General features: G+C 69.0%; 97 protein-coding genes and 4 pseudogenes (1 of these 101 only partly in view). 66 read left to right on the top strand and 35 right to left on the bottom strand.

All coding sequences use genetic code 11. The annotated features are described in order from the left end of the window. The first annotated feature begins 210 nt into the window (after positions 1–210). Entirely contained in the window at positions 211–1,089 is an 879-nt protein-coding gene (locus ABH933_RS28040) for a hypothetical protein (protein WP_429413023.1), read from the top strand. 199 nt (positions 1,090–1,288) lie between these two features. Here the strand turns inward: ABH933_RS28040 and ABH933_RS28045 are convergent, their stop codons facing one another. Then, entirely contained in the window at positions 1,289–2,179 is an 891-nt protein-coding gene (locus tag ABH933_RS28045) for an alpha/beta fold hydrolase (RefSeq protein WP_429413025.1), read from the bottom strand. A 144-nt stretch (positions 2,180–2,323) separates the two neighbouring features. Between ABH933_RS28045 and ABH933_RS28050 the strand changes: the two genes are divergently transcribed. Continuing rightward, a complete protein-coding gene (locus ABH933_RS28050; RefSeq protein WP_429413027.1) occupies positions 2,324–2,806 on the top strand; it encodes a hypothetical protein in 483 nt (160 codons plus the stop codon). A gap of 124 nt (positions 2,807–2,930) precedes the next feature. On the opposite strand, the gene ABH933_RS28055 is transcribed toward ABH933_RS28050, so the two are convergent. From ABH933_RS28055 to ABH933_RS28075, 5 genes are all read right to left on the bottom strand, one after another. Next, the gene (locus tag ABH933_RS28055; protein WP_429413029.1) at positions 2,931–4,154 is read right to left on the bottom strand and encodes an RtcB family protein; all 1,224 of its coding nucleotides are present in this window, start codon (positions 4,152–4,154) and stop codon (positions 2,931–2,933) included. A gap of 103 nt (positions 4,155–4,257) precedes the next feature. Continuing rightward, on the bottom strand, positions 4,258–4,599 hold the full coding sequence (locus ABH933_RS28060) for a VOC family protein (RefSeq protein WP_429413031.1): 342 nt from the start codon (positions 4,597–4,599) through the stop codon (positions 4,258–4,260). After that, positions 4,596–5,537 (bottom strand): alpha/beta hydrolase, encoded by a 942-nt coding sequence (locus ABH933_RS28065; RefSeq protein WP_429413033.1) that lies wholly within the window; start codon positions 5,535–5,537, stop codon positions 4,596–4,598. Before ABH933_RS28065 ends, ABH933_RS28060 begins: the two co-directional genes overlap by 4 nt. Before the next feature lie 10 nt (positions 5,538–5,547). Beyond that, entirely contained in the window at positions 5,548–6,306 is a 759-nt protein-coding gene (locus ABH933_RS28070) for a glucose 1-dehydrogenase (RefSeq protein WP_429413035.1), read from the bottom strand. Positions 6,307–6,333: 27 nt separating this feature from the next. After that, positions 6,334–7,461 (bottom strand): LLM class flavin-dependent oxidoreductase, encoded by a 1,128-nt coding sequence (locus ABH933_RS28075; RefSeq protein ID WP_215917704.1) that lies wholly within the window; start codon positions 7,459–7,461, stop codon positions 6,334–6,336. 196 nt (positions 7,462–7,657) lie between these two features. Here ABH933_RS28075 and kstD point away from each other — a divergent pair, with 196 nt between their 5' ends. Genes kstD through ABH933_RS28090 form a run of 3 tightly spaced genes read left to right on the top strand, consistent with a single transcriptional unit; the run spans position 7,658 to position 10,928 of the window. Continuing rightward, positions 7,658–9,352 (top strand): 3-oxosteroid 1-dehydrogenase, encoded by a 1,695-nt coding sequence (gene kstD, locus ABH933_RS28080; protein ID WP_429413038.1) that lies wholly within the window; start codon positions 7,658–7,660, stop codon positions 9,350–9,352. A 2-nt stretch (positions 9,353–9,354) separates the two neighbouring features. After that, positions 9,355–10,086 (top strand): glucose 1-dehydrogenase, encoded by a 732-nt coding sequence (locus tag ABH933_RS28085; RefSeq protein WP_429413040.1) that lies wholly within the window; start codon positions 9,355–9,357, stop codon positions 10,084–10,086. 20 nt (positions 10,087–10,106) lie between these two features. After that, positions 10,107–10,928 carry an SDR family NAD(P)-dependent oxidoreductase gene (locus ABH933_RS28090; protein ID WP_429413042.1) on the top strand — a complete coding sequence of 274 codons (822 nt, stop codon included), beginning with the start codon at positions 10,107–10,109 and terminating at the stop codon, positions 10,926–10,928. An 87-nt stretch (positions 10,929–11,015) separates the two neighbouring features. Here the strand turns inward: ABH933_RS28090 and ABH933_RS28095 are convergent, their stop codons facing one another. Beyond that, the gene (locus ABH933_RS28095; protein ID WP_429413044.1) at positions 11,016–12,638 is read right to left on the bottom strand and encodes an AMP-binding protein; all 1,623 of its coding nucleotides are present in this window, start codon (positions 12,636–12,638) and stop codon (positions 11,016–11,018) included. Between the two features lie 238 nt (positions 12,639–12,876). On the opposite strand from ABH933_RS28095, the gene ABH933_RS28100 reads away from it, so the two are divergent. The 4 genes from ABH933_RS28100 (at position 12,877) to ABH933_RS28115 (ending at position 17,433) form a co-directional block, all read left to right on the top strand. Next, positions 12,877–15,024, top strand: coding sequence for a pyruvate, phosphate dikinase (locus tag ABH933_RS28100; RefSeq protein WP_429413046.1), 2,148 nt, complete (start codon positions 12,877–12,879; stop codon positions 15,022–15,024). After that, positions 15,014–15,772, top strand: coding sequence for a tyrosine-protein phosphatase (locus tag ABH933_RS28105; protein ID WP_429413048.1), 759 nt, complete (start codon positions 15,014–15,016; stop codon positions 15,770–15,772). Before ABH933_RS28100 ends, ABH933_RS28105 begins: the two co-directional genes overlap by 11 nt. 69 nt (positions 15,773–15,841) lie before the next feature. Next, the gene (locus ABH933_RS28110; protein WP_429413050.1) at positions 15,842–16,687 is read left to right on the top strand and encodes a glycosyl hydrolase family 32; all 846 of its coding nucleotides are present in this window, start codon (positions 15,842–15,844) and stop codon (positions 16,685–16,687) included. A gap of 272 nt (positions 16,688–16,959) precedes the next feature. Next, positions 16,960–17,433 carry a thioredoxin family protein gene (locus tag ABH933_RS28115; RefSeq protein WP_215917712.1) on the top strand — a complete coding sequence of 158 codons (474 nt, stop codon included), beginning with the start codon at positions 16,960–16,962 and terminating at the stop codon, positions 17,431–17,433. 60 nt (positions 17,434–17,493) lie between these two features. Here the strand turns inward: ABH933_RS28115 and ABH933_RS28120 are convergent, their stop codons facing one another. After that, on the bottom strand, positions 17,494–18,897 hold the full coding sequence (locus ABH933_RS28120; protein WP_429413052.1) for an MFS transporter: 1,404 nt from the start codon (positions 18,895–18,897) through the stop codon (positions 17,494–17,496). Positions 18,898–18,968: 71 nt separating this feature from the next. Here ABH933_RS28120 and ABH933_RS28125 point away from each other — a divergent pair, with 71 nt between their 5' ends. Continuing rightward, the gene (locus ABH933_RS28125; RefSeq protein WP_429413054.1) at positions 18,969–19,964 is read left to right on the top strand and encodes a GlxA family transcriptional regulator; all 996 of its coding nucleotides are present in this window, start codon (positions 18,969–18,971) and stop codon (positions 19,962–19,964) included. A 44-nt stretch (positions 19,965–20,008) separates the two neighbouring features. On the opposite strand, the gene ABH933_RS28130 is transcribed toward ABH933_RS28125, so the two are convergent. Both ABH933_RS28130 and ABH933_RS28135 read right to left on the bottom strand, forming a co-directional pair. After that, complete coding sequence (locus ABH933_RS28130; protein ID WP_429413056.1) at positions 20,009–20,779, bottom strand: maleylpyruvate isomerase family mycothiol-dependent enzyme; 771 nt, start codon at positions 20,777–20,779, stop codon at positions 20,009–20,011. Between the two features lie 65 nt (positions 20,780–20,844). Continuing rightward, positions 20,845–21,873 carry a glycoside hydrolase family 172 protein gene (locus ABH933_RS28135; RefSeq protein ID WP_429413058.1) on the bottom strand — a complete coding sequence of 343 codons (1,029 nt, stop codon included), beginning with the start codon at positions 21,871–21,873 and terminating at the stop codon, positions 20,845–20,847. A gap of 188 nt (positions 21,874–22,061) precedes the next feature. Here ABH933_RS28135 and ABH933_RS28140 point away from each other — a divergent pair, with 188 nt between their 5' ends. From ABH933_RS28140 to ABH933_RS28150, 3 genes are all read left to right on the top strand, one after another. Further along, positions 22,062–24,437 (top strand): PEP-utilizing enzyme, encoded by a 2,376-nt coding sequence (locus ABH933_RS28140; RefSeq protein WP_429455146.1) that lies wholly within the window; start codon positions 22,062–22,064, stop codon positions 24,435–24,437. 98 nt (positions 24,438–24,535) lie between these two features. Beyond that, the gene (locus tag ABH933_RS28145; RefSeq protein WP_429413062.1) at positions 24,536–25,474 is read left to right on the top strand and encodes a tyrosine-protein phosphatase; all 939 of its coding nucleotides are present in this window, start codon (positions 24,536–24,538) and stop codon (positions 25,472–25,474) included. 69 nt (positions 25,475–25,543) lie between these two features. Beyond that, positions 25,544–26,065, top strand: coding sequence for a DinB family protein (locus ABH933_RS28150; protein WP_429413064.1), 522 nt, complete (start codon positions 25,544–25,546; stop codon positions 26,063–26,065). A gap of 8 nt (positions 26,066–26,073) precedes the next feature. On the opposite strand, the gene ABH933_RS28155 is transcribed toward ABH933_RS28150, so the two are convergent. After that, positions 26,074–28,398 carry a LuxR C-terminal-related transcriptional regulator gene (locus tag ABH933_RS28155; protein WP_429413066.1) on the bottom strand — a complete coding sequence of 775 codons (2,325 nt, stop codon included), beginning with the start codon at positions 28,396–28,398 and terminating at the stop codon, positions 26,074–26,076. Positions 28,399–28,519: 121 nt separating this feature from the next. Between ABH933_RS28155 and ABH933_RS28160 the strand changes: the two genes are divergently transcribed. Continuing rightward, a complete protein-coding gene (locus ABH933_RS28160; RefSeq protein WP_215917725.1) occupies positions 28,520–29,431 on the top strand; it encodes an LLM class F420-dependent oxidoreductase in 912 nt (303 codons plus the stop codon). Positions 29,432–29,488: 57 nt separating this feature from the next. Then, positions 29,489–29,851: a hypothetical protein gene (locus ABH933_RS28165; RefSeq protein ID WP_429415555.1), complete on the top strand. Its 363-nt coding sequence runs from the start codon at positions 29,489–29,491 to the stop codon at positions 29,849–29,851. 26 nt (positions 29,852–29,877) lie between these two features. On the opposite strand, the gene ABH933_RS28170 is transcribed toward ABH933_RS28165, so the two are convergent. Further along, the gene (locus tag ABH933_RS28170; protein ID WP_429413069.1) at positions 29,878–31,107 is read right to left on the bottom strand and encodes a bifunctional 3,4-dihydroxy-2-butanone-4-phosphate synthase/GTP cyclohydrolase II; all 1,230 of its coding nucleotides are present in this window, start codon (positions 31,105–31,107) and stop codon (positions 29,878–29,880) included. 152 nt (positions 31,108–31,259) lie between these two features. Between ABH933_RS28170 and ABH933_RS28175 the strand changes: the two genes are divergently transcribed. Next, a complete protein-coding gene (locus tag ABH933_RS28175) occupies positions 31,260–31,925 on the top strand; it encodes a class I SAM-dependent methyltransferase (protein WP_429413071.1) in 666 nt (221 codons plus the stop codon). A 25-nt stretch (positions 31,926–31,950) separates the two neighbouring features. Here the strand turns inward: ABH933_RS28175 and ABH933_RS28180 are convergent, their stop codons facing one another. Both ABH933_RS28180 and ABH933_RS28185 read right to left on the bottom strand, forming a co-directional pair. Continuing rightward, complete coding sequence (locus ABH933_RS28180; protein ID WP_429413073.1) at positions 31,951–32,703, bottom strand: PadR family transcriptional regulator; 753 nt, start codon at positions 32,701–32,703, stop codon at positions 31,951–31,953. A gap of 38 nt (positions 32,704–32,741) precedes the next feature. Continuing rightward, entirely contained in the window at positions 32,742–33,623 is an 882-nt protein-coding gene (locus tag ABH933_RS28185; protein ID WP_429413075.1) for an IclR family transcriptional regulator, read from the bottom strand. Positions 33,624–33,817: 194 nt separating this feature from the next. Here ABH933_RS28185 and ABH933_RS28190 point away from each other — a divergent pair, with 194 nt between their 5' ends. The 4 genes from ABH933_RS28190 to ABH933_RS28205 all read left to right on the top strand — a co-directional run bounded on the left by ABH933_RS28190 (position 33,818) and on the right by ABH933_RS28205 (position 36,732). Then, a complete protein-coding gene (locus ABH933_RS28190) occupies positions 33,818–34,336 on the top strand; it encodes a flavin reductase family protein (protein ID WP_429413077.1) in 519 nt (172 codons plus the stop codon). Positions 34,337–34,441: 105 nt separating this feature from the next. Further along, the gene (locus ABH933_RS28195) at positions 34,442–35,575 is read left to right on the top strand and encodes a Rieske 2Fe-2S domain-containing protein (protein ID WP_429413079.1); all 1,134 of its coding nucleotides are present in this window, start codon (positions 34,442–34,444) and stop codon (positions 35,573–35,575) included. Positions 35,576–35,586: 11 nt separating this feature from the next. Further along, positions 35,587–35,844 carry a hypothetical protein gene (locus tag ABH933_RS28200; protein ID WP_429413081.1) on the top strand — a complete coding sequence of 86 codons (258 nt, stop codon included), beginning with the start codon at positions 35,587–35,589 and terminating at the stop codon, positions 35,842–35,844. 12 nt (positions 35,845–35,856) lie between these two features. Continuing rightward, positions 35,857–36,732 (top strand): VOC family protein, encoded by an 876-nt coding sequence (locus tag ABH933_RS28205; protein ID WP_429413083.1) that lies wholly within the window; start codon positions 35,857–35,859, stop codon positions 36,730–36,732. Between the two features lie 126 nt (positions 36,733–36,858). Here the strand turns inward: ABH933_RS28205 and ABH933_RS28210 are convergent, their stop codons facing one another. Continuing rightward, positions 36,859–38,598, bottom strand: coding sequence for a nitroreductase family deazaflavin-dependent oxidoreductase (locus tag ABH933_RS28210; RefSeq protein ID WP_429413085.1), 1,740 nt, complete (start codon positions 38,596–38,598; stop codon positions 36,859–36,861). Positions 38,599–38,718: 120 nt separating this feature from the next. Between ABH933_RS28210 and ABH933_RS28215 the strand changes: the two genes are divergently transcribed. Further along, positions 38,719–39,285 (top strand): TetR/AcrR family transcriptional regulator, encoded by a 567-nt coding sequence (locus tag ABH933_RS28215; RefSeq protein ID WP_429413087.1) that lies wholly within the window; start codon positions 38,719–38,721, stop codon positions 39,283–39,285. Positions 39,286–39,312: 27 nt separating this feature from the next. Here the strand turns inward: ABH933_RS28215 and ABH933_RS28220 are convergent, their stop codons facing one another. Next, positions 39,313–40,719: a CynX/NimT family MFS transporter gene (locus ABH933_RS28220; RefSeq protein WP_429415558.1), complete on the bottom strand. Its 1,407-nt coding sequence runs from the start codon at positions 40,717–40,719 to the stop codon at positions 39,313–39,315. Continuing rightward, positions 40,719–41,621 carry a FadR/GntR family transcriptional regulator gene (locus ABH933_RS28225; protein WP_429413089.1) on the bottom strand — a complete coding sequence of 301 codons (903 nt, stop codon included), beginning with the start codon at positions 41,619–41,621 and terminating at the stop codon, positions 40,719–40,721. Before ABH933_RS28225 ends, ABH933_RS28220 begins: the two co-directional genes overlap by 1 nt. A 29-nt stretch (positions 41,622–41,650) precedes the next feature. Between ABH933_RS28225 and ABH933_RS28230 the strand changes: the two genes are divergently transcribed. From ABH933_RS28230 to ABH933_RS28260, 7 genes and pseudogenes are all read left to right on the top strand, one after another. Beyond that, positions 41,651–42,997, top strand: a complete 1,347-nt coding sequence (locus ABH933_RS28230; RefSeq protein WP_429413091.1) for a glutamate-5-semialdehyde dehydrogenase — start codon at positions 41,651–41,653, stop codon at positions 42,995–42,997. 497 nt (positions 42,998–43,494) lie between these two features. Next, positions 43,495–44,091, top strand: a complete 597-nt coding sequence (locus tag ABH933_RS28235; RefSeq protein WP_429413093.1) for a type VII secretion target — start codon at positions 43,495–43,497, stop codon at positions 44,089–44,091. Between the two features lie 427 nt (positions 44,092–44,518). Further along, the gene (locus ABH933_RS28240; protein WP_429413095.1) at positions 44,519–44,989 is read left to right on the top strand and encodes a hypothetical protein; all 471 of its coding nucleotides are present in this window, start codon (positions 44,519–44,521) and stop codon (positions 44,987–44,989) included. Positions 44,990–44,997: 8 nt separating this feature from the next. Continuing rightward, entirely contained in the window at positions 44,998–45,252 is a 255-nt protein-coding gene (locus ABH933_RS28245; protein WP_429413097.1) for a hypothetical protein, read from the top strand. A 168-nt stretch (positions 45,253–45,420) separates the two neighbouring features. Then, positions 45,421–45,693 carry a hypothetical protein gene (locus ABH933_RS28250; RefSeq protein WP_429413099.1) on the top strand — a complete coding sequence of 91 codons (273 nt, stop codon included), beginning with the start codon at positions 45,421–45,423 and terminating at the stop codon, positions 45,691–45,693. A 122-nt stretch (positions 45,694–45,815) separates the two neighbouring features. Then, positions 45,816–48,980, top strand: a pseudogene (locus ABH933_RS28255) (DUF6531 domain-containing protein); the annotation flags it as partial. A gap of 423 nt (positions 48,981–49,403) precedes the next feature. Further along, on the top strand, positions 49,404–49,745 hold the full coding sequence (locus ABH933_RS28260; protein WP_429413101.1) for a hypothetical protein: 342 nt from the start codon (positions 49,404–49,406) through the stop codon (positions 49,743–49,745). A 123-nt stretch (positions 49,746–49,868) separates the two neighbouring features. On the opposite strand, the gene ABH933_RS28265 is transcribed toward ABH933_RS28260, so the two are convergent. Genes ABH933_RS28265 through ABH933_RS28275 form a run of 3 tightly spaced genes read right to left on the bottom strand, consistent with a single transcriptional unit; the run spans position 49,869 to position 52,443 of the window. Then, positions 49,869–50,339, bottom strand: a complete 471-nt coding sequence (locus tag ABH933_RS28265; protein ID WP_429413103.1) for a YbaB/EbfC family nucleoid-associated protein — start codon at positions 50,337–50,339, stop codon at positions 49,869–49,871. 2 nt (positions 50,340–50,341) lie between these two features. Continuing rightward, positions 50,342–52,093 carry an alpha/beta hydrolase gene (locus ABH933_RS28270; protein ID WP_429413105.1) on the bottom strand — a complete coding sequence of 584 codons (1,752 nt, stop codon included), beginning with the start codon at positions 52,091–52,093 and terminating at the stop codon, positions 50,342–50,344. Beyond that, on the bottom strand, positions 52,093–52,443 hold the full coding sequence (locus ABH933_RS28275) for a hypothetical protein (RefSeq protein ID WP_429413107.1): 351 nt from the start codon (positions 52,441–52,443) through the stop codon (positions 52,093–52,095). The genes ABH933_RS28270 and ABH933_RS28275 overlap by 1 nt, the downstream gene beginning before the upstream one ends. A 242-nt stretch (positions 52,444–52,685) precedes the next feature. Between ABH933_RS28275 and ABH933_RS28280 the strand changes: the two genes are divergently transcribed. The 12 genes from ABH933_RS28280 (at position 52,686) to holA (ending at position 65,775) form a co-directional block, all read left to right on the top strand. Then, positions 52,686–53,558, top strand: coding sequence for an AAA family ATPase (locus ABH933_RS28280; protein WP_215917748.1), 873 nt, complete (start codon positions 52,686–52,688; stop codon positions 53,556–53,558). Beyond that, positions 53,558–55,009: a vWA domain-containing protein gene (locus ABH933_RS28285; RefSeq protein WP_429413109.1), complete on the top strand. Its 1,452-nt coding sequence runs from the start codon at positions 53,558–53,560 to the stop codon at positions 55,007–55,009. The genes ABH933_RS28280 and ABH933_RS28285 overlap by 1 nt, the downstream gene beginning before the upstream one ends. A gap of 76 nt (positions 55,010–55,085) precedes the next feature. Beyond that, a complete protein-coding gene (locus ABH933_RS28290; RefSeq protein WP_429413111.1) occupies positions 55,086–57,044 on the top strand; it encodes a hypothetical protein in 1,959 nt (652 codons plus the stop codon). Further along, positions 57,041–57,214: a hypothetical protein gene (locus tag ABH933_RS28295; RefSeq protein WP_429413113.1), complete on the top strand. Its 174-nt coding sequence runs from the start codon at positions 57,041–57,043 to the stop codon at positions 57,212–57,214. The genes ABH933_RS28290 and ABH933_RS28295 overlap by 4 nt, the downstream gene beginning before the upstream one ends. Positions 57,215–57,283: 69 nt before the next feature. Next, a complete protein-coding gene (gene nadD, locus ABH933_RS28300) occupies positions 57,284–57,916 on the top strand; it encodes a nicotinate-nucleotide adenylyltransferase (RefSeq protein WP_429413115.1) in 633 nt (210 codons plus the stop codon). Between the two features lie 4 nt (positions 57,917–57,920). After that, a complete protein-coding gene (gene rsfS / locus ABH933_RS28305; protein ID WP_429413117.1) occupies positions 57,921–58,304 on the top strand; it encodes a ribosome silencing factor in 384 nt (127 codons plus the stop codon). 45 nt (positions 58,305–58,349) lie between these two features. After that, the gene (locus ABH933_RS28310) at positions 58,350–59,009 is read left to right on the top strand and encodes a histidine phosphatase family protein (RefSeq protein ID WP_215917754.1); all 660 of its coding nucleotides are present in this window, start codon (positions 58,350–58,352) and stop codon (positions 59,007–59,009) included. 601 nt (positions 59,010–59,610) lie between these two features. Further along, complete coding sequence (octT, locus tag ABH933_RS28315) at positions 59,611–60,375, top strand: diglucosylglycerate octanoyltransferase (protein WP_429415561.1); 765 nt, start codon at positions 59,611–59,613, stop codon at positions 60,373–60,375. A 26-nt stretch (positions 60,376–60,401) separates the two neighbouring features. Continuing rightward, a complete protein-coding gene (locus ABH933_RS28320; RefSeq protein WP_429413120.1) occupies positions 60,402–61,244 on the top strand; it encodes a DegV family protein in 843 nt (280 codons plus the stop codon). 971 nt (positions 61,245–62,215) lie between these two features. Beyond that, complete coding sequence (locus ABH933_RS28325) at positions 62,216–62,929, top strand: ComEA family DNA-binding protein (RefSeq protein WP_429413122.1); 714 nt, start codon at positions 62,216–62,218, stop codon at positions 62,927–62,929. Between the two features lie 73 nt (positions 62,930–63,002). Next, complete coding sequence (locus tag ABH933_RS28330; RefSeq protein WP_429413124.1) at positions 63,003–64,568, top strand: ComEC/Rec2 family competence protein; 1,566 nt, start codon at positions 63,003–63,005, stop codon at positions 64,566–64,568. A gap of 226 nt (positions 64,569–64,794) precedes the next feature. Further along, positions 64,795–65,775: a DNA polymerase III subunit delta gene (gene holA / locus ABH933_RS28335; protein WP_429413126.1), complete on the top strand. Its 981-nt coding sequence runs from the start codon at positions 64,795–64,797 to the stop codon at positions 65,773–65,775. A 27-nt stretch (positions 65,776–65,802) separates the two neighbouring features. On the opposite strand, the gene ABH933_RS28340 is transcribed toward holA, so the two are convergent. From ABH933_RS28340 to rpsT, 3 genes are all read right to left on the bottom strand, one after another. After that, positions 65,803–66,168, bottom strand: coding sequence for a type II toxin-antitoxin system VapC family toxin (locus tag ABH933_RS28340; RefSeq protein WP_429413128.1), 366 nt, complete (start codon positions 66,166–66,168; stop codon positions 65,803–65,805). Between the two features lie 5 nt (positions 66,169–66,173). After that, positions 66,174–66,440, bottom strand: a complete 267-nt coding sequence (locus tag ABH933_RS28345) for a hypothetical protein (protein WP_429413130.1) — start codon at positions 66,438–66,440, stop codon at positions 66,174–66,176. Positions 66,441–66,641: 201 nt separating this feature from the next. Next, on the bottom strand, positions 66,642–66,905 hold the full coding sequence (rpsT, locus tag ABH933_RS28350; RefSeq protein WP_429413132.1) for a 30S ribosomal protein S20: 264 nt from the start codon (positions 66,903–66,905) through the stop codon (positions 66,642–66,644). Between the two features lie 349 nt (positions 66,906–67,254). On the opposite strand from rpsT, the pseudogene ABH933_RS28355 reads away from it, so the two are divergent. After that, positions 67,255–67,410, top strand: a pseudogene (locus tag ABH933_RS28355) (aquaporin); the annotation flags it as partial. 102 nt (positions 67,411–67,512) lie between these two features. Beyond that, a complete protein-coding gene (locus tag ABH933_RS28360; protein ID WP_429413134.1) occupies positions 67,513–67,974 on the top strand; it encodes a Uma2 family endonuclease in 462 nt (153 codons plus the stop codon). Positions 67,975–67,999: 25 nt separating this feature from the next. Here the strand turns inward: ABH933_RS28360 and ABH933_RS28365 are convergent, their stop codons facing one another. The 3 genes and pseudogenes from ABH933_RS28365 to ABH933_RS28375 form a co-directional block, all read right to left on the bottom strand. Continuing rightward, positions 68,000–68,545 (bottom strand): type II toxin-antitoxin system PemK/MazF family toxin, encoded by a 546-nt coding sequence (locus ABH933_RS28365; RefSeq protein ID WP_429413136.1) that lies wholly within the window; start codon positions 68,543–68,545, stop codon positions 68,000–68,002. Between the two features lie 82 nt (positions 68,546–68,627). Next, positions 68,628–70,004 carry a glucarate dehydratase gene (gudD, locus tag ABH933_RS28370; protein WP_429413138.1) on the bottom strand — a complete coding sequence of 459 codons (1,377 nt, stop codon included), beginning with the start codon at positions 70,002–70,004 and terminating at the stop codon, positions 68,628–68,630. 36 nt (positions 70,005–70,040) lie between these two features. Next, positions 70,041–71,404: pseudogene (locus ABH933_RS28375) on the bottom strand (MFS transporter). Between the two features lie 285 nt (positions 71,405–71,689). Here ABH933_RS28375 and ABH933_RS28380 point away from each other — a divergent pair. From ABH933_RS28380 to ABH933_RS28390, 3 genes are all read left to right on the top strand, one after another. Then, complete coding sequence (locus ABH933_RS28380) at positions 71,690–74,152, top strand: acetyl-CoA acetyltransferase (protein WP_429415564.1); 2,463 nt, start codon at positions 71,690–71,692, stop codon at positions 74,150–74,152. Positions 74,153–74,279: 127 nt separating this feature from the next. Beyond that, on the top strand, positions 74,280–74,465 hold the full coding sequence (locus ABH933_RS28385) for a hypothetical protein (protein WP_429413141.1): 186 nt from the start codon (positions 74,280–74,282) through the stop codon (positions 74,463–74,465). A 232-nt stretch (positions 74,466–74,697) separates the two neighbouring features. Continuing rightward, positions 74,698–75,789 (top strand): 4Fe-4S binding protein, encoded by a 1,092-nt coding sequence (locus ABH933_RS28390; RefSeq protein ID WP_429413143.1) that lies wholly within the window; start codon positions 74,698–74,700, stop codon positions 75,787–75,789. A gap of 78 nt (positions 75,790–75,867) precedes the next feature. On the opposite strand, the gene ABH933_RS28395 is transcribed toward ABH933_RS28390, so the two are convergent. Continuing rightward, a complete protein-coding gene (locus ABH933_RS28395; protein ID WP_429413145.1) occupies positions 75,868–81,348 on the bottom strand; it encodes a carboxyl transferase domain-containing protein in 5,481 nt (1,826 codons plus the stop codon). Between the two features lie 597 nt (positions 81,349–81,945). On the opposite strand from ABH933_RS28395, the gene ABH933_RS28400 reads away from it, so the two are divergent. Continuing rightward, complete coding sequence (locus ABH933_RS28400; protein ID WP_429413147.1) at positions 81,946–83,070, top strand: HoxN/HupN/NixA family nickel/cobalt transporter; 1,125 nt, start codon at positions 81,946–81,948, stop codon at positions 83,068–83,070. A gap of 69 nt (positions 83,071–83,139) precedes the next feature. On the opposite strand, the gene ABH933_RS28405 is transcribed toward ABH933_RS28400, so the two are convergent. Then, a complete protein-coding gene (locus tag ABH933_RS28405; protein WP_429413149.1) occupies positions 83,140–84,093 on the bottom strand; it encodes an SDR family NAD(P)-dependent oxidoreductase in 954 nt (317 codons plus the stop codon). A gap of 102 nt (positions 84,094–84,195) precedes the next feature. Between ABH933_RS28405 and ABH933_RS28410 the strand changes: the two genes are divergently transcribed. The 6 genes from ABH933_RS28410 to ABH933_RS28435 all read left to right on the top strand — a co-directional run bounded on the left by ABH933_RS28410 (position 84,196) and on the right by ABH933_RS28435 (position 93,614). Next, positions 84,196–85,092, top strand: coding sequence for a helix-turn-helix domain-containing protein (locus tag ABH933_RS28410; protein ID WP_429413151.1), 897 nt, complete (start codon positions 84,196–84,198; stop codon positions 85,090–85,092). Positions 85,093–85,154: 62 nt separating this feature from the next. Then, positions 85,155–86,063 (top strand): LysR family transcriptional regulator, encoded by a 909-nt coding sequence (locus ABH933_RS28415; protein WP_429413153.1) that lies wholly within the window; start codon positions 85,155–85,157, stop codon positions 86,061–86,063. 137 nt (positions 86,064–86,200) lie between these two features. After that, a complete protein-coding gene (locus ABH933_RS28420) occupies positions 86,201–86,899 on the top strand; it encodes a YczE/YyaS/YitT family protein (RefSeq protein WP_429413155.1) in 699 nt (232 codons plus the stop codon). Positions 86,900–87,008: 109 nt separating this feature from the next. Continuing rightward, the gene (gene lepA / locus ABH933_RS28425; RefSeq protein WP_215917780.1) at positions 87,009–88,868 is read left to right on the top strand and encodes a translation elongation factor 4; all 1,860 of its coding nucleotides are present in this window, start codon (positions 87,009–87,011) and stop codon (positions 88,866–88,868) included. A gap of 214 nt (positions 88,869–89,082) precedes the next feature. Further along, positions 89,083–91,827 carry a hypothetical protein gene (locus tag ABH933_RS28430; protein ID WP_429413158.1) on the top strand — a complete coding sequence of 915 codons (2,745 nt, stop codon included), beginning with the start codon at positions 89,083–89,085 and terminating at the stop codon, positions 91,825–91,827. Continuing rightward, complete coding sequence (locus ABH933_RS28435; protein WP_429413160.1) at positions 91,824–93,614, top strand: hypothetical protein; 1,791 nt, start codon at positions 91,824–91,826, stop codon at positions 93,612–93,614. Before ABH933_RS28430 ends, ABH933_RS28435 begins: the two co-directional genes overlap by 4 nt. A gap of 73 nt (positions 93,615–93,687) precedes the next feature. Here ABH933_RS28435 and ABH933_RS28440 read toward each other — a convergent pair whose 3' ends face one another. Together ABH933_RS28440 and ABH933_RS28445 are read right to left on the bottom strand one after the other, a co-directional pair. Beyond that, the gene (locus tag ABH933_RS28440; RefSeq protein WP_429415567.1) at positions 93,688–95,607 is read right to left on the bottom strand and encodes a glycoside hydrolase family 15 protein; all 1,920 of its coding nucleotides are present in this window, start codon (positions 95,605–95,607) and stop codon (positions 93,688–93,690) included. Between the two features lie 342 nt (positions 95,608–95,949). Beyond that, the gene (locus tag ABH933_RS28445) at positions 95,950–96,276 is read right to left on the bottom strand and encodes a hypothetical protein (RefSeq protein ID WP_429413162.1); all 327 of its coding nucleotides are present in this window, start codon (positions 96,274–96,276) and stop codon (positions 95,950–95,952) included. Positions 96,277–96,417: 141 nt separating this feature from the next. Between ABH933_RS28445 and ABH933_RS28450 the strand changes: the two genes are divergently transcribed. Further along, positions 96,418–96,681: a hypothetical protein gene (locus ABH933_RS28450; protein WP_215917782.1), complete on the top strand. Its 264-nt coding sequence runs from the start codon at positions 96,418–96,420 to the stop codon at positions 96,679–96,681. A gap of 9 nt (positions 96,682–96,690) precedes the next feature. Here the strand turns inward: ABH933_RS28450 and ABH933_RS28455 are convergent, their stop codons facing one another. After that, entirely contained in the window at positions 96,691–97,728 is a 1,038-nt protein-coding gene (locus tag ABH933_RS28455; RefSeq protein WP_429413164.1) for a M48 family metallopeptidase, read from the bottom strand. On the opposite strand from ABH933_RS28455, the gene ABH933_RS28460 reads away from it, so the two are divergent. From ABH933_RS28460 to ABH933_RS28520, 13 genes and pseudogenes are all read left to right on the top strand, one after another. After that, positions 97,663–97,881, top strand: coding sequence for an Ms4533A family Cys-rich leader peptide (locus ABH933_RS28460; protein WP_429413166.1), 219 nt, complete (start codon positions 97,663–97,665; stop codon positions 97,879–97,881). The genes ABH933_RS28455 and ABH933_RS28460 overlap by 66 nt on opposite strands. A gap of 192 nt (positions 97,882–98,073) precedes the next feature. Further along, the gene (locus tag ABH933_RS28465) at positions 98,074–99,117 is read left to right on the top strand and encodes a sulfate ABC transporter substrate-binding protein (RefSeq protein ID WP_429413168.1); all 1,044 of its coding nucleotides are present in this window, start codon (positions 98,074–98,076) and stop codon (positions 99,115–99,117) included. Continuing rightward, positions 99,117–99,971, top strand: coding sequence for a sulfate ABC transporter permease subunit CysT (gene cysT / locus ABH933_RS28470; RefSeq protein WP_429413170.1), 855 nt, complete (start codon positions 99,117–99,119; stop codon positions 99,969–99,971). The genes ABH933_RS28465 and cysT overlap by 1 nt, the downstream gene beginning before the upstream one ends. Beyond that, positions 99,968–100,777 (top strand): sulfate ABC transporter permease subunit CysW, encoded by an 810-nt coding sequence (cysW, locus tag ABH933_RS28475; protein WP_215917785.1) that lies wholly within the window; start codon positions 99,968–99,970, stop codon positions 100,775–100,777. Before cysT ends, cysW begins: the two co-directional genes overlap by 4 nt. Before the next feature lie 32 nt (positions 100,778–100,809). Beyond that, positions 100,810–101,805 carry a sulfate/molybdate ABC transporter ATP-binding protein gene (locus ABH933_RS28480; protein WP_429415570.1) on the top strand — a complete coding sequence of 332 codons (996 nt, stop codon included), beginning with the start codon at positions 100,810–100,812 and terminating at the stop codon, positions 101,803–101,805. Positions 101,806–102,084: 279 nt separating this feature from the next. Continuing rightward, entirely contained in the window at positions 102,085–102,753 is a 669-nt protein-coding gene (locus ABH933_RS28485) for a hypothetical protein (protein WP_429413172.1), read from the top strand. 182 nt (positions 102,754–102,935) lie between these two features. Continuing rightward, positions 102,936–104,177 (top strand): Hsp70 family protein, encoded by a 1,242-nt coding sequence (locus ABH933_RS28490; protein ID WP_429413174.1) that lies wholly within the window; start codon positions 102,936–102,938, stop codon positions 104,175–104,177. A gap of 75 nt (positions 104,178–104,252) precedes the next feature. Beyond that, positions 104,253–105,269, top strand: a complete 1,017-nt coding sequence (locus tag ABH933_RS28495; RefSeq protein WP_429413176.1) for an AurF N-oxygenase family protein — start codon at positions 104,253–104,255, stop codon at positions 105,267–105,269. Between the two features lie 64 nt (positions 105,270–105,333). After that, positions 105,334–106,911, top strand: coding sequence for a 4Fe-4S binding protein (locus tag ABH933_RS28500; RefSeq protein WP_429413178.1), 1,578 nt, complete (start codon positions 105,334–105,336; stop codon positions 106,909–106,911). A 777-nt stretch (positions 106,912–107,688) separates the two neighbouring features. Further along, positions 107,689–109,782 carry an Hsp70 family protein gene (locus tag ABH933_RS28505; RefSeq protein WP_429455149.1) on the top strand — a complete coding sequence of 698 codons (2,094 nt, stop codon included), beginning with the start codon at positions 107,689–107,691 and terminating at the stop codon, positions 109,780–109,782. A gap of 174 nt (positions 109,783–109,956) precedes the next feature. Then, positions 109,957–110,172 (top strand): annotated as a pseudogene (locus ABH933_RS28510) (nitroreductase/quinone reductase family protein); the annotation flags it as partial. Positions 110,173–110,218: 46 nt separating this feature from the next. After that, a complete protein-coding gene (locus ABH933_RS28515) occupies positions 110,219–110,521 on the top strand; it encodes an AIM24 family protein (RefSeq protein WP_429415573.1) in 303 nt (100 codons plus the stop codon). Between the two features lie 53 nt (positions 110,522–110,574). Then, positions 110,575–111,369: an HAD family hydrolase gene (locus ABH933_RS28520; RefSeq protein ID WP_429415576.1), complete on the top strand. Its 795-nt coding sequence runs from the start codon at positions 110,575–110,577 to the stop codon at positions 111,367–111,369. 5 nt (positions 111,370–111,374) lie between these two features. Here ABH933_RS28520 and ABH933_RS28525 read toward each other — a convergent pair whose 3' ends face one another. The 4 genes from ABH933_RS28525 to ABH933_RS28540 form a co-directional block, all read right to left on the bottom strand. Beyond that, the gene (locus ABH933_RS28525; RefSeq protein ID WP_429413182.1) at positions 111,375–112,148 is read right to left on the bottom strand and encodes a sirohydrochlorin chelatase; all 774 of its coding nucleotides are present in this window, start codon (positions 112,146–112,148) and stop codon (positions 111,375–111,377) included. Between the two features lie 351 nt (positions 112,149–112,499). Beyond that, complete coding sequence (locus ABH933_RS28530) at positions 112,500–113,801, bottom strand: sulfate adenylyltransferase subunit 1 (protein ID WP_429413184.1); 1,302 nt, start codon at positions 113,799–113,801, stop codon at positions 112,500–112,502. Beyond that, the gene (cysD, locus tag ABH933_RS28535) at positions 113,801–114,808 is read right to left on the bottom strand and encodes a sulfate adenylyltransferase subunit CysD (protein ID WP_429413186.1); all 1,008 of its coding nucleotides are present in this window, start codon (positions 114,806–114,808) and stop codon (positions 113,801–113,803) included. Before cysD ends, ABH933_RS28530 begins: the two co-directional genes overlap by 1 nt. Beyond that, a protein-coding gene (locus ABH933_RS28540) for a phosphoadenylyl-sulfate reductase (RefSeq protein WP_429413188.1) crosses the window boundary here: on the bottom strand, positions 114,805–115,343 show its 3' portion. Its footprint extends 178 nt past the window's final position; only the last 539 of its 717 coding nucleotides appear in the window; the start codon falls outside the window, past its right edge; the stop codon is at positions 114,805–114,807. Before ABH933_RS28540 ends, cysD begins: the two co-directional genes overlap by 4 nt.

Raw genomic sequence — 115,343 nt, forward strand, 5'->3', positions numbered from 1 at the left:
GTCCGCGATCAGCCGTGTGACGCGGCTCCGGCCGGGAGTGTCCGGTCTTGGAACGGGCAGCGCGATGCTGTTTCGGCCCGCAGCGCCCGGGCCCAGGACCGGCAGCGCGAAGCGGCGAACCTGGAGGGTGGCGGGGGACATGCCGTTGACGACGAGATTCGACGCAAGTGTGCGGTGCCGACGTGGAAGCGGGTGCGGCGCAATGTATGCGTGACCGCGGAATCTCGCGCGGCGCTGAGCCCTGTTGCCCGCCATCGGCTGCTGGCCGCGGCGGCGCTTCCCGCGATGGCCGCGGACACGGTGCTGAGCCACCAGTCGGCGGCGGTGGTCTACGGTGCGCCGGTGTGGAGCGTGTCGCTCGATCGTTTGCACGTCACCCGCAATCGACGGCACGGCGGCCGAATCAAGCCGCACGTCACCGTGCACTGCGCCCCACTGGAATCCGCCGCCGAGGTGGACGGCATGCTGCTTACCACGCCCGCGCGCACCATCGTCGACCTCGGGCTGACTCTGCCCTTCGGCACCGCGGTCGTGGCCGGTGATCGACTGGTCCGCGAATTCGGTATCACCGCAGCCGATCTCGCGTCCGAGCTGGAATTCGCCAGATACCGCCGCGGCATCCAGGCGGCGCGGCGCGTGGTCGATTTCCTGAATCCGCACAGCCGGAGCACCGGCGAGTCGATCAGCCGGATCATGCTGCGAGGCCTTGATCTGCCGATGCCCGCACCCGACGGCGAGGTATTCACCCGCGACGGTCGCTTCCTGGGCCGGGTCGCCTTCTACTTCGGTGACAGCGGCGTCGTCGGTGAATTCGAGGGCAGCGCCATTGCCGAGATTCCGGGAGGCGTGAGCCCCGTCGACGCGGCGCTTTCGCAGCGGATCCGATGGAATAGACTGCGTGACAACGGATTCCAGGTGGTCACGTGGACTTCGAGCGAGCTGGCCGCCAACACCGTCGCTGTTCGCCTCCTCGCCGCCTTGGCGGATACCCACCGCCCCTCCGGTTACATTCGCCAGGCCGCTCTCCCGGACCCTCGGCCACTGCACATCAGGAGACTCCACGTGCAACCCACAAACGACCACACCTGAGCAGCGCGACAGATGCAAGGGCCGCTAGCCTCACGGCGCGTCGAACTCCGCCCGCCCGGCCGGAAGCGTTACGCGAGGCCCGCACGCGCGCGGGCGTTTTCGAGCGGTCGGCGGTGATCAGCCGGTCGGGCCAGCCGATCCGCCTGGCTCGCCGGGATCGACGCGCGAGGCTCGCACTTGTGCGGGGGCGCCGAGCTGATCAGGCGGTCTCCGCGGCCAGCGCGAGGAGATGCGCCCGCACCAGGGCAGGGCGTTCCTCCGGGATGAAATGTCCGCAGCCGGTGACGTATTCGACGGTGTAGTCGTCGGCCGCTGCGGTCTCGGCGGCGGCGAGGGAATGGTGGATCGCGCGGTCGTCGAGGCCGAACAGGGCGCGGATCGGCAGGGTAGGGCGGGGGTGCGCGGCGCCTCGCCCGGACAGCGCCTCGTGCAGCAGGAACGTGCGATAGGTGTCGGTTGCGGTGCGCGCGACGACCGGATCGCGAAAGCGGGCGGTGTAGGTGCGCACCACATCCGGGGTGAATTCGGTGTGGTCGGTGACGCCGAACCGGAATATCCGGTCGATGTAGTTGGTGTGGCGGTGCAGCGGCATGCCGAACGTGGCCACCAGCGGTTGGTACAGCAGGAAGCGCCAGGCGTGGGGTGCGAGGGTCCGCGGGGTCTGCCACGGGTGGGCGATGTTCAGCGGCGCGAAACCGGCGAACCGTTCCGGCTCGCGCAGCACCATGCGGAATCCGATGAATCCGCCCCAATCGTGCCCGACCAGCAGCGCCGTGCGGGGATCGTCGGGAAGCAGCGAATCCAGCAGGGCCAGCAGGTCGCTGGCGACGTCGTCCTTGGCCCAGCGATGCGGGGGTGGTCCGGACCAGCCGTATCCGGGCAGGTCCGGTGCGATGAGGCGCATCCCCTCGGGCGGATCGGCGAGCAGGTGGCGGTAGGCGTAGTGGTGCTGTGGCCAGCCGTGCAGCAGCAGGAACGGCCGGCCGTCGGCGGGGCCCGCCTCGGTCACGTGGAACCGCACGCCACGCGCGGTGACGTGACTGCGGCGCACCCCGGGTATGGACGGCGGTCCGGAGATCGAATCGGGCATGTCACGGATGCTATCTACTCCGGCCCTGGCGAGTCGCCTCCAGGCGATTTCCGTGTCAGCGCCGATAAATCCGGCGGCGGGCGGGACAATGGTTGCCGTCGCGGCGATGATTCTCGGGCACCGCGGAAGCAGGGAGGACGGGCGATGCCGAAGAAGTTCGAATCACCCCCGGGCTGGGCTCCGCCCGGCGCACAGTTCCAGAGCCGGCGCAGAACCGGTGGCAACCTGCTCGGCGTGCTGATCGGGCTCGTGCTCACCCCGGTCGGAATCGCCTTCGCGGCCAAGGGCGGCGCGGACATCCGCTACTGGGTGATCGTCGGCGCGGTGACCGATCGGTGGACCGCCGCCGGGGAGATCCTCGTCGGATCGGTGCTGCTTATGCTCGTGGCGGCGCTGGCCGCCTTCTCCCCGGTGGGGACCATGGTGGGAAGCCTCGTGTGGGGCATCTTCCCTGGGGTCCTGCACATTCTGTTCCCGGACGACACCTTCCGGCTGATCGGTGATCTGCCGTTCGTCAATTCCGTCTGGCAGGTGGCACTGCATTCGTGGGTTACCAACGGATTCGCGCTGATCTCCGGATTCATGCTGCTGGGAGCGGGATTCGCGGGCTTCGTCCGCCGCCGCTGACGGACCCTGAAATCGCCGCAACCCCGCGGCGGGCGCACACCCGGCCGGTTCGGACCGGGCATGCACCGATCGACGTGCCGCGAAAAGGTCTGCGCGGAACGCGATCGGCGCACGCCCGGGTCGGTCAGCCCTTGACGCAGAGCACCTGCCGCAGCGTCGCCACGACGTCGACCAGATCCTGCTGCGCGGCGATCACCTGATCGATGTCCTTGTAGGCCGAGGGGATCTCATCGAGCACCCCGGCGTCCTTGCGGGACTCCACCCCCTCGGTCTGCGCGACCAGGTCGGCCACCGTGAACTGCCGCTTGGCGGCATTGCGGCTCATCCGGCGACCCGCTCCGTGCGAGGCCGAGTTGAACGACAAGGGGTTTCCCTTACCGCGCACCACATACGAGCGGGTACCCATCGATCCCGGGATCAGCGCTAGATCGCCCCAGCCCGCCCGCACCGCGCCCTTACGGGTCACCAGCATCGGCACTCCGTCGATGGTCTCCTCCGCCACATAGTTGTGGTGGCAGGAGATCGGCTTGTCGAAATGCACCGGCAGCGTGGGGAATTCGTCGCGCACGGCCTGGCAGATCAGAGCGAGCATGACCGCGCGGTTTCGCGCGGCGTACTCCTGCGCCCAGGTCAGATCGCGACGGTAGGCATCCATTTCGGGTGTGCCCGACAGGAATACCGCCAGATCGCGATCGGGCAGCTGCTGGTTGTGCGGCAGTGCCCGGGCCACGCTCATGTGCCGCTCGGCGAGTTCCTTACCGATATTCCGGCTTCCGGAGTGCAAAAGGATCCATACCTGATGGGAGGTATCGATGCACAGCTCTCCGAAGTGGTTGCCGCCGCCGAGGCTACCCATCTGCTTGTGCGCCTTGGACTCGCGTGCCTGCACCGCGGGATCGAGGTCGGCGAAGGCGTCCCAGAACCGCTTCCAGCCCGCGCGCAGAGTAGTCCCGGCGCGGTGCTGGCCGAACGTCCGGGCCTCCAGCCGGGTGACGTCCACCGGATCGGAATGCGCCGCGAAGCCCATCGGAACCGCCGCCTCGATCCGCGAGCGCAGCGAACCGAGATCGTCGGGCAGATCCGAGGCCTTGAGCGAGGTCCGCACCGACTCCATGCCACAGCCGATATCCACCCCGACCGCGGCCGGTGCGACCGCATCTCGCATGGCGATGACCGACCCGACCGTGGCCCCCTTGCCGAGGTGCACATCGGGCATCACGCGGACGCCGTGTACCCATTCCAGCTGCGCGATGTTTCGCAGCTGCTGCAGCGCGGCCGGCTCGACCTCGTGCTCGTGGGCCCACATGAGCGTCTGCGCGCGGGTACCGCGCAGCTCGACGGGAAACATTCTTCTCACCTCTCGTGTACTGGATTGCCAGTTCACGGTAGGGGGCCGGAGGTGGGAATCGCATCCCAATTAATCCGGGCGATCTCGCGCCGGCGCGATGATGTCAGCCTGCGGGCTCGTATACCGAGATGTGCCAGGCGGATTCGCCCGGAAGCTGAACTGTCGCGCGGCGCTCGTGTGGTCCGCGGACGGGGTCACCCACTTGGAATCCCTTGGTGCGCAGGTCGTTCAGCGTCGCATCGAGGTCGTCGACCTTGACCGCCAGGAACGGGCTCGACTCGTCGCGATCGGTCCCGGCGAGCATGATGCGGACCCCGCCCGAGTCGAATTGGGCAAAGCGGTCGCCGTCGACGACGGTGGGAGCGCCGATCAGCGCGGTGAGCAGTTCGACTGCGGCGGTCAGGTTTTCGGCCGGATACGCCGGGCTGATTCGCTGTACTGTCATTTCGGCTCCAACGCCTTGCGCAGTGCCGCGAACGCCGCGGCATTGGCCCGCCGGGCATCCGGCAGGAAGTCGGACATGGTCAGGAATCCGTGGAACATCCCATCGTACCGATGTATTTCGGCCTTGACACCGGCCGCGGTCAGCGCGCGCCCGTACGCCTCGCCCTCGTCACGCAGCGGATCGTATTCGCCGGTCACGATGTAGGCGGGAGGCAGGCCGGTGAGATCCGCGTGGGCCGGGGCCGCGTGCGGATCGGCGGGGTCCGCGTCGCCCAGGTACTGCTCCCAGTACCAGCGCAGATGATCGTCGGTGACGAAGTAGCCCTGCGCGTTCTCGCGGTACGAGTCGCTGGATCGGGTGGGATCGAGGAACGGATACAGCAGCAGCTGCAGCGCCAGTGCGGGTCCGTTGTGGTCCCGGTTCAGCAGCGCGCACACCGTGGCCAGGTTGCCGCCCGCGCTGTCCCCGGCCACCGCCAGCCGGGCCGGATCGCCGCCGAATTCGGAGGCGTGGGCGGCGATCCAGGTCAGCACGGCATACGCATCGTGCGCGGCCGCCGGGAAACGATGCTCGGGGGCGCGGCGATAATCCACCGAAACAACCAGGGCCCCTGTGGCATTGGCCATCTCCCGGCAGAACTGATCGTGGCTGTCCAGGTTGCAGATCACGAATCCGCCTCCGTGACAGAACATCACGACCGGAAGCGGCCCCGCGGCATAGAGCGGTGTGTATATGCGGACCGGAATACCGGCAGCGTGATCCGGCCCCGGAACCACTCGATTCTCCACGGCGGCAACGGGTATCGGCTCGATCGGTGCCGGGGGACGGGCCGCGAGCAGGCGGCGCGCCTCGGCGGCGTCGAGTACCTTCGTGCCCAGGGCCGGGAACGCGGCCGAGGCCGCGTCCACTACCGCCCGGGTATGCGGTGTCATCGACATCGGCGCGCCCCTATGCCCCGAGGTCGGGCACGATGAACTTCCCGGCCGCCAGACCGCCGTCGATCGCCACCTCCGCGCCGGAGATGTACGCCGAGGCATCCGAGGCCAGGAACGCCACCAGCTCGGCGACCTCCACGGGCAGACCGGTGCGCTGCAGTGGCAGCGTCGGGAAGCTGCCCGGCCCGGTCGTCAGCGTCGGGACCATCGGGGTCGCGATCGGCCCCGGATGCACCGAGTTGACGCGAATGCCCTGCGGCCCCAGCTCGAGCGCCGCGGTCTTGGTCAGGCCGCGCAGGCCCCACTTGGACGCGCCGTAGGCGCTGTGGCGCAGCAGTCCCTCGAGGCCCGCCTGCGAGGAGATGTTGACGATCGAGCCGCCCCCGGCCTGCACCATGGGCTCGACCACGGCCCGGATGCCGCGGAACGCGCCGACGAGGTTCACCCGCAGAATCCGGTCGAACTCGTCGGGCTCGGTGTCCACCAGCGGCTTCGCGGTGTAGATGGCCGCGTTGTTCACCAGCACGTCCAGCTTGCCGAATTCGGCGACCGCCACCGCGATCGCGGCGTTCCAGTCGTTGTCGTCGGTGATGTCGTGCCGCACGAAACGTGCCGCGTCGCCGAGGGATTCGGCCAGCGCCTTGCCTTCGGTCTCCAGCACGTCGCTGATCACGACCTTGGCGCCGCGGGAAACGAACAGCTCTGCCTCGGCGGCGCCCTGGCCGCGGGCGGCGCCGGTGATGAGGGCGACTTTGCCCGCGAGATCAACCATGATGGGCTCCTTGACGATTCGGGCGGGCTACTTGTTGCGGAAGTGCGGGATGACCTTCTCGCCCCAGTGCCGGATGGTCTCCAGGCACGCCTCCTGCGGCACGGTGCCCATCTGGATCAGGCACAGGATCTCGTCGGCGCCCGCCTCCTGCAGCCGCTCCACGTAGGCGATGGCGTCCTCGGGGCTGCCGTAGGCGTGCTCGGCGTTGAAGACCGACGTCGAACCGGTCTTCACCGGGATCTTCGCCTCGTGCAGGTAGGCCACGTGCTCGTCGGCGGCCTCGCGGATGCGGGCGACCTCGTCCACGGTCGGGTCGACGGCCTCGTCGGGGACGGGCCCGGCGCCGTAGTAGTGCTTGATCGACTGGGCGAAGAAGCGCTGACCGCGCGCGCCGATCTGCTGGGCCTTCTCCCGGTCGTCCAGCACGATGGTCGGGCACAGCGCCGCGAAGTGGTCGTTGGTCACGGTCGAGACGAACCGCTCGCCGGTGCGGGCGGCGATCGCCTCGTCATAGGTGCGGCGCAGCTCGGCGATCTCCTCGGCGCCCGCGAAACCCAGTACCAGCGCGCCGATTCCGTAGTCGGCGGCGAGCTTGAGGGTATCCTTCTTGGTGCACGCCATGAACAGCGGGGGATGCGGGCGCTGCACGGGACGCGGCAGCAGCGAATGCGGGTCGATGTCCAAAAGCTCACCGTGGTACTCGAATTCGCCCTCCGGATCCTGCCAGGCCTGGCCGATCATCCGCAGCGACTCCTCGACCTCCTGGTAGGTGCGGTCGGGATCCACACCGCACATGGAGGTTTCGACGGGCGTCGCGCCGCGGCCGGCGCCGAGGTTCAAACGGCCGTTCGAGAGCACGTCCAGCATGGCGGCGCGTTCGGCCGCGCGCACCGGGTGGTTGAAGTTGAACGGCATGCACACCACGCCGTGGCCGATGCGGATGCGCTCGGTCTTGGCGGCGACCCAGGTCAGGAAGATCTCCGGGGCGCTCATGTGCGCATACCACTTCAGGCCGTGGTGTTCCACGGCCCAGACCGTGTCGAAGCCCATCTCGTCGGCCAGCACCGCCTGCTCGACGCAGTCGCGCAGCACCTGGGCCTCGTGTTCGGCGGTCGGGTTGGTCATCTGGGCCTCGAAGATCATCGAGAACTTCATCCGGGTCTCCTGGGTTGTTTCGTATCGTCGGTGCGAGTCGGTCGGCGGTGCCTAGGGGCAGCGAGTGCCGGCGGCGTTATGCCTAATCGAAATACTCCTAGCCGAATTGCAGGAGGTCAGTCACAAGTCCCGGTGGCCGGGACCGCTCGATGTCCCAGGTGTGTGGTCGGTCATAGCGTCGAGCCCAGGAGGATGGATGACACAGGAATTCGAGTTCGACGTGGTGGTGGTGGGCTCCGGCGCCGCCGGTATGACGGCGGCGCTGATCGCCGCCTATCGCGGGCTGTCGGTCACGCTCATCGAGAAGAGCCGCAGTTTCGGCGGGTCCACCGCGCGCTCGGGCGGCGCACTGTGGATTCCGAACAACCCGGTGCTGCAGCGCGCCGGCGTGCCCGACAGTCCGGAGCTGGCGCGCACGTATCTGAAAGCGGTTGTGGGCGACCGAGTTCCGGAGGTCAAGCAGCGCGCCTTCCTCGACAACGGCCCCGAGATGATGCGCTATATCGGTGCGCGCAGCAAGTACTGGGAGTTCTTCTACGACCGCGGGTATTCCGACTATCACCCGGAATTTCCCGGCGGCCTGGCGCAGGGCCGCAGCATCGAGCCGGTCGTTCTCGACGGCCGGTTGCTCGGCGGTGATCTGCACAAGATCAACCAGCCGACCATGTCGGGCCCGAAGGGAATTGCCTTCACGGCCAAGGATTTCCACGATCTGAACATGATCGCCCGCACGTGGACCGGTAAGCGGACCGCGATGCGGGTGGGCGCCCAGGCGGTGGCCAACAAGCTGCGCGGCGGCCTGCCGCTGTCGCTGGGCAAGGCCCTGGCCGCTCGGCTGTGGCTCTCGTTGCGAGACGCGGCGGTCCCGGTCTGGCTCGAGACCCCGCTGCTCGAGCTGCTCACCGAGGGTGACGCCGTGACCGGCGTGCGCGCGGAGCATCAGGGCGCGCCGGTGGTCATCAAGGCCCGGCGCGGGGTGATCCTGGCCGCCGGCGGCTTCGAGCACAACCTGGAGATGCGCAAGCAGTACATGTCCGGGCCGCAGTCCACCGACTGGACCGTGGGCGCCACCGAGAACCTCGGCGAGGGCATCGTCGCGGGCCAGAAGGCGGGCGCCGCAGTGGATCTCATGGACGATGCGTGGTGGGGCCCGTCGGTCCGCAATCCCGAGGGGCCGCCGTTCTTCTGCCTGGCCGAGCGCGCCCAGCCCGGCGGGCTCATGGTCAATCAGGCCGGCGAGCGGTTCGTGAACGAATCCGCGCCGTATGTGAATGTGGTGCACCGGATGTACGAGCAGCACAGCTCCGGAGCGGGCCACATCCCGGTGTACTTCATCATGGATCAGCAGTTCCGCGACCGGTACCTGTTCCTGGGAACCTTTCCCCGGCAGGGGATCCCGCAGAAGTATCTGGATGCGGGCATCATCAAGCGCGCCGAGACGCTCGCCGGGCTGGCAGATCAGATCGGCGTCCCGGCCGCGACGCTCGCGGCGACGGTGGAGCGGTTCAACGGATTCGCCCGCAAGGGGCGCGACGAGGACTTCGGGCGCGGCGACTCGTCCTACGACCGCTACTACGGCGACCCGACGGTACAGCCCAATCCCTGCCTGGCCCCGCTCGAACACGGCCCGTTCTACGCGGTCGAGATGGTGCCCGGGGATCTGGGCACCAAGGGCGGCCTGGTCACCGACGAGCAGGCCCGGGTGCTCGACGACGGTGGCCGCCCGATCGCGGGACTCTATGCGGCGGGCAACAATTCGGCCTCGGTAATGGGCAACGAATACGCCGGCGCCGGCGCCACGATCGGCCCCGCCATGGTCTTCGGCTACATCGCCGCCACCCATATCGCCGCGAACGCGGAATCGACCACAACCGTGGGAAGTGAGGAATGACGATGGGCAGGGTTCAGGGCAGAACGGTCATCGTGACCGGTGGTGCGCGCGGCATGGGTGCGGCCTTCGCTCGCCGTCTGGTCGCCGAGGGCGCCTCGGTGCTGATCACCGACGTGCTCGCCGACGAGGGCAAAGCGGTTGCGGCGGAACTGGGTTCGGCCGCGGAGTTCATGGCGCACGATGTCACCGACGAGGCCGCCTGGCAGGCGGTGGTGGCGTGCGCCGAGGAGGCGTTCGGACCGGTGTCGGGCCTGGTGAACAACGCGGGGATCGTGCACGTGGACCCGATCGAGAACCTGGCCGAGGCCGACTACCGCAGGGTGATCGACGTCAATCAGGTTGGGGTATTCCTCGGCATGAAATCGGTTGTGCCCTCGATGCGCCGCGCCGGTAGCGGCTCGATCGTGAACATCTCCTCGATCGGCGGCATCATCTCGTTCTCGAATATCCTGGGCTACGTGGCCTCGAAGTGGGCCGTGCGCGGCATGACCAAGGCCGCCGCACAGGAGTTCGGCCCCTTGGGAATTCGGGTCAACTCGGTGCACCCGGGCGTCGTGATCACCGAGATGACCGCGGATTCACAGCGCTCGAATTCGATGTTCCAGGATCAGCCGATCTCGCGCGCGGGCACGCCCGAGGAGCTGGCGAATCTGGTGCTGTTCCTGATTTCCGACGAGTCCGGCTACAGCACCGGCTCCGAATTCGTCGCCGACGGCGGCTACACCACCCAATAAGTTAGACAAGGACATTCGCGGTGAAGAATTTTACTGGCAAGACCGCCGTGATCACCGGCGCCGGGGCCGGAATCGGCCGGGCGCTGGCGCTGGAGCTGGCGCGGCAGGGTGCGCGGCTGGCGCTGTCCGGGCACAATCTGGACAACGTGGCCGAGACCGCCGCGCTGTGCGAGAAGGAGGGCGCCACCGCGCGTGCCTATCGGCTCGACGTGACCGACCGCGACGCCGTCTACGCCCATGCCGAGGAGGTACTCGAGGATTTCGGCACGATCAACATCGTGGTGAACAACGCGGGTGTCTCGCTGATCGCCAGCGTGGAGGAGGTCAGCTGGGAGGACTTCGAGTGGATCGTGAACATCAACTTCTGGGGCGTGGCCTACGGCACGAAAGCCTTTCTGCCGCATGTGATCGCCTCGGGTGACGGCGCGATCGTCAATGTCTCGAGCATGTTCGGCCTGGCCGCCTGCCCCACCCAGGGCTCGTACAACGCGACGAAGTTCGCCGTGCGCGGATTCACCGACGCGCTGCGCCAGGAGATGAAGATCGCCGGGCACAATGTGGTCGTCAACTGCGTGCACCCCGGCATGATCAAGACCGGGATCGCGTGGAAGGCGCACGTCGGTGGCAACCACAGCCGCGACGCCCTGGCCGCGAACTTCGACAAGCTGGCCAAGACGAGTCCCGAGAAGGCGGCGCACGCCATCCTCGACGGCATCCGCAAGGATAAGGCGAAGGTCCTGATCGGCAACGACGCGCGGATGATCGACTGGCTGCCGCGCCTGTTCGGGTCCGGCTATCAGAAGATCATCACCGCGCAGATGAAGAACGAGGTCAACAAGTAGGGGAGTAGTTCCCGGCGTGCCTGTGGATGATGCGTGCGGCCGATCGGTCGCACGCACCATCGGTATCTGCGGGAAACCTGGTGGTGTTCAGCCGGATTGATCCGGCGCCGGATATTCCGCCCGCAGGTCGGTCTTGCGCACCTTGCCCGCGACATTGCGCGGAAGGGAATCGACGAAGTAGATGTGACGAGGGATCTTGTAGCCCGCCATACGGTTTCGCGCCCAGGCGAGAATCGCCTCGGCGTCCGCGCCGGGCCCGGCCGGGACGATGAACGCCGCGCCCGCCTCGCCGAGCCGGGCATCGGGTACGCCGATCACCGCCACATCTTCGATTCCGGGATGCTCCAGGAGAATTCGCTCGATCTCGGCCGGATAGGCGTTGAAGCCGCCGACGATGAACATGTCCTTGAGCCGGTCTGTGACGTGCAGGTAGCCGCATTCGTCCAGGTAGCCCACGTCGCCGGTGTGCAGCAGGCCCTCGGGATCGATGGCTGCGGCGGTGGCGGCCGGATCGTCCAGATAGCCGTGCATGACATTCGGTCCCCGGACGGCGATCTCGCCGTTCTCTCCGATGGGCACGGGATTACCGGCCGAATCCAGGATGCGAATCTCGCTGCCGGGCAGGGTTTGCCCGACGGTGGTGGCGATCAGCTCGGCGGGCGCATCAGGCGGGCAGATCGACACCACGCCGATCGACTCCGTGAGCCCGTAGGCGGTGAACACGTGCGCGATGCCCAGCCGGTCGCGGATCCGCTCGACGAGCGTGACCGGGATCCTCGCGCCGCCGGTCCCGGCGAGGCGCACCGTCGGCAGCGCCCGATCGGCCCGGATGAGGTCGCCGAAAAGTGTGGGGGGACCGGTCAGCACGGTGATTCGATGCCGCTCGATCTGCTCGGCGACCAGGCGGGCGTCGAATCGCTCGACCGGCACCATGCACGCTGCCCGCAGCAGGCAGGCGATGATCCCCGCCTTGTAGCCGAACGTGTGCGAGAACGGATTCACCAGCAGGTACCGGTCGGCGTGCCGCAGCGTGACCGCGGTGGTCCAGTGTTCGAACACCGCGAGGGTCTGCCCCTGGGTGGCCGGGACCCCCTTGGGGGCGCCGGTCGTTCCGGAGGTGAACAGGATGTCACCGATATCGTCGGGTGTGACGGCGGCGCAGCGGAGTTCGGCCTCGGCCTCGGTGATCCGGTGGCCGGATTCGAGGAAGCCCGGCCAGGAGGCGATCGGCACGACGGTCTCGTCCTGATGCGTCGCGCCGGTGTCGGCCAGCAGCACGATCGTCTCGAGATCCGGTAGGGCGCTGCCGGATTCGGCGAGCAGGCGCGGATAGTCCGTGTCCAGGAAGCCGCGCACGGTGAAAAGCACGCGAGATCGGCTGCGCGCCAGGATGTCCGCGGCCTCCGGACCGCGCAGGCGGGTACCGACCGGCACCAGTGTGGCCCCGGCACCCAGTAGTCCGAGCGCGGTGACGATCCAGCGCGTGCTGTTCGGCGCCCAGATCGCGGCCCGATCGCCGGCGCGCAACCCGGCCGCCATCGCGGCTCGGGTCACCGCGCGCGCCGCGGCGTGGAGTTCGGCGTACGTCAGCGTGCCGTCGGGCCCGGCGATGGCCGCCGACGTCCCGTGCTCGCGGGCCCGCCGCGCCAGCACGGCCGGTATCGTCCCGTGCCCGTCGCCAACGCTCGATGCTGGTTCGGGCCGATTCATGCCCGCCATCGTGCCCCATGGAACCCGCATTTTCGGCCGAACGACGCGGTGAGTCCCGGTCACCGGGCGGATCCGGCCCCTGCCGGAGACATCCTGCTCAGCGGGATCATGGCTACTGGCTACGGGCCGCCGCGCGGCACGCTCGTGAGAGGACCCGTCCGTGCCCGAGGCCGGGAAACCGCCCACCGGTGCGGACAACGGTGGTCCCGAGATGAATTCACGACCTACGAGGAGTGCTATGACCGCGGGTGCGGAGCTGGATCGACGACCCGACGTCTCGGCGGAGGCCACCGTCGTCGGACTCGACGGCGGCTGCACCCTGTCGCGGGAGCGGATCGGTGGCAAGGCCTGGAGCGTCAACCACATGCGGTCGCTGGGACTGCCGGTGCCGCCCGCGTTCGTGCTGACCACCGAGGCGTGGGCGGAGTTCACCGCGCGCGGCGACATCGCGGACGAAATCTGGCGCGCGGTTCGCGACGGCATTGCCGCCCTCGAGCGCGGCACCGGGCGCGGGTTCGGTTCCGGCCACCGGCCGCTGCTGGTGTCGGTGCGTTCGGGCGCCGCGGTGAGCATGCCCGGGATGATGGACACCGTGCTGAATCTGGGCATCAATCCCGAGGTCGAGCAGGCGCTGGCCGCGGAGACCCGAAATCCGGTGTATGCCAGGGACACTCATGACCGGTTCGTGGCGCAGTACCGCGAGACCGTGCTCGGCGATGCGGCCGGTGAGGTGCCACGGGATCCGTGGCAGCAACTGCGTGGGGCGATCACCGCGGTGTTCCGGTCGTGGGATTCCGCGCGGGCCAAGACCTATCGGCGCGCGCGCGGTGTGCCCGACACGCTCGGCACGGCGGTGACCGTGCAGGCCATGGTGTTCGGCAATCTGGACGACGATTCGGGCACCGGGGTGCTGTTCAGCCGCAACCCGAATACCGGTGACGGCCCGGCCTTCGGCGAATGGCTCGTCGGCGGGCAGGGCGAGGATGTCGTCTCGGGCCGTACCACGCCGCGGCCGCTGGACGAGCTGGCCGCCGCCCAACCGGCGGTGCACCGGCAGCTGATTGCCGCGGCCGAACTCCTCGAACGCGACGGCCGCGATATCCAGGACATCGAATTCACCGTGGAATCCGGCGCGCTCTGGCTGCTGCAGTCGCGCGTGGCGAAGCGTTCGGCGCGCGCGGCCGTCCGTGCCGCGGTGGCCATGGTGCAGGAGAGACTGATCGATACGGCGACGGGCCTGGGCCGTGTGACCGCCGATCAGGTGCGGGCGGTGCTGCTCCCGACCTCGGGAGACGACACTGGGCACGAGGCCCTGGCCCACGGCGAATCGGCCTGTCCGGGACTGGTTTCGGGCATTGTGGTCACCGATCCGGCCGAGGCCGAGCGGTGTGCCGAGGCGGGCGCCGACGTGATTCTGGTGCGCCGCACCACCAGTCCCGACGATCTCCACGGCATGATCGCCGCGCGGGCCGTGGTCACCGAACTGGGCGGCGCGACATCGCATGCGGCGCTGGTGAGCCGCGAGCTCGGGCGGCCGTGCGTGGTCGGGTGCGGCGACGGCGTCGTCGCGGCGCTGGCCGGGCGGACGGTGACGGTCGACGGCGGAGCCGGGGTGGTGTGGGACGGCGAGGTGGTCGGCACCGCCGTCGACGCGGGGACCGTCGAGGATATCGGCACGCTGGCCGGGTGGGCCGGTGTCGCGCCGGACCTGTTGGCCGACCGGCTCGCCGACACGGAAACGAAAGCCGCTGCGGCGGAGCCGAAGACGGAGCAGATCTCCGAGCTGGCGCTGCTACGCCTGATCGGGGTGAAGGGGCGCGTGCGCGCCGAGGCGGCCGCGGCCAGCCTGGGCGGCGCCCAGGACGAGCTGACCGCTCGCCTCGAGGATCTTGCCGGTCGCGCGCTCTGCGTCGCGACTCCCGCCGGAGTCCGGCTCACCCCCGAGGGTCGTACCGAGCTGGAAATTCAGCTGGCGCAGGAACGTTCGGCCCTGGACCCGGTCGCGCTCGAGGCGGCGTACGACGACTTCTGTGCATTCAACGCGGAGCTGAAGACGATCGTGACGCAATGGCAGATGCGGGACCCGGCCACGGTGAACGATCACAGTGACGCCGAATACGATGCGGGCGTGCTGCTTCGGCTCACCGACCTGCACGAGCGGGTGCGCCCGCTGGGGTCGTGGCTGGGTGCGATCACGCCCCGACTGGCGCGATACCTGACCCGGCTGGATCTGGCCGTACAGCGCATCGGCGAGGGCGACCACGCCTGGGTGGCGCGCCCGATCATGGACAGCTATCACACGGTGTGGTTCGAACTACACGAGGATCTGATCGGACTGTGCGGGCTGACCCGGTCCGAGGAGGCGGAGGCCGGGCGTGCCCAGTAAAGCCACGAGGTGGGTCGATTTCGCCGAGATCGACAACGTGCGGGACCTGGGCGGACTGCCCGTAACCGGCGGCGGCAGTACGCGTTTCGGTGTCGCCTATCGATCCAGCACCCTGCAGCATGCCACCGAATCCGATCGCCGGCTGCTGCTGGGGCAGGTGGGCGTGCAGACGGTGATCGATCTGCGGCTGCCCGACGAGGTCGAGCGTGAGGGCTACGGGTCGATGACCGGCGCTCCGGTGCAGGTGGTGAATCTGCCGATCCGCAAGTCCGCCCAATCATCCTTGGCTGCAAGGGATCTAGTTCCGGACAAATCCCGGGTGGATCTCGTGCAGCTGTACGGTCAGCTGCTGGCCGGTAGTCCCGCCGAAATCCTCGCCGCGGTGCGCGTGATCGCCGATCCTGGTCGGCGCGCGGTCGTATTCCATTGCGCCGCGGGCAAGGATCGCACGGGTGTGCTCGCGGCGGTTCTGCTCGACGCGGTCGGCGTGCCGGCCGAGGCCATTGCCGCGGACTATGCGCTGACCAACGAGCGAATCCAGCGGGTGCGCGACCGGCTGGACGCGCTGCCCTCGTATCAGGGCCTGCCCGCGGCGAATACGGGAATCCTCGCCGTCGAGGACAAGGTGATGCTGCGCTTCCTGGAGAACCTGCACGCCGATCACGGCGGGGCCGCGGCGTGGCTACTGGCGCAGGGACTCTCCGAGAGCGAGCTCGATGCGCTGCGGGAGGCGCTGATCGTCGCGTAACGCGGCGAATGTCCACGGGCTCAGCGTGTCGGGGTGTGCGCGAGGGCCCGAGACGGCACCGTAGGCGGTATGCAGGTCACAGCGGGCTCCTTCCGGCTCCTCTACGATCCGAGCGAGGGCCGCGAACAGCGCTGGTACATCAACGATCACACCCTGATACGCGACGAGTCCGGGCGCTGGCATCTGTTCGGGATCACCCATCCCGAGCCCGCGGACCCCTGGGACGAGACCGAATTCGCGCACGCCGGCGCCGATACGCTGCTCGGGCCGTGGACCGGGCGGCCGCCCGCGTTGCGGGTGGATCGCGACTACGGGGAGACCCACCTGTGGGCGCCGTACGTAATCTACGACGGCGCACGGTATTTCATGTACTACGACGGCGGCGGCGAGGATCGCACGGGGACCGCGATGAACCTGGCGATCTCCACCGATCTGCGGACCTGGACCAGGCATCCGGAGGGTCCACAGTTCCGCGACGGTTACGACGCCCGCGATCCGATGGTGCTGCGCATCGGGGACCGCTGGGTCATGTACTACTGCGCCACCAGCGACCCCGCCGGCGGCAACCATGTGGTCGCCTACCGGACCAGCATCGACCTCGTGCACTGGAGTGAGCGTGCGATCGCGTACACCGATCCCGCGACCGGCACCGGCGCCGGTCCGACGGAATCGCCGTTCGTGGTGCGCCACAACGATTCCTGGTATCTGTTCATCGGTCCGCGCCCGGACTATGTCGGCACCGATGTCTTCCGCAGCGATGATCCGCTGCACTTCCGGCCCGAGGATCGCGTGGGCCACATCCACGCGCACGCCGCGGAGATCCTGCAGGACGATGGCACGTGGTGGATCACCAGTGCGGGCTGGGGACAGGGCGGGGTCCACATCGCGCCGTTGCACTTTCCGGACCGCGCCTGATCGACCGGTTCCAGCGAACGATGTGCCGGAATGCCGCGTGCCGATTGCACAGGAATTCACTCGCAGGCGAGCGCCGCTGTGTCCGCAATCCGATACGGCCGCCGGTCGGCACGACCGGAGTTGGCTATAGTCGAGACGTATTGATGCTGGTGAGCGATATCGGATAGGTGTTCGAATTGGTCAGCAGCCACCCGCGACGATGACGCGGCCCGGAATTCGTGGAAGAATCCGGCTGTACGGGCGAGTTCGATTTCGAGAGCCGGGAGGGCCGCATGCCGACACAACCGCTGACGCAGCAGACCTTTCAGCCCACCATTGCCAAGGGTGGCATCGTGCTCGTCGATTTCTGGGCGACCTGGTGCGGCTGGTGCACCAAATTCGCGCCGGTGTACGAGGAGTCCTCGCGGATGCATCCGGACATCCTGCACGCCACCGTCGACGCCGATGCCGAACAGCAGCTGTCGGCCACCGCGCAGATCCAGAGCCTGCCCACGCTCCTGGCCTTCCGGGAGGGTCTGCCGGTCTACTCCTCGCCCGGCTTCAAGAACGCCGGGCAGCTCGAGGAGATCGTCCAGGAAATCATGTGGCTGAACATGGACGATGTCCGGCGCGAGCTGACCGCCATGCACCCCGAGCTCGCACAGGTCACCAATGCTCCGAAGCAGCAGGCCGCGGTTGTCGTGCGCGGCGCGGGGATTGCGGCCGGGCCCCTGCGCTACGGCTGGCCCGGGCTCGTCGCCCGCTGAGTTTCACACACAACTGTGGCGCATCCGAGGATTTACGGATGCGCCACAGTCGAATTCGGTTCAGGCGGTACGCGCCTCGGGCCGGTACGCCAGCCCGGCGCCCGCCGCGAGCAGCCCGACGACCATCATGAACGCCCAGCCTGTGCGGTAGTCGTTCAGCCCGGGCACCGCGGTGCGGGCCAGGATGGCGGTCAGAATCGCCACGCCCAGTGCGGAACTGGTCTGCCGCGCCATCATCAGCGTGCCCGAGCCCAGCGATAGCTGGTCCGCGGGCAGCAGCGCCGAGGCGCCGAAGAGCGGCGGCTGCAGCAGGGCGGTGCTCGCCCCGGCCAGGATCGCGCCGGGCAGGAACTCCACCGGGTACGAGGTGGAGAATCCGGAGGTTGCGATCCACCAGGCCACGCCCGCGGCAATGGTCGCGCCGCCCAGGGCGGCCGAGGCGCGGGCGCCGATGCGGGCCACGATGCGCCCCGACAGCGGCGACAGCAGCAGGCAGGCGATCGGGATGGGCGCGATGCCCAGGCTGGCGTTCAGCTGCGAATAGTGCCACCGCTCGCTCAGGAACAGCGTCCCCGACAGGATCAGCGCCGCGAAACCCAGGTAGTAGCTGAACACTCCGGCGGTGGCGATGCGGAACGGCTTGTGCCGCAGGATGACCGGGCTCACCACCGGATCCGGGTGCCGCCGCACGTGCCAGGCGAACACGGCGCCGAGGGCCACCGCCGCGACCAGCATGCCCGCCGTGGCGGGGGAGGTGTACCCCCAGGTGGCGGCCTGCACGAAGACGGTGGTCAGTGCCGCGGTCGCGCCCAGGATCAGCGCGGCTCCGAGCAGATCCAGGCGCCGCTTGGCCTGCTGGCGGATATCGGGCAGCACTCGCAGCCCGAATGCGAAGGCCGCCACCGTGAACGGGACGTTCAGCAGGAAGATCCAGCGCCACCCGGCCTGCAGCAGCAGCCCGCCGATGACCGGTCCGCTGCCCGCTCCGGCGGCGGCGATCGCGGTCCAGATTCCCATCACCGTCGCGTGTTCGCGACTGTCGAACACGGGCAGCACCAGTCCCAGTCCGGTCGGCACCAGCAGTGCCGCGGCCACCGCCTGCGCGATGCGGGCCGCGATCAGCAGGCCCAGGCTCGGTGCGGCGGCGCACGCGATCGACGCCAGCCCGAAAAGCGCTATGCCGATGAGGAATCCGCGCTTGCGGCCGGTGTCGTCGGCGAGGCGGCCCGCGGGGACCAGCAGCGCGGCCATCACGATCGTGTAGGCATTGAGCACCCAGGAGACCGTGCCGGCTCCGGCATGGCCGAACGAGGCCTGCAGTGTCGGGAAGGCCACCGTGACCGCGAACAGATCCAGGATGGCCAGGTACTGGGCGACGGCGGCCACGGCCAGGACCCGCCATCGCCGCGGCGACCCGGTGACCGGTGGGGACTGTGGCGTCTTGACGCTGGCGGTAACTGTCATGGGTGCAACTATTCCGCCATAGAATCTCGGCGAGAAGTGTCAGAAACGACAACATACGCTAGATTACTGACATGACCGAGAATCGCGCCGGAACCATTGCGATCGCCGTCGCCCCCGGGCAGCCCATCTTCGAGGTGGCCATTCCGTATCAGGTGTTCTTCGAGCCGCCCCCGGGCGTGGACGCCGCGGGCTGGTACGACCTGCGACTGTGTGGGCCGCGCGGCACACGCCATGCGACACTGCGGGATCCGTTCGTGACGCTCACCGATTACGACTACGACGATCTGATCGCCGCCGAGACCGTCATCGTGCCGGCCACTCCCGATGTGCGGCAGGACCCTCCGGCGGATCTGGTGGAGGCCGTGCGCGCGGCGTACGAGGCGGGGGCGCGGGTGGTGGCGCTGTGCTCGGGCGCGTTCGTGCTCGCCGCGGCCGGGCTGCTGGAGGGGCACCGCATGACCACGCACTGGAAACACGTTGCCGCGCTGCTGGATCGGTTTCCCCGGCTGGACGTCGACTCGTCGGTGCTCTACATCGACGACGGCCGGATCCTGACCAGCGCGGGCACGATGGCCGGCATGGATCTGTGTATCCACCTGATCCGCAAGGATCTCGGCGCCCAGGTCGCCAACGCCGTGGCCCGCAGCATGGTGGTGCCGCCCCACCGCGCGGGCGGGCAGGCACAGTATGTGCCCTCGCCGGTGCCGCTCGCCGCCGCGGCCGATTCCGGGCTCACCGCCACCCTGCAATGGGCGCTGGAGCGCCTCGAAAGTCCGCTGACCGTAGGCGATCTCGCCAAGCGGGCCGGGCTCGGCGAGCGGACGCTGGCGCGGCGCTTCCACGCCGAACTCGGCGCCACCCCGCTGCAGTGGCTGCTCACTCAGCGCCTCATTCGCGCCCGGGAACTGCTGGAGGCCACCGATCTCGGGGTCGACATCGTCGCCGAGCGCTGCGGCCTGGGCAGCGCCGCCAATCTACGCGCCCATTTCGGCCGCGAGGTCGGCGTCTCACCGAGCGAGTATCGCCGCTCGTATCGGTCCGGCAGGCACGAGGTCGTCACGACCTGAATTGTCGCTACGACCTGAATTGCGGTGTGGCGCAAGCACACCGGTCAGAACGCGGTCCGCTCGAGCCAGGTGGTGAGGACCTTCGGATCGCCGGACACCGTCAGTGCCGGGTGGTCGGCCGGGATGCGGCGCAACAGCAACAGGTACAGATCGGTGGCCGTACCCGCGACGGTGACCGAGGCCGCGTGCTGTTCGGTGGTCCACGCGATCCCGTCCCCCGCACGGTGGACGAACCATCCGCCGTGGCCGTCGGTGGAGTGCAGCGCGAGCGTTCCCTCGTCCAGCGGGTGGGTGAACCGCGCGATGTCCGGCTGTGCCGAGGCGCCCTCGATGATGCTCAGCAGTTCGGAGAGGCCGTCGGCGCCCAGCGCGCCCTCGAGGTCCACCGTGCGGTCCAGGGCCAGCAGTGCGTCCGCGCGATGCCCGGTCACCTCGTGCAACCGCCGGCGCACCCACCACTCGGCCGGGCGCGGGCCCCCGAACGGCGTCCACACCGGCGCGTCGGGGCCGGTGGCGTCGACCGCCTCGATGACCGCCCGCGCGCCCTCACGCAGCCACCGGGCGGCCTCCTGGACCTCGTGTGGGCGGCGGATACCGGGCACCTCGGCGAAGTCCAGGCGCTCGGTGGCGCGATCGGTCACCATCGCGGCGGCCCACCGGTGCCCGCCCCCGACGTGGGCCACCAGATTGGCCAGCGACCAGCCCGGGCACGCCGGAATCGGGGTGGCCGGGTCGGTCGACAGGTAGAGCTCGGCGAGCCGGTCGTTCTCGGCCAGCAGCGCGCCGCGCACCGCGGACGTGTCGAGTGTGGTCACGAATTCGACCGTACTGGACCGGAATCCGGATGACTACGGCCGAGCTGCACCGCAGGGCGCGACGATCAGGGCCGCTGCCTGCGTCCGGTGACCGAGCGATGCTGATACCACCAGGCGGTAGTGGCGATATCGGCGTCCTCGAGTGGGAGATACTTGCCGTCATTGCCCCAGCCCAGGGCCTGCAGGGTGACCCGCAGGCCGCGGTCGAAGCAGATGGGATCCTGCACGTGCCAGCGGTACATGCCGAATCGCTGCTGCGGCTGATAGATCTGGTCCGGCGGTAGCACCTGCACCAATCCCAGATACGGCGTCGAGTATGTGCGATAGGCGTTGTCGAGATCGAAATTCCATGCCCCGCCGAAATAGTCCTCGGTGCCGGTGCCGCAGATCGTGGGGAATTCGGTGTCGCCGTCGAGGTAGAACTTCATCTCGCCCTCGCCCCACCAGCCCGGGGCGTTGGGCGAGATCGCCAGGTACGTCCCGACATACCGGCCCGGGCCGGGAATGTCGTCCAGGACGGTGTGCACGGCCGGATGCCCCAGCGGATTACTGCGCTGCCACCGTGCGTGCAGATAGCCGGCCGCGCGCGGCACATCCTGTTCCAGATAGGTCACCTGGTAGTAGACCGGAACCGCGTGATCGCCGCCGTTGGTCAGCGTGATGCGGGCGTGTGCGCGAAAGGGCATGGGCCAGTAGCTGTTCAGGCCGCCCGCCGGGGCGACCACCATCATCTCCGAATCAACCAGTGCCAGTTGGTCCCACGCGTTGCAGAAGAACGAGCCCAGCGGCAGGTCCACGGCCGGTTCGGAATCGGTGTCCCAGTAGACCCGCAGTGTGATGTCCTGCAGCGCGGTGCGGTCGGTGGTGAGCCAGAAGTGCCGGATGATCCCGGGGCCCTCGATATCGGCTAGCGTCGCGGTCTGCCCCGCCGCGAGATCGATCGAGGGGGACACCTTCCATCCGACGCCGAGGTCTCCGGCCGCGCCCGCACCGGTTCCGGTTGTCGCGCGGCCGCCCGCCCCGGGCGCGCCCGTCGGATTCTCCGGGCTGATGGAGCGGGTTCGTCCCTGATCGAGCCGCCATATCTCGTGCACCTAGCGGATTTTTGCACGCCCGGGCGGGGGGCGGAGGTAAATCGCCGGACCGGCCTACCGGTGCGGGTCCCGATCAGCAATCCCGGGGTCTCGCTGACCGAGACTTGACCCGATCCCGGGACGCTGTGGTGGTGAAGGTGTGTGAACGGCATCACGTCCATTCGTGGGCCGCGAGGAGGAATGAGTCGATGCGGGTTCTGATCACCGGAATCACCGAGCCCACCGGTCGCGCAGTGGCGCGCATGCTGCTGGCCGCGGGCCACGAGGTCGCGGGCCTGGACGTCCGGCGCCATCGCTACGTCGATCCCCGGGTGCCGGTCCGGGTCGGCGACTGCGCCGACGCGGCGACGGTGGCCGCGGCGATCGAGGGCTGCGACAGCATCATTCACCTGTCGGGCCGGCCGGTCGCGGCGGTGGCGACGGCGGCGCGCGCGGCGGGTGCACGGGTCATCGTTCCCGCGCTGGCCGGGGAGGACACCGCGGTGGCCGCCGCGCTGGCCGGATCGGAGGCGGCCCTGCTCGTTCGCACCGCGCTGGTCGCCGGGCGCCGAGTGGAGTCCGGCGGCCGGACCGTCGTGCGGACCCTGCTGGGAACGCCCGCGCCGCAGGGTGTTCAGCTGCTGCACACCGACGATCTCGAGCGCTTCCTGGTGCTGGCCGCGACCGGGGATCGCTCCGGCGTGGTCGATTTGGCCGCTCCCGGCGAGGTCTCCGCGGCGGACGCGCGGCGGGCACTGGGATCCTCGGATGTGCGCGACGGTTCGGGAATCGTCCCGCCATGGCTGGATACTACTGCCGCGCAGCAGGATTGGGGCTTCCGCTGCGGCTGGAACGCCCTCGAGGTGCTCGAGGACATCGCCCGCGGTCTCGCCGGCCGCAAGCCGTCCGGCGACGGATTCGCCACTCGCGCAGGACATATCCCGCTGCCCGCGCACGTCGTGCCGTCCCGATCCCCGGTCTCCGACGACGGCCCGCTGGTCGATGCCGCACCCGAGGGCTGGGAGGGCGAATTCGACGATCGCATCGATCCCCGCATCCCGGTGTGCACCGCCACCAACACCTCCGAGGCGATGCCGGGCCCGATGACCCCGCTGACGATCGATCTGCAGGCAGGCGCGATCCGGCTGGGCAACGAGGCCATGGGCCACATGATCGCGCTGGAGGGAATAGCCCTGGAACACTGGGTATCCCGCGTCACCTCGGTGCTGGGCCACAACTTCTACATCAACGCCTCCATCGGTGTGCTGGCCGCGGCGAACATGCCCGGCTGGGACGAGGAGACCATCCGCAGGGACGTCTACGGCGCCATCCCGGCCGAGGTGCCGCTGCAGCCGCAGGGCCCCCCGCCGATGCCGACGGGTCTGGCCGGGCGGATGGGCACGCTCACCGCGACCGGCCGGGTCGCGGCGACCGCCCTGAAATACCGGGAGACCGCCGAACTCATCAACGCGGCCTCCCATCGAGAGGCGCTGACCCGCACCGAGATCGGTGAGCTCGCCGACGAGCAACTGCATGTCCGCGCGCTGCTGTGGCGCGACCGCCTCAATCAGGCCTGGCAGGCCGCGGCCATCGGCGTCATGCTGGTCGGCGCGGCCGCGGCGACGCACAAGGGCGAGGTGAAGATCGATCTGGATCGCCTGGAATCGGCCAAGCCGATGCTGGCGGTCGAGCGGCTCGCCGCGCTGTGCCGCGCGGATGCCGGGCTGCAGGCCGTGGCCCGCACCGGCGATGTGGCCGCGGCACGCGAGAAGTCCCCGGATTTCGCCGCCGCGCTCGATCAGGAGCTGGCCCGGATCGGCCATCGCGGTCCCGGCGAGTGCGAACTGCTCAACCTGCCGTTCGGCGACCGTCCCGGACTGCTGGTGACCGCGGCGGCTCGGGCCGCGGAACTGCCTGCCCCACACCGTGATCCGGTGGCAGCGCCCAAGGGCCGCACCGCGGCGATGGCGGTCGGCGCGCAGGTGTATCGGGAGCGCGCTCGCGATGCGGTGGTGCGCCTGACCAACTGCCTGCGCATGGCCACCCGGGAGCGGGCCGCACGGCTGATCCGCGCCGGACTGCTGCGCGAGGCCGAGGATTCGGCGTACCTGACGCTGGACGAAATCCTCTGGGCTCCTGAGGATCTGGCCGATCGGGTAGCTCGCCGCCGCGCTGAGCGGACGCGCCTGCAGGGAATCCGCATGCCCGAGTTGATCATCGGCACCTGGGAGCCCGAGGCGGTATCGGGTGCGCTCGCCATCGGCGAAACCCTCACCGGCCTGGGCGTGAGCGCGGGCGTGGTCGAGGGCACCGTGAAGCTCATGCTGTCCCAGGACGACGACATCGAACCCGGCGACATCCTGGTGGCCCCGGTTACGGACACCGGTCACACCGCGATGTTCGCCTACGCCGGGGCGGTGGTCACCGATATCGGGGGCGCGGCCTCGCATGCGGCGATCGTCGCGCGTGAATTCGGCATTCCCTGTGTGGTGGACACGAAGACCGCCAGCACCGGCCTGGTCGACGGCCAGCGCGTGCGGGTGGACGGGGCGGCGGGCACCATCACGGTCCTCGCCGATGCGTAGCGTAACGGCGCTGGGGCGCAACGACGTTCCGCGTGAGGCCACGCGGACGGGTCCGGGCCCGGCGACCTGCATGGGCCCGACACAGAAGAGGGGAACATATGTCGATTTCACATGTCCTGCGCGCGCCGATGGCCGGTGCGGCGGCGGCGTTACTGGCGCTGTGCCCGGTGGTCACCACCGCGGCCTCGGCCGAGCCCGCCGCCATCGTCCACATGGCGCCGACGGCCACCGCGTCCGGTATTCATACCCTGGGAATCGCCACCGCGCCGAATGCCCGTGACATCGGCGGCTATCCGACCCAGCAGGGTGGAATGATCCGCTACGGCCAGGTGTTTCGCAGCGACGCGCTGAACAAGCTCACCGCGGCCGACCAGCAGGCGCTGGCCTCACACAATATCGGCACGGTCCTGGACTTCCGCAGCCCGAACGAGGTGAAGGCCGCCCCCGACCAGCTGCCGTCCTCGATCTCGTATCAGGCACTGCCGGTGTGGAATCCGAGCAACGACTTCTACCTGCAGATCGAGAAGATCATCGACGGCGGCCCGCAGGCGCAGCAGGCGAACCTCGGCGGCGGCAAGGGCGTAGCGCTGATGAGCAACTATTACCGCTGGATGGTCACCGACGCCACCGCGCGCGCCCAATTCGCCACGGCCATAAAGGATCTGGCCCACGCACCGAGCGCGGTGCTCTACCACTGCACGGCGGGCAAGGACCGGACCGGCTGGATGACGGCCCTGGTGATGACTGCGCTCGGCGTGCCCAGGGGCCTGATCTACAACGACTACCTGGCCTCCAACCAGTACCTGGCGGCCTCGAACCAGGCCGAGCTGGCGGCACTGCAGAAGGCGGGCCTGGTCACCGATCCCTCCCTGCTGGCCCCGATCCTCGGTGTGCAGCGCGACTTCCTGGACGCGGCGTTCGACCAGGCGAGCAGGTCGTTCGGATCCCTCGACGGCTTCCTGTCCAACGGGCTCGGCATCGATGCCGCGACCCGGCAGGCGCTGACGGCCAAGCTGGTCGACAGCTCCGGGCACTGACTCACCCAGCCGCCGCGGCGACCCCGGAATTCGGTGTCGCCGCGGCGGCGGGCGCTCTAGGGTCGGGACATGACTTGGACCGTTCCCGAGGTGCAGCGCACCCGTGCGATGGCGGAGGGCGGCGAGCGCGAGACGCTGCAGTCGTGGCTGGATTTCCATCGGGCCACGCTGCTGTGGAAGTGCCGCGGCCTGACCGCGGAGCAGCTGAAGACCCGCAGCGTCGAGCCGTCCGCGATGTCGCTGCTGGGCCTGATCCGGCACATGACCGAGGTGGAGCAGGCGTGGTTCCGGCATCGCTCGGCGGGCCAGGAGGTGCGGGCCCCCTATTCCACCGCCGAGCACCCCGACGGCGACTTCGACGACCTCGCCGACGCGGATCCCGAGCGCGATATCGCTCTGTTCCACACCGAAATCCGGCTCAGCGACGAGGCGGTGGCCACACTGCCCCTCGAGCACACCTTCGTCCACCCGCGCTCGGGCGCCCGGCTGAGCCTGCGCTGGGTCTACCAGCACATGATCGAAGAGTACGCCCGCCACAACGGCCACGCCGACCTGTTGCGCGAACGCATCGACGGCGTCACCGGCGCCTGAACCCGGCCTCACAGGTCGTGTTCGTGCGCCCAGGCGGCGATCTGGGTGCGGGAGGTGAAGTCGAGCTTGGTCAGGATGTGGTCGACGTGGGTTTCCGCGGTGCGGACCGAGATGACCAGCTCCGTGGCGATGCGCTTGTTGCTGTACCCGGCGGCGATCAGGCGCGCGACGTCCGTCTCGCGGCGGGTGAGCACCGCGGGGGTGGCGCTGTCGATTCGCTTGGGCTGCACGGTATCCGGTGTCAGGGTCGGCGCGGCCTCGGTGGTGCGGCCCAGGGCGTAGTCGATGGCGGCGGGTAGCGGCAGCGCCGACCCGCTGTCGTAGGCCGCGCGGAATTCCTCCTCGCCCAGTGCATCCCGGACCCGCACGCGTACCTTGTCGCCGATCGCGGTGGTGATGGTGTGGGCCAGGCGCACGGTGCTGCGCTGCAACGTCAGCGCCGCGCCCATCAGCCGGGCCGAGCGCTCCATATCCCCGCGCGCGGCGGCAGACCAGGCCATCCCGTCGAAGACCGAGGCCAGCCATACGCACCGGTCGAAATCGGCGAATGTCTCGACCGCGCGGCTCATGAACGCCGCGGCGGCATCCTGATTGCCGTGCCGCCAGTGATCGATCCCTACCGACCACAGGGCCAGGCCGCCGAGCATGTGGGGGCCCCGGCGCTCGGTCATCGCCCGGAACGCCTCGGCGATCGCGGTCGAGCGATCGTCCTCCAGCAGGGTCGCGCACATGAATCCGAAGGAGAGACTGTCCATTTCGGTGGCGGCGACGCCCGCCTCGCGAGCCAGGGCGACGGCCTGGTCCGACAGTGCGAGCGCCCGGCCGGTGTCGCCGTCGGCGAAGGCGATCAGTGCCGCGTCCAGCCGCGCCTCGGCCAGTACGTCGGCGGTGCCCAGTTCCGTTGCCATCGTGACGCTTTCGTCGGTCAGCCGGGCCGCGGACTCGCGGTCGGCCAGCAGCGCGGCCAGCGAGGCCGCCGAGGCCAGCCCGCGCGCGCGTTCGGGCGAGGCGGTCGTCGGCGTGCGGGCCAGCGCGTCGGTGAGCCAGCGATAGCCCTCGGACAGGAACCGGTAGTGCTCCCAGTACGGCCGCAGCGCGGTGGCGGCGTCCATGGCCAGCTCGGGGGCATCGGTGAGCGAGAACTGCAGGGCCGAACGCATATTCGCGTGCTCGCGGGCCAGGGTGCGGAACCAGTCCAGGTCCTCGGCGTTGCCGTAGGCGCGCTGGCCGCGCAGCGCCAGGCGCCGGTAGTGGTCGCGGTGCCGCGCCCGGACCGCGGCCTCGGCGCCGGATTCGAGCAGCCGGTCGTGCCCGAACTGCCGAATTGGTTCCAGCATCGAATATCTGGCGAAGTCCTCCTCGGAGCGCAATACCAGCACCGACTTGTCGACCAGGCCGGTGAGCGCGCCGAGCAGGTCCGGATCGGCCCCGGGCAGCGTGCACACGGCCTCGGCGGCATCGATGTCCAGACCGCCCGCGAAGACCGAGAGTTGCTGCCACAGCACCTGTTCGGCGGGAGTGCACAGCTCATAGCTCCAGCGGATCGCGCCCTCGATGGTCTGCTGCCGCTGCGGCGCCGTGCGGGGGCCCGAGCGCAGCAGGTCCATGGTGTCGTCCAGGCGATCCAGGATCTGGGCCGGGCTGAACACCCGGAATCGCAACGCCGCCAGCTCGAGTGCCAGCGGCATCCCGTCCAGCCGGCGCGAGATCTGCGCCAGCGTCGCCCGATTGGCCGGCGTGCTGGCGAATCCCGGTGTGACGGCGCTCGCGCGCTCGACCAGCAGCCGCACCGCATCGCTGTCGGCGTCCCGATCGGCCGTGGTCCCGGACGCGCCGGGCCGGTCGCCGACCGGCAGCGGCGGCACCGGCATCACCTGCTCGCCCCCGATGCCCAGCACCTCCCGGCTGGTGGCCACGACGCGCACGTCGTCGGTCGCGGTGACGATGCGCTCGGTCACCGCGGCGCACGCGTCGATGAGGTGTTCGCAGTTGTCCAGGATCAGCAGCAGCCGCCGCCCGGCCAGGAATTCCAGCAGCCGCGGCAGCGGGTCGGTGGTGTCGTCGCGCAGATTCAGGGCCTCGGCGACGCTGAGCGTCACCAGGTCCGGATCGCGCACATCGGCCAGTTCGACGAGCCATACCCCGTCGCGAAAGGCTCGCCCCACCGCCGAGCCCAGCTGCCGGGACAGGCGGGTCTTACCAACCCCGCCGGGTCCGAGCAGCGTCAGGACCCGCGTGGTCGGCAGGAGTCGCCGCGCGGCGGCCAGTTCGTCGTGGCGGCCGACGAAGCTGGTGACCTCGGCGGGAAGATTCCCGGTGACACGCCGCGCCATGCCCGCAACCCTATACGGGAACCGGTCGCGCGCGGACCGTCCCCGGCCGGACCGCACCGCTTCTGGGCGATACGCTGAGTGGCGTATCGACACGCCACCCACCGTCCCCAGGAGGCCTACCGTGCGGATCGGCATTCAGCTGAGCGAACCGACCGGATCGGATGGGCTCCGCGCCCTCACCGACGAGCTGCGCCGCGCCGCCGACGAGGGTCTCGATTCGGCCTGGCTGGCGAACATCTTCGGCGTCGACGCGCTCACCGCGCTCGCCGTCGCGGGCAGTCAGGTGCCCGGCATCGAGATCGGCACCGCCGTGGTGCCCACCTATCCGCGCCACCCCGGGGCGCTGGCTCAGCAGGCACGCACCGCCGCGCTGGCTACCGGCCCGGGCCGGCTGACGCTCGGTATCGGCCTGTCGCATCGGATCGTGATCGAGAACATGTTCGGCTACGACTTCGAACGGCCCGCCCGGCACATGAAGGAGTATCTGTCGGTGCTGATGCCCCTGCTGGAGGGCAAGCCGGTCGCCTTCGCGGGCGAGACGGTCACGGGCAATCTGGCCCTGTCCGTGCCGAACGAGGGGACGGTCCCGGTGCTGCTGGCCGCGATGGGCCCGGCGATGCTGAAGCTCGCGGGCCGCGCGACCGACGGCACCGTGCTCTGGATGACCGGCCCGGCCACCATCCGCGACCACATCGCGCCGATCATCACCGCCGCGGCGGCCGAGGCGAACCGGCCCGCGCCGCGCGTGGTGTGCTCGCTGCCGGTCTGCGTCACCGACGACGTGGACGGCGCCCGCGAGAAGGCCGCGAAGGCCTTCTCCGTGTACAACACGCTGCCGTCGTATCGGGAGATGATGGACCGCGAGGGCGCCGCGGGTCCGGCGGATCTGGCCATCATCGGCTCGGAAGAGCAGGTGGCACAACGGATTCACGAGGTCGTCGCCGCGGGCGCGACCGAATTCGTGGCGGCCCTGTTCACCGGCGGGCCGGACGCCGACCGCACCCGCGCCGTGCTCTCCCGGCTCGCGGACTGACCCGTGGCCGGGCCCCGGCGTGCGCGAGTCGACGACGTGCACGAGCTGGCGCTGGCCATGCCGTACGTCACGGTCGAGTACGGGTCGGGTGAAAATCCGGTCTACCAGGTCGGGCACAAGTCGTTCGTCTTCTTCCGGACCCCGCGCCCGGACGCGGTCGATCCGGACACCGGGGAGCGGTATCCCGACGTGATCGTGATCTGGGTGCCCTCGGAGTCCGACAAGCTGGCGCTGGTGCAGGATCCGGACTCGCCCTGGTTCACCACAAAGCACTTCGACGGCCATCTGTCGGTACTGGTGCGGGCGAGCAGGCTCGGTGAGCTCGCCGTGAACGAGCTGCGCGAGGTGGTGCAGGACGCCTGGCTGTGCCGGGCCTCGCCGACCCGGGCGCGGCGCTGGCTGGCCGAAAACCGTCTCTGACACAACTGGTTTCGTTCGGGCACGCATTACCCCGTCGCCGGGATCGCGTCGGCCACCTCGAGCTGATGCCGCATGCGATCGCGCTTGGTGCGCAGGTAGTGCACATTGTGTTCGGTCGGATCGGTCTGCAGGGGGATGCGCTGGGTGACCGGGATCCCGCGCGCCTCCAGGCCGAACTGCTTGGCGGGGTTGTTGCTCAGCAGCCGCACCGACCTCACGCCCAGATCCTCGAGGATCTGCGCGCCCGCGTCGTAGCGGCGGGCATCGATCGGCAGCCCCAATCGCAGGTTGGCATCCACGGTGTCGGCGCCGTCGTCCTGTAATTCGTAGGCGCGCAGCTTGTTCAGCAATCCGATGCCGCGGCCCTCCTGCCCGCGCAGATACACCACCACGCCGCGGCCGGCGGTAGCCACCTCCCGCAGCGAGGCCTCCAGCTGGGCGCCGCAGTCGCAGCGCAGCGAGCCGAACGCGTCGCCGGTCAGGCACTCCGAATGCAGCCGGGTCAGGACGTCGTCGCCGCTCGGATCGCCGAAGACCATCGCCAGATGCTCGGTGTCCGCGCTGTCGTCTCGGTAACCCATGAGCCGGAATTCGCCGAAGCGCGTGGGCATCCGGGTTTCCGCGAGCCGGGTCACCGTGCGCTCCAGTCGATTTCGATGATCGATCAGATCGGCGATGGAGATGATCGGAATGCCGTGCGTGCGGGCCAGGATCAGCAGTTCCGGCAGCCGCGCGATCGAACCGTCGTCCTGCACCACCTCCGCGATCACGCCCGCCGGGCGCAGCCCCGCCAGGCGCAGTAGATCCACCGCGGCCTCGGTGTGGCCGGGCCGCCCGAGGACGCCGCGCGGATGGGCGCGCAGCGGGAAGACGTGACCGGGGCGGGTGAGGTCGCCGGGCGTGGTGCGCGGGTCGGCGAGCAGCCGCATGGTGTGTGCGCGGTCCGCGGCGGAGATGCCGGTGGTGATCCCGGCCGCCGCATCCACCGAGACGGTGTAGGCGGTGCCCTTGGGATCCTCGTTCACCGCCGTCATCGGGGGCAGCGCCAGCCGGTCCAGATCCTCGCCCGGCATCGGCACGCACAGCACACCGCTGGTGTGGCGCACCAGGAATCCGACGGTCTGCGCGGTCGCCAACTCGGCGGCGAGCAGCAGATCACCCTCGTTCTCGCGGTCTTCGTCATCGACCACCAGCACGGGCCCGCCGCCCGCCAGCGCGGCCACCGCGGCCTGGATCGAGTCGAGTTCAGCTGTCATGCCGACCACCTCCTTGTATATGCCTAATAGAAATATTCCGGCCGCTGAGTTACCAGGTGATGTTCCGGTCAGCGGGATCGGTGTCCGCCGACATCCGCGATCGGCGCGCGGCGGCTTGACGTGAACTTCGGTTGAGGTCGCACGCTGAGTGCATGACACGCCCCGTTGAGTCCTGGAACCACGTCTACGACACCGATACCGCGCCCTGGGTGATCGGGCAGCCGCAACCGGAGATCGTCGCGCTCGAGCGCGACGGCTGGATTCGCGGGCGGGTGCTCGATGCCGGCTGCGGCGCCGGTGAGCACACCATCGCGCTGACGCGCCTGGGCTACGACGTGCGCGGGGTCGACCTGTCACCCAGCGCCCTGGCCTTAGCGCGCCGCAACGCCGCCGGCCAGGGGGTGCCCGCCGCGCGGTTCGAGCTCGCCGACATGGTGGCGATGGGCGATGATCCGGACCTCGCCGCCGAGCTCGGTGTCTTCGACACCACCGTGGACAGCGCGCTGTTCCACGTCTTCCGGGAGAATCCGCCGGCCCGGGCGAGCTATGTGCGCGCCCTGCACGCGTTGTGCGCCCCGGGCGGCCGCGTGCACGTGCTGGCCCTGTCGGACGTCGAGCCGGGCTTCGGTCCGCAGATCAGCGACGGGCTGATCCGCGAATCCTTCACCACCGGATGGGAGTTGGAGGACCTGCGGCCCGCACGGTATCTCGGGCGGATCACCGAGGCGCTGTCGCCGGAGTCGCTGGCCGGGGTGAGCACCGGGCCGGACGGGACCGTCCGGGCCGCGGCCTGGCTGGCCCGCATCGTGCGGCGCTGAGTCGGCGCCGGTCGGGTTCCGGGCCTCAGGGTTTCGTGGTGCGCGTGGACTTGGACGATCGGGACTTGGTGCGGCCCTGCGTCTTTCGACTCTGCTTCTGCAGGTTGTCCAGATCCGCGAGCAGATCCTTGGCGAATTCGCGCTCGGCCTCGTAATGGCGCACGCACCAGCGCAGCACGGCGGTCGGGAAGGCCCAGTCCGGGTTGGCGTGCGAGCCCTCGGCGTCGGCCTCGGCGCGCCGGCGCAGGGTCTCCGCGTTGTCGATGTGCTCGGTGAGGATCGAGCGCAGCCGGTCCGGCTCGGCGAGGTGGCCCAGCCAGGCCCGCAGCATCACGCTGTGCTTGAGCACCGGGGCCTCGACGGGGGAGTGATTGACCCAGTGCGACACCGCCTCCCGGCCCTCAGCCGTGATCGCGTACATGCGCTTGCCGCGGATCCCGTCCTCGTTCAGCACCGTGCGGGAGGTGACGTAGCCGTGTTTCTCCAGGCGCTTGAGCTCGGCGTAGATCTGACTGAACGAGGGGCTCCAGTAGAAGAACTGCAGGCTCCAGTCGGCCCACTTCTTCAGGTCGTACCCCGACAGCTCGCCATATTCGGGCGCTTCCGAGGGCCCTGAGTTCACCCGCCCCGCCGACTCCGCAAGCTCCGTCGGCCTACCGTCCCCGCTGTGGTTACGCAGGCTGCCTCCTTCGGGCCCGCCGGTGCGCGGCCCGGCTGCATGCGAGAGCATCCCGAGCACGGCCCAGGAGGTGGTCGGCAGGTCGGCGCCAGATCTCATCATCGAACTATATCGCCCAGGAATATTCCGGTCGGGAATTACCGCCACCGCGCGCGGCGCGGGTACAGCGTGCGCCCGGCCTCGTGGGCGACCTCCAGCACGACCCGGGCGAGCCGGTCGAAACTCATCGCATCGGCCGGGCCCGAGAGTGACAGAGCCGCGGTGGCCGCGCCGCGACCGCGCAGCGGCGCTGCGACACAGGCGATTCCGGGCATTGCCTCCTCGCGGTCGATCGCCACGCCCTGGCGCAGCCGGATCTGGGCGAGCTCGCGCTGCAGGACCTCGGGCTCGCAGAAGGTGCGGGGGGTCAGCCGCGCCAGCCGCGTCCGGAAGGCGGCCTCCGCGATCGGGGGCTCGAGGGCCGCGAGCATGGCCTTGCCCAAAGCGGTTGCGTGCGCGGGCATCCGGCCGCCCAGGCGGGTCGGCAACCCGGCGGCGAAACGGCCGCCCACCTTGTCCAGGTACACCACCTCGCGGCCGTCGAGCACCGCCAGATGCCCGACCATGCCGGTGCGCTGGGCCAGCTCGTGCAGCAGGGGACTGACGGTATCGCGGATCTCGTTGTGGTCGGCGGTGAGCCCGCCCAGCTCGAGGGTCCGCATGCCGAGGCGATAGCCGCCGGAGGTATGCGCCAGCCACCGCAGCCGGATCATCTGGTCCAGGATCCGGTGCACCGTCGAGCGCGGAAGTCCGGTTCGCTCAACGATTTCCAGCAGCGTCAGGGTCGGGGTGGCGGCATCGAACGCGTCCAGGATCAGCGTCATGCGCTCGATCATCGACACGGGAATCGAGCGAGCGGGCGCGGCGGCGGCCGGCGCCGCCACGGTGGTGCGGGCGGGGGTCGGGGCGGGCCGGGTGCCGGTCACGGGGCGGTGCGCCGGGACGGCGCGGCCGGTGGCGGGCAGTACGGTGACGGCCATATGTACCTCCGTTGGCTCATATGCAGTCTAGAAGTATTTCGACTAGGCATGTGCGGTTTTGTCACTAGTGGTACCAGTCACAGTGGCCTGTCGGCGCGCATGGCGAATCGGTGGAACTACGTATTTGTTCCCGGTGACCGGGTCTACGTATTGCCCCATAGGCGCACCGACCTGGTCTGATGACTGTCAGCTATATGACTGATCGAAATAAGGAGGGCTCCGTGGAGACGGTGAAAGCGCCGGATGCGGGCGAGAACTTCAAGGCCGTGCTGAGCCGGTTCTGTACCGGCGTCACGGTGATCACCGCCCTGGACGACGGTGCACCGGTCGGCTTCAGCTGCCAGTCTTTCTCGTCGCTGTCCCTGGATCCGCCCGCGGTCTGCTTCTTTCCCGCGCGCACCTCGACCTCGTGGCCGCGCATCCGCCGGGCCGGACGGTTCTGCGTCAACATCCTGGCCCACGACCAGCAGGACGTGTGCCGCGCGCTGGCTCGCAGCGGCACCGACAAGTTCGCCGGGGTCGACTGGACCCCCTCGTACAACGGGGCGCCGCGGCTGGCCGGCGCGCTGGCGGCCATCGACTGCGAGTTCGACCGCGAAGTCGACGGCGGGGACCACACCATCGTGATCGCCCGGGTGACCGATCTCGTCGAGCACTCGCAGGAGCCGCCGCTGCTGTTCTGCCGGTCCGCGTTCGAGCGGCTCGAGCGGTAGACCCGGGCCCGCCGCGAACCTGCTCCCGCCCAGCGGGACTTCGACCTGTCGGCGAGCTCACCCGAAGGCACTATCGGTATCGACCGAAGTATTTGGAGGAAGTACATGACCGACGCCGAGATCCGCGTCATAGATGCGGCCGGACCGCCCGCACGGTACGCCCGCGGCTGGCACTGCCTCGGTCTCGCGGACACCTTCCGCGACGGCACCCCGCACACCGTCACCGCGTTCGGCACCGAACTGGTGGTGTTCGCCGGTGAGGACGGAAAACTCAACGTACTCAACGCCTATTGCCCGCACATGGGCGGCAATCTGGCCGACGGAACCGTCAAGGGCAACTCCATCGCCTGCCCGTTTCACGACTGGCGCTGGGGCGGCAACGGCCGCTGCACCGGCATCCCGTATGCGCGCCGGGTGCCGCCGCTGGCCCGCACCCGGGCGTGGCCGACGCTGGAGGAGAACAAGCAGCTGTTCGTCTGGAACGATCCTGAGGGTTCCAAACCCCCCGCGGAGCTGGCGATTCCCCGGATCGACGCCGCGTTCGACGACGAGTGGACCGACTGGACCTGGAACACCATGATCGTCGAGGCCAACTGCCGCGAGGTCGTCGACAACGTGGTGGACATGGCGCACTTCTTCTACGTGCACTACGGTTTCCCGACCTACTTCAAGAACGTCTTCTCCGGCCACACCGCGAGCCAGTACATGACCTCCATCTCCCGCGAGGACATGATGGGCGAGACCGCGAAGGCGCTGGGCGGCAAGAACACCCTGCAGTCCGAGGCCTCCTACTACGGTCCCTCGTACATGATCGACTACCTGCGCAGCGAGAGCCCGGGCCTCACGGTGGAGGGCTATCTGATCAACTGCCACTACCCGATCACCGAGAATCGGTTCGTGCTGCAGTACGGCGCCATCGCCAAGCGGCCCCAGGGGGTTCCGCCGAAGCAGGCGCAGCAGATCGCGGAGAAGTTCGTCGGCGGGTTGGGCCGCGGATTCGAGCAGGACGCGGCAATCTGGAAGCGTAAATCCCGCATCAACAATCCGCTGCTGTGCGAGGAGGACGGCCCGGTCTACCAGCTGCGCCGCTGGTACGAGCAGTTCTACACCGACGCCGCCGAGGTGAGCGCGGAGATGACCGACCGCTTCGAATTCGAGGTGGACACCACCCGCGCCGTGACCGCCTGGGAGGCCGAGGTGGCCGAGAATCTGGCCAAGCGGGCGGCGGCCGACGTGTGAAAGTAGGTGCCATGGAACAGGTTTCGTGCCGGACGTGCGGCTCGTGCGTGCTGGTGGAGAAGTACAGCATGCAGCACACGAGCGTGCAGTGGAATGCCGCGGCCGTCGCGGCGTGCCCCGAGATCGCCGGCGACGACGGGCGCATGCGCACCTGCCACATGCTGCGCGACAGCATCGACGACGCCGTGGCCGCCGGAGTGATCGGCGTCAGCACGCGCGAGATGGACGTGCACAACCGCGGCCGCGTGCCGCTTCCCGGAATCCGATAAGGAGTAAACACAGTGGCTGCCTTCAGCTCCCTCGGCTATGTGCGGATCGGCATTGCCGACCCCGCGGCCTGGCGCACCTTCGCGTTCGAGACCATCGGATTCGCCGAAGGTTCAGGGCCCAACGAGGATTCGATCTATCTGAGGATGGACGAGCACACCTACCGGCTGGAGCTGGTGCCTGGCGAGCGCGACGAGGTGCTGGCGGTGGGCTGGCAGGTCGCCGACGCCATCTCGCTGGCGCTGGTGCGTGAGGCCCTGGAGAAGGCGGGGGTGGGCGTCACCGCACTGACGCTCCAGCAGGCCGTCGCCCGCCACGTCGAGGAGGCCATCAGCTTCACCGATCCCTCCGGTGTCACGATCGAGGTGTTCCACGGGCCACTGCTGGATCACAGCCCGGTGCTCACCCGGCACGGCGCCCGATTCGTCACCGGCGGACTGGGTCTGGGCCACGTGGTGCTGCCGGTCCCGGATCTCGAGGCCGCCCGCTGGTTCTACGCCGAGGTGCTCGACTTCTCCGCCCGCGGCTCGTTCCGGGTCGGCCCGCCGGACCATCCGATCTGGATCCGGTTCTTCGGCGTCAACGCGCGGCACCACAGCCTGGCCCTGATCCCCGGATCCCGTTCGGAGGGACCGGGTCTGGTCCACATCATGGTGGAGGTGGACCAGCTGGACGACGTGGGCCGCGCGCTGGACCGGGTGACGAAGGCGGGCTACCACCTGTCCTCGACCCTGGGTCGGCACACCAACGACAAGATGATCTCGTTCTATGTCCGCACGCCGGGCGGCTGGGATCTCGAATTCGGCTGCGAGGGAATGTATGTCGGCCCGGACTATGTGGCCGAGGAGATGACCGCCGACAGCTACTGGGGCCACGAGTGGGCTAGGTAGGGACTGATCGACGACCGGCCCGCCGTGCAGTGCACGGCGGGCCGTTTGCTGTCCGGGGCCTCGCCGGTCGGCTCGTGCGCGGTCGACGCTGTGCCACCGAACGTTCGCATCCGGATCCTGGCGCGCCTAGGCTGTCGACTGAACCGCCCGGCTCCGGTCCGGCTCCGGGGATACGTTGTCGGTGAAGGTGATTCGCACCGAGACCGGGGTGGTCTGCAGGGCGGCGAAACCCGCCGCGGTCAGGGGCGCGAGCATGCGGAGCGGTGCGAAGGATCGGGCGCGCGCGACGACGTCGTCGTCGGGGCGCAGCTCCGCGATTCCGGTGAGCCACTGCGTGCCCTTGCGTACCCGGACATTCGGGTCGGCGGCGATATTGCTGCCCCACCCGGACAGCTTGCCGTGCTGGCAGATGAGCCACGCGCCGGTCTCGTCGAACCGCACGGTGACCGGCACGCGGCGCGGCAGCCCCGACTTGCGGCCGGTCGTCTCCAGTTCGGTGGCGAGGGTGGTCCGGATGCCGATCCGGTCTAGTCCGCGGATGGTCGGGTTCATGACGTTCCGGTTGGCCCACAACAGGATCGCGAACTTGCGGGCATCCCGGTCCCGCGGGTCGCCGGTCGCGCCGCGGCGCGGACGCAGGGCATCGAATCCGTTGCGTCGCAGCATGGTGGCAGCGGTCTTCCACGGGGAGCGGGTCGGGTCGGGATCGAGTCCGGCGCCGAGCCGATGCAGCTGATCGGTGTGCCACTGCAGATCCAGCGCGCCATCGAAGGACTTCATGGCGCCGCTGCGCGCGAGCCTGCCGCGCAGGCCCAGCGAGATGACCGGTGGGCGTAGCACATCGGTGCGGCCGGTCAGCAGTTCGCCCGCGGCGGTGGGCTGTACGGCCGTCGGCCTGCCTAGGCCGACGACCTCACAGGCGTCGGATTCGACGGCCGAGGACATCGCCGCCCTGGAACGGAACCCGCCGGTCACGGCGAGTGGAATGCCGGATACCGTCCGTCGCACCGATTCGGCGTACTCGAGGAAGTAGGCCTCGCGCGCCCGGGTGCTCGCCCCGGCGCGCGGACGGCCCATCATCGCCGGGGATTCGTAACTGCCGCCGCTGATTTCGATCAGATCGAGACCCTCGGTGGACAGCGCCTCGAGCACCGCCCGCGATTCGTCCTCGGTGAATCCGCCGCGCTGGAAATCGGCGGAGTTGAGCTTGATGCCCACGGCGAATCCGGGACCCACCGCGCCGCGGATCGACCGCACCACCTCGAGCGCGAATCGCATCCGCCGCGGGCCGTCTCCGCCCCAGTCGTCGGTGCGCCGGTTCGACAGGGGTGAGAGGAACTGCGAGACCAGATATCCGTGCGCCCCGTGGATCTGCACGCCGTCGAATCCTGCGGCCTCGGCCACCCGGGCGGTGGTGGCGAATCGCTGAATGAGGTCCGCGATCTCGGCCTCGGTCAGCGCACGTGGCGTCGGCATGCCGGGGATGCCCGGGGCGATCGCGGACGGCGCCACCGGCCGGTGCCGGGTGGCGAGCGGATTGGCCTGGCGTCCGGGGTGATTCACCTGCATCCAGACCTGGGCGCCGCCCTGCTTGGCGGCCTTCGCCCAGCGGGTCAGCGCACCGAGGTCGCGCTCGTCGGTGACCGCGACGTTGCCGGGCTCGCCGAGCTGGGTGCGATCGATCATCACGTTGCCGGTGACGATGAGCCCGAAGCCGCCGGCGCCCCAGCGGTCGTAGAGCCGGACCAGGCGCTCGTCAGGCGCGAGGTCCGCGGTGCCGAGGCCCTCGCTCAGCGCCGACTTCATGATCCGGTTGGGCAGCGTCCGGCCGCAGGGGAGCGGCAGTGGATCGTGCAGGGTTGCCATCGTCGTATGCCCTCCTATGGATCGAGCCCAGGTAGACCGATCGGTGTAGTGAGCAGGCTAGTACACCGATCGGTATACTCGCAAGAGTATGCTGGGCCGAACGGACGAGGGAGGTGCGCGATGGGAGCCCGGGATCGGCTGATCGAGGGCGCGGTCGAGCTGATGCGGCGAAATGGTGTGGCGGGCACCGGAATCGCGCAGCTACTCGAGTGCAGCGGCGTCTCCCGGCGCTCGGTCTACCTCAATTTCCCGTCCGGTAAATCCGAGCTGATCGCCGAGGCGACCCGCACCGTCGGGCAGGCGTACAGTGCGGTGATGCGCACCATGCTCGCGGGCGCTGACCTGGCCTCGTGCGTGGCCCAGGTCCCGGCGATATGGCGCGAGATGGTGATCGCGAGCGACTTCACCGCGGGGTGTGCGATCGTGGCCGCTGCACTAGGCCGCAGCGAGGCGCCCGCGGCGGCCGATGCGGCCGGGGAGACCTTCGCCGAGTGGGAGGGCATCGTCGCGGAGCGGCTCCGGGCCGAGCGGGTCGATCCCGAGCTGGCGCTCTCGCTGGCGACCACCGTCGTCGCCGCGGTCGAGGGCGCGGTGGTCATGTCCCTGGCGACCCGGTCCGCCGCCCCGCTCGAGCGGGTCGCGGCGCAGCTGGCCGATCTGGTGGCGCACCACACCGGGGCCGCCTGAGGCCGCGTCGAAATATGTTGTGCGAGTTCAGCCCGCGGCCGGCGCGCACTCCTGACCGGCCGCCGTCGTCGCACGATGCGGCAGCACCGTCCGATTGCGGCCCGCGGCCAGGCCGGGTAGCCCGGTGAGCGCGGCAACGCCCAGCATGACGATCATCGGCACGGTCCAGTTGCCGACCGCGTCGTGCAGTGCGCCCAGCGCCAGCGGTGCGGCCGCGGCGATCACGTAGCCGACACCCTGTGCCATGCCGGACAATTGGCGCGCGGTCTGTGCATCGGGGGAGCGCAGGCCCAGGAAGGACAGCGCGGTCGCGAACGCGGCGCCCTGGCCCAGACCCAGCAGCACCGCCCACGCCCACACCGATCCGACCGGCGCCCAGGCGATTCCGGCGAACCCGATGACGTTCAGCACCACCGCCGCGGCGACCAGCGGGCGTTGATCCCGCAGCCGGCGTTCGAACAGCGGCACCGCCATCGCGCCGACGGCCTGCGTCAGACTGACCAGCGAGACGGCGTACCCGGCGGCCTCCTTGCCCAGGCCGCGATCGATGTAGATGGTCGGCATCCAGCCGATGATCGCGTAGGCCAGCACGGATTGCAGGCCCATGAACGCGGTGACCTGCCAGGCCAGCTTGTCGCGCCACAGCTCCCAGTGCCCGCCCGGCGCCGCCGCCCCTGGATCTCCGCCGCGCCGCAGCCTGGGGAGCCAGGCCAGCCCCGCAACGGCCGCCGGAATCGCCAACAGCGCCAACGGCATTCGCCAGCCGGTGTGAAGTCCGTGCTCGATCGGGACCGCCAGCGCCGAGGCCCCGGCCGCGCCGACGGTGACCGCGACCGAGTACACCGCGGTCACTGTCGTGACCCGATCGGGGTAGTCGCGCTTGATGATCGCGGGCACCGCGATATTTCCGATGCTGATCGCCACGCCCGCCAGCAGCGATCCCGCGAACAGCACCGCCGTCACGGGGATGACCCGGATCAGCAGCGTCGCGGTCAGCAGCCCCATCGCCGCGACCAGCAGGGTCTCCGGCGCTGGCGAGCGCCGCAGGAATGGCGCGATCAAGCCGTACATGCCGAAGCAGACCAGCGGCAGCGTCGTCATCGCGCCCGCCGCGGCGCTGGACAGATGCAGCTCGTGCTGGATCTCGGACAACATCGGACCGACCGCCGTCACCGCGGGCCGCAGATTGATCGCCACCAGGACGATGAGTAGGAGCCTGAGCGGGGCGCTGTCGGTGAAGCCGCCGAGAGGCCGCGCACGGCCGGGGTGACGGCGGAGGTACGCCGAGGGGGTGCTGTCGGCGGAGCCGTCGGTGGACCGCGCACGGCCGGAGCGAATGCGGAGGTACGCCGAGGGGGTGCTGTCGGCGGAGCCGTCGGTCGACCGCGCACGGCCGGAGCGAATGCGGAGGTACGCCCACTGCTGCCCGGACATCACCGCGCCGACTTTCTGTCTTGTGCCGCAGGCGATTCCGGGGACCGCGAGCCGGGTTGTCTTCGTGAATCGCTCGTGCCCTCCGGCATACTCCGGATGCGGACTTCCGGAGTGTTCGGCGTATCGGTACCCGCGCCGGCCTTCGCCCGGGGAGCCCTGGCGTTCGCCGTCCGGGTCGCGCGGTGGGGCATCGCAGGATCGACTGCAGCGCCCGTATTTTCGGCCTCCGCGAGCGAATCCAGCACGGCCAGTGTCGGTTCCACGACCGCTGCTGCCGCCCGACCCGCCGCCTCGGCGTCACCGGCGGCGATTGCGTCGACCACCGCGCGGTGCGCGGCCGGACCCGCCTCGGGTACCTCGTGGTCGCGGCGCACCGCTCCCAACGCCTGCCGCAACTGCGCCGCGAAGAAGCGCCCGGCCTCGACGAGCACCGGGTTGTGGGTGATCTCCATGATCGTGAGGTGGAACTCGGCATCGGTATCACCGAATTCGATTGCGCCCGTGGCGGAATTCCGCGCCTCGAGCAGGGTGTGCAGCCGCGCGATATCCGCCTCGGTGCGCCGCCGGGCGGCCAGCTTGGCGGCCTGCACGTCGTAGGCCAGCTGCACCTCGAACACGTCGCGCACATCGCAGCGCTGCATCCGCTGCAGCAGCGGCCGGGGGTCGGCGGCGCTGCGCACGTAGGTGCCGTCGCCGCGCCGCACCTCGAGCACGCCGATATGGGTCAGGGCGCGGATCGCCTCGCGCACCGCCGGGCGGCTGACCCGCAGTTGCCGGGTGAGCTCCAGCTCGCCGGGAATCCGCTGTCCCACGGCCCATGCCCCGCTCCGCACGGTCGCCTGCAGCTGGTCCAGGACCGCGTCCACCGTCGATCCGGCCGAGACCGGTGTCAGTTCCACCACTGCTCCTCCTGTCAGATGTCAGACATCTTATGGGCGGGAGCGACGGCCGGACAAGGGGGCGGCGGGGATGCCGGCGTGGGTTGAATCACCCGGTCAGTAGGCTGGTGGGCATGAATGCTCCCACCGCCACCGGCACCGACGTTCGCGCGGCGGTGCACGACGCGGCGCGCCGGGCCCGGGTGGCCTCGCGCACGCTCGCCCGCCTTACCACCGCCGAGAAGAATGCGGCCCTGCACGCGTGCGCCGATGCGCTGCTGGCCGCCGCCGATCGCGTGCTGGCCGCCAACGCCGGGGACATCGAGGCCGCGCGGGCCGCGGGCACCGCCGCTTCCCTGCTGGACCGGCTGCGCCTGACCCAGGCGAGGCTCGAGGGGATCGCCTCCGGGCTGCGTCAGGTCGCGGGCCTGCCCGATCCGGTCGGCGTGGTGGTGCGCGGCTCCACGCTGCCCAACGGCCTCGAGATCAAGCAGGTGCGGGTGCCGCTCGGCGTGCTCGGCATGGTGTACGAGGCGCGGCCGAACGTCACCGTCGACGCCTTCGGGCTGGCGCTGAAATCCGGCAACGCGGCCCTGCTGCGCGGCTCCTCCTCGGCCGCGCGCTCCAATGCCGCACTGGTCGAGGTGCTGCGGGAAGCGCTTGCGGCGCAGGATCTTCCGCCGGACGCGGTGCAGTTGCTGCCGAGCCAGGACCGCTCCAGCGTCACCCATCTGATCCAGGCGCGCGGCCTGGTCGACGTCGTCATCCCGCGCGGCGGCGCCGGACTGATCGACGCGGTCGTCCGCGACGCGCAGGTGCCCACGATCGAGACCGGCACCGGCAACTGCCACGTCTACGTGCACGCCGCCGCGGATCTGGACATGGCCGAGTCCATCCTGCTCAACGCCAAGACCCGGCGGCCGAGCGTGTGCAACACCGCCGAGACGGTGCTGATCGACAGCGCCGTCGCGGATGTCGCTGTGCCCCGGCTGATCTCGGCGCTCGAGACCGCCGGGGTCACCGTCCACGGCGATCTGCCCGGCCTGGTGCCGGCCACCGACACCGACTGGGCCGACGAATATCTCTCGATGGACATCGCCCTGAAGGTGGTCGAGGACCTGGACGCCGCCCTCGAACACATCAACCAGTGGGGCACCGGCCACACCGAGGCCATCGTCACCTCCGACCTGCGCGCCGCCCGCGAATTCACCGACCGCGTGGATTCGGCCGCCGTCATGGTCAACGCCTCCACCGCCTTCACCGACGGCGAACAATTCGGCTTCGGCGCCGAAATCGGCATCTCGACCCAGAAGCTCCACGCCCGCGGCCCGATGGGCCTACCGGAACTGACCTCCACCAAGTGGATCGTCTGGGGAGACGGGCAGATTCGCCCGGTGTAGGTGCTCGGCGAGCTGGTCCGGCCGACTGTACAGGCCGACCAGCTCGGCACTCGGTTCGGCGCCGGCACACCGGGATCCGCATTGCGACAACGCTGATCACGGCTAGTGATGAATACCAGTGCCCGGGTTGCGGCGGCAGATTGCTTGCGCATCGATCTCGGGGGGTTGCTCGAACTCGCATGAGATATGATCTGGCCCTTGAAGATACGCGGAGGGGGGAATACTCGGTTGCTTGCCACAAGGGGGGATAGTTCTGCGCTGCAAGCGGAGATCGCCGCCTTCTACTCCGGGTTCGGGCAGCCCGAGCTCTTGATGGACGCGTTCGCCGATGCCGTACTGCTGATCCAGATCACCGATGACGACCGGATCCTGGTATCGCAATTCGAGGGCGTCGGATGGATCTGCGCCTTCACCAGCGTGGGGGAGTTCGCGCGATTCCTGGTGCGCCGCACGGTCGTCCCCGATCGGGAACAACCGTGGCGGGAGTGGTCTGACCGGTGGCCGATCAGCTGGATGTCGACCCGAAGCTGCTGCAGGAGGCAGCCGACGGCATCAACAAAATCGTCGGCGAGTTGTCCGACGTGGGTATCGAATCGACCGCCGTGGTCGGGCGCGGATTCTCGGACACGAGGCTGTCGCCGATGGAGGCGGGAAACGAATCGGTGCGGGAGGCATTCGGCACGTTCTGTGACCGCTGGTCGTGGGGAGTGCGGGCGTTGGTGCAGGACGGCAACGACATCGCGGACACCCTGAATTTGGCCGCCGGGCTGTACCACGAAGAGGACGAGGAATTCTCCAACACGTTCAAGGAGGCGTACGCGGACCTCACCAGCAATCCGCACCTGACCGCCCAGCAGGTCGATGCGCAATCGTGGGGGCAGACGTTGTCGGACAACATGGTCAACAACGCGCTTCATCCCGACTACAGCCAGAAATCGTTCGAGCAGATGGCGGCGCACAATTCAAATGACGCACGGGCGGTCATAGCGGCCGCACCGGGAGTCGTGACGAACCCGATCACACCCTGGAAATCGGCGGATCCCGCAGCGGCGGCCAAGGCCCGGGCCATTCTCGGGCAGCCGGGACAGAAGTAGATGTTCGACGACCTCAGCGACGCGATCTCCGCCGCGGAGAAATCGGTCGGCGAACTCGCGGACGCAGGGCTGCACAGCGTCGCCTCCGTGGCACACAATGTCGGCGCGGACTCGGTGGCAAAGGCCGCACGGTTCACTCGACCTCCCCGACCCCGTAGGCCCCAGATCCACACCAGAAGCACGCCCCACCGACGCAGCGCCCGGACACAACAGCCCCCGTGATCCGGCGCGACCCGGTGACCACAACCCCGGTCCCGAGACACCGCGCAATTCGCTGAACCTCCCTGACCAGGTTCCCGCTAAATCACCGGAGCCAGTGCACCCGAATGCGGTACCCGACGCTCCTCCAGACCCTGGCGGCGCGGAGCCACACCCGACTGCGCCGGATCTGCCATCCGTAGAGATCAACGATGTTCACCCTCCGGGGATGACCAAGGTGGACCTCTCCCCGGAAGATCAGAAGGTACTGGACGACTACATCGGGGGGTATGGGCCAGCGGCGAACTACGCGGTCCGTAATGGCATCGCCACACCGGAACAGCTCGCGCACCTCCGGCGTGTCGACGAGGTGGTGGCCAAGATGCAGAGCTATCAGGGTCGCGTGTTTCGCCGAGCTGAGTTGAGCGCTGAGGATATCGCGAAGTATAAGGAAGGCGCTATCATCACCGAACCTACTCCGACGTCGAGTTCAGCGTCCCCGAAAGCTGGTGACGACCTGCGGGCAAATCGCAACGTTGAATTTCAGATAATTTCTAAGGATGGAAAATACTTGGGGCTAAATTCCGCCATCCCCTACGAGCATGAAGTAGCGTTCCCGTCAACTACAAAATTTTCTGTTTCGAAGAATTTCTTAGATCCCGTTACTGGCCGTACAATAATTCGATTGATAGAACGATAGGAGTCGAAATGGCTGAATGGTACAAAGGGAAACGCTTCTCAACCCCCGAGGAGGAAGGGCTTCCACCGCTGACCGAGCAGGAGATCGCCGACGCCGACGCGGCGTTCGAGGAGTTCGACCGCCTGCGGGCAGCCGTCCCTCCGGAGCAGCGGTTCCCCCTCCGGGACCACTTCGTTGAGGACGACAGGCTCGGTGCCGAGGCCCAGGCGGCGTACCTGGCCGAGGTCGAGGAGCGGAAGAAACGCGGCGAGCACCAGGATTGACGCCCGCCAGGTGCGTCCTGTGTCGGTATGCCGCGCCGAGTTCGACCGAACTCGGCGCGGCCCGCGATGCCAGGTGCGCGCCGTCGAACGCACCCGCGGTGGCGGGTCGCCCAGCCAGCTGAGCTGCATACGAAACTACCCAAGTGATGGAACTATAAGGAGTACGACATGGAGGAAATCGGCGGAAAGATCTTCCAAACCCCGGAAGAGGCGGGAGTCCCCCGACTCACCGAGGAGGAGATGGCGGCCATCAGGGCCAAGTTCGACGAGTACAACCGCCAACGTGCCGCTGGTGAGTGGCGTGAGCATACCCAAAAGCTGCCCGGGCGATTCGGTGGAACCGATGACCTCGCCGGCACCGAGTACGAAGGTTGGACCCGTGACGCGAGTACCGGCCAGTGGTACGACAAAGATGGCCGCCCGGTTGACGACAGCAAGTGACGCTCACTGTGGAGTGGTCATCGGTGACCTCTGCATTCGCTACCGAAACCGGTGCGCCACAACCACATCCGCATGACGACGCTGATCACTCACCGCACAGCCGAGCCGCCGCCGATGAGGGCGTGCGCGAGGAAGCCTCGACCTCCGGCGCCGCCCACAACCGCACCGAGCACGAGAGAACCATCTCCGATAACCATGTCGACCTCGGTACGGGTGAGTTCTTCCTAGCGCAAACCGATGTCGAGCTACTCGGTGTGCTGTCACTGGTATTGCGGCGTACACACTGCTCGAATTACCGGTTCGGCCGGTGGTTCGGTCCGTCGTGGTCGGCGACGCTGGATGCGCGACTGGTGGTCGAGCGCGAGGGGGTGACCTTTCTCGGCGAGGACGGTGTCATGCTCGCGTTTCCGCACCCCGAAAACGGAGTCGCGGTGCAACCGATTACCGGCGTGCGGCGGTGGACGCTGACGCACACCGAGGTCGGCGCCTATCAGCTGTGGGATCAACGCCGGGAACTGATTTGGCATTTCGCGCCCGAGCCGGGACTGGGCGGCGAGGAGTCTCAGCTCGGGAACTATGCGGTGTCGGCGATCACCGACCGGTTCCGCAACCGCGTCCGGTTCCAATACGACAGACGCGGTGTGCCGGTGGCGGTTTCACATTCCGGTGGATACCGGGTGTCGATCGATACCGAGTCGGGACGGATTACGCGGCTGTCGGTGCACGACCGCGGTTCGGTCATTCCGATTCGGGAATTCGCCTATGAGGCAGGTGAATTGGTGGCCGAAACCAACGCCGTCGGTGCGAGCACGCAGTACACCTACGACGAGCATCGGGTGACCGCGTGGACGGACTCCAACAGCAACCAGATGGTGAACACCTACGACGAATCCGGGCGTGTGGTGTTCCAGCGTGGCATCTTCGGCGTCCTCGACTGCGACTTCATTTATGCCGAATTCCCCGACAACACTGGCTCTCTCACCACTGTGATCGATTCTCTCGAGGCGGTCACCCGTTACGGCTTCGATCACGATCTACAGTTGCGGGATCTGGTCGACCCTGGCAGCGGGCACACGCACCGTGACTACAACGTCGACCGCCGCCCGTTGAAGGTCATCGGCCCCGATGGCGCGCTCACCCACTATCGCTACACCGCCGATGGTGACATCGCGCAGATCAGGCGGCCCGACGAGTATGCCCTGTCGTTCGAGTACGCATTCCGCGGGCGGCCGACAGTGTGCACCGATGTCGACGACAGTGTGCGCCATCAGGAATGGGATGGCTCGGGCAACCTCATTACGGTGACCGATCCCGCGGGAGCCCGCACCGAATACCGGTACCATCCCAATGGCGCTGTCGCCGAGGTGATCGGCGAGGGTGGTGTTCGAACCATGATTGAAGTCGACGGGGCCGGACTGTCGACGCGGATCACCGATCCCGCGGGCGCGGTCACAAGCGTCGATCGTGACGGGTTCGGCCGCCCGATCCTGAGCATCGATCCCCTCGGCGCGCAGATCCACTACGAGTGGTCCGTCACTGGAAAGCTGCTGAGCCGCACAGATTCTGACGGGCATACGGAGTCGTGGTCTTACGACGGGGAAGACGGTCTGCTCACCCACACCGACCGCGCCGGGGGACTGACCTCGTTCAGCTACGGACCGTTCGCCCTCGTCGCCGCCCGCGCCGACCCCGACGGCTCCACCACCGACTTCCGCTACGACTCGCAACGCCGTCTCATCGGTGTGATCAACCCACTGGGCCAGCGCTGGAGCTATGAATACGACCTCGCCGGGCGACTCATCGCCGAAACCGACTACAGTGGCGCGGTCACCCGCTTCACTTACGACCGGGACGGGCGTGTCGCGACTATTACCGCCGACACCGGCGTCACCCTTCATCACAGCTACGACCTCCTCGGCCGCCCGATCGAAACCATCGCCGACACAGGAGAATTCGTCAGGTACACCTACGACCCGGCTGGGCGCGTCCGCACCGCCACCTCCGGGACCGGCGACGAGATCGGGCGCACGTTGGCCTTCGGCTACACCGCGACCGGCGAATGTGCGGCCCAGCAGCTCGACGACGAGCCTGCCATGCGGTACGAATACGACTCGCAGGGAAGGCCGACCCGACGAACGAGTCCCAGCGGTGCTGTCACATCGTGGAAGTACAACTCCGCCGGCCACATCCGGAGCATGGATACCGACGATCATTGTGTGGACTTCTCCTATGATCCGCTCGGCCGTCTTACCGGATGGCGTGTCGGTGAAATCGATTGCAGCAGAGCGCACACCGAATACGGATGTGTTTCCGCACAACAGGTCATCGCATTCCCCGCGGTGTCGCTGAGTCTGGACCTGGGGTCGGCCAACCGTCCCGACCCGATGTCGATACGCCGCGACGAATACTCCTACCGCCCAGATGGATACGTCACCGCCCATAGGAGCGATTGCACCGGCACCGCACCGGTCGAACGGCAATACACCCGGGATCCCGTGGGTCGGGTGACCGCTGTCTCCCGGAACGGAATCGCCTCCGCGACATATCAATACGATCCGCTGAGCAACATCGTCGCCGTGACTGTTCCGCACGCCACCACCGGTGCCACAGGGCTGGAGCTCGACGAGGACGGTAGCCGTGAGTACCGCGGCAACCTCCTCATTCGTGCCGGTCGCACCCACTACCACTACGACCGGTCCGGGCGGCTCATCCGTAAGGAAAGAACCCACCGGTCGCGGGAAATCGAAGTCTGGCACTACCGCTACAACGCATTCGACCAGCTCACCGATGTGTGGACTCCCACCCGGCAATGGTGGCACTACACCTACGACGGCCTGGGGCGTCGCGTCACCAAACTTCTCCTCCGAACCGATGGAACCGTCGTCGAAGGTGCCGACTTCACCTGGGATGGAATCCATCTGATCGAGCAGGAAACAGAACACTCGATCACCCGGTGGAACTATGAACCCCACACCTTCGTGCCCGTCACGCAGACTACGGACCGGGCGGGTGTAGTCGACCGCGAATTCCTCGCCGTACTCACCGATCCCACCGGTTCACGAACAGACCTCATTGACGCCGACACGGGGCAGATCGCGGGTTCTGCGGAAAGCGACCTGTGGGGGCAAATCGTCTGGCACGTCGGCAACAGCACACCGCTGCGATTCCCGGGCCAGTTCCACGATCCCGAGACCGGCCTGCATTACGACGGTCAGCGTTACTACGATCCCGAGACCGGTCGATACATCACTCCAGACCCGCTCGGTCGCGATTCGAGTCCGAATCCTCACGTCTATCAGAACATCCCCCGATTGCCCACAATGCTCACCGCCTCCAACCTCTGTGCGTTTCTGGGCCTTTGCGGCAAGCCTGACCAGCGCCCGGTCCAGCTCGGATGCCGGGAGAGTTCGGCTTCGGCGCGGAATTCGGCGTCTGGACTGAGAGGCTGCGCGCCCGTGGTGGCGCTACCGGAACTGACGTCCACAAAGTGGATTTACTGGGGAGACGGGCAGATTCGGCCGGTGTAGTCGGGCGCGGCAGGTCGGGATATTCGAATCTGTGCCGTCGAAACAGGGCGAAAGATCCTGTCCCGCACTACTGTCGATTACGGCTCGAAAAGTGGCCGGGCACTTGTGCTTCTGTGGGGGCCGGTGCTGACAGTTAGTGTGTTGCGCCCTCGGTGACCCGAGGGTTGGAAAGGTTGGAAACGAATGATTCGAAATGCCCTGGTCAAGTCCGGTCGAGTGGTGGCGTTGAGCGCCCTGCCGCTGGCCGCCGCGGTGGTCTTCGCGGGTGCGGCCTCGGCCGACACCGGTACGCATGCGCCTACGGCCGCGCCCGTCGCCGCCGGAATTCCGCTGCAGCCCGGCGATATTGCCACCAACCCCAAGGCTCAGTACCCCAGCCCGGTGCTGAACGGTGCGGCGGCCGGTGCGGCGATCGGTTCGGCCGTTGGGTCGGCCACCGGTTCGGGCGGCCCCATCCTCGGCGGTCTGATCGGCGCCCTGGTCGGGGATCTCAACCCCAATGTGATCCCCCAGGTTCTTCCCTGACCCGGTCGGATTAGTTCGGGGGCGGCGGCTCAGCGCGGGGTGAGGACGATGCGTTGATCGCCAGGGGTGCGCAAGTCGCCGCCCTCGGCCACGACATGCCGTGGCCGTGTCGTGCACCAGCTTTCACCAGCTGGATTCGAGAGTTTGCTTGCCAGGGGGGATTTCGACGACGTTGGTTAGGGGGCCAACCGCCGCCGGATTGTCCCAGCCGGTCGGGGTTTCCGGGGTATCGGCGTCCTGTTCGGTTGCGGAGTAATCGGATTCGGGGTTGGCGAGTCCCGTGGTTGCGAGCTGGTTGGTGACCGCGGCGGCGTACGGGTCGTCGCGCAGGGCGCGTTCGAAGGCTGCGGCGGTTTCTCCCGCGAGATCACAGGCCGCGGTGTGGGCGCGGACGATCTCGGTGGCCAGCTTCGGCAACCCGATATCGGCGATACCCTCCGCGAGGGTCAGATTGCGTATTCGGCCGGTGGCGTCGACGGTGACCGCTATCGCGCCGTCCATGGATTCTCCACGGCTGCGGATGGCGGCGATGCCGCGCTGAATCTCCGCGGCTCGCGCCATCATCTGCTCGAGAGCGGTGTCGGTATGGGCCATGGTCAGTCGACCTTGCTCGGCTGGTTGGTGATCAGGGCGCCCACGTTCCGCAGTGATCGGACAGGCGTGTTGTTGTTGTCGTCGAAGTAATGACTGTGCGCGGCCGAGCTGTATCCGTCTTCGTACCAGGACCCCGAGGGACCGGGATCGGACGCGAACTTCTTGCCCCCGAAATCCCCTGCGGCAGGGTCGACTCCCAGCGGGCCCTCGGGCTCGACATGACTGCCGTAGTGGGCACCCATGTAACCGAAGATCGGGCTGAACGGGTCCAGCGGGCCGCCGGTGAGGAGGTAACCGGCAACGCCGCCCGTCAGGATCCCCTTGCTGTGCGAGTAGAGAGGAATCACGTCGTTCGCCGCTCGCGTCGCCCAGACGTGTTGGCTCACCTGCTCTTGCGACAGACCGGCGAGGTGCAGATCGCTGGCGTGCTCGACCGTGGTGCCGGGGCTCGCGATCAGTACCACCTGGTCCGCGTCGAGGGGGTGTTTGGAATTGCTGGCGGCGTCACCGATGAGGGTGGTGCCGTAGCTGTGGCCGATGACGGTGTTGAAGGAAGGTGCTCCCTCATGTGAGGCGCGCAGGCCGCTCTGGAAACTGTCCAGCGCCGGCACGCCGGCGTCAGCGTATGAACGGTATGAAGCGAATGGAGTGTCTATGGCGCCCCACAAACCGTCCAACTTCGACATCGGCGGGTTGTAGCCGTACCAGCAGACCACCGAGGTGCTGCCGGGAGCACCAGCGGCGGTCGTCAGCATATGCTGGCTGTTTCCCATGCCACTGTGGATCTTCGACAGATCCTGCCCGGTGCCGGGCACGTAAGTGGCCACGTACTGCGCGGTGTCAGGGTTCTGGAGGGCGATCGCGCCGTGACCTTGCGTGTCGATGTGCAGCAGGTAGGGGTCCGGGTTGTTCGGGTCGTTCAGGGCGTCGGCGACGGCCTGGTATCCGTCCTGTCCCGCGCCGCCCTGGCTTTGCAGTTGCGTCAGATACCGGCGGTTGTAGTGGTCGCGGTCGACACAGGGCATGCCGTCGATGTTGCCGATGGCCGGATCGGCGGCGGCCAGCGCGTCCTTCTCGGCGGGAGTCAGTGTGACCCACCAGTCGTGGAACTGCTTCGGATCGTTGGCGAATGGGACGTTGCCCTGCGCAGCCAGGGCCAGGAACGGCCGGAAAGCGGCCGGTATCGGCTCCGCGTCGGGGTTCTTCGCCAGGGCGGCGATCGCCTGGCCGGCGTTGGAAATTTCGATGGCGGCGGCAGCGTCGAGGTTGTTGAAGCCGGCAACCGCGGGAACCAGATGGGACTCGATTTCCCTGGCGCGTTCGTCCGCGGCCGCCTGCGCCGCCAATAGCATCTTGGTGATCGCATCCGGATGCGCCTGGCAGGTGGTGGGCCGGAAAAACGTCGGCGCCGTGACATGGCCGTCGGGTGCGACTGTGCATCCCGCCGCCTTGGCCTGATCGTCGTAGGTCACGACGGTCTGGCGGGCCGGGCCGAGGGCGGCCGCGGCATTGCCGAGCGCCTCGATCTGCGCATCGATCGCGGTGGCCAGGGCGCTGCCCGCGAGATGGTTGGCCAGGCTCGTCGTCGATGCCGCGGTCGCGCCGTCGCCCTTCCAGGTGCTCATGGTTTCGTCTACACCGCGGCGTATCTGGTCGAGCGTCGAACTGAACGTACGGTTCTTCTCGGCGAGGGAGGTCGCCGTCTTCACCAGGGTCTCCGGATCCGTGGCGCGAATCTGATCGACCGTCGCCATCAGGCCGCGCCCCGGTCGTATTTCTGGAGCGCGGTGGAGTTCTCGGTATCCATCGCGTGGTAGTCCTTGATGCCGGCGCCGCACGCGAACGACATGTGCTCGATCGTGTGTGCGATCTGCGCATATCCGGCCAGGATCGGTCCGGCGAGGCCCTCGGCCGCCGCGCCGGTGGCTGTGTCCTTCATCGCGGATGCGGCATCCGAGGCTGCCTTGCTGGGATCGATCGCCGTGATGGTTGCGGACTGAACGCTCAGCATTAACGCCAGATTCCCAAGAATCACGGTATCGACTTGCACGACGATCCCCCTCGTTGTCCCTCGCGTCGCAAGCGGTGCATCGCTCGAATGCATTATCCAGCACCGAAAGTCGTTGACAACTCCACCGTAGAGCACCAGGCGGATTCTTGAATATCCGCCTACGCGCGGATGTTCCCACGCGTTCCGGCCGACCCGGGACCGGGCCCGTCGGCGTCCGGCGGGTGGGGTGTGTACCGTTGATCCTGGGCTTTACGGTGCATAAACGCTTGTGCTCACCGCCCCGCCCCCGGTAGAGCTGAGTGTGAGTGGCGGCGGTCCACTCCGGAGGAGGACCTGTGCAAACCGTGCACGAACCGATCTTCACCTCGGTGGACGAGGTGATCGATCGGCTGGCCACGACCGGGTATCTGGCCGACAAGGCGACGGCCACCTCGGTGTTCCTGGCGGACCGGCTCGGCAAGCCGCTGCTCATCGAGGGGCCCGCGGGTGTGGGAAAGACCGAGCTGGCGCGGGCGGTCGCGCAGGTAGCCGGCGCGGAGCTGGTCCGGCTGCAGTGCTACGAGGGCATCGACGAGGCGCGGGCACTGTACGAGTGGAATCACGCCAAGCAGATCCTGCGCATTCAGGCCTCCAGCGAGAACGGTTGGGCGGAAACGAAATCCGACGTGTTCAGCGAGGAATTCCTGCTCTCGCGCCCGCTGCTGACCGCGATCCGGCGCAGCGACCCGACGGTGCTGCTGATCGACGAGGCCGACAAGGCCGACGTCGAGATCGAGGGCCTGATGCTGGAGGTGCTCAGCGATTTCGCGGTGACCGTGCCCGAGCTCGGCACCATCACCGCCACCCGCATGCCGTTCGTGGTACTCACCTCCAACGCCACCCGCGAACTGTCCGAGGCGCTCAAGCGGCGCTGCCTCTACCTGCACATCGACTTCCCCGGCGAGGAGCTCGAGCGCCGGATCCTGGCCAGCCGGGTGCCCGAGCTGCAGCCCTCGGTGGCGGCGCAGCTGGTGCGGATCGTGCACGTGCTGCGCGGAATGCAGCTCAAGAAGCTGCCCTCGGTGGCGGAATCCATCGACTGGGGCCACACGCTGCTGGCCCTGGGCCTGAAGGATCTGGACGACAATGCCGTGCGCGCCACCCTCGGCGTGGTGCTCAAACACCGCAGCGACCACCAGCGCGCGCTGGCCGAGCTGAAGCTGGCCTGATGTTCGCCGGCAGAGCCCGTCTACCGGCCGCCCGCACGCCGGCCGACCTGCCGGACAACGCCCCGCACGGGCTGCCCGGACACCTGGTCGGATTCGTGGAGGCGTTGCGCGCCAAGGGAATCCCCGTCGGCCCCTCGGAGACCGTGGACGCCGGTCAGGTGCTCACGGTGCTGGATCTGCTGGATCGCGAGATGGTGCGCGAGGGCCTGGCATGCGCGCTGCTGCGCCGTCCCTCCCAGCGCGCCACCTTCGACGGGCTCTTCGACCTGTGGTTTCCCGCTGCGCTCGGCGAGCGCGCCGGCGCGGACGAGATCGAGATCCCGCGCAAACCGGACGGCGAGGTCGACATCCTCGAGCTGCGAAAGATGCTCGCGGAGTTGCTCGTTGCCGACCCGTCCGGGGAACGCACCCGCGCCCTGCAGGAGCTGGCGGCGCAGATGGTCGAGCAGATGGGGCAGTACCAGTCGGCCGGTGGCCCCTCGTTCTCCGCATACCAGACGCTGAAGGACGTGCAGCCGGAGCTGCTGGTCAGCAAGCTCCTCGCGGGATTGGCCGCGGGCGTGGACGATTCGGACTTCGGCTCCGAAATCGCCCGGCGCGCTGCCCGTTCGCGGGTCAAGGAGTTCCGCGCCACGGTCGAGGCCGAGACCAGGCGCCGCGTTGCGGAGCGGATCGGGCGCGAACGGGTGGCCTCCTACGGCGTGCAGCGCCAGGCCCAGGACGCGGACTTCCTGCGCATCTCCGAGAACGAGCTGGCCGAGCTGCGACGCAGCAGCCAGCGGCTGGCCCGTGTGCTGGCCTCCCGCCTGGCCGCCCGCCGCCGTCGCGCCCGCCGCGGCGAGATCGATCTGCGCCGAACGCTGCGCCGGTCGATGTCCACCGGCGGCGTGCCGATCGATCTGGCGACCCGCAAGCCGCGCCCGGGACGCCCGGATCTGGTGCTGCTGTGCGATATTTCGGGATCGGTGGCCGGATTCTCCAGCTTCACCATGCTGCTGGTGGATGCGCTGCGCGAACAGTTCTCCCGGGTGCGTATTTTCGCGTTCGTGGACCGGGCCGACGAGGTCACCCACCTGTTCGACCAGGTCACCCCGCTGGATCAGGTGACCCGGCGCATCTTCAGCGAGACGAAGGTCGTCGGCATCGAGGGGCACTCCGATTACGGTGCGGCCCTGGACGGATTTGCCGAAGGCTGGCCCGACGCGGTCACCAGCCGCACCTCGCTGCTGATCCTCGGCGATGCCCGGACCAACTACCGCGACCCCGCGCTGGACACGCTGCGCCGGCTGACCGAGACCGCCAAGCACGCCTACTGGCTCAATCCCGAGGCGGAGAAGGTATGGGGCACAGGAGATTCCGCGGCACATCGGTACGCGGAGATCATCGAGATGTACGAATGTCGTTCGGCGCGCCAGCTGACCGCGGTCGTGGGGCAGCTGCTGCCGGTGTGAGGGCGGCCGCACGGCCCGCCGGCGGGTATTAGGTTTTCTTAAGCGCACGGCAGGGGAGCGTGGTGACCATGCTCGCATGGATACCGCGGAGATCCGGCACGCGCTCACCAGTGCCCGTACCGTACCGGACGGCAGTGGCCGCACCCGCCGCCTCGAGACGCTCGCCGACGCCGCGCGCGACGGCGCCGACCGGCTGGCCGAGGCGGAGGTCCTGCTGGACCTCGTCCGGGCATACACCTATGCGGGGGAACGGGACCTGGCGCCGTCGGCCTTCGACCGGCTGCTGCGCGTCTTCGACGACAATGCCGGCGCGGTGGGCGCGCTGTCGCATTCGGTGCACTGGTATCTGAAGTGGATGACGCACAACCTCATCGACAATCCGGCGGTGTCGCTCACCACCGTGTACCACTGGCTCGATGAGCTCGAAAGGCGATACCGTGCAGCGGAATACAGTATGCGACCCGTGCTGAAGCTGCGCTCGGAGCTGGCCCGCAATCTGGGCGATTACGAGACCGCCGCACGGCTGCGCGAGGAGTCGCTGGCCGCCCCGCGCGACACCATGACCGATTGCGAGGCCTGCGAATGCCATTGGGCGGGAACGTTGTCCGTGGCAATGGGCGAGGATCGGGATGCGCTGGAGCGGTGGGCGCCGGTGCTCAACGGCAGGCGGCGCTGCACCAAGGAGCCGCATCGCATCCGGGCGCACGCCCTGCTGCCGCTGGTCCGTGCCGGTAGGGTCGGCGAGGCCCGCAGCGCGCATCTGACCGGATATCCGCTGGTCCGTGACAAGCCCGGGCTGCGGTACGCGGTCGCGCAGCACATCGAGTTCTGCGCCCTGACCGGCAACGAGGCCCGCGGCCTGGACATCCTGGCCGAACACGCGGGCTGGCTCACCGACGCGGGCGCCGATGCCGATCTGCGCCTCGAATTCGCCACCGGGGCAGGTGTGCTGCTGCGCCGGCTGGTCGAGCTGGGGCACGGCGATCTGCTGGTCGGCAGCCGGACGGCGGGGTCCGTCCTGGCCGAGCTGCTCCTCGAGATCGACACCCTGTGCAACCGGTACGACACCCGCAACGGCACCGATGCGGTCAGCACCGCCATCCGGGCGCGCCTGGTCGCGGCGCCGCTGCTGGACCGTCTGCCGCTCGGCATCAGGAGCTCCACGTCGCTGCGGCCGGCCGCGGCGCACCGCGCGGATCCGTCCGCCGAGGCGGCGCGGTGGGCCGGCCGGCTCGGCGAGCTCGCCGCGGCCCGGCTGGCGGCCGACCCGGCCGGCGCCGAGCAGCGCCTGCGGCATGCCCTGAACGTCGGGGCGCGAGTACTCTCGCCCGAGCAGCTGGCTCGGCTGAGTTCGCTACTGGTAACGGCGATCTCGGTGCAGCCGGGCCGGGAATCGGCGCTGGCCGACGCGGCCGTGACCGCGGCCTGGCGCTGGGAGACCCTGTCCGAGGCCGACGCGGTGCATCACGCCCTGGTCGCCGCCCGCGCCTGCCATCGCGCCGGGCGCCACGGTGAGGCGGCCGCGCTGTTCGAACAGCCCCTCTCGCTCGCACCGGCGGAGCCCGGCACCGACATTCCGTATCCGCCGTCCGAGATCGCGCTGATTCGACGGCAATTCGGGGAATCGCTGAACGGCCTGAACCGATATCCCGATGCTGCAGCGCAATTCACCGAGGGCGCCCGGCTGGTCCTCGACACCCCCGCGCATCGTGAGTTGCATGCGGAGCTCGAGCACGCCGCCGCGGCGGCGCTGTCGCTGAGCGGCCGTGACGCCGACGCCCTGGCCGCCTACCTGCGCGCCGCCGAGCTGTTCGATGTCCTCGATCGGCTCGCCGCGCGTGCCCGGTGCCTGCGCGCGGCGGCATGGCTGCAGTTCTGGGGCGAATCCCGCGAGCAGGGGCTGGGGACCATGCGGACTCTGCTCTCGGATCTCGTGCTGCGTGCGGAGGCCGCGCCCGCTCCGGAGGTCGATGCCGAACTCGTGCAGACCCGTCGCCAGCTCGAGGCCATGCTGGACGAGGAGCGTGCCGAGTGACCCGCCTCGCGGTGGTGCTGACGGTGGCCGCCCTGATGGCTATCGCCCTGTGCGCCGGGTCCGGTTCGGCGACCTGTGCGGCCGCCGGCTCGCCGCACCACCATCGCACCTCGGTCGTGCGCGTGGAGCGCTGCGCCGCCGCCGGGTTCCGGTCCCTGGTGGATCGCTGACAGCCCGTCTCCGCCGTCGGGGGGCGCGGTACCGGGGGGTTCGTACACCGCCCAGTAAGCTCGACAGCCGTGCAAGAAACAGGCCGGCGCAAACTGGGCGTGATGGGCGGAACGTTCGACCCCGTCCACCATGGGCATCTGGTCGCCGCCAGCGAGGTCGCGCATCGTTTCGATCTCGACGAGGTCATCTTCGTGCCGACCGGGGAACCCTGGCAGAAGTCGGGAAAGCAGGTCAGTCCGGCCGAGGATCGCTATCTGATGACGGTGATCGCCACCGCCTCCAATCCGCGGTTCTCGGTCAGCCGAGTCGACATCGACCGCGGCAAGACCACCTACACCGTCGACACGCTGCGTGACCTGCAGGCACAGCATCCGGATGCGGAGCTGTACTTCATCACCGGTGCGGACGCGTTGTCCAACATCCTGACATGGCAGGATTGGACGGAACTGTTCGAACTCGCGAAGTTCGTCGGGGTGAGCCGTCCGGGATACGACCTGAATATCGAGGACCTCGAGAAACACCTTCGGGACAGTCCGGACGATGCGGTGACCGTGATCGAGATCCCGGCCCTGGCGATCTCCTCGAGCGAGTGCCGCCGCCGCGCGTCCCAAGGCCGGCCGGTGTGGTACCTCGTTCCGGACGGGGTCGTGCAGTACATATCGAAACGGCACCTCTACGTGCCGGGGAGGAACGGAAGGTAGGCCTATGACAGCATCCGCCGAGGCAGCGCAGATGGCGCAGGTGGCTGCGCTCGCGGCCGACGAGAAGCTGGCCACCGACGTGGTCGTGCTCGACGTGTCCGAACAGCTGGTGATCACCGACTGCTTCGTCATCGCGTCCGCGCCCAACGAGCGTCAGGTCAACGCCATCGTCGACAACGTCGAGGAGAAGCTGCGGCTGGCCGGGCACAAGCCCGTGCGCCGTGAGGGCACCCGCGAGGGTCGCTGGGTGCTGCTCGACTACGTCGAGGTGGTGGTGCACATCCAGCACAGCGACGAACGCGATTTCTATGGGCTGGAACGGCTCTGGAAGGATTGCCCGGCGATTCCGGTCGCCGGGATAGGGAAATCCGGGACTCCCGGCGAGTGACCGCCGGTCCGCGCGCGGGAGAACTTTCGGACAGATATGGAACCTATGAGTAAGCACGCGGGCGTGCGCCGGTTGATCCTGTTGCGGCACGGTCAGACCGAATGGAACGCCACCGACCGCATGCAGGGCCAGTACGACACCGAGCTGAGCGAACTCGGCCGCCGCCAGGCCAAGGTGGCGGCCCGCGAGCTGGGCGGGAGCGATGCGATCGCCCTGCTCTCCTCGGACCTGCGGCGCGCCTACGACACCGCCGCTGCGCTGGCCGAGTGCAGCGGCCTGGACATCGTGCCTGATCCGCGGCTGCGCGAGACGCTGCTGGGTGAGTGGCAGGGCCTGACGCATGTCGAGGTGGACGCGCGGTGGCCCGGGGCCCGCCAGCGTTGGCGCCTGGATGTGAATTTCACCCCGCCCGGCGGCGAGAGCAAGGCCGAGGTGGGCGCGCGGGCGCTGCCGGTCGTGCGGGAGCTGTTCGCCGCGCGCGCGGACTGGCCCGGTCGTACCATCATCCTGGTCGCGCACGGCGGGTTGATCGCCGCTCTGACTGCCGCATTGCTCGAGTTGCCCCCCGCGAACTGGCCCGTCCTGGGTGGACTGGCGAATACCAGCTGGGTGCAGCTGAGCAGCCACGGTCCGAGCATCGAGCAGCCCGGGTGGCGGCTCGATGTCTGGAACGCGGCGGCAAAGGTAGCACCTGATGTCCTCTGAAAAGTCCTCCCCGAACGACCGGGACGAGCCGGCCCGGCAGGTGTCGGACGAATTGCTTCGCAAGGCGTCCGAGGGACCGGTACGGCACCTACCGGACGCACTGTTCGGCGGCCCGGGCCCGGCGCAGGAGCCGACGTCCGGCGGTGAGGCGTCCGCGTCGCGCGGTGACGCCTCGGCGCCCGACGGCGGCGCCGGGCCGGCTGCCGCGGGAGCCGAGCGCGGTGTAGCCGTATCGGATGAACTGCTGCGCAAGGCATCCGAGGGTCCCGTGTGGCACCTGCCGGATCTGCTCTTCGGCGGCTCGGTGCCGGAACCGGCCGCATCGCAGCAGGATTCGGTCGTGTCGAGCGCGGACCGATCCGGTGGGGCGGCGGTTCCGGAGGAGGCCGAGGGGGATACCGGTCCGCCGGGGACGTCCGCAGGCGAGCCCGCGACCGCCGGATCGGCCGCCACATCCTCCGCCGCTGCCGGTGGGGTCGCTGCGTCGGATGTGCTGTCCGACACTGCCTCCGGCGATGAGTCGCCGGTCGTCACCGATACCGTCGCGCCGGGTTCGGATCCTGCCGATCCCGCGAACAATGATTCGGACGTGACGCCGCCCCTGGTGGCCTCCGACGTATCGGGTCCGCGGGACACCGGGGATGCCGATGATCCCGAGCCCCGGCCGGTCCTGTTGGTGCTCGCCGACTCGCTGGCGTATTTCGGCCCCAAGGGCGGATTGCCCGCCGACGATCCCCGCATCTGGCCGAATCTGGTTGCGGCGGAGTTGGATTGGGATGTCGAGCTGGTCGCCCGGATCGGCTGGACCTGCCGGGACGCGTACTGGGCGCTGATCGGCGACCCGCGGGTGTGGGCGGCGGTGCCGCGTGCGGGCGCGGTGGTATTCGCAACCGGCGGAATGGATTCGCTGCCCTCGCCCCTGCCCACCGCGCTGCGGGAGCTGATCCGCTATGTGCGGCCGCCGGAGCTGCGGCGAGTGGTGCGGGACGGGTACAACTGGCTGCAGCCCCGGCTGTCCAGGCTCGGTCGTCCGGTGGCGCTGCCGCCGCGGGTGAGCGTCGATTATCTGGAGCAGTCGCGCACTTCGCTCGCGCAGCTGCGGCCGGAGCTGCCGATCGTGGGTGTGCTGCCGTCGGTGCACGACTGCGAGGCGTACGGCCGCGTGCACACGGGCCGCGAGCCCGCGGTGCGGGCGCTGCGCGAGTGGTCCGCGAAAACCGCTGTGCCGCTGGTGGATCTGGGCGATGCGGTGCGCGACAATATCTTCTCCGGTGAGTCGAATCCGGATGGCATCCACTGGGGTTGGGAGGGGCACACCGCCGTCGCGCGGGCCATGGTGAAGGCGATATCGGAGGTGCGGTCCTGAAGCCGCTCCAGGAAGGTGCCTGACCGATGTCCGTCGTGGTGGTCACCGATTCCTCCGCGAGCCTGCCCGCGGATCTGATTGCGGACCTGGGCATCCTCGCGGTGCCGCTGCATGTGCTCGTGGACGATCACGAACTGCGGGAGGGTGTGGACGACTGCGCCATCGACTACAGCTCCGCCACGGTCACCACCTCTGCCGCCTCGCCCGGTGAGCTGCGCGAGGCCTACGAGCGGGCGTGGGCGCTGTCCGAGGGCGATGGTGTTGTGGCCGTGCACATTTCGCGCCAGCTCTCCTCGACGTGGGAGGCGGGTCGTCAGGCGGTGCACGACATGGACGCCGCCGATCGGGTCCGGCTGGTGGATTCGCTCAGCGCCGGACTCGGCACCGGCCTGCCCACGCTGGCGGCCGCGCGCCGCGCCCGCTCCGGCGCGACGCTGGACATGGTGTACGACACCGCCGTGGCCGCCGCGGGCCGCGGCCGGGCCTTCATCATGGTCAACCGCACCGAGCAGTTGCGGCGGGGCGGCCGTCTGAGCACCGCGGCCGCGTTCTTCGGCACCGAACTGGTGACCAAACCGCTGCTGCAGATCGTCGACGGTCGTTTGGAACTGCGGGAAAAGGCCCGCACCCGATCCAAGGCCTATGCCAAACTCGTTGCCGCGGTAGTGGATGCGGCTGGTGAGCATGGGGCGGCGATCGCCGTGCAGCACCTCGGCGCGGCGGATGCGGCGGCGACTCTGACCGGGCAACTCGCCGAGCTGGTTCCCGATATCCGGGAGTTGGTCACCGCCGAATTCGGGCCGACGTTGGGTGTGCATCTCGGGTCCGGTGCTGTCGGGGTGGTGGTGGTCCCGGGCGGTTGCGGGTAGGTACTCGGTCCCGCGACGACGGACTGGCGTCAGGGGCGGTCGTTGGATCATCGCGACGCGTGAGGAGCGGGCGACGTCGGGCACAGCGTGATCCGATCGTCGCCGCGGCACGATCTTGCACGGTTCGAATCCGCAGTTCAGGAGCTCGCTGAGTCTGGTCGGTGAGAGGTCGTTGGGCGTTGGGCAGCGGCGTTTCGAGGTGAGTTGTCCACAGCGGATCCGTTGTCCACAGGGCAGATATCGGCCCAGCTCGCGGCGGGGGATGTCGGATCGGCGCTCTTACGGTGGCTTCCATGGGGCGCGATGACGAGCGGATGCGAGTGCGGGAGCGGCTGGGGGCGCTGGAGGGCAAACCCGGCGGCCGTGGTCCGTTGCGCAGCGGTCGTTGGGACCTCGACGAGATTGCGTCCTGGGCAACCGATTCCAGCGGGGAGGAGCAGGAATACGGTGCGGCCGAGCAGGAATACGGCGCTGCCGAGCATGATCACGTAGGTCGTCGGAAGGCGGGGGAAGGTGACTTCGGGGACGGGTCCAGGGCCCGTGAAGGAGTTCGCCACGGCTCCCATCAGAGCAGCCGTCGGATGTCCGCTGAGCCTGTTCATTCCGCGGCCGGGGAGGCTTGGCGCGCGGGATTTGGACGGCGGGCGTCGCGGTGGAGGCGGGGCGATGGTGACGGGTCCGGCATCGCTGACTCGGCCGGGACGGAACATTATGGGGCCGAACGCGATCGGGCTGGCGACCGAGAGGGGTGGGATCGCCGGTCGGTGGACGAGGAGTCGGATCTCCGTGAGTCGGTTCATGAATCGGCTGGTTATGCGGAAGGTCAGGTCGAGGAGTCTGGGTATGAACCGGGCGACCGCGAGCGGGCTCGGGTGCACGAGTCCGGGTGGGACGATGCCCCGGGAGCGCCACCTTCACCGCAGTGGTTGAACGAGCCGGTGGGGAGTGTGGCGATGTGGCACGGGCGGTTGGTGCCCGAGCGATTTCGGGGGCTGCGGGTGCACCCCGGGCGGCGCGGAGTGCTCGCACTGGCGGGGGTGGGTGTGGCTGCCGTACTGGTGGCGGCCGCCGCGGCGCAGCGGGAAAGGCCTGTGGCGGAGCCGGTTCCGCCGTTGCCCGCGGTGCAGACCGCGGAGGCGACCGGTACCGCGACGGGGCCGAGCCGACCCGCGGATACGTCCACGCCGGCGCCCACCAGCGATCCGCCCGCCGAGTTGGTCGTGAGTGTTGTGGGCCTTGTGGAGCATGTCGGCCTGATGCACCTCCCGGCCGGATCCAGGGTCGCCGATGCGGTGGCGGCCGCCGTGGCCGAGCAGGGCGCAGACCTGGCGCGCCTCAATCTCGCGCAACGGCTGGCCGACGGTGACCAGGTCGTCGTCGGCGCACTAGGCCCGAACGCCGGATCGCCGCAGCTCGGCAGCGCGATCATCCCCGCAAACGAGCGCCCGCCGTCGGCCCGGACTTCCGGCGCGGCAATGCCTTCCGGCCCCGCGGCCAAGGTCAACCTGAACACCGCCAGCGAATCGGAACTGGATTCGCTGCCCGGCGTGGGCCCCGCGACGGCCCGCAACATAGTGGCCTGGCGCACCGAACACGGCCGCTTCACCGCCATCGACCAACTCGCCGAAATTCCCGGCATCGGCCCCTCCCGCCTCAACCGCCTCCGCGGCCTGGTGACGCTGTGAGCGAGCTTGCGAGCGAACCATCAGTACAGCGCGCCCCGGGCACGACGGAGCCGAGCGCCAGCGAGGTGGAGTCGTGAGCGGCACGGATTCCAACGGTGGGCGGGAGCCGATCTCGGTGCCACAGGCGCTGGATGCGCGGTTGGTGCCCGCGACGGTGATGTGCTGGGGCACGACAATTGTGGTGGTCGAGACGGGATGGCGGACCGGGCTCGTGTTGGGGGCGGTGCTCGGTGCTGCGGCGATTCTGGTGGGGGCGCTCGCTGTTCGGGTTCCTGCGCGGCGGGTGCTGGCCGCGGTGGCGCTGGCGGCGATGCTGGCGGCGGCGGGGTTCGGGATGGCCGCGGGTTGGCAGGAGCATCGGATCGCGGGGCATCCGCTGCGGACGGCGGCGGTGGGCACCCAGCTGACGGTGACGGTCGTTCCGGACGACGATCCGAAGCTGCTGCCCGCCAGGGCATTCGGTGCGCGTCAATGGATGGTGAAGGCGAGCCTGCGGCAGTATCGGCGCGGCTCGGCGCTCTTCCGCGCGGGCGGGGCGGTGATCGTGCTGTCCCCGCAGCGCGGCTGGGCGGGGCTGCTGCCGGGGCAGCCGGTCGAATTCCGCGCCCGGTTGGACCGGCCGTGGCGCCGGGATCTGACGGTGGCCGTCCTGCGCGCTCAGGGACCGCCGCGTGTGGTCGGGGCCGCGCCCTGGTGGCAGCTGGCCGCGGGATCGGTGCGCTCGCACTTCGCCGCCGCGGCCGCGCGGGCACTGCCGCCCGATGCGGCCGGGCTGCTGCCCGGACTGGTCGACGGGGACGTGTCGCGGCTGCCGGATCGGGTGCGCGAGAACTTCCAGCAGACCGACCTGACGCACCTGGTCGCGGTATCCGGTACCAACGTCTCCATCATCTTCATCGTTGTGATGGGCACGATGCGCAGGCTCACCGTTGATCCGCGCCTCGGTGCGGTGGTCGCGGCGGCGGCGCTGGTGGCGTTCGTCATCCTGGCGCGGCCGTCCTCGACGGTATTGCGCGCCGCGGTGATGGGCGCGATCGCACTGCTCGCAGTCCTGATCGGCCGCCGAAAACAGGCGTTGCCCGCGCTGTGCGCCGCGACGCTGGGCCTGATCGGCTACTCGCCCGCGCTGGCCCTGGATATGGGGTTCGCGCTCTCGGTGCTGGCGACGGCCGCCCTGGTGGTGCTGTCCCCGCGGTGGTCGCAGTGGCTCGAGCGGCACGGCTGGCGCCCGCGCCCGGCCGAGGCGATCGCGATCGCTACCGCCGCGTTCCTGCTCACCGCGCCGCTGATCGTCGCGCTGACCGGACACGTCGGAATGCTCGCGATCGCCGCGAACGTGCTGGTGGAACCGGCGATCTACCCGATCACGGTGATCGGCACCGTCGCCGCGATCCTGTCCTGTGTCTGGATGCCCCTCGCGGTCGCGGCGCTGTGGATCACTCGCCCACTGCTGTGGTGGCTCCTGTTCGTCTCCGAACGCGGTGCGGCACTGGGTATTTCGGTATCGATGCCCGATGGGGTGCGCGGTGGGTGCGCGGCCGCCGTCGTGGTTGCCGGACTGCTGGTGCTGCTGCACAGGATCACCCGTCCGCCGGACCTGCCCACGGATCGGACCGTGGGGTCCGAGCGGCCGCCTTAGGACTCGCGGCTCGCTCGCACCTGCGTCGACCCGTGCATGTGCGGCTGGGTATGCGCGCCGGGCGCGGGCACCGGTTCTCCCGTCGTTGCCGAAAGAGTCGTGCGTTCGGCGCTCAGGCAGGTGGGCGGGCGAGGTCGGGACATGGATCGTGGTGTGCGCCCGGTGACGCCGCCGTGCTGGTCGACTCGACTGGGGAACGGTCGGGATGTCGGTGCCGCCCCGTAGGATGCGGGGCGTGACTGACCGCCCCGCCTCCGTTCATCTCGTGCTCGGCGATGAAGAGTTGCTCGTCGAGCGCGCGGTTGCCTCCATCGTCTCCGGTGTGCGGGCGGTCGCCCCGGATTCCGAGGCGCTGCCGGTGGATCGGCTGCGTGCCGGCGACGCCAGCACCGCCGAGCTGGCCGAGCTGTTGAGTCCGTCGCTGTTCGCCGAGGACCGGGTGATCGTGCTGGAGTCCGCCGCCGATGCCGGTAAGGACGCGGTCGCGGTGATCACCGCCGCCGCGGCCGAGCCGCCCGAGGGGGTGGTGCTGGTCATCCTGCACTCGGGTGGCGGACGGGCCAAGGCGCTGGCGCCGACCCTGCAGAAGGCGGGTACGGTTACGCACGAATGCGCGAAGATCAGCAAGGCCGGTGAGCGGATGGAGTTCGTGCGCAACGAATTCCGTGCGGCCGGGGTGCGGGCATCGGCGGAGGTCGTGCAGACCATGCTCGAGGCGGTGGGCTCGGACCTGCGGGAACTGGCCGCCGCCTGCTCGCAGCTGGCGGCCGACACCGGTGGCAAGGTCGATGTCGCCGCGGTACGCCGCTACTACTCCGGCCGGGCGGAGGTCACCGGCTTCGACGTGGCCGATCTGGCCGTCTCCGGGGATCGTCCGGCCGCCATGGAGGCGCTGCGCTGGGCCACGGACCGCGGGGTCCCCGCGGTCCTGCTCGCCGACGCCCTGGCCGATTCGGTACACACCATCGCCCGCGTCGGATCGGCCGGACGCGGCGACCCGTTCAAGCTCGCCTCGTCGCTCGGCATGCCCCCCTGGAAGGTGAAGAAGGCCCAGGGCCAGGCCCGCGGCTGGACCGCCGCTACCATCGGCACTGCGCTCGAGGTCGTCGCCTCCCTCAACGCCGACGTCAAAGGCGTCGCCGCCGACGCCGACTACGCCCTGGAACACGCCCTGTCGCGCATCCTGGACCTCCACGGCGCAGGCTGATCACACCTTCAGACAGATGTGCATCTGCTATGGAGCGATAATCTCGAGTTCGGGAAAATAACTGCGGAAGTCTTTGTGGTTGCGAGTCAGTAGGCGATATCCCTCGACTGCTGCGTGCGCACCGATATAGAAATCTGGTAACGGTGATGTCTTGGTACCCCCGGCATGGCGGTACTTCAGGTATGCGCGCCCGGCGAGATACGCTGACTTCCAAGGGAGGTTCTCGCGCTGATAGATGTCGGGCGGTAACGCCGTATCCAGAGCCATAATACTGTCGAAATGGATCGACATCTCGGCATACACCAACGGATTGATTACTGCGCCGCCGCCGTCGATTGCTTCGCTTACCTTCTCGACAGACCAGTCCGCCCATGCCGGGTCATCCTTGACCATGTGTTTTATTCGCCACGGATGAACTCCATGAACTGGTCAGTGGTCCATCCCTGGAACTCGAGATTATTTGCGCTGCCGCGAGCCATGCGTACTGCTCGCTGGCCGCGCGTCTCGCCAATCGTCTCTACCGATTCTGCTGGCGCGGTCTGGGCGGCATCACGCGTGAACATAGATAGCGCATACGTCTGTAGGGATTGGCCCACTTGTGTGGCGTGGGCCTTGACAGCCCGCAATACTTCATCGGGTATGTCTTCAACGGTAAACGCGGTCACCAAGTCAATAGTATCGACTGCAGGCGCTGTGGTGATCGTATCTTCGGTTCACGGCAGCGGCCATCCCAGGCTGTCACGCGGCCGACGTCCCGGGTGCAACCGATCCGGCAAGCACGACAAAAGCCGCCGTGGTCGTCTGCTCTCACAGACCCTCTGCCACGGCGGCGATGCGAAGCGTATGCGGTTGTAGGACCGCGAAGATCAGCCGATCTTGTTGAAGGCCAGCGACAGGGCCGACTTCTTGTTGGCGGCCTGGTTGGCGTGGATGACGCCCTTCGAGGCGGCCTTGTCGAGGCTGCGGCTCGCGGTGACCAGCAGCTCCTGCGCCTGATCCTTCTCGCCGGCCGCGGCGGCCTCACGGAACTTGCGGATCGAGGTGCGCAGCGCGGACTTCACCGACTGGTTGCGCTGACGCGCCGCCTCGTTGGTGCGGATCCGCTTCATCTGGGACTTGATGTTGGCCACGCGTATTTCCTCTGATTCTTGTCGTCAGTGTGGTGTGTTCTGTACTACTGCGAAGTCTCTCGGGCGCACTACATCGAAACCGCGAAGGCCATGTAGCGCCGCACCGACGATCGAGACTACCAGCCGGGTGGGTCCTAGACGAAATCGCCCTGGTCGGGCGCCTGCCGCAGCCGCGCTGATACAAGAAACCTATCAGTTTCTCGCCTTGTGGCGCCGATCGTGGCCACTGATCTCGCAGGCAGGGCCGATCTCTGCCCGCCTTGCCATCGACCCGTGCAAGTTGCCTGGCGATGGCGGCGGGGCGGTGCAGCGTCCGAGCCGAATCCTCGCACCGATTCAGCATCACCGCAGTGACCACCCGGCCCGCTCCCAGGCCGTGGCCCCCTACCGGAACGGCGCGACGGCCCAGGTCTAGGTGTTCGTGGTGCTTCCCCTGATCGGTGGGGCCTTGGGCGCGCTGATCTACAGCCTGCTCTTCGGCCGCTCGCGTCCATTGGTCTCTTGACCAGTGCTGTCGGCGGTGTGGCCGATTAACAACCCAGCCGACTTGCGCCAGTGCGGTCGAACGTGAGTCCGACGGTGTGCGACTCGAATACATCGGCGGACGATGCCGGACGGAGACCACAACCGCATCCTCAACTGGCTGCTCGTGTTGTTGCTGCCGTTGAATCCGGGGCTGTTTCTGCATGTTGCGGGGCAGGGCCTGCGGATTGGGCCCTATCGTCAGGGCCGGGCGCGCCCGGATGGCGTGCTGGCCCCCCTTGATGCGTTCGTTGGCTGCGGTGAGTGGGCCAACGCCGATGCCGTAAGCATGGTCGTCGAGGTGACCTTGCACGACTCTGATACCAACCAGCGGGATCGGGTGGAGAAGCCGTCCGCCTACGCAGCCTCCTCGATTTCGATGTATCTGCTCATCGATCGGGAGAAGACAGAAGTGGTTCTCTACAGCGAACCTGCCGACGGTGAATACCAGGATGTACATCGGTTCGCCTTCGGCCGTCCAGTGCCGCTGCCCGAGCCGATCGGAATCACCCTCGACACCACGCCACTACAGGATTGGGTCGACTGATTTCGCTGATTCGACCGAGTCCTGCTCACTGCCAATGGTATTCGCGGCACAGCCGGTGCGCGACGACGTCGAAGCTCTTGCGGGGCAGCACCGCGCCCTCGCGCCGGATGCCCTCCTCGGGGACGTCCAGCACGCGGTCCAGCCGGACCCAGCTCGGGCGGCCCTCGTAATCCCAAGGGCCCGAGCCGATCTCGACCCAGTGCGGGGCGTGGGTGTGGTCCGGGTTCGAGGACAGCATCAGGCCCAGCAGGGTCGACCCCTCGCGGCCGACCACGAGGACCGGGCGGTCCTTGCCCTGGCTCGGATCCTCCTCGAAAGGCACCCAGGTCCAGACGATTTCGCCCGGATCGGCGCGGCCGTCCAGGTGCGGGCAGTACAGAACCTGACGCGCACGCTGCTGCGTCGGCACCGGAACAGAGGCCGCCGGGCGCACCGTGATGCCGGGCGCCCGCCGCCGCCCCAGCGCCCGGTCCCAGATGGTCGAGCGCTGCATCCGACCGGCCAGCCCGGTCCCCTGCACCCGTGCCAGGGACCCCAACTGCTTGCCGAGAGCGCTCCACGTACTGGCCATGTCCGGGAGCATAATCGGGCTCGCCGACCTTCTCATCCCGCCGGCCGAGCATCCGGGAACCGGCCTGGTCAGGGCCGAATGCCTACCGGCACAGGGCGGGACGCTTGCTGTCGAAACTCCAGTCCGGGATCAGGTATCGCATGGCGCGGGCGTCGTCGCGGGCGCCCAGGCCCTCGCGCAGGTACAGCTCGTGGGCGGCCTCGACGCGTCCGGGGTCCAGGTCGATGCCGAGGCCGGGGCGGTCGGGGACGGTCAGCAGCCCGTCGCGGATGGCGAGCGGTTCGGTGGTGATGCGCTGGCCGTCCTGCCAGATCCAGTGCGTGTCGATGGCGGTGATCTCGCCCGGCGCGGCGGCGGCCACGTGGGTGAACATGGCCAGCGACACGTCGAAGTGGTTGTTGGAGTGCGAACCCCAGGTCAGGCCCCAGGCGTCGCAGAGCTGGGCCACCCGCACCGAACCCGCCATGGTCCAGAAGTGCGGATCGGCGAGCGGAATGTCGACCGCATCGGCCCGGATGGCGTGGCCCAGTTCGCGCCAGTCGGTGGCGATCATGTTGGTCGCGGTCGGCAGGCCGGTGGCGCGGCGGAACTCGGCCATCACCTCCCGACCGGACAGCGTGCCCTCGGCCCCGACGGGATCCTCCGCGTAGGCCAGTACGTCGCGCAGCCCGCGTGCGGTGCGCACGGCGTCGGCCAGCAGCCAGCCGCCGTTGGGGTCCAGCGTGATTCGGGCCCGCGGGAAGCGCTCGGCCAGCGCCCGGACTGCCGCGGCCTCGTCGTCCGCGGCCAGTACTCCGCCCTTGAGCTTGAAATCGGCGAAGCCGTACCGGACGTGCGCGGCCTCGGCGAGCCGCACCACCGCCTCGGGCGTCAGCGCCTCCTCGTGCCGCAGGCGCAGCCAATCGTCGGCGTCCGCGTCCTCGTCGCCGGGGCCGCGGTAGGCCAGGTCGGTGCGATTTCGATCGCCGACGAAGAACAGGTAGCCCAGCGCCCGGACCTGGCTGCGCTGCTGTCCCTCACCCAGCAGCGCGGCCACCGGCACGCCCAGATGCTGCCCGAGCAGATCCAGCAGCGCCGATTCGACCGCCGTCACCGCGTGGATGGTGACGCGCAGGTCGAAGGTCTGTGCGCCGCGCCCGCCCGCGTCGCGGTCGCCGAAGGTGCGCCGGATATCGGCCAGGACCGCGTGGTATTCACCGATCCGCCGGCCCAGCACCAGCGGGCGCGAGTCCTCGAGGGTGCGCCGGATCGCCTCGCCGCCAGGGACCTCGCCGACACCGGTGTTGCCGTCGGAATCGGTGAGGATCACCAGGTTCCGGGTGAAGTACGGCGCATGCGCCCCGCTGAGGTTCAGCAGCATGCTGTCATGCCCGGCGATGGGTACCACGCGCACGTCGGTGACAACGGGAATCGAAGCGGGCGTGATGTTTCCGCTGTGCGAAGCGTTTCCGGCGGGCATCAAGTCTCTTTCTGTCGGGGGGTGGACGGGTGCACATCAGGCCGGGGCGGGCTCGCCGCCGTCATTCAGAAGTGCGGATCGGGCAATACCGAAGGTGTCACCGGCAGCGTCCGTGGACTTCGCGGATGCGGATGATCCGGTCGCGCCGGAGGCCTTGGCGCCCAACCGATGTCGCTGGATCAGCAGCACCGAGGCCGCGGCCAGCGCCGACGCCGCCGCCAGCGCGTACAGCCCCCAGGTGACCGTGCCGATGGCCGATTTGATCAGCCCGAAGCCGTAGGGCGCCACGAAGCCGCCGAGATTGCCCAGCGAATTGATCACCGCAATGGCCGGGGCCAGTACCAGCGGATGCAGGGTGGACTGCGGAATCGACCAGAACAGCGGGCTGGCGCTCTTGAACCCCATCGCCGCGACGCACAGGAAAATCAGTGCGGGCCAGGGTGATACGACGGCGGCCAGGTAGGTGCCGATCGCGGCGGTGAGCAGGGATCCGATCAGCAGTGGGCGGCGGTTGCCGGTGCGGTCGCCGATGCGGGCGGTGAAATACATCGCGAAGCACGCGCTGATCCAGGGCAGCGCCGAAAGCAGTCCGACGGTCACGTCGCCGAGGCCGTGGATGCGCCGCACGATAGTGGGCAGCCAGAACGTATTGGCGTAGATCGAGAGCGGGTGCGCTTGCCGGAGGTCGAAACGACCTGCTGTTCCTCGGAATCCACCGCCTCGGCCAGCGCGGTGCGCTCCGCGGCGCTGAGCCACTTCGCGTCCGCGATCCGGGAATCGAGCAGCGCATAGGCCAGCACGCCGACCACTACCGACAGCAGCCCCTCGATGCCGAACATCCACTGCCAGCCGTGCACTCCCAGCAGCCCGTTCATGCTGAGCAGCGGGCCGGAGACGGGGCCGGACATCGCGGCGGCGACCGAGGATCCGGCGACGAACAGCGCGGTGGCACGCCCGCGATGCGCATTGGGTAGCCATTTGGCCAGGTAGAAGATGACCGCGGGGAAGAAACCGGCCTCCGTGGCGCCCAGCAGGAAGCGCAGCACATAGAACATCTCCGCATTGCGGACGAAGACCATCGCGGCGGCGACCACACCCCAGGTGACCATGATGCGGGTGAGCCAGATGCGCGCCCCGAACTTCTCCAGCATCATGTTGCTGGGCAGTTCGAATATCGCGTAGGCGACGAAGAAGATGCCCGCGCCGAATCCGTATGCTGCCGCGCCGATTCCGACGTCCGCCTGCAGGTATTTGGTGGCATATCCGATATTCGCGCGATCGAGCTGATTGCAGATCAGCATGAGAATCAGCAGCGGAACCACGCGGCGGAAGAATTTCTCCACCGCCGTATCCAGCGGCGCCGCCGATTGCGGGGCGGTGAGAGGTCGAGTGAACCGCATCGCCCACTCCTTTCGATCCGGGAATCACGGCGCGCTCAGGCGCCGCGATCGAGCGCATCGATCCGCGTGACTCGCCTCACGCTTCGGCGAGATTACGGCCGGTCGGTGATGCCTGTCCAACACCGATCATGAATGGATTGATGCTCTCGCGGTATCGGAATGTCGCCTGATCGCCGTCGTGTATCGACGCTGGATTCGGATAGTGCGGCCGCTCGCGTGTCGCTGGACGACGGTGGTGCGGAGAATGCTGAGGTGCCCGGCCGTGAACCGATGGCCCCACAGCGGATGTGCGGCCGTGCCGGCCGGGGTGTTACGTTCGGTCGAGTGTCTGCCGAATTGTCCGCTCTGCCATCGAATACCCCGGTCATCGTTGGGGTCGGGCAGTTCTCCGAACGCATCGATGACCCGGGCTACCGGGCCCTGTCCGCGGCGGATCTGGCCGCCGGGGCCGTCCGGGCCGCGATCGCCGATATCTATGCGGATGCCGCGGCCGTCGTGGACGCACTCGATACGTTCGCCGCGGTTCGGGCATTCGATGCCGCGCATCCGTTCGCCACGGCGCCGCTGGGCGCCCCCGACAACGTGGCACGGGCGGTGGCCGCGCGGGTCGGTGCTCGACCGCGCCGGGCGATCCTGGGCCCTACCGGCGGGCAAAGTCCGCAACGACTGCTCACCGAGCTGTGCGGCGACATCGCCGACGGTCGCTGCGAGGCAGCGGTGCTCTTCGGCGCGGAGGCGATCTCCACCGTCCGGAACCTGATGGTTCGGCCCGCCAACGGGGACCGCAAGTCTGCGGAGCCGACGGGGTCGGATACCGAGCGTCCGGACTTCACCGAGCACGCGCCGGGCTCGCTCGATGATCGCGGGTACGGCACCGACGGCATGACGCCGGCTCAGGCCGTGATCCACCACATGGGCGAGGCCGCCGTGTTCTACACGGTCTTCGAGAACGCCCGCCGGGCCCGGCTCGGTGTGACGCGCGCGGAGTACGCGCGGTCGATGGGGGAGCTGTTCGCCCCGATGAGCGCGCTTGCCGCCGACAACCCGCACGCGGCCGCGCCCGTCGCGCGTGCCGCGGAGGATCTGGTCGCGGTGGGGGAGCGCAACCGGCTGATCACCGATGCCTACCCCCGGCTGCTGGTCGCCCGGGATCAGGTCAATCAGGCCGGCGCGATCGTCGTGGTGTCGCTGGCTCTCGCGCGACGCCTGGGCGTCCCGCAGGCGCGGATGGTGTTCCTGCACGGGCACGCCGATCTGACCGAACGCGAGATGCTGGTGCGGCCCGATCTGGGTAGCAGCCCGGCCGCCGTCGCGGCGGTCCGGTGCGCCCTCGACATGGCGGCCATCGGTGTGGACGAGTTGACCGTCATGGATTTGTACAGCTGCTTTCCGATCGCGGTGTTCAACATCTGCGACGGGCTGGGCCTGGATCCGGGGGATCCGCGGGGCCTGTCGGTCACCGGCGGCCTGCCGTACTTCGGCGGCCCCGGCAACAACTATACGACCCATGCCATCGCCGAAGTCGTTGCGCGCGTTCGCGATCGGCCAGGCATCTACGGGCTGGTGGTGGCCAACGGGGGACTGCTCAGCAAGCATTCGGCGGGTGTCTATGCGAGCACCCCGGTCGCGTGGCGGGCTGGTGATACGACTGCCGTTCAGGCCGCGCTCGATGCGGCACTGGCGGTTCCGGTCGCGTTCCACGCGGACGGCTGGGCCAGGATCGACAGCTACGCGGTGCGTTTCGAGCGGGACGGGTCCCGGATCGGCATCGTGGCGGGTCGGCTCGACGACGGCCGCCGCTTCCTGGCCAACACCCTCGACGGCGACGACGCCCTGATCGATGCGCTGACCGGGGATGGTGAGCCGATCGGCGCCCGCATCTTCGCCCGCTCGACCGACGCGGGCAACCGGGTCGCGTTCACCCGCGAGCGGATGGACGAATGCCTGGGCGCGCCGGTTACCGCGTTCCGGGAGGCGTACGAACGGGTGCAGGTCGCCCGGTCGGGGCACGTGCTCGAGGTGATTATCAATCGGCCCGAGGTGGGCAACGCGCTGGACAACCGAGCCCACCGCGAGCTCGACGAGATCTTCACAGCGTTCGAGCGGGACAGCGAACTGTGGGTGGCGATTCTCGGCGGTGTCGGCGAGGAGGCGTTCTGTGTGGGCGCCGATCTGGGTGCGATCGGCTCGCCGCTGCAGTTGATGTCGTTGCCGCGCAACGGATTCGGTGGACTGTCGGCGCGCCGTCTCGATAAGCCGGTGATCGCGGCGGTGAACGGCCGCGCGGACAGCGGCGGTCTGGAGCTGGCCCTGGCCTGCCGGCTCGTCGTCGCCGACGAGGCCGCGTCGTTCGCCTTGCCGGACACCGGGATCGGGCAGCCGCCCGGCCCCGGGGTGCTGGTGCGCCTGCCGCGGATCGTGGGCCGGGCGCTGGCACACGACATGATCGTCACAGGCCGCCGGATCGACGCCGCCGAAGCCCTGGCTGCCGGACTCGTCACCCGCACCGCGCCCACCGGTAAGGCCTTGGCTGCCGCCCGGGAAATGGCCGCCGACATCGTCACCCGCTCGCCCGTCGCGATCCGCACGGCCCTGTCGTACCTGGACCACGCCGAGCAGATCACCGATCCCGTTGCCGCCATAGCGAATCCGGCCGAACTGCTGGATTCCCTCATCGCCCACGACGATCCGGCCGAGGGCCTCGCCGCCCTGCACGAACGCCGAGTCCCACACTGGCGCAACACGTAACCGTCCTGTTCGCCGCAACGCTGATGACCAGCGGGCCCGCGGAAGCGGCCGCGACACCGAAGCAGCCTGCGGTGCGGGGTATTACGCGATCGACCACTACGACCTGAAGATCGCCGTCGGCTGGCTGATGTACAACGGCTCCACCGACGGCGTCGTCACCTGGAAGACCCAGCAGGTCGGAACGAGTACGCCGCTGGTGGCCTCGGTAGGCGCGGGCCCCGTCAACTGGAACGCCCCGCACCCGTGCATCGAGTGGTACGTCTGCGACCCCTATGTTTCAGGGGGGAGCAACCGGCCGGTGCGCTGCGGCTGACATCTTCTGGCGCATGGGTCGGTGAACCGGCGTGGGAGCCGGGGGGTCTCGTGGTGTTGTGCGGTGGTGTTCACCGGCAACCCGGGCACCGCGAAAACCACTGTGACCCGACTGATTGCGGAGATCTGCCGTGCCCTGGGCGTCGTTGCACGGGCGCAGCGATGATTTTTCGGCTCGCCGCGTGTCTACATACTCGAGGACGTGTCGTCCTCTCGCGCGCACAGGAGGACCGATGACCGACGAATCCACTACTCCCCGCAGGCTCTCCGACCATCCGACGGTGCGTCGGGTATCGGAAAATCCCACACCCCGACCGGACCCGGTGCTACGTGCCGACCAGCTGCGGCAGCTGTGCCTGGATGCGGGCGCCGACGACGTCGGCTTCGTCTCCGTCGACAATCCCGCCGTGGCGGGCGAACTGGAGCACGTCCGGTCGATTCTGCCGACCGCGCGCACCTATATCGCGTTCTGCGTCCGAATGAACCGCGACAACCTGCGCAGCCCGGCACGGTCGTTGGCCAACGCGGAGTTCAACCACGCCGACGACGACACCAATGAGGTGTCGCGTCGAATTACCCGCGCCTTGCAGGATGCCGGGCACCGCGCCGTCTACCCGGTGCCCGGCTATCCCATGGAGGTCGATCGGTTCCCGGCCCGCATCTGGGTGATTCAGCACAAGACGATCGCCGAGGCGGCGGGGCTCGGCGTAATGGGCATACACCGCAACGTGATCCACCCGAAGTTCGGCAACTTCATCCTGCTGGGCACGGTGGTCACCGATGCGCTGATAGACGAGCCGAGCACGGCCCTGGACTACAGCCCGTGTCTGGAGTGCAAGCTCTGCGTGTCCGCGTGCCCCGTGGGCGCCATCACGAAAGATGGCGGCTTCGATTTCCAGGCCTGCTATACGCACAACTACCGTGAGTTCATGGGTGGTTTCACGGATTGGGCCGAGACCATCGCCGACAGCGACAGCCGCCAGGACTACCGTGACCGTGTCACCACGGGCGAGTCGTATTCGATGTGGCAGAGCCTGTCGTTCAAACCGAACTACAAGGCCGGCTACTGCATGGCCGTCTGCCCGGCAGGCGAAGACGTCATCGGCGCGTACCTCGACGATCGGCAATCGCATATCAACGAGATCGTCCGTCCGCTCACCGGCAAACAGGAGCCGGTCTACGTCCTTCCCGGCTCGGCCGCCGAAGAACATGTCACGCGGCGCTTCCCCGCCAAGACGCCGAAGCCCACGACCAACGGCTTCCCGGACGAGGTCAACGACCTTCTCGACATGATCGGCCCCAGGCCCCGACGTCAGCAGAGCTGAATGGGCGCCCGTCGAACCCCGGAAAACGACTCGGGGCCCGGAATCCGGGCCCCGAGTACAGCTTTCAGCGAGCGATGACTACCGGTTCAGCCCGGTCTCGATCGCCTCGATGATCTTCGGCCGCAGCTCGCCGGCGCGGATGACCGCATCCACCGAGCCGACCTCGACCGCGCGGTGGATGTTGTGCACCTTGTCGAACTCCGCCGCGACCTCGCCCAGCTTCTCCGCCCGCACCGAGGAGCGCAGCTCGTCGAGTTCGGCTGTCAGCGAGGCACGTTCGGCGCCCGACGCGCTGCCCGCGCGCGCCTCGAGATCCTTGACCCGCGGGTCGGCCGCTGTGCGGGCGGTGACGTCGCCGGCGAAGACCACCGCCGCCGCCGGGGCGCCGCCGAGCACCGAGGCGAACGAGCCCTCGATCGCGAGCACGGTCATGTTCGGGTTCAGCGCCTTGGAGAACACGACGAAGGCGCCGCCGTGGTACCGGGAGATCACGCAGAACACGATCGGGCCCTGGAAGTTGACGATTGCGCGGCCGATCTCGGCGCCGTACTCGAGCTGCAGCTTGCGCATCGACTCGGGCGAGCCGTCGAAGCCGGACAGGTTCGCCAGCACCACCAGCGGCCGGTTGCCGCTGGCCGCGTTGATCGCCCGCGCGGCCTTCTTCGAGGACTGCGGGAACAGCGTGCCCGCGGTGTAGGTGTCCGGGCCGTCGGCGGCCGGGAAGCCGCGCCGCGTCACGCCGCGAGACTCGATGCCCAGCAGGCACACCGGGATGCCGCCGAGCCGGACGTCCTGCACCACAGCGGTTTCCGCGTCGGCCATGCCCGCCCAGCGCTCGAGCACGGCGTGGTCCTGATCGGCCACCGCCCGCATGACGGTCCGGATGTCGAAGGGCTTCTTACGATCCGGGTTGTGCGTCGCGGAGAAGATCTGCCCGACGGTGGTGAAATCGCTGCCCTCGATCATGTGCGGGAAGTCCGAGACGTCGCGATCGATCGGATCGCTGGTCTCCGAGCGCCGCGGCCCGGCATCGCCGGGGGCGATGTAGGTGTGGTCGTAGTGCGACATCAGCACGTCCCGGGCGCCCGCGAGATCCGGTGCCCAGTACTGACCCTGTCCGTTGGGGCCCATCACGCGGTCGTAGCCGCCGATACCGAAGTTGTCCTCGGCCGACACGCCACCGGAGAAGTCCAGGGCCTGCTTGCCGGTGAGCACCATCGCCGAGTCCGGGGTCATGACCAGGATGCCCTTGGTGTGCATGAGCATCGTCGCCTCGGCGTTCCAGTACGGCTGCGCGCCCACGTTGATGCCGGTGACGATGATGTTGATCTCGCCGCCGTCCTGGGTGAACTCGACGATGCGCTTGAGCGCCGCGGCGACCCAGTCCATGTTCTCGGTGCCGGACTTCATGGAGATCCGGGCGCCCGAGGACAGCGCGAACCACTCCAGCGGCACCTGCATCCGCTCGGCCAGATCCATCGCCGCGATGACTCGGCGGCACTCCGGCTCCGACAGCGCGCCGAGGGATTTCGTCGGATCGCCCAGCAGCACGACGCGGGTGATGCCCTGCGGATGCTGCTCGGTCGGCGTGGTGACCACGCCGGCGACGATCGCGGCGGAGTTGTGGCCCCGCGGCCGGTCGACGGGCACCAGCGCGTGCTCGGCGTCGAGGTCGTATTCGGCGAATTCGCCGAGCAGACCGGTCAGCTCGTAGGGGTACACGGTGCCGCGGCTGCTGGCGCGCAGCACCTTCTGGCGGTACTCGTCGAGCGGCTCGACCGCCTCGTCGGTCCGCTCGCCGACGGTCACCCTCGTCCCGCCGGTGGCATCGAAGGTGATGTGCACGGCCATCTTGGCCAGCTCACCGGACTTCGGGTCGGGCTGGCGGGCGATGATCAGGATCTCCTCCAGCCCCGCGCCCGCGGTGGTCGGCTCGATGCGCTCGACGATCGCCTCGAACTCGGCCGGGGACAGGTCGATCGGCGGCCAGATGTACATCACGATGCGGTTGGTGTTGAACCGCTTGGCCGAGCCGCGCTGCGACTGCGCCCGGCGCAGCGAGTCCAGGCAGGTGGCGATGGTGTTCTCCGCCGTCGGCAGCGCCAGCAGGCGGCCGTCGTGCTCGCGCAGCGCGGTCAGGTCGCGGACCTGGGCGAATGCGACGAGCCGCTCGTCGGCCGGGTTCTCCTTCGCGACGCAGCGGAACAGGTACACCTCCTCGTCGTCCGAGGACGGCAGGCGGGTGAGGTCGAACTTGCGCAGCCGCTCGAGCTGCATCCGCTCCGCGATGTACGGGTGCAGACCGCGGATCAGCCGCTCCTCGCTCATCCCGGTGGCGGTCGGACGGAAGGTGAAGTGGTGGTGCATCACCGCGCCGCCGCTGCCCGCGACGGTGGTGGTAATCCGGTGCACCTGGTTCGGGAGCTGCTGGGTTGCCAGCACCTCCTGCAGGGCCGCGGCCATCGCGTCGAAGTCGGTGGGCTGGCCCTCCCACGACAGGTAGATGTCGGCCTCGATGGATGCCGTACCGCCGGCCAGCTCGGTGAGCCCGCGCAGCGCGGTGTGCAGCGCGTCGAAACTCACCGCGGCCGAGACCAGGGTGACGCCGCGCCGCTCGGCGACCACGAACTTCGCGCCGTCGATGTTCTCGGTGCGAACGCCGGTCAGATCCTTGTTGCCGTAGTAGCGGCGGGTGAGGACCTCGAGCATGACGGTGTTGTCCGGGAATCCGCGCACCAGGCGCTGACCCAGCAACCGCACCAGCGGCTCGGTGCTGCGGACCATGTCGGCGATGCGCTCGCGACGGTCCGCGGCGCCGGGCTGGGCGTCCAGGTGGCTCATGTTCTTGCGGACGTTGGTGTACACGCGGGCGCGGTTGCGCCGCAGCAGCGGCTGGCCGTACCAGGCGTACACGACCCCACGCGCGAGATCGGCGATCACCGGGAAGCGCACCTGCGTCGCGGTGACGAGCCGTTCCAGCGCCAGGCCGACCGGCTCGCGCAGCGCCCGGTCCGGCACCGGCTCGCGCAGCCACTCGCGCAGCAGCGTCGTGATGACGTTGACGGTGTCCGACGGACGCTGCTGGGCCAGGAAGACCCGGAAGACCGCGGCCTCGAGGTCGGGGGAGCGGTCCAGCTCGGTGACGCCGTAGTGCCCGAGGGCGGTGGCGAGCTTGGTCCGGTACGGCTCCGGCAGTCCGGCGCGCTCGACGTCCAGGCTCTGCAGGTAGGTGTGGAAGTACTCGCGCGCACTGTGCACGTGGCCCTGCCCGTGTCCGGGGCGGCCGTCCTCGTCCCAGGACCGGTTGTGGCTCAGCTCGGCCAGGTCGGCGAAGACCTGCACGAGCTCGATCTCCTCGGCCAGCGGGCGGCGGTTGTCCGCGATGGCCTCGGCGCGCACGGCGAGGTAGTTCTCGACCAGGCGGCTGTCGTCGTGCGGGTCGACATCGAAGCCCAGCAGCAGGCTGCGCAGGTCCTGCAGGCTGCGGGCCATGCTCTCCTGCGGGCGGACCGGCGCGGGCTCGCCGGGCAGGTCCAGCTCGGTGGGCGCCGCGGACTCGGCGGCCGCCGCGTCGTCGTTGTCGTCTGCGATCGGTTCCAGGCGCAGCAGCGGCGCGCCAGTCTCGACCTGGCTGCCGACGGAGACGTTGCTCTCCTTGAGGCGGGCCTTGAACGGCGCGCGCAGCACTGTCTCCATCTTCATGCTCTCCAGCACCAGAATCGGCGCGCCGGCCTCGACCTCGGCGCCGACCTCGAGCGGGGTCGCGACGACCAGCGCGGGCGCGGGCGAGCGGACGACGCCGCCCTCGTCGCGGCTGATCCGATGCGCCACGCCCTCGACATCCACCAGGTGGACCGGGCCGTACGTGCCGGTGATGACCCGGTACCGGACGCCGTTCACCACGACCTGCGCGGTGTGCTGGTCGTAGCGCTCGATATCGACGTCGGCGGCGCGGACCTCGTCGCCCGTGTCGATGCCGATCCGGAAGCGGTGCGCGCCGATCCGGGCCACCCGGACCCGGTAGCCGACGCCGCGCAGCTTGAGGTCGTGCGGGCGGCCGCTCTCGTGCTGCACCTGCGGGCGCCCGCCGGAGGCGGTGGACAGCAGCCGCTGCCGCTCGGCCCGCTCGTCCTCCTCGTAGGCGTCGATGGCCGCGGCGGCCAGTGCGACCGCGGAGTGGCGGTGCGAGACCAGGCGGCCTTCCTCGCGGACGCGGTCGATCCAGCCGGTGTCGGCGCTGCCGTCGATCACCTCGGGCTGGTCGAGCAGGTCGAGCACGAAGCTCTTGTTGGTCGCGCCGCCCTCGATGACGACCCTGGTCTCGGACATGGCCCGGCGCAGGCGGCCCAGCGCCTCGTTGCGGTTGCTGCCGTACGCGATGATCTTGGCGATCATCGAGTCGAAGTCGGCGGGGATGGTGTCGCCCTCGCTGACGCCGGTGTCGACGCGGATGCCGGGGCCTGCGGGCAGGTCCAGCCGTGCGATGCGGCCGGGGGCGGGGGCGAAGTCGCGGTCGGGATCCTCGGCGTTGAGCCGGGCCTCGATGGCGTGGCCGCGCTCGAGCGGGGCCTGGCCCTCGAGCTTGCCGCCCGAGGCGACGTGCAGCTGCGCGCGCACCAGGTCGAAGCCGGTGGTGGACTCGGTGATCGGGTGCTCGACCTGCAGGCGGGTGTTGACCTCGAGGAAGGCCAGCAGCTGCTCACCGGGGTGGTAGAGGAATTCGACGGTCGCCGCGCCGCGGTAGCCGACCGCGACGGCCAGTCGCTCGGCCGAGGCCTTCAGCTCGGTCACCCGGTCCGGGGGCAGCACCGGCGAGGACGACTCCTCGATGATCTTCTGGTTGCGCCGCTGCACCGAGCAGTCGCGCACGCCCAGCGCCCACGCGGTGCCCTGACCGTCGGCGATCACCTGGACCTCGACGTGGCGGGCCCCGGTGACGAGGCGCTCGAGGAAGACCACGCCGCTGCCGAACGCCCGCGCGGCCTCCTGCCGGGTGCGCTCGTAGGCGTCGACGAGGTCGGCCTCGTTGGTGATCTTGCGGATGCCGCGCCCGCCGCCGCCGGCGGTGGCCTTGAGCATCAGCGGGTAGCCGACCTGCGCCGCGGCCTCCTTGGCGGCCTCGACGGTGTCGACCCCGCCGCGGCTCCACGGCGCGACCGGCACGCCGACCTCCTCGGCGATCAGCTTGGCGCCGATCTTGTCGCCGAGCTTGCGCATGGCCTCGGCGTTGGGGCCGATGAAGGTGACCCCGATCTGTTCGCACAGTTCCGCGAATGCCGGATCCTCGGCGACGAAACCCCAACCGACCCAGGCGGCGTCGGCCTTCGTTGTCACCAGCGCCTTTTCCAGCGCCTTCAGATCCAGATACGGGCGGGCCGAGGCGGGGCCGAGATCGTAGGCGATGTCGGCTTCCCGCACGAACGTCGAATTCCGATCGACGTCGGTGTACAGGGCGACAGTCTCGATCGGTAGCCCCGTCTCCGCGGCCAGGTCTCGGACGGCATGGATGAGGCGTACAGCAGCCTCTCCACGGTTCACGATGGCGATGCGGCTGAACACTCCGCCGGCTCCTTCCATTCACAGCACTGGCCCGGATCGGGCGGGGGGTGGCGTCCCGTTTCCCGCGTAGTCTGCCCCCTCACACCACGCGGGTACACCACGGTAGGGGGTTACCCGTCCGTATCGTGGGCAAAGTCTCGGGCGAGTTTGGCTGGATGCCCCCGCGAACGGTGTCGATTCGTTCTCTATATCGCTGCTCGCCGCGCCGTTGTTGCGGTCGAATTCCGTCTCCGCAATCTTCGCAACATTGCAGGCTTAATTCCGCAAATATCCGCATTTGGCGTTGGGTTTTCGTGCAATTCGGTGATGTGTAGCGTGCGAAGCGCATCGAGAGTTCCTGCTCGATCGGTGAGTGCGCTCTCGCGATTGATACTCTCGGCCTGCCGCGGGTCCGTCTCGCGGCCGATGAGGATTCAGCGAAGTCCGGTGTGAGCCCGGCACTGTCCCGCAACGGTCGATCCCCTGCACGGGGGACGAGTCCGGTCGCCTGAATCCCGTTGTGGCACAGGTCCTCGGATGAAGGGCGTTCGTGCGGGCCACATCCGGTGGGCCCCGGAAGAACTCTCGTCATCCTCCTGTCGGTTCGGAGGATGAGCAATGACAACGACAATTTCGCGCCTCACCGCGTTGCGCGACAGCCTCGATCAGCGTGAACGGTTCCGGCTCAGCGCGATGACGGCGATCATCCTGGCGATGAACATCGCCGGATGGGGCATCTACGTCCTGGCGATCATGCCGCACCACTTCAAATACAACGGGCTGGGCATCGGCCTGGGGGTCGCGTTCACCGCGTGGACCCTCGGCGCCCGGCACGCCTTCGATGCCGACCACATCTCGGCCATCGACAACGTCACCCGCAAGCTGATGTCCGAGGGGAAGCGGCCGCTGGCGACAGGTTTCTTCTTCGCTCTGGGACATTCGTCGATCCTGGTCGCGGTCGGTGCGGGCATCGTGGTGGCGACCAAGGCCGTGTACGGCGCGATGGTCGACCCGAACTCCACCTACGAGACCGTGGGCGGGGCGTTCGGCACCGGTGCGGCCGCGCTGTTCCTCTATCTGATCGCGATCCTGAACCTGGTTGTGCTGGCGGGCATCGTGAAGGTGTTCCGCTCCATGCGGCGCGGTGTGCTGGACGAGGCCGAACTGGAAAAGCAACTGCAGGCCCGCGGCATGATGTACCGGTTCTTCGGCCGGCTGATGAAGTCGATCACCAAGACCTGGCAGATGTTCTTCGTCGGGATCCTGTTCGGCATCGGCTTCGATACCGCCACCGAGGTGCTGCTGCTCGCGGCCACGGCCGCGGCGGCCACCCAGGGCCTGCCCTGGTACGCGGTGCTGGCGCTGCCGCTGCTGTTCGCGGGCGGCATGACGCTGTTCGACACCATCGACGGCTGCTTCATGAACGTCGCCTACGGCTGGGCGTTCGCCAGGCCGGTCCGCAAGGTGTATTACAACCTCGTCGTCACCGGCGTCTCGATCCTGGCCGCCTTCATCATCGGCACCATCGAGCTGTGCCAGGTCCTCTCGCAGGAACTTCACCTGTCCGGTGGCTTCTGGGATTACATGAGCAACTTCGATACCAACAAGGCCGGCTTCACCATTGCCGGGATGTTCGTGCTGGTATGGATCCTCGCGGTCCTGGTGTGGCGCTTCGGCCGCATCGAACACCGCTGGACGGCCGCGTCCCCCGAGCCCCCGCCCGAGTCCTCGACCGAAGCCTGACGGGACCGTCGTCCGCTGCCGATGTATCCGCGGTCACGTTGTTCCGCACCGGATTCCAGCGGTCACCTGTCACCCCCGGCCTGAGACCAGGCGCGCGGATTCCTCCCACAGCCGGTCGGCGCCCGCGGGATCCAGGGCGTAGGGGGCGACGCCGTTCATGAATTCGGTGGTCACCGGCGCCATGGACGGCCGGCGGGTGACCGGGTGCGCCTCGGCGCAGTCGGCGAAGTAGTGCCCGCTCACCCCCTTCAGCAGGGGCGAGGTGGCCGCCAGGATCGTGGTGGCCGCGCCCTGTTCCACCGTTTTGCGCAGGCCTTCCTCGAGGGTGATGCCTGCCGGGCGGCCCTGATGGCGTACCAGGTTGGTAGGCACGGAGCCCGGGGCGATGGCGTTGACGGCGATACCGTCGCCGGCCCAGCGGACGGCGGCCGCGACGGCGAACAGGATGTTGGCGGTCTTCGACTGGCCGTACGCCGCATGGGCGTCGTACGACCGGAAGTCGAAGTGGATGTCGTCGAAGACGACCGGCGACAACAGGTGCCCGGAGGAGCTGACCGCGACCACGCGCGCGCCGTCGGCCGCCGCCAGCGCGCCGTGCAGGCCCACCGTGAGGGCGAAATGGCCCAGGTGGTTCACCGTGAACTGGGTCTCCCATCCCTGCGGTGTGCGCCGCAGCTCCGGCAGGGCCATCACGCCCGCGTTGTTGACAAGGATGTGCAGCGGGCCGGTCCAGTCCGCGACGAAGGAGGCGATCGACGATCGGTCCGCCAGCTCCAGAGAAGCCACTCGGACGTGTGCGTTGCCGGTGGATTCGGTGATGGCGGCGGCCACCGATGCCCCGGCGGTCAGGTCGCGGACCGCGAGCGTGACCTCGGCCCCGGCGGCCGCGAGGATCCGGGCGGTCTCGACGCCGAGCCCGGAGGATGCCCCGGTGACGATCGCCCGTTTGCCGGACAGGTCCGTCCCGGCGGCCACCTCGGCGGCGGTCGAATGCGGTCCGAAAGGTGTCGTGATCAGTGTCATGCAGCTACGGTGCGGCTTCTGCCGGGATGTACCCAGTCCTCTGTCGATACTGGTAGTGACAGGGACATGCTCGCCGCCCGCGTGCGGTCGTACGGTGATCACATGGCGAGCGACGACCGGACGAGCACCCCGCTCGGCGAATACCTGCGGGCCCGCCGCGAACTGGTCTTGCCCGAGGATGTCGGTCTCGGGGCCGGGTCCTCGCGGCGTCGCGTCCCCGGCCTGCGCCGGGAGGAATTGGCCCTGCTGGCGGGCATCAGCGTCGAGTACTATCTGCGGCTCGAGCAGGGCCGCGACCGGCGTCCGTCCGCTCAGGTCCTGGACGCCCTGGCCAGCGCCCTGCGGCTCGACGAGAGCGCCGCCGCGCATCTGCACCGCCTCGCCGCGTCGGACCGGTCCCGGCGGCGCCGCCGCCCGCCCGAGCGCGTCCCCGACGGCATCCGGCAGCTGATCATGACGTGGCCGCAGACGCCCGCCATCGTGCAGGGGCGTCTCATGGACGTGCTGGCCGCGAATCCGCTTGCCCAGGCGTTGTCGCCGCTGTACACCCCTGGCGCCAACATGCTGCGCACGTTGTTTCTCGATCCGGCCTCCGCGGCCGCGCACGGGCAGTGGGAGGCCATCACTGAGAGTTCGGTCCCCACCCTGCGCAACCTCGTCGGCCCCGACGTCGACGATCCGGCGCTGGTCGAGCTCGTCGGTGAGCTGTCCGTGCGCAGCGAACGCTTCCGCACGCTGTGGGCCCGGCACGACGTGCGCCCCAAACGCAGTGGCACCGGCACGATTTCGCATCCTCAGGTCGGCCCGCTCGAGCTGCGCCACGAGAGTCTGCCGATCCCCGACACCGATCGCCAGATCCTGGTCATATACCACGCCGAGCCGGGCAGCCCCACCGCCGAACGACTAGCCCTGCTGGCCTCCCTCATCGCGGAACCGGCGCCGGATAACCCGGCCCGGACGCGCGGTAACCCCGATCATCCGGTGCGCCCACAGCGGTGATACGAAACCGTCATGGGCGCAGGCGATCCCGCATGAGAGCGGGATGACCTAACGTCGAGGCGGTGGAATGGCGTGAGATCGAGATCTTCCTGACCCTCGCCGAGGAGCAGCACTTCGGCCGTACGGCGCAACGGTTGCAGGTATCGGCCGCGACGGTGACCCAGACAATTCAGAAGCTGGAGCGCCGGGTCGGCGCGCCACTGTTCGAGCGCAACAGCCGCAGGGTCGCCTTCACGCCGATCGGTCGCGAGTTCTACGACGAGTTGTTGCCCGGCTACCGGCAGATCGAGCAGGCGCTCGCGAGCGCAGTGGCCGCCGGGCGCGGCATCACCGGTACCCTGCGGGTCGGCTTCTCGATGCCCTGGTGCGGTGAGCTGATGGCAAGGGCCGCAACGGCTTTCCATGCGCAACACCCGGATTGTGAGGTCGAGATCACCGCGATCCAGCTGAGCGACTACCTCGGTCCGTTACGTGCGGGCCGGGTGGATCTGCAGCTCTCCGCCCGGCCGGTCGAGGCGCCCGACATGACGCTGGGCCCGGTGTTGTTCCGCGAGTCCTGGTCGTTGATGGTGCCCGTGGCCCACCCGTTCGCCGCGCGCACCGCCGTCACGGAGGAGGACCTGGGCGATGCGGAGATCGTCGGCATCGGGGGTGATTTCCCGAAACCCCTGCGAGAGGAATGGTTTCCGTCGGTCACGCCGTGCGGTCGCCCCATCTCGCGGGGACTGTCGGTCCTGCAGTGGCAGGAGGTGATTCCGCTGGTCTCCGCCGGACGCGGGGTGTCTCCGGCGCCCGCGCGCACGGCGGCGTACTACGCCACACCCGGAATCGCGTTCGTGCCCTTGCCTGAACGCGGCGTGCTCGAGTTCGGCCTGATGTGGCCGAACAGCCGCGAATCCGCACGCGTGCGCGCCTTCGTCGACATCGCGATCGACACCGCGCGCGTCCATGCGCGGCCCTTTCCCTCCTGAGTCCTCGCCCGCCCGCGTCGGCATCGTTCACCGCGACTGAACGATCGAGGCGAAAACCGATCTTGTGGGCCAGGATCGGCGCACCGCATGGTGGAGATCGGTTGTTGTCGAAGGGAGGCCATCGTGCGGGTGGAGTCATGAGATGGCCTGATTCGGCGTCCGGCACGCACGGTTCGGTCGCGATCCGCCGCATGGGCGCGCTCGAGCAATTGCGTGCCGGACGTAAATTGCGCAGGGCCCCACAACTTCTCATCGGCCTGATCGGCTACGGAGCCGCGGTCATGCTGCTGGTCAGGTCAGGGCTGGGTGCGACGAGTTGGAATGTGCTCGCGGAGGGCGTGGCCGGATCGGCCGGGATCTCGTTCGGTACCGCGACGAATCTGATCGCGCTCGCGGTGCTGATCGCATGGATCCCGCTGCGCGAGCTCCCGGGACTGGGCACACTGCTCAACGTGGTCATCGTCGGACAATCCGCCGACGCCACGGCGGAAATAGTGCCCCCGGCCCACCACCTCGCTGTTCGGATCGCCTATCTGCTCACCGGCCTGGTCGCACTGGCATTCTTCGATGCGCTGTACCTCGGCGCACAGTTCGGCGCCGGTCCCCGCGACGGCATCATGACCGGCCTGGTCCGTATCACCCGGCTACCGGTTGCGGTCGTACGCACCGGGATCGAGGTCACCGTGGCGACGATCGGCTGGGCGCTCGGCGGTGCTGTCGGCTTCGGTACGGTACTGATCGCCCTGACCCTGGGCCCGATCGTCGGCTACTTCCTGCCCAGGGTCCTCGTCGCACTTGCCGCTGTCGAGGCACAGCGGCCCCTCGGAACCGAATGATCCCAGCGTGGGCCGTGTCACTGTTTCGGGATGAGAACGGGACGGCCGCCGACCTGGAAGTGGACGCGGCGCCGCGCCATGGGATCATGGACCCCGCCGAATACCATTCATGACCAGGAGTCCAGTGGCCAGCTTCGCCGATACGACGTTCACCGATCCCGCCCGGATCCGGAACTTCTGCATCATCGCGCACATCGACCACGGGAAATCGACCCTGGCCGATCGGATGCTGCAGCTCACCGGTGTGGTCGAGGAGCGGGCCATGCGCGCTCAGTATCTGGACCGGATGGATATCGAGCGCGAGCGCGGGATCACCATCAAGGCGCAGAACGTGCGGTTGCCCTGGCAGGTGGACGGCACCGACTACGTGCTGCACCTCATCGACACCCCCGGCCACGTCGACTTCACCTATGAGGTGTCCCGCGCGCTCGAGGCGTGTGAGGGCGCGATCCTGCTGGTCGATGCCGCCCAGGGCATCGAGGCGCAGACCCTGGCCAATCTCTACCTGGCCATGGAACGGGACCTGACCATCATTCCGGTCCTGAACAAGATCGATCTCCCGGCCGCCGATCCGGACCGCTACGCCGCCGAGCTCGCCCACATCGTGGGGTGCGAGCCCGAGGACGTGCTGCGCGTCTCCGGTAAGACCGGCGTCGGCGTGCCGGAACTGCTGAACAAGGTGATTGCGGAGATCCCCGCGCCGACCGGCGACGCCGACGCGCCCGCCCGCGCCCTCATCTTCGACTCGGTCTACGACACCTACCGCGGCGTGGTCACCTATGTGCGTGTGGTGGACGGCAGGCTCACCCCGCGCCAGAAGATCAAGATGATGTCCACCGGCGCCCAGCACGAGTTGCTGGAGATCGGCATCGTCTCGCCCGAGCCCAAGCCCACCCAGGGGCTCGGCGTCGGCGAGGTGGGCTACCTCATCACCGGCGTGAAGGACGTGCGCCAGTCGAAGGTCGGTGACACGGTCACCTCCGCGCGCGACGGGGCGGCCGAGGCCCTGGCGGGATACGCGGAGCCGCGGCCGATGGTGTACTCCGGCCTCTACCCGGTCGACGGCTCCGACTATCCGGACCTGCGTGACGCTTTGGACAAGCTGCAGCTCAATGATGCTGCGCTGACCTATATTCCGGAAACTTCGGTGGCGCTGGGCTTCGGATTCCGTTGCGGTTTCCTGGGTCTGCTGCACATGGAGATCACCCGCGAGCGGCTGCAGCGCGAATTCGGCCTCGACCTGATCTCGACCGCGCCCAACGTGATCTACCGCGTGGTCATGGAGGACGGCACCGAGCACGTCGTTACCAACCCGTCGTTCTGGCCGGAGGGCAAGGCGCGGGAGATCTACGAGCCCATCACCAAGTGCACGGTCATCGCGCCCAGCGAGTTCGTCGGCACCATCATGGAGCTGTGCCAGTCCCGGCGTGGCGAGCTGCTCGGCATGGACTACCTTTCCGAGACCCGCGTCGAGATGCGGTACACGCTGCCCATGGCGGAGATCATCTTCGACTTCTTCGATTCGCTGAAGTCTCGCACCCGTGGCTACGCCTCCCTGGACTACGAGGAGGCCGGTGAACAGGAGGCCGCCCTGGTCAAGGTCGACATCCTGCTGCAGGGTGAGGCCGTCGACGCGTTCTCGGCCATCGTCCACAAGGATGCCGCCCAGGCCTACGGCCACAAGATGACCACCAAGCTGCGCGAACTCATCCCGCGTCAGCAGTTCGAGGTGCCGATCCAGGCCGCGATCGGGTCGAAGGTCATTGCCCGCGAGAACATCCGGGCCATCCGGAAGGACGTGCTGGCCAAGTGCTACGGCGGTGACATCAGCCGTAAACGCAAGCTGCTGGAGAAGCAGAAGGAGGGCAAGAAGCGGATGAAGACCATCGGCCGGGTCGATGTTCCGCAGGAGGCCTTCGTCGCCGCGCTGTCCAGCGACGCCGCCTCGGACAAGCCGAAGGGGAAATAGGGCCGGGGCCGACTCCGTGCCCGTTCATCTCGGGGCTTTCGCCGCGGGCCCGGCACTGGCACGCTGGTGTGGCGCACCATCATCCGGCCCCTGCCCGGCCCGGACGATGTGACAGGCCGGTCTACCGGAAATACAGTGAGACGTGGTCGGAGATGTACGCCAAGGCGGCTAGACCGTCCGGTACGAAGACCGGGCACCTGAGAGCGGAGTGTGTATGACGCGTGACCTGCCCAGCGATGCAGACGCCGGGGATACGGGCACTCACGCAGGTGATACCGCATACCGCCTCGCGAGCGGCGTGGCCCGGATCGCCCGGGCAGGCGCATACGTCACCGGCGGCGCGCTGATCGCCTCGGGCGGCGCCACTCCGACGACACCGCACTCCGAGGACGAGAGCCAGATCGCGGGCTGGTCGGTCAAGGATCCGCAGCCGAACGCACCGCGCCCGGTCGTCACCTACCCCGATCCGTCGCCCGATTCGGTGCCCCCCGCACACGGCAACCATGCTCCCGGCGCACTGGCGCCGCAGGACGGCCCGCCGGGGCTGTCCTTCCACTTTCAGATCGGGCCGAACGGGGACGATCATCTCCCCGGCATGCCCGACCTGAACAAGATTCCCGGGATGAACGGGATTCCGGGCACGGACGGCGGCGCCCAGGGCCCGAGCCTGGTTCCCAACATCGAAAGCGCTCCGGGCGCCCCGCAGGGCGGTCATCTGCCCGGCGCCGACGTACCGGGCCTGGGCAACGGAATTCCCGGTCTGAACGGTGGCATTCCGGGATTGGGCAACGGCATCCCGGGTCTGGGCAACGGCACCCCCGGTGGTTCGACTCCCGGCTTCCACATCCCCGGCTTCAACTCCGGCGCAAACAATCTCGGCCTGCCCGGCATGCATCCGGCCGCCGCCGCGATCGCGGCCGACGGTTCGCCGGGCACGGGCTTCTCACCCGAGGCCGCTGTGGCGAACACGATCGATCCGGTCGCGGCCGATATGGGTCCCGGGCTGGATGATTCGGGTGGTGGCCCGTCCGGTTTCGGGCCGATCGACCTCGGCGACAACACCTTCGGTGACGGATCGGATTTCGGACAGTTCGGCCCGGACAATGCTGCGCCACACGCGATTCCGGATGGATCGCTCCCCGGTTTCCATCTGCCCGGCGACTACGGCTTCGAGGGCGCGGGATTCGGCCCGGGCACCGGATTCGACGGTGTCGGTACCGGTTTCGGCGCCTTCTTCGACGCGTCGACGAATCTGGACGCGCACGTCGGGGCGGACGGGGTATGGCTGAGCGTCGAGACGACGGTCCATGTCGGCGTCGGTGATATCGGCGAGGAACTCGACAACTACGGGAATTACGGCGGCTGGCCGGATGCGCAGCACCTTCCGGGCGGTGCGCTGGGACCCGAATCCGCATTCGTTCCGGGCGTGAACTCCGGCCTGCTCGGGGCGCAACTCGGGATGGGCGATGCGGGCCCGGCGAATATCGCGGGCGTCGCGCCGACCGCTGGGCCGGCACTCCCCGCCGCGTTCACCGGAGCCCCGGGTGCCGCGCCCGGAATCCCATCCACGGCCTTCGGCACCGCGGCGGGTGCGCCCGCGGCGGCGCCGATGTCGGGCGTCGTTCTTCCGGGGACCTCGCCGACCTCGGTGCCGGGGATCGCCGGTGTGCCGGGTGTGGCGATGGCCGCGCCAACGCCCATCCCCACGGCCCTACCCGCCGGTCCGGCGCCGGTTCTCGGTGCGGCGCTGCCCGCCGTCTCGCCGGCGCCGGTCCTGGCCGCGGTCCCGGCCGTGGCCATGCCGCAGCCGGTCGTCGCGACCCCCGCGCTCGCGGCCGTGACGGCCCCGGCGGTCGCCGTCGCGCAGCCGGTCGTCACGACCCCCCTGCAGCCCGGGCACTCCGATACCGCCGTGCACCCGCTGGCCGTCGCGCTGCCGGAGCACGGACCCGCGTTCGGGCTGGGCATCGGCGCCGTGGCGGTCAGCCCGGCGACCTTCTTCGGCATCCCGCGTCCCGCCACGCCTCCCGGCTCCTCGCACGGCGAGCACCCCGCACCCACCCCCACACCGGTCGACAGGCCGGAGCCGAGCCTGCCGACGATCCCGCGCATCAGCATCGCGCCGGTTCCGGTGTCAGGCACCGAAACCCCCAGCCACACCATCAATCCCACCCACGAGTCCGGGTTGCCCACCACCGGTGCGCACGTCGGCACCGACGGGTCCACCGCGGTCGATCCGACCGCCGCCGCGCATCCCGGTATGCACGGTTCGACGAGCGCCGACGTCCCCACGACGCCGGCGCATCCCACCGCCACGGACGGCCCGACGACCCGCCCCCACCCCGGCTCGACGAACTCGGACGGCTCGACGACGCACCCGCATCCGACCACCGGCGGTTCGGACGCCACCACCCCCGCCCACCCGACCCCGACGGTCGCCGACACTCCGACCACGCACGCTCACCCGGGCTCCACCGGCACGGCCGATTCGACCACCGCTCCGCGTGCGGCCGATTCCACCGTTCCGATGCCCGGTCACGACACGCCGTCGAGCCACGATTCGGCCCCCTCGCACCTCCCGGCCCCGACCTACGATGCGCCGCTCACCCGCGAGCCGGTGCCGACCCACGCCGCGGCCCCGACCTACGATTCCCCCCACACGCCATCCGTGCCCACCCATGACACGCCGCCGACCGTGTCGGTTCCCGGCGAGGACGGCGGCGCGCACCTCGCGCCACACGCCCCGCTCGTGCTGCCCACGCTCGAACCCGGCCTCCCGATGAAACCCATTGCACACGTGATGAATTCGAACGAATCGACGCCCTGGGACGATGGCTCGCACGCGGGCCTGAGCGCGGTACCCGGGAGCCTGCTGTCCGGTGGCCTGCTCCCGGGCACCGAGCTCTACCCCTCGCACCTCCCGGTTCACGGCTTCCCCGACCTGCATTCCGTGTTGTGACGGCGCTGGAATCGGCCGTGGTCAAGAACCCCGAGGCCATGGGGCCGCTGCTCGGGCAGCTCGACGAGCTGCTCGGGCTCACGCGCGCCGCCGGGCGGGCCGATCTGGCCGCGCGCCTGAGCATGTCCCGATCCCGGGTCGCGGATCCGCGGGTGCGGGTCGTGGTGGTGGGCGCGCCCAAGAACGGGATGAGCACGCTGGTCAACGGCCTGGTCGGGACGATGGTGAGCGCCACCGGCAGCGTGGTCAGCGTGCCGGTGATCGCCGAGTACGGCCCGCAGTCCACGGCCACCCTGGTCCGCTCGGTCACCGGCCTGCGCACCGAGCGGCTCCCGGTCGATCCGCTGAATCCGGAGGTCGCTTTCGCCGCGGGCGGGGTGGTCCGGGCCGAATTCACCGAACCGAGCCCGTTCCTGGCCGAGGGCTTCGTGGTGATGGATGCCCCCGGCACGCCTGGTGACACCCCCACCACCTGGTCACTGATCGCGGCCGCGGATGCGGTGCTGTATGTCACCGACGCGGGCAACGAGTACACCCCCGAGCAGATTCTGCTGCTGGCGCGCATCCAGCAGGTGTGCCCGACGGTGATCTGCGTGCTGAACAAGATCGACCTGCATCCGTTCTGGTCGCGTGTGCAGCAGCGCAACCGCGAGCTGCTCGACGAGGCCGGGCTGGGATTCGCCATTGCGCCGGTGTCGGCGGAGCGGCATCTGCAGACTGCAGGGGATCATCGTCGTGACATCGAATCCGGTGTGCCGCAGCTGATCGACCATCTGCGTGAGTACGTGCTGCGCCGCGCGGACGCCCTGGCCCGCGACGCCGCGGTGCGCGATATCCGCACCATCACCGATCATCTGGCGCTGTCGATGCGCAGCGAGGCCGAGACCCTGCGCGATCCGCGTCGCCTGTCGGATATCACCGAGCGCCTGCGCACCGCGCGCAGCGAGGCCGACGAGCTGCGTCAGCGGACCGCGAACTGGCAGATCACCCTCGCCGACGGCTGTTCGGATCTGATGGCCGATATCGAGCACGACCTGCGCCAGCGCCTGCGCGGCCTGGTGCGCGATGCCGAGACCGAGATCCGCAAGCGCGATCCGGCCCGCCGCTGGGATGCCTTCGGCGCCGATCTGGATGCGCGGATCACCGAGTCGGTGGAGGAGAACTTCGTCATCGCGCACTACCGCTCGGTCGAACTGGCCGAGGAGGTGGCGGCCAAGTTCCCCAGCGCCGACGAGGCCAGGCTGCCGGATCTGCGCCTGGAGAATTCGGCCGAGGTGCTCGAGCCGGTGGCCTCCCTCGAACCCCTCACCTCCGCGAAAGTCGGTGTGATCCAACCGATCCTGAACATCATGCGGGGCTCGTACGGCGGCCTGCTGATGGTCGGCGTGGTGCTGGCCAGCGTGCTGGGAATCCCGCCGGTGAACGTCTACTCCGGCGCCGCGGCGGTGCTGCTGGGCATCAACGCGCTGTGGGAGGACCGCAGGCTGCGCCGCGAGCGTCGCCAGGCCGAGGCCAAGGTCGCGGTCGCGCGCCTGATGGACGATGTGATCTTCCAGGTCAGCATGGAGTCGCGCAAGCGCCTGCGCGGCGTGCAGCGCACCCTGCGCGACCATTTCACCGAGATCGCCAACCAGACCCTGCGCTCGGTCGATGAATCCCTGCGCGCCACCGAGGAAGCCGCGGCACAGCAGTCCGGCCCGATCCGTGACCGCCGGCTGTCGGAGATCGAATCGTCACTGGTTCGCCTGCGCGAAATCCGCGAGCGCGCGGACACCGTCACGGCCTAGCCGATACCCGCCCACTCCTCGTCATCCCGGCATTGCGCCGGGATGACGAGGAGTGTTCACGGCCCTACGATTTTCACGAACCGCGGTGTGCCGGATGGAATTCGCCCGAGCTGATCTTCTGCTCGGCGCGGATCACGTGGGTCAGCGCGTTGATCAACGCCAGGTGGGTGAATGCCTGCGGGAAGTTGCCCAGGTGCCGCCCGGTGCGCGGATCGATCTCCTCCGCGTACAGCTCGAGGGGGCTGGCATAGCCGAGCAGCCGCTCGCACAGGTGCCGCGCGCGCTGCACCTCACCGATCTCCACCAGCGCGGACACCAGCCAGAACGAGCAGATGGTGAACGTGCCCTCGACGCCGGACAGGCCGTCGTCGGTGGTGTCGGTGCGGTAGCGCAGCACCAGGCCCTGCTCGGTCAGGTCGTCGGCGATGGCCAGCACGGTCTTGCGCACCCGCGGATCGTCCGGGGGCAGGAAGCGCAGCAGCACCACCAGCAGCAGCGAGGCGTCCAGGGTGTCGCGGCCGTAGGTCTGGGTGAAGATTCCCTCGGCATTGACGCCGTTGTCGAGGATGTCGGCGTGGATCTCGTCGGCGATCTCGGACCATTTCTTGGCGTAGTCGGTCTCCCCGTGCATCTCGGCCAGCCGCGCGCCGCGATCCAGCGCCACCCAGCACATCACCTTGGAGGAGGTGAAATGCTGTGGCTCGCCGCGGATCTCCCAGATGCCGCGGTCCGGCTCGCGCCAGTGCTCGATCGCGCTCTGAACCTGCTTCTGCAGCATGGGCCACAACGTTTCCGGAACCTGCTGACGCGAACGCACGTGCAGATACACCGAATCCAGGATGGTGCCCCAGATATCGTGCTGGTCCTGGTTGTAGGCGCCGTTGCCGATGCGCACCGGGCGGGCTCCGTCGTATCCGTGCAGGTGGCCCAGTTCGTACTCGGTGATGGTGCGCTCGCCGCTGATGCCGTAGAGCACCTGCAGCGGCAGCGATTCGCCGTTGCCGTCGGTGGCGACGTCGTGCAGGAAGGCGAAGAAGTCGTCGGCCTCGCGGTTCATGCCCAGGGTGTACAGGCCCCACAGCGCGAAGGTGGAGTCGCGCACCCAGGCGTAGCGGTAGTCCCAATTGCGTTCTCCGCCGGGGGTTTCCGGCAGCGAGGTGGTGGCCGCCGCGAGCAGCGCGCCGGTAGGGGCGTACGTCAGGCCCTTGAGGGTCAGCGCGCTGCGCTGCAGGTAACCGCGCCACGGGTGGTCCGGGAACTTGCCCAGGGTGATCCACTGGCGCCAGCACTCGGTGGTCGCCCACATCTTCTCGGACGCTTCGGCGTAGGTGCGCGGCGCGGGCAACTCGGACCAGGACAGCGCGACGAACACCTCGTCGCCCTCCTTCATCCGGGTGCGAGCGCGCGCCTCACGGCCCTCCAGCCCGAGACGCAGGTCGGTGGTGAGAGTGAGTGTCGTGCAATCGGATTCGTGCTCGGCGGGGGCGCTGGCGGTGGCCTGCTCGTAGACCTGGCCGGTGTACTCCCAGCGGGCGGGCGCACGGTGGTAGTCGAAGGCGGGCTCGCAGCTGACCTCGAGCTCGACCACGCCGTTGACGCATTTCACCGTGCGCAGCAGCATGTGCTCGGCATCCCAGTCCATCGGGGTGCGGCGGTGGGTGCGGCTGCGTTTGTCGTTGTTGTGCCACGGGCCCAGCACCAGCGCATCGCGCACGATCAGCCAGCCGGTGTCGGTTTGCCACGTGGTTTCCACGATCATGCCGCCGGGCAGGTAGCGGCGGGCGGCCGGCACGTTGACCCCGTACGGGCCGACCCGGAAGTGCCCGGCGCTGCGATCCAGCATCGCGCCGAACACGCTGGCCGAATCCGGCCGCGGCAGGCACATCCACTCGACCGCGCCGTTCTTGGCGATCAGGCAGCTGGTCTCGCAGTCGGACAGGAAGGCGTAGTCGTCGATCGGTGGGAAGACCGACTTGTGGGTCAGCGACGGCATGGTGTAGTCCTCCGTGAGCTGGTCGTCCTCGCCGTCCCCATGCCCGGCGACCGGCCCGGTGTCGCGGCCCTCGGGTTCCGAGAGGACATCGTCCGGGATGACCGGATGATGGGTCATGTCGTTGCCGGGTTCGTCGTCGGGTTCGTCGCTGAGCGGTTCGTCATAGGACGGCATAGCCCCATCATTCGCCCGTCACCGCGGCGACGTCCACCATCGGGGATGTCCGGTGTGTGACGGCCCCAGCCGGTCAGCGCGTGAGCAGCCAGGCCACGATCACCAGCACCAGCAGAGCGACCAGGGCCAACTGCACCCGTGAGCGAGGCATTACACCGTTTCTTTCTGTCAGCCGCGTGCGGCGCCGGAGAGCGGGCGCACATCGTCCGCGAGGTCGTGCGTGCCGGGCATCGCGTCGCCGGTCGCCGGCTCGGGATGGTCCGCGCCGGGCGCCGGCTGTTGCGGCCCGACGAGCTCGGGCCGTACCGATTCCGGCTGCGCCGCGCGATCGCGGCCCAGCAGCCGCAGCGCCTCGCGCAGTGCACGATCGAGCAGGTACGCGATGGCGAAACTGATCGGGACCATCCCGACCAGCACCACCGCGAACTGCGGTAGGAACGGCAGGCCGGCGACCCAGAGCTCGACGCTGTCCCACCATCCGGCAATGCTGTGCACGACCCCAGCCTAGTAGGTGTGAGATCGCCACGGCAGCCTGCCTCGGGCCCGCGCGGGCGGATGACCGCCCTGACGGCGGCGTTCCCCGGCGGCGGGGAAAACGCGCTGCCGTTGTCGGTTGCCCGAGGTACGCTCCTGCCCATGCCAACCGATGAGGATTTCGCCGAGCTCACTCAGCTGCTCGAAACCGATGAGCTCGAAGAGGGGCCCCGCCTGATCGCCACCCACTACGCCTCCCCCGAGGAGGCGATCGAGATGGTGCGCGCGGCCCAGCTGCTCGGCCTGGGCGTGCGCCTGTCGAACCGCCTGCGGATCGAGGAGAGCGAGGAGGACGGCGAGGAGACCGCCTCCGAGGAGTGGGTCCTGGATCTGCTCGAGAGCCCGCCCGAGACCGACGAGGATTAGTCGCCGGGCCTACAGGCCCAGTTTCTTCCCGATCTTCGACACCGTCTCACCGACCTCCTGGCCCACGGTGCTGACCGCGGTCCCGACATCGCGGCTCAGATTCCGCACCGTGCGGATCAGGGGGTCTTCCGAGGCGTCGAAGTTCGCTCTGTAGGCGCGCGCGGCCTCCTTGATCTCGTCGCTGATCTTCGCACCGCTGTCCTGTGAGCGCAGCGGATAGCGGCCGTCCAGGATCCGGTCGTAGTCGCCTGCGGCGATCCAGCGCCGCAGCTCGGCCGCGCGCAATACCGAGAACGGGTGGGTCTGCAGCTCCAGATTCATCAGCTTGAGCACGCCGTCGCGCAGATCGCCGGTGCGGTCGTAGTCGTCGGCCTGCTCGAGGAATGCCGCGTGGCTCATCTCGGAGACCATCGCGCCACCGGCCAGCTTCATGTGCACCCGCACCGAGGCCTCGACGTCCTGCCCGCACAGCAGCCCGGCCCGGTCGCCGGACAGCTCGGACTTGCGGCTCCACTCCATCAGCGCCGCGATGATCGCGCGCAGCGCCCAGCCGCCGATCGGCATCCATCCAAAGCTGGCGGCGAAATTCAGCAGATGCATCAGCATCGTGCGGTATACCGCGTGCCCGGACAGCGCGTGGCCGAGCTCATGCCCGACGATGAACCGCAGCTCCTCCACGTCGAGCAGTTCGATCAGCCCGGTCGTCACCACGATGAACGGGGTGTCCATGCCGATGGTGAAGGCGTTGGCGGCCGGATCCTGCAGCACGTACATCTCCGGGGTGACCTCCGCGTCCAGGATGCGCACGGCATCGGTCCGCAGGTCGTGCAGCGTCTTGAACTGCCGCTCGTCCACGCGCACGGCGGTGGCCAGGTACATCAGCCGGTGCTGGCGCTCGCGCAGCAGCCCCGACAGGGTGCGCAGCACGGTGTCGAAGCCGGCGAAGGTGCGCATCGCGACCAGCGCCGTGCGGTCGGCCGGATGTTCCCAGGCGCGGGTGCTGATCCCGGGAAACTCGCGGCGGATGCGGTCCGGAGCCTCTGTCATGTGTCCCCCTACTGCTTTTGTCGTAGGTCGCGGCGGTTCATTCCGTTCTGCTACAGTCTGCCCGTGTCGTCGAGTGCTGTGCCGCGGGTCCGCCATGAATTGGCGTTGATCGCGGTCGGCTGCCTCGTCGTCGCTGACGTCTACTGTCGCTGATAGGGCGGACACTACCGCGCGCCTAGTATGAGCGCGATCGGTTTCTCGCAGATGTGTCCGTAATTCCGGCGGCCCTCGGGCCCGGCCGCGCCGTTGCCGAAATCGCTTGTGAGGCAACGGATGCGGCACTTCAGATATCCGCTGGAGTCGCAGGGGCGGCCCGGCGGGCAGCAGGAAAGGTCCCACATCCGAATGTCTCGCAGCAACGGGCTCCGCGCCCGGCGTTCGACCGCTGCCGTGCTGACCGTGCTCGCGGTGGCGCTGCTGAGCGCCTGCAGCGGCGGTACCAGCGATGTCCCCGGCGCGGCGTCGGGCAGCGGCGCGAAGGTCACCCTGACCCTCTTCGGCTACTCCACGGCCAAGCCCGCGTTCGACAAGGCGGTGCCCGCCTTCAACAAGACATCCGCCGGCTCCGGGGTGCAGGTCAAGCAGTCCTACGGCGCCTCGGGCGACCAGTCGCGCAAGGTCGCCGCGGGCGCCCAGGCCGATGTCGTCGATCTGTCCGTCGAGCCGGACGTCACCCGCCTGGTCGACGCGGGACTGATCGATCCCGAGTGGAATGCCGACGCGGACAAGGGCATTCCGTTCGGATCGGTGGTCGCGATCGTGGTCCGCAAGGGAAATCCGAAGGGCATCCACACCTGGAACGATCTGCTGAAGCCGGGCGTGCAGGTGGTGACGCCGAATCCCTTCAGCTCCGGATCCGCGAAATGGAATCTGCTCGCGCCCTACGCCGCGGAGAGTGACGGCGGTAAGAATCCACAGGCCGGGCTGGACTTTCTGGGCAAGCTCATCTCCAAGGACCACGTGCGCGTGCAGCCGCAGTCGGGCCGCCAGGCGACCGAGACGTTCCTGCAGGGCACCGGTGACGTGCTGATCAGCTACGAGAACGAGGCGATCGCATCCGTGCGCCAGGGGGATCCGATCGAGTACTTCGTGCCGCCGACCACGTTCAAGATCGAGAACCCGTTCGCGGTGCTGAAGAACAGCCATAACCTCGACAAGGCCGTGGCGTTCAAGGACTTCCTCTACACCCCCGCGGGGCAGCGGGCCTTCGCCGACGCCGGATACCGTCCGGTCGATCCGCAGATCGCCGCGCAATACGGCAAGGACTTCCCGCAGCCGCAGAAGCTGTGGACCATCGCGGATCTCGGCGGGTGGAAAAAGGTCGACAAGCAGCTGTTCACGCCCAACACCGGCAGCGTGGCGATCATCTACGACAAGGCGACGAAATAGTGACCCAGACAACTACCGCCGCGCCGTCGGGCGCATCGGGCGGCAGATCGTGGCTGCGGGTGACCGGATCGGTCGGCCCGCTCGGCATCGCGACCGCGGTGCTGTGGCTCAGCGTGATCGTCCTGCTGCCGCTCGCGGCGCTGGCGTTCCACGCCTTCGACGCCGGATGGTCCGGATTCTGGTCCGCGGCCACCGCGCCCGCCGCACTGGATTCGCTGCGGGTGACCGTGCTGCTGTCGGTGCTGGTGGCACTGCTCAACGTGGTGATGGGCACGCTGATCGCGTGGGTGCTGGTGCGAGACGATTTTCCCGGTAAGAGCATCGTGAACGCCCTGATCGACCTGCCGTTCGCGCTGCCCACCATCGTTGCCAGCATCGTCATGCTGGCGCTGTACGGACCGGACAGCCCGGTCGGCATCCACCTCAACGCCACCCAGCCGGGCGTGGTGGTGGCGCTGGCGTTCGTGACGCTGCCGTTCGTGGTGCGCTCGGTGCAGCCGGTGCTGCTCGAGGCCGACCGCGATGTCGAGCAGGCCGCGGCCTCGCTGGGCGCGGACAACTGGACCACCTTCCGCCGCATCGTCCTGCCCACGCTGACCCCGGCCATCATCTCCGGCGGCGCCCTCGCATTCGCCCGCGCCGTCGGCGAATTCGGCTCGGTGGTGCTGATCGGCGGCAACATTCCCGGCCGCACGCAGGTCGCCTCGCAGTACATCCAGCAGCAGATCGAGGTGGACCGGCCGGTCAGCGCCGCCACGGTTTCGGTTGTGCTGCTGGTCATCTCGTTCATCGTGCTGGTTGCGCTGCGGCTGTTCGCCGACCGCACCGCGCGCAAGGAGCTGGCGACCCGATGAGACTCTCACCGCTGAGCCGTATTTCGATGCGCGTGGTGGCGCTGGCCTACCTGCTGGTGCTGCTGGTGCTGCCGCTGGTGATCATTCTGTGGCGCAGCTTCGCCCACGGCATCGCGCAGTTCTACGACTGGATCTCCACGCCCGCGGCCATCTCGGCGTTCAACATCACCATGATCATCGTGCTGATCGTCGTCCCGCTGAACGTGCTGTTCGGCATTGTCACCTCGATCGCGCTGGTGCGTGGAAACTTCCCCGGCCGCAGGCTGGTTCAGGGCGTGGTGGACCTGCCGTTCGCGGTTTCGCCTGTGGTGGTTGGTGTTTCGCTGATCATGCTATGGGGTGTGCGCGGATGGTTCGGCGGCATCGAGCATCTCGGTTTCCGGGTGATCTTCAGCCTGCCCGGCATGGTCATCGCCACCCTGTTCGTGACCCTGCCCTATGTCGTGCGCGAGGTGGAGCCGGTGCTGCACGAGATCGGCGACGACCAGGAGCAGGCGGCGGTCACCCTGGGCGCCTCGCGCTGGCAGACGTTCTGGCGGATCACACTCCCGGCGATCCGGTGGGGCCTGACCTACGGCGTCGTGCTCACCGTGGCCCGCGCGCTGGGCGAATTCGGCGGGGTGATCATGGTCTCGACCGGACTGCCCGGCGGCGGTCAGACGCTGACGCTGCTGGTGAACGCGCGCTACATGGACGACCGCAATGTCTTCGGCGCGTACTGCGCGGCGACCCTGTTGATGGGAATGGGCCTGGTCACCCTCGCATTGATGATTCTTCTCGAACGGAAGCGGAGCACCGTGAAATGACGACCTCGACGACCCGCTCCGGAGGCGAGCAGATGATCACCGTCGCGAATGCGCGGAAGAACTACGGCACTTTCGCCGCCCTCGACGATGTCAGCATCGACATTCCCGCGGGCGAGCTGACGGCATTGCTGGGCCCCTCCGGCTCGGGCAAGTCCACGCTGCTGCGCTCGATCGCGGGGCTCGAATCACTGGATTCCGGGGTGGTCACCATCTCCGGCCGCGACGTCACCCGGGTCTCGCCGCAGAAGCGCGATATCGGATTCGTATTCCAGCATTACGCCGCGTTCAAACATATGACCGTGCGCGACAATGTCGCCTTCGGGCTGAAGATCCGGAAGCGACCCAAGAACGAAATCTCCAAGCGGGTGGACGAGCTGCTCGGAATCGTCGGCCTGGACGGTTTCCAGCACCGCTATCCGGCGCAGCTGTCCGGCGGTCAGCGCCAGCGCATGGCCTTGGCCCGCGCGCTGGCGGTGGACCCGCAGGTGCTGCTGCTGGACGAGCCGTTCGGCGCGCTGGACGCGAAGGTCCGCGCCGACCTGCGTACCTGGCTGCGCCGCCTGCACGAGGAGGTGCACGTCACCACCGTGCTGGTCACCCACGATCAGGAGGAGGCCCTGGACGTCGCGGACCGGATCGCGGTCATGAACGCCGGGCGCATCGAGCAGATCGGCAGCCCGGGGGACGTGTACGACCGCCCGGCCAACGAATTCGTGATGTCGTTCCTGGGTGCGGTGGCGAAATTGAACGGCCATCTGGTGCGCCCGCACGATATTCGCATCGGCCGGGACCCGGAGATGGCGCTGGCCTCCCACGAGGGCACGGCGGAATCGGCGGGCGTCACCCGCGCCACCGTGGAACGCGTGGTGGTGCTGGGTTTCGAGGTCCGGCTGGAATTGCGCAATGCAGCGACCGGCGACGTGTTCACCGCCCAGGTCACCCGCGGCGACGCCGAGGCGCTGCACCTGGCCGACGGTGAAACGGTATACGCGCGAGCAACCCGAATCCCGGAGCTTCCCGTCACGTGAAATCGGAATACTTTTGACACGCCGTGGCTGGATGATGTTTCAGATCGGTGAAATGTGGTCTGATGCATCTCGTGCGAAATGAGTAAGCGTATTCCGCCGGTATGAAGAAAGTGAGCTCGAGGAGATCGCGTGCACATGCGCGATCGCTTCTCCCGCCCGGAATCTGCTGTCCGGGCAGTCCCTGTCGATCACCGTGGTTGATGCTCGCGGGAAGAGCGATATCGAAACGGGTGGGAGCATCGGGTGGGGAGCCTCGGCTGCACAGAATTCACGGATTCCATGCCCATTCCGAGAATCTCGCTGGCCGCCGTCCTGGCCTGCGGCGCGCTGGCATTGTTCACAGGCCGCTCCGATCACGGGCCGGACACGCTCGTGACCGATCCGACTCTCGCCCGTACCTATGCCGATCCGGTCGCCGCGCTCGCGGCGCCGCCCGGCGAAGTTCGGCGGTCGCTCGGCATTTCGCCGCGACCGCCCGCGGATTCGCCACCGCCCGCGCAGGCCGCCCCCATTGCGGGGCAGCTGATTCCGCCTCCTCCGGAAGGGCCGCAGCGGCACTTCTCGCCGAGCCCCGAGCAGTGGGAGAACGCCCACGCGATCGTCGGCGTGGTGCGCGCACGCGAACTGCCGCTGTACACCGCGGTGATCGCGCTGGCCACCGCGATGCAGGAGTCCTCGCTGCACAACCTCACCGGCGCAGTGGATTACGACTCGCTGGGCCTGTTCCAGCAGCGTCCCTCGGCGGGCTGGGGTGGTCCCGATCAGCTGACCGATCCGGCCTACGCGGCCGGGGCGTTCCTGGACGCGCTGCTCTCGCGGGTGCCCGACTACGCCGCCGTGCCGTTGTGGCAGGCGGCCCAGCGCACCCAGGCCTCAGCCTTCCCGGAGCGGTACGCGCAGTGGGAGGACCAGGCGACGGAGATGGTCGCGCGGATCGCCGCGGAGTGATCGGGCCGCAGCGTTTGCTGAAGGTCGGCTACGCCGGGCCGGTTTACTGAAACCTGTGCGCAGCCCATGTCACGCGCGGACAACCGCATGTCCGGTGGTTGGCAGCGCTCGTTGCGGATGGTTGCCTGGGACGCGGTCGGATCACGATTGCATCAACGCGGCTCGTCGACGAGGTGGGTGTGATGACGGTTGGGCTCGGAGTCAGTATCGGCACGGTCAATACGGTGTGCGCCACGACGGGTGAGGGCGGTGCGCGGGCGCAGCGCGGAACCGGGCCGGACAGACCGCTCGGCCGGGGAGGGGCGGGTGCCGGCCCGTCGACCTGGCGCACCACCCTGACCTTCGACAGCGCCGGTACGGCGCGGGTGGGCCGCATACGCAAGCACGGTCGCGCCCTCGCCGAATTCGCGGATCTGACCCAGCACAGTTCGGGGCGGTGGGGTGGGGGAACGTATGTACACGGCGCCCCCTCGGCCCGCGTCGGGCATCGCACCCTCTCGCCCGCCGATCTGGTCGCGACGGTGGCGCACAGCGTGCTGACCGACACGTTCGGCGCCGCGCTCGCGCCCGATGCGGGCGTGGCCGTCAGCCATCCGATCGGCTATCCGGCCGAATGCCTCGCCGAACTGCGCGAGGCGCTGGATAAGGTCGGCCTGCCGCAGGCCGTGCTGGTCGCCGAGCCGATCGCGGCGCTGGCCTGGCTGGATGCCGCCCACGGCCCGCTCGCCCCGGGCCTGACGCTGGTCTACGACCTCGGGGCATCGAATCTGGGGGTGACATTGGTCCGCGTCGGTGCGGGTGCCCCCGCCGATCCGGTGGTAGGGGTGCCGCTGCGCTCGCCCGACTACGGCGGCCGGGCCTTCGGCGCGCTGACGGCCTCGCAGGCACCGCGGAGCACGATCCGGGGTAGCGAGGGCGGCGTGCGGGAACTCACAACGACGGCCCGGTCCGGTGGAATTGGGGGACGCGCCGATACCCCCGCCCGGTCGCTGGCCGATTCCGACGCCGCGATCAGTGACCTGCGCGCCACCCATGTGCGCCGCTCGCTGGAAGTGGTCTACCGGTGCCTGCGCACAGCCGATGTCACGATGGCCGATGTCGATCGCGTCCTGGTGGTCGGGGGCGCGGCGCGCCCGCGCGAGGTGGCCGAGACCCTGGCCGAGGCGCTGGCCCGTCCGGTGATGGTCGCACCGGATCCCGAGCGCACGATCGCCGAGGGCGCGGCGATCATGGCCCGCCGTTCGGCTGCGGCGCAGGCCGCCGCCCAGGGGCGTCCGGGCGTGGCCTGGCTGCCGCGGCGGCTGGTGCGTGCCGTGGCGGCGGTCGCCATCGTCGGCGCCGGGGTATTGGTCGGGCTGGTGGGACCGGCCGCGGCCGTTTCGGCCGGAAACGTTGTGGTCAGCGGGGTGCATCTGGCGGGATAAGACCGCACGGTTGACGTAACTCCGAGTTGGTGTAACTATTGGAAACAGTTACCCACGAGTGGAGAGGCTGAGACGATGACGTCCGTTGCCGCGACCCCCGGCGTCGAGCCTATCGATCCTGTCGTCCAGGAGGCGCAGGAATATGCCGCGAAGCTGATGCTGCTCTCGGAAGGCTCGGTGAACCGCAACTTCGATCCGTATGAGGATATCGACTGGGAGAACCCCGATTTCGATGCCGAAGCGAATCCGGAGCGCTGGATCCTGCCCGTCTCGGCCGACTCGCTCGGCCGTCACCCGTGGTATCGGGCGCAGTCCGTGCAGCGCCAAATCGAGATCGGTAAGTATCGCCAGGCCAACGTGGCCAAGGTGGGCCTGCAGTTCGAGTCGATCCTGATCAGCGGCATGGTGAACCACACCTTCTCACTGCCCAACGGCGATCCCGAGTTCCGCTACTGCACCCATGAGATGTCCGAGGAACTCAACCACACGCTGATGTTCCAGGAGATGGTGAACCGCATCGGCGCCGATGTGCCGGGCATGGGCCCGCTCGTGCGCCAGCTGCGCCACCTCGGCGTGCCGGTCGCGGTGATGTTCCCCAACCTGTTCTTCATGGCCGTGCTCGCCGGCGAGGAGCCGATCGACCACATCCAGAAGGCGATCCTGCGCTCGGGCGAGGAGATCCACCCGATCATGCGCGGCGTCATGGCGATCCACGTCGCGGAGGAGGCGCGCCACATCTCGTTCGCGCACGAGTTCCTCGAGCGCCATGTGCCCGAGGCGAATCCGGCCAGCAAGATGACGCTCTCGGTGATGATGCCGATCGTCATGTGGCTGCTGGGCCGCTCGATCGTCAAGCCGCCCAGGGCGTTCTTCGACGAGTTCGATATTCCCGAGGAAGTGCGCAAGGAGCTGTTCTTCGGTTCGAAGGAAGCCCGGCAGGGATTCAGCGACTACTTCATCGATGTGCGCGCGCTGGCCAAGGAGATCGGGCTGATGAATCCGATCGCCAAGAGCGTCTGGAAGCTGCTGCGCATCGACGGCCCGACCAGCCGCTACCGCTCCGAGCCGCTGCGCGCGGTGAAGACCGCCTGAATCCACCCACTCGCCAGCTCCGCGCACTCCGCTGGCTCACCATCGTCGAAAGGGCGGGCGTCCAGTGCCGTACGTTGTCACCCAGTCGTGTTGTAGCGACGCGTCCTGCGTCTACGCATGCCCGGTCAACTGCATCCACCCCACGCCGGACGAGCCCGACTTCCTGAGCGCGGAGATGCTGTACGTGGACCCGCAGGCGTGCGTGGACTGCGGGGCGTGCGCCACGGCCTGCCCGGTCGACGCGATCGTCTCGACGAAGCGGCTGACCGCGGAGCAGCAGCCGTTCATCGAGATCAACGCCGACTTCTACCGCCAGGTGCGCCCGCGTGCGCTGCTGGCGCGGCCGGTGCCGGCCGCGCCGGTGCAGGGTGGTCCGCTGCGGGTCGCGATCGTCGGCTCGGGCCCCTCGGCCATGTACGCCGCCGACGAGCTGCTGACCCAGCCGGACGTCGCGGTGACGGTGCTGGATCGGTTGTCCGCGCCGTACGGCCTGGCTCGGTACGGGGTCGCCCCGGACCACACCGCGACCAGGCAGGTGAGCCGGCTGTTCGACGTAATCTCCGCGCAGCCCGGATTCGGCTCCTATCTGAATGTGACTGTGGGTGACCACATTTCGCATGAGGAGCTGCTCGCGCACCATCACGCGGTGATCTACGCGGTGGGCGCCTCGGCCGACCGGAAGCTCGGGATCGCCGGTGAGGGCCTGCCGGGCAGCGTCTCGGCCACCGAGTTCGTCGCCTGGTACAACGGTCATCCTGGCCAGGCCGGGCGCGAGTTCGACCTGTCCCAGCGCCGCGCGGTGATCGTCGGCAACGGCAATGTGGCCCTGGACGTGGCCCGGATTCTCGCCTCGGATCCCGAATCGCTGGCGCACACCGAGATTTCGCCCGCCGCACTGGAAGCGTTGCGGCACAGCAAGATCGAGGAAGTGGTGATCCTGGCCCGGCGCGGCCCGGCCGAATCGGCCTTCACCGTACCGGAGTTCGTCGGGCTGCTGGGCGCCGACGTGGACATCGTCGTGGAAGGCGATGTGCCCGAACCCGTTCCGGGCATGCCGCAGCAGGTGGAGCACAAGCTGCGGCTGCTCCGCAGGGTCGCCGACCGGCCGGTGGGCGCGCGCAAGCGGATCGTGCTGCGCTATCTGTCCGCGCCGACCGCACTGGTCGGGACCGACCGCATCACCGGAATCGAGCTGGCGCACAACGAGTTGGTCGCCGACCCGGACGGCGCCGTGCGCGCGGTGCCGACCGGCACGACCGAAACCCTGGACACCGGACTGGTGCTCGCCTCGGTCGGCTACCGGGGCGTGCCGATGCCCGGTCTACCGTTCGACGATGCCGCCGGTGTGATCCCGAACGACGAGGGCCGCGTGCTGTCCGAGCCCGGCGGCGCGGTCGTCCCGGGCGCCTACGTCACCGGCTGGATCAAGCGCGGCCCCACCGGCTTCATCGGCACCAACAAATCCTGTGCCCAGCAGACGGTGCGGATGCTCGCCGAGGACTTCAACGCCGGCCGCCTGGCCGGACCGGCCTCCGGCGCGGCCGATTTCGACGCACTGGTCGCCGCCCGCCGCCCCGACGCCATCCGCGGTGGCGGCGTCGCCCGCCCGTGGTGGAAGCGCGGCCTGCTTTCCCGCGCCTGATACCTCGTTGCAGCCCGACCTGGTCCGGCGTCGATCGGGACTCGGTCGTGGCTGGATTTTCGGACGTCGGCTGGGCTCGGTTCGCGCTCCCGGGGCGAATCCGGCCCTGCCGACGCCGGGGCATCGCGGGAACATGTGATCGGTAGCGGCCGTTGGGTCTTCTGGTGCTGTCCTCGCCGTCCTCGCGTACCGCGCGCGTATGCGGTGACCGTTCAGCCCGGTTCGAGGTGCGGTAAGTCGTGCCGTGGATACCGGTTGGTTCGTGGCGCTGGAATATCTCTGGGCTGCAGTAAGTCTGGGATCCGGGTGTACTGCCCGGCCGATGCCCGGCCAGTGGCTGTGCCGGATTTCGGTGTGCTCAGCGAAAATCTCGTAAACCGGGCGGTTTGTCGGGGCCGGGTGTTGTGCCGTATTCCGCCCGCCGCACGGGGGTGGCAACCATCCAGCCATCCCGCGATCCCTGGGTGAACGTGAACGTGCGAATGGTGTTGCGGCCCATTCGCAGGACACCGGTCGGTATTCAAAGCTATTTACTGTGAGGTAGCTAGTTTTATGGCTAATTGGGCGATTTGCATGTTTCGTGTCGCCCCTTTTCGTTTTAGATGCCAGTCTATCTGCGGTTTTGCTATCAAGACCGGTGGGTATGAAACCTTTTCCGCCCATTAGGTATCCGTGAACGATACCGACCAGCTAACCTGTGATCGCTGTTTGGTAAACGACCGCGACCACCTGGTTCGTCGCCCGGGGCCGTGGTCTCGGTGCGTTGACAGGATGGCAATGACTGCTGGGTTCGGTTTGAGCATCGGCACAGTGAACTCCGTGTGCGCGGCCACTGCCGGAGATCGCGAGCGTCCTACCGTGCGGGTGCGCCGCACCGCGGTCACCTTCGACAGCGCCGGGGATGCGCGCGTGGGCGGGATGCCCCGATTCGCGCCCGTGGTAACGGATTTCGCCGATCTCACCCGCGAGGTCGAGCCGGTGGTGCTGGGCGGGCGCAACTGGACCTCGGCAGATCTGGTCGCCGCCGTGGCCTCCTGCCTGGTCTCGGCGGCCGAGCCCGAGGGCGAGCCCGTAATCACCTATCCCGCTTGCTATCCCGAGCGGAAAATCACCGCGCTGCGGCACGCCCTGGACTGGTCCAGTGTGTCCGAGTCGCTGCTGATGCCCGAACCGGTGGCCGCGGTGGAGTGGCTGGACGCGGAATACGGTGTCTCCGAGAACGGTTTGACCCTTGTCTACGACCTCGGTGGCACCAGCCTGGACATCGCGGTCGTCCGCACCGAGGCCGATCGTGAGGAGCGCGGCGTGCTCGGCAAGGCGGTGCGCTCGCACGACTACGGCGGCCGGCCGCTGGGCGCGATACTGGCCAGGTATGCCCGGGCCCTGTCGCCGGGCGCGCCCTCGCCGGTGTCCAAGGTCGTCCCGGCCTCGGACACCAGCCGATTACGGACCTGGAATGTGCGCAATTCCCTTCGGCTGGTGCGGCGTTGCGTGCACGCGGCCGGGCTCACGATGCGAGACATCGACCGCGTGCTGCTGATCGGGGGAGCCGCGCGGCCGGTCGAGGTCGCGCAGGTGCTCGACGAATTGGGCCGCCCGATGGTGATGTCGCCCGATCCGGCGCACACCGTCGCCCTCGGGGCGGCGCTGGCCTCGGCGCGGCTGATGGACACCGGATCGAATCTTGGCCGCTACGCGCGCGGGGCCGCCGTACTATCCAGTGCCGCGGTCGTTTCGGCGGTCGCGATGTCCGCGGCCACCATGCTCGGCGGTGGGCCGATCGGCTCCGACGTTCCCGCACTGGAATTCGCCCCTGCCCTGGCCGGGCCCGCCGACAACGCCGACCTGCGGCTGCCGCAGGGGGCGAACGCCGAACCCGCGGCCCTGTCCGCCGGCGTGGACACCGTGACGACCCCGGCCCCGCGCTGGGGCTCGTACAGCCCTGGCGCACACGAGGTGTCGGTCTCACCCGCCGTGGTCGGGGCGGGCAGAACGACCAGCGTCGATCCGTCCGGCACCCATTGCGGCCCGAACGACCGCCTGATGCCCCCGACCTATGCCGATCCGGCACAGTTCACCAATCCGCTACCGTTCTGGACCCCGCCCGCCGCACAGGCCTTCCCGGCGCCCGGCTTCCAGGCACCGGAGATCAGCCTGCCGCCCATCGCCCCGAGTACCGATCCCGCTGTAGCACAGCAGGTTTCGGCCCCGGGTGTCAATCCGATGACTGGCTTCGGTAAGTCGATCCCGTCGATGCCGGACCGGTCCATCCCCAGCCAGGTCATACCGCCCGACCCCGTCGTGCCGAACCCGGCGGCGTCGAGCCCTGTGATCCCGAACCCGGTCGCCTCGAATCCGGTGATCCCGAACCCGCCCGCGCCGCAATCCGATCCGCCCCCGCCCGGGCTGAATTCCCCGCCCGCCGCTACCGTCCCGGGCATCCCGGCGGCGGCCACCGGAGATACCCCCGCAGGCACGAATTCCACCGGCCCGGTGTCGAACTCGCAGAGCACCCCGGGCGCCGGGCTGGGTGCTCCGGGCGCCGCCTCGTCCCAGGCCGGCCCGGGCTCGACCTCCGACGGCGCGGCCACATCGAACAAGTCGGCCTCCGCCGGTGTGCATTCCGGCGCCACGACCGGCGCGGGCCTGGGCGCCTCATCCAGCGGCCCGGGCGGCACGAACTCCGGTGGTGCGCGCCTCGGGAGCACGGGTGCGGGGACCTCGGCCGCGGGCACCGGCGGCGGACACTTCGGCGGCGGACACTTCGGCGGCACGGCCGCAGGCGGCAGCAATTCCGCCGGGGGCGGCGGATCCAACGGCTCCTCGCACGGCGGCTCCTCCGGCGGTTCGCGCGGCGGCGGCCACCACTGACCATGCCCGCCACCCCGATGCCTGCCGCCGCGCCGGGGCCGCAGTGCCGCGGTCGCAGGACATTCCCCGCGCGGTGCAGGCGCCGCGGCGGCACCGAACGCCGCCCCGTCGTTCACCCGCCCGGCGCGTGCCGGGCGTCACGAGGCGGCCCATCGGTGCGCGTCCTGCGATTCAATGGGGTACGGCGATCTTTTCGCGTCTGGTAGTCAGCGGGACGGCGACACGATCGCCATCGCCGCCTCCAAGTCCGGCCGGCCGACGCTGCCGGGATGGTTCGACAGTCTGCGTGCCCACCCCGACACGACCATCCGGCTCGGCGCGGAACGCCGCCCGGTGCACGCCCGGGTCGCGACGACCGCGGAGCGAGATCGCCTGTGGCCCAAGTTCGTCGCAGGAGAACCTCGTCACCCCGCCGCACCGCGCGCACGCTGGAGTGGTGGATCCCAGGATCATCGGAACCGTGATGCCCGTCCTCGAGGTCACCCTCGATCCGGGGGAGACCGTATTCGCCGAATCGGGGCAGCTCTCGTGGATGACCGAGTCGATCCGGCTGCACACCTCCACGCGGGTGGCCGCGGGCGGGGTGTTCGGCGCGGTGAAGCGGGCGGTCGCCGGCGACGGGCTGTTCCTGGCCGCGCTGACCGGTCCGGGCCGGGTGTGGCTGCAATCGCTGACCGTCAGCAACCTCGCGCACGCGATCACCCCGTACCTTCCGCTGCCGGAGCCCGACCGTCGCTGACCGGTGACCGATGGCCGTGCAGGTGCATTTGGGCTATAGACCAGAATGGGTCCGTGGACACGGACAGGCCTCAATTGATAGCTCTGGATGTCGATGGCACGATTCTGCAGACCGGTCAGCCGATTGCTCCGCGCGTGCTCGACGCGGTGCGGGCGGCCACCGAGGCTGGCGCCCACGTGGTCGTCACCACCGGCCGCACACTATTGGCGACCAAGCTGGTGGTACGGGAGCTAGGCCTGGACGAGGGACACACGATCTGCTCGAACGGCGCTGTGCACGCGGACATCTCGACCTGGGTGCCGGTATCGGTGCACACCTTCGACCCCGAGCCCGCGGTGGCGGTCCTGCGCGAGCTGTTCCCGGACATGGTGCTCTCGGTGGAGAAGGTCGGCATCGGCACCTGGGCCACCGGGTACTACCCCGGTAGTTTCCGCCTCGGCGAGTTCCGCTTCGTCGAGGACGACGACCTCAGCCTGGAGCCGACCACCCGCCTCAACGGCTGGTGGCCGGGTGGTTCGCTCGACGACATGGTCGCGCTGATGGGGGACCGTCAGCTCCCGGGCGCGGGCTGGGTGCACGGCGAGTTCGAGCCCTGGCTCGTCGCCTCCCGCCACGGCGTGAGCAAGGGCTGGGCCCTCGAGCAGCTGCGCGAGGACCTCGACATCCCCCGCGCGGCGACCCTGGCCATCGGCGACGGCTACAACGACACCGAAATGCTTTCCTGGGCAGGACATTCCGTGGCCATGGGCAACGCTGTCGATGCCGCCCGCGAAGCGGCCGACGAGGTCACCGCGACTGTCGAGGAGGACGGCGTCGCGCTGGTGCTGGAGCGCTGGTTCGGGAACTGACGTCGTCAGGCGACGGCGGTATGGGGAGTGCCGGCCGTCCGCCGGGCGTCGGTGTAGCGGGCGGCGATGACCTCGGCGACAAGGGGGTGGGCGCCGATCGGGGTGGCGTGCCGCAGATCCGGGGCCTGCTCGGCGAGGCGGTCGGTGAGCAGGCCCGGTGCCAGGAACCACGGGGCGACGACGACGCGATCGCAGCCCCATTCGCGCAGGCGCGAAACAGCTTGTGTAACACCGGGTTCGGTGGTGGCGAAGCAGATCTCGGTGCGCCAGGCGGTGCCCGCGGCGAGCAGGCGGCCGATCTGTTCGGTGCGGCGGTTGGCCGCCTGCGAGGAGGAGCCGACCGCGGCGACGGCGACGCCGAGGGTGGCGTCGTCGGCATCGGCGCCGGTGGCGAGCACGCGCTCGCGCAGGGCGCCGACCAGGCGCGGGTCGGGGCCGAGCACATCGGCCTGGGTCAGGCGCAGGCGCGGGTGGCGGGCCTGGGCGGCCGCGAGCAGGCCGGGCAGGTCGACGCGGGCGTGGAAGGCGCTGCCCAGCAGCAGCGGCACCACGATCGCCTCGGTGTGGCCCGCGGCGGCGACCGCGTCCACGACCTGCTCCACCGAGGGCGTGCTCAGATCGAGAAACGCCAGCCGCACGTCCAGGGCCGGATGCGCGGCGGCCAGCTCCTCGACCACCGCGAACATCGTGGCCGCTGACCGCGGATCGCGGCTGCCGTGCGCGACCGCGATCAGCGCCGGATGCCCGCCGTCGGAGCCGTTTGCCCTGGTTACCGCCATGGTCCCGACGCTACGGGCCGCGGCGCCGCCGTCGGTTGCCCCGACGTTACGGACCCATGTAAACCCGCTCACACCCGCTGGCCTGGAGACGAGAGGTAGGCCGGGGCTCGATGCTCCCGTACACGCGGTCCGAGCGGGCTGAGATGTCAGCGTCGCGGGGGCCTGCTCCGGGGCAGCTGCATCGGCGCCGGGACCTGGGTGAGTCTCCATTTCCAGGAGGGCCCGAGATCCGTGCACGGAACTCCGGACGTCCTGCCGGCTGCGCGAGGGTCGCGGCGGATTGCCCGGCGTGCGCGGGCTCTCCGGCGCCCGGGCGGCAGCCCAGGCGCCGGTCCGCGCGGTGTCCATCGGCTAGACCCCGGCCTCGGTGCCGACCTCGACGGCGGTCAGCACGTCGCCGACCAGACCGGCGGCCAGGGTGTTGCCCCCGGACGGGTCGATGAGCAGGAAGCTGCCGGTGTGCCGGTTCACGCGGTAGTCGTCGGCCGCGATCGCATCGGCCACGCGCACCGTGATGCGGCCGATATCGTTGAGCGACAACGACTCCGCCTCGGTGTCGGCGGCCAGATGCTGCTCGTCGAAGCGCTCGAGCAGCGCGCCGACGATCGCCTGGGTGGTGCGGGTGCCGTGCTTGAGCAGCAGCCGGGCGCCCGGGCGCAGCGGCTTGTCGCCGAGCCAGCAGACCGTCGCGTCGAACTCCTGGATCGGCTCGGGAGCATCGGCCGCGGCGGCGATCACATCGCCGCGCGAGACATCCACGTCGTCGGCCAGGATCAGGATGACACTGCGCCCGGGCTGCGCCGACTCCAGCTCGCCGTCCGGGGTGTCGATGCGCTCGACGGTGGTGCGGGTCCCGGACGGCAGCACCACGACCTCGTCACCCTTGGACACCACACCGGCCGAGACCTGACCGGCGTATCCGCGGTAGTCGGGGTACTCGGCGGTGCGGGGCCGGATCACGTACTGCACCGGGAAGCGCAGCCCCACCTCGTGGCGGCCGTGCGCATCGGCGTCCACCGGCACCGACTCCAGATGCTCGATCAGCGAGGGGCCAGTGTAGTACGGGGTGCTCTCCGAGCGGGAGGCGACATTGTCCCCGTGCAGCGCCGAGACGGGGATCTCGATGACGTCCTCGCGCGACCAGCCGAGTTTCGTGGTGAGCTCGGTGAATTCGGTGACGATCCGCTCGAACACACCCGCCGCGTCGTCCACCAGGTCGATCTTGTTCACGGCCAGAACGAGTTTCGGCACCCCGAGCAGCGCCATCACCGCGGCGTGGCGGCGGGTCTGCTCGATCACACCCTTGCGGGCGTCCACCAGCAGGATCACCAGCTGGGCGGTGGAGGCGCCGGAGACCGTGTTCCGGGTGTACTGCACGTGTCCCGGGGTGTCGGCGAGCACGAAAGACCTTGTGGGCGTGGCGAAATAGCGGTACGCCACGTCGATCGTGATGCCCTGCTCGCGCTCGGCGCGCAGGCCGTCCACGAGCAGCGACAGGTCCGGGGTGGACAGGCCGCGATCGACCGAGGCTCGCGTGACGGCGTCGATCTGGTCCGCCAGTACGGATTTCGTGTCGTAGAGCAGGCGGCCGACCAGTGTGGACTTGCCGTCGTCGACGCTGCCGGCGGTCGCCAGCCGTAACAGGTCGGACATCAGAAATAACCCTCTCGTTTGCGGTCTTCCATCGCGGCCTCGGACACGCGGTCGTCGCCGCGCGTTGCGCCTCGCTCGGTGAGCCGGGAGGCGGCCACCTCGGCGAGGATTGCCTCGTTGTCGGCGGCATCGGAAAGGACCGCGCCGGTGGTGGATCCGTCACCGACCGTGCGGTAGCGCACGGACTCGAGCCGGAGCTCTTCACCCTCACGAGGGCCGCCCCAGACGCCGGGGGTCATCCACATCCCGTCGCGCTGGTACACCGGGCGCTCGTGGGAGTAGTAGATGGTCGCCAGTTCGACGTTCTCGCGGGCGATGTACCGCCAGATGTCCAGCTCGGTCCAGTTGCTCAGCGGGAACACCCGGACGTGCTCGCCCGGCGCGTGCCGCCCGTTGTACAGGTTCCACAGCTCGGGCCGCTGCCGCTTGGGGTCCCAGCGCCCGAACGCGTCGCGCAGCGAGAAGATCCGCTCCTTGGCGCGCGAACGCTCCTCGTCGCGCCGGGCGCCGCCGAACACCGCGTCGAAGCGGTGCTCGTTGATGGCGTCCAGCAGGGGCACGGTCTGCAGCGGGTTGCGGATGCCGTCGGGCCGCTCGGCCAGACGCCCGTCGGCGAGGTACTCCTCGACGTTGGCGACATGCAGGCGCAGGCCGTACTTCTCGACGACGTGGTCGCGGAAGGCCAGCACCTCGGGTAGGTTGTGCCCGGTGTCCACGTGCAGCAGCGCGAACGGCAGCGGCGCGGGCCAGAATGCCTTGAGCGCCAGGTGCAGCAGCACGGTGGAGTCCTTGCCGCCGGAGAACAGGATCACCGGCCGCTCGAATTCGCCCGCCACCTCGCGGAAGATGTGGATGGCCTCGGACTCCAAGGCGGCCAGAGTATCGAAGTCGGTCGCGCCGAATGCCCTTTCCAGAGCCTCGGTTTCGATGGCAGCGCCGGTGAGGTTCGTGCTCACGGTGACCTCCGCGGTGTCGGTTTCCTGGATGTCGATCTCGGCAGTGGTCATGACTGGTGCAGCCCGCATTCGGTCTTGGCGAGCCCGGCCCAGCGGCCGCTTCGCGGATCGGCTCCCGGTTCCGGCTTCCGCGTGCACGGAGCGCAACCGATGGACGGATATCCCTCTTCCACAAGGGGATTGACGAGGATGCCGTTGGCCTCGATGTACTCGGCCATCTCCTCGTCGGACCAGGCGGCGATCGGGTTGATCTTCACCAGGCCGAAGGCGTCGTCGAAGGAGATCAGGGGCGCGTTGGCGCGGGTGGGCGCCTCCACGCGGCGGATGCCGGTGACCCAGGCGTTGTAGCCGCCCAGCGACTTCTTCAGGGGCACGACCTTGCGCAGGCGGCAGCACTCGTTGGCGTCGCGCGCGAACAGATCCTTGCCGAGCAGTGAATCCTGTTCGGCCACGGTGTGTTCGGGCCGTGCGTTGACGATGTTCACCCCGTACACGGTCTCCACCGCGTCGCGGGTGCCGATGGTCTCGGCGAAGTGGTAGCCGGTGTCCAGGAACAGCACGTCCACGCCGGGATGCACCTGCGCGG

This window comes from Nocardia sp. GP40, from assembly GCF_050434125.1.
Classification (GTDB): domain Bacteria; phylum Actinomycetota; class Actinomycetes; order Mycobacteriales; family Mycobacteriaceae; genus Nocardia; species Nocardia albiluteola.

Coding starts and splice junctions, on each gene's coding strand:
- ABH933_RS28045 (WP_429413025.1), bottom strand. CDS start 2,179: ATGCCCGATTCGATCTCCGGACCGCCGTCCATACCCGGGGTGCGCCGC.
- ABH933_RS28050 (WP_429413027.1), top strand. CDS start 2,324: ATGCCGAAGAAGTTCGAATCACCCCCGGGCTGGGCTCCGCCCGGCGCA.
- ABH933_RS28055 (WP_429413029.1), bottom strand. CDS start 4,154: ATGTTTCCCGTCGAGCTGCGCGGTACCCGCGCGCAGACGCTCATGTGG.
- ABH933_RS28060 (WP_429413031.1), bottom strand. CDS start 4,599: ATGACAGTACAGCGAATCAGCCCGGCGTATCCGGCCGAAAACCTGACC.
- ABH933_RS28065 (WP_429413033.1), bottom strand. CDS start 5,537: ATGTCGATGACACCGCATACCCGGGCGGTAGTGGACGCGGCCTCGGCC.
- ABH933_RS28070 (WP_429413035.1), bottom strand. CDS start 6,306: ATGGTTGATCTCGCGGGCAAAGTCGCCCTCATCACCGGCGCCGCCCGC.
- ABH933_RS28075 (WP_215917704.1), bottom strand. CDS start 7,461: ATGAAGTTCTCGATGATCTTCGAGGCCCAGATGACCAACCCGACCGCC.
- kstD (WP_429413038.1), top strand. CDS start 7,658: ATGACACAGGAATTCGAGTTCGACGTGGTGGTGGTGGGCTCCGGCGCC.
- ABH933_RS28085 (WP_429413040.1), top strand. CDS start 9,355: ATGGGCAGGGTTCAGGGCAGAACGGTCATCGTGACCGGTGGTGCGCGC.
- ABH933_RS28095 (WP_429413044.1), bottom strand. CDS start 12,638: ATGAATCGGCCCGAACCAGCATCGAGCGTTGGCGACGGGCACGGGACG.
- ABH933_RS28100 (WP_429413046.1), top strand. CDS start 12,877: ATGACCGCGGGTGCGGAGCTGGATCGACGACCCGACGTCTCGGCGGAG.
- ABH933_RS28110 (WP_429413050.1), top strand. CDS start 15,842: ATGCAGGTCACAGCGGGCTCCTTCCGGCTCCTCTACGATCCGAGCGAG.
- ABH933_RS28115 (WP_215917712.1), top strand. CDS start 16,960: ATGCCGACACAACCGCTGACGCAGCAGACCTTTCAGCCCACCATTGCC.
- ABH933_RS28120 (WP_429413052.1), bottom strand. CDS start 18,897: ATGACAGTTACCGCCAGCGTCAAGACGCCACAGTCCCCACCGGTCACC.
- ABH933_RS28125 (WP_429413054.1), top strand. CDS start 18,969: ATGACCGAGAATCGCGCCGGAACCATTGCGATCGCCGTCGCCCCCGGG.
- ABH933_RS28140 (WP_429455146.1), top strand. CDS start 22,062: ATGCGGGTTCTGATCACCGGAATCACCGAGCCCACCGGTCGCGCAGTG.
- ABH933_RS28145 (WP_429413062.1), top strand. CDS start 24,536: ATGTCGATTTCACATGTCCTGCGCGCGCCGATGGCCGGTGCGGCGGCG.
- ABH933_RS28150 (WP_429413064.1), top strand. CDS start 25,544: ATGACTTGGACCGTTCCCGAGGTGCAGCGCACCCGTGCGATGGCGGAG.
- ABH933_RS28155 (WP_429413066.1), bottom strand. CDS start 28,398: ATGGCGCGGCGTGTCACCGGGAATCTTCCCGCCGAGGTCACCAGCTTC.
- ABH933_RS28165 (WP_429415555.1), top strand. CDS start 29,489: ATGCCGTACGTCACGGTCGAGTACGGGTCGGGTGAAAATCCGGTCTAC.
- ABH933_RS28170 (WP_429413069.1), bottom strand. CDS start 31,107: ATGACAGCTGAACTCGACTCGATCCAGGCCGCGGTGGCCGCGCTGGCG.
- ABH933_RS28175 (WP_429413071.1), top strand. CDS start 31,260: ATGACACGCCCCGTTGAGTCCTGGAACCACGTCTACGACACCGATACC.
- ABH933_RS28180 (WP_429413073.1), bottom strand. CDS start 32,703: ATGAGATCTGGCGCCGACCTGCCGACCACCTCCTGGGCCGTGCTCGGG.
- ABH933_RS28185 (WP_429413075.1), bottom strand. CDS start 33,623: ATGGCCGTCACCGTACTGCCCGCCACCGGCCGCGCCGTCCCGGCGCAC.
- ABH933_RS28190 (WP_429413077.1), top strand. CDS start 33,818: ATGACTGATCGAAATAAGGAGGGCTCCGTGGAGACGGTGAAAGCGCCG.
- ABH933_RS28195 (WP_429413079.1), top strand. CDS start 34,442: ATGACCGACGCCGAGATCCGCGTCATAGATGCGGCCGGACCGCCCGCA.
- ABH933_RS28200 (WP_429413081.1), top strand. CDS start 35,587: ATGGAACAGGTTTCGTGCCGGACGTGCGGCTCGTGCGTGCTGGTGGAG.
- ABH933_RS28210 (WP_429413085.1), bottom strand. CDS start 38,598: ATGGCAACCCTGCACGATCCACTGCCGCTCCCCTGCGGCCGGACGCTG.
- ABH933_RS28215 (WP_429413087.1), top strand. CDS start 38,719: ATGGGAGCCCGGGATCGGCTGATCGAGGGCGCGGTCGAGCTGATGCGG.
- ABH933_RS28220 (WP_429415558.1), bottom strand. CDS start 40,719: ATGTCCGGGCAGCAGTGGGCGTACCTCCGCATTCGCTCCGGCCGTGCG.
- ABH933_RS28230 (WP_429413091.1), top strand. CDS start 41,651: ATGGGCGGGAGCGACGGCCGGACAAGGGGGCGGCGGGGATGCCGGCGT.
- ABH933_RS28240 (WP_429413095.1), top strand. CDS start 44,519: ATGACCAAGGTGGACCTCTCCCCGGAAGATCAGAAGGTACTGGACGAC.
- ABH933_RS28245 (WP_429413097.1), top strand. CDS start 44,998: ATGGCTGAATGGTACAAAGGGAAACGCTTCTCAACCCCCGAGGAGGAA.
- ABH933_RS28250 (WP_429413099.1), top strand. CDS start 45,421: ATGGAGGAAATCGGCGGAAAGATCTTCCAAACCCCGGAAGAGGCGGGA.
- ABH933_RS28260 (WP_429413101.1), top strand. CDS start 49,404: ATGATTCGAAATGCCCTGGTCAAGTCCGGTCGAGTGGTGGCGTTGAGC.
- ABH933_RS28265 (WP_429413103.1), bottom strand. CDS start 50,339: ATGGCCCATACCGACACCGCTCTCGAGCAGATGATGGCGCGAGCCGCG.
- ABH933_RS28270 (WP_429413105.1), bottom strand. CDS start 52,093: ATGGCGACGGTCGATCAGATTCGCGCCACGGATCCGGAGACCCTGGTG.
- ABH933_RS28275 (WP_429413107.1), bottom strand. CDS start 52,443: ATGCATTCGAGCGATGCACCGCTTGCGACGCGAGGGACAACGAGGGGG.
- ABH933_RS28285 (WP_429413109.1), top strand. CDS start 53,558: ATGTTCGCCGGCAGAGCCCGTCTACCGGCCGCCCGCACGCCGGCCGAC.
- ABH933_RS28290 (WP_429413111.1), top strand. CDS start 55,086: ATGGATACCGCGGAGATCCGGCACGCGCTCACCAGTGCCCGTACCGTA.
- rsfS (WP_429413117.1), top strand. CDS start 57,921: ATGACAGCATCCGCCGAGGCAGCGCAGATGGCGCAGGTGGCTGCGCTC.
- ABH933_RS28310 (WP_215917754.1), top strand. CDS start 58,350: ATGAGTAAGCACGCGGGCGTGCGCCGGTTGATCCTGTTGCGGCACGGT.
- ABH933_RS28320 (WP_429413120.1), top strand. CDS start 60,402: ATGTCCGTCGTGGTGGTCACCGATTCCTCCGCGAGCCTGCCCGCGGAT.
- holA (WP_429413126.1), top strand. CDS start 64,795: ATGCGGGGCGTGACTGACCGCCCCGCCTCCGTTCATCTCGTGCTCGGC.
- ABH933_RS28340 (WP_429413128.1), bottom strand. CDS start 66,168: ATGGTCAAGGATGACCCGGCATGGGCGGACTGGTCTGTCGAGAAGGTA.
- ABH933_RS28360 (WP_429413134.1), top strand. CDS start 67,513: ATGCCGGACGGAGACCACAACCGCATCCTCAACTGGCTGCTCGTGTTG.
- ABH933_RS28365 (WP_429413136.1), bottom strand. CDS start 68,545: ATGGCCAGTACGTGGAGCGCTCTCGGCAAGCAGTTGGGGTCCCTGGCA.
- gudD (WP_429413138.1), bottom strand. CDS start 70,004: ATGCCCGCCGGAAACGCTTCGCACAGCGGAAACATCACGCCCGCTTCG.
- ABH933_RS28380 (WP_429415564.1), top strand. CDS start 71,690: ATGTGCGGCCGTGCCGGCCGGGGTGTTACGTTCGGTCGAGTGTCTGCC.
- ABH933_RS28385 (WP_429413141.1), top strand. CDS start 74,280: ATGTACAACGGCTCCACCGACGGCGTCGTCACCTGGAAGACCCAGCAG.
- ABH933_RS28390 (WP_429413143.1), top strand. CDS start 74,698: ATGACCGACGAATCCACTACTCCCCGCAGGCTCTCCGACCATCCGACG.
- ABH933_RS28400 (WP_429413147.1), top strand. CDS start 81,946: ATGACAACGACAATTTCGCGCCTCACCGCGTTGCGCGACAGCCTCGAT.
- ABH933_RS28405 (WP_429413149.1), bottom strand. CDS start 84,093: ATGACACTGATCACGACACCTTTCGGACCGCATTCGACCGCCGCCGAG.
- ABH933_RS28410 (WP_429413151.1), top strand. CDS start 84,196: ATGGCGAGCGACGACCGGACGAGCACCCCGCTCGGCGAATACCTGCGG.
- ABH933_RS28420 (WP_429413155.1), top strand. CDS start 86,201: ATGAGATGGCCTGATTCGGCGTCCGGCACGCACGGTTCGGTCGCGATC.
- lepA (WP_215917780.1), top strand. CDS start 87,009: ATGACCAGGAGTCCAGTGGCCAGCTTCGCCGATACGACGTTCACCGAT.
- ABH933_RS28430 (WP_429413158.1), top strand. CDS start 89,083: ATGACGCGTGACCTGCCCAGCGATGCAGACGCCGGGGATACGGGCACT.
- ABH933_RS28440 (WP_429415567.1), bottom strand. CDS start 95,607: ATGCCGTCGCTGACCCACAAGTCGGTCTTCCCACCGATCGACGACTAC.
- ABH933_RS28450 (WP_215917782.1), top strand. CDS start 96,418: ATGCCAACCGATGAGGATTTCGCCGAGCTCACTCAGCTGCTCGAAACC.
- ABH933_RS28460 (WP_429413166.1), top strand. CDS start 97,663: ATGTTCCCAGGCGCGGGTGCTGATCCCGGGAAACTCGCGGCGGATGCG.
- ABH933_RS28455 (WP_429413164.1), bottom strand. CDS start 97,728: ATGACAGAGGCTCCGGACCGCATCCGCCGCGAGTTTCCCGGGATCAGC.
- ABH933_RS28465 (WP_429413168.1), top strand. CDS start 98,074: ATGTCTCGCAGCAACGGGCTCCGCGCCCGGCGTTCGACCGCTGCCGTG.
- cysW (WP_215917785.1), top strand. CDS start 99,968: ATGAGACTCTCACCGCTGAGCCGTATTTCGATGCGCGTGGTGGCGCTG.
- ABH933_RS28480 (WP_429415570.1), top strand. CDS start 100,810: ATGATCACCGTCGCGAATGCGCGGAAGAACTACGGCACTTTCGCCGCC.
- ABH933_RS28485 (WP_429413172.1), top strand. CDS start 102,085: ATGCCCATTCCGAGAATCTCGCTGGCCGCCGTCCTGGCCTGCGGCGCG.
- ABH933_RS28490 (WP_429413174.1), top strand. CDS start 102,936: ATGACGGTTGGGCTCGGAGTCAGTATCGGCACGGTCAATACGGTGTGC.
- ABH933_RS28495 (WP_429413176.1), top strand. CDS start 104,253: ATGACGTCCGTTGCCGCGACCCCCGGCGTCGAGCCTATCGATCCTGTC.
- ABH933_RS28505 (WP_429455149.1), top strand. CDS start 107,689: ATGACTGCTGGGTTCGGTTTGAGCATCGGCACAGTGAACTCCGTGTGC.
- ABH933_RS28525 (WP_429413182.1), bottom strand. CDS start 112,148: ATGGCGGTAACCAGGGCAAACGGCTCCGACGGCGGGCATCCGGCGCTG.
- ABH933_RS28530 (WP_429413184.1), bottom strand. CDS start 113,801: ATGTCCGACCTGTTACGGCTGGCGACCGCCGGCAGCGTCGACGACGGC.
- cysD (WP_429413186.1), bottom strand. CDS start 114,808: ATGACCACTGCCGAGATCGACATCCAGGAAACCGACACCGCGGAGGTC.